Annotated in this window: 82 protein-coding genes, 1 pseudogene, 1 riboswitch and 1 other annotated feature; of the genes and pseudogenes, 52 read left to right on the top strand and 31 right to left on the bottom strand. The window is 52.3% G+C overall.

Annotation, left to right across the window (positions count from 1 at the left end):
* Nucleotides 1–432 (bottom strand): inosine/xanthosine triphosphatase (gene yjjX / locus QRY16_RS11080; RefSeq protein WP_289776612.1); only part of this gene is annotated, 432 nt, incomplete at its 3' end.
* 61 nt (nucleotides 433–493) lie between these two features.
* Between yjjX and gpmB the strand changes: the two genes are divergently transcribed.
* Nucleotides 494–1,141, top strand: a complete 648-nt coding sequence (gpmB, locus tag QRY16_RS11085; RefSeq protein WP_193403865.1) for a 2,3-diphosphoglycerate-dependent phosphoglycerate mutase GpmB — start codon at nucleotides 494–496, stop codon at nucleotides 1,139–1,141.
* 33 nt (nucleotides 1,142–1,174) lie between these two features.
* Here gpmB and robA read toward each other — a convergent pair whose 3' ends face one another.
* Nucleotides 1,175–2,053 (bottom strand): MDR efflux pump AcrAB transcriptional activator RobA, encoded by an 879-nt coding sequence (robA, locus tag QRY16_RS11090; RefSeq protein WP_193403864.1) that lies wholly within the window; start codon nucleotides 2,051–2,053, stop codon nucleotides 1,175–1,177.
* Between the two features lie 196 nt (nucleotides 2,054–2,249).
* Here robA and creA point away from each other — a divergent pair, with 196 nt between their 5' ends.
* Nucleotides 2,250–2,723 (top strand): protein CreA, encoded by a 474-nt coding sequence (gene creA, locus QRY16_RS11095; protein WP_193403948.1) that lies wholly within the window; start codon nucleotides 2,250–2,252, stop codon nucleotides 2,721–2,723.
* A gap of 38 nt (nucleotides 2,724–2,761) precedes the next feature.
* Here the strand turns inward: creA and arcA are convergent, their stop codons facing one another.
* Complete coding sequence (gene arcA / locus QRY16_RS11100) at nucleotides 2,762–3,478, bottom strand: two-component system response regulator ArcA (protein WP_193403863.1); 717 nt, start codon at nucleotides 3,476–3,478, stop codon at nucleotides 2,762–2,764.
* A gap of 600 nt (nucleotides 3,479–4,078) precedes the next feature.
* Here arcA and QRY16_RS11105 point away from each other — a divergent pair.
* The 5 genes from QRY16_RS11105 to thrC all read left to right on the top strand — a co-directional run bounded on the left by QRY16_RS11105 (nucleotide 4,079) and on the right by thrC (nucleotide 9,805).
* Nucleotides 4,079–4,783 carry a tRNA/rRNA methyltransferase gene (locus QRY16_RS11105; protein WP_289776613.1) on the top strand — a complete coding sequence of 235 codons (705 nt, stop codon included), beginning with the start codon at nucleotides 4,079–4,081 and terminating at the stop codon, nucleotides 4,781–4,783.
* Between the two features lie 185 nt (nucleotides 4,784–4,968).
* A complete protein-coding gene (gene thrL, locus QRY16_RS22210; protein WP_193403947.1) occupies nucleotides 4,969–5,037 on the top strand; it encodes a thr operon leader peptide in 69 nt (22 codons plus the stop codon).
* Nucleotides 4,976–5,094 (top strand) — a sequence feature (Thr leader region). Its footprint overlaps the gene before it by 62 nt.
* Nucleotides 5,095–5,120: 26 nt before the next feature.
* Nucleotides 5,121–7,583, top strand: a complete 2,463-nt coding sequence (gene thrA, locus QRY16_RS11110) for a bifunctional aspartate kinase/homoserine dehydrogenase I (protein WP_289776614.1) — start codon at nucleotides 5,121–5,123, stop codon at nucleotides 7,581–7,583.
* A 2-nt stretch (nucleotides 7,584–7,585) separates the two neighbouring features.
* Complete coding sequence (gene thrB, locus QRY16_RS11115; protein WP_289776615.1) at nucleotides 7,586–8,515, top strand: homoserine kinase; 930 nt, start codon at nucleotides 7,586–7,588, stop codon at nucleotides 8,513–8,515.
* 3 nt (nucleotides 8,516–8,518) lie between these two features.
* Nucleotides 8,519–9,805 (top strand): threonine synthase, encoded by a 1,287-nt coding sequence (thrC, locus tag QRY16_RS11120; RefSeq protein ID WP_289776616.1) that lies wholly within the window; start codon nucleotides 8,519–8,521, stop codon nucleotides 9,803–9,805.
* A 35-nt stretch (nucleotides 9,806–9,840) separates the two neighbouring features.
* Here thrC and yaaA read toward each other — a convergent pair whose 3' ends face one another.
* Nucleotides 9,841–10,617 (bottom strand): peroxide stress protein YaaA, encoded by a 777-nt coding sequence (yaaA, locus tag QRY16_RS11125; RefSeq protein WP_289776617.1) that lies wholly within the window; start codon nucleotides 10,615–10,617, stop codon nucleotides 9,841–9,843.
* A gap of 209 nt (nucleotides 10,618–10,826) precedes the next feature.
* On the opposite strand from yaaA, the gene tal reads away from it, so the two are divergent.
* From tal to nhaR, 7 genes are all read left to right on the top strand, one after another.
* The gene (tal, locus tag QRY16_RS11130) at nucleotides 10,827–11,780 is read left to right on the top strand and encodes a transaldolase (RefSeq protein WP_289776618.1); all 954 of its coding nucleotides are present in this window, start codon (nucleotides 10,827–10,829) and stop codon (nucleotides 11,778–11,780) included.
* Nucleotides 11,781–11,904: 124 nt separating this feature from the next.
* A complete protein-coding gene (gene mog / locus QRY16_RS11135) occupies nucleotides 11,905–12,492 on the top strand; it encodes a molybdopterin adenylyltransferase (RefSeq protein ID WP_289776619.1) in 588 nt (195 codons plus the stop codon).
* A 106-nt stretch (nucleotides 12,493–12,598) separates the two neighbouring features.
* Nucleotides 12,599–13,900, top strand: coding sequence for an MFS transporter (locus QRY16_RS11140; protein ID WP_289776620.1), 1,302 nt, complete (start codon nucleotides 12,599–12,601; stop codon nucleotides 13,898–13,900).
* Between the two features lie 198 nt (nucleotides 13,901–14,098).
* Entirely contained in the window at nucleotides 14,099–16,009 is a 1,911-nt protein-coding gene (gene dnaK / locus QRY16_RS11145; RefSeq protein ID WP_193403854.1) for a molecular chaperone DnaK, read from the top strand.
* Nucleotides 16,010–16,111: 102 nt separating this feature from the next.
* Nucleotides 16,112–17,242, top strand: coding sequence for a molecular chaperone DnaJ (gene dnaJ, locus QRY16_RS11150; protein WP_193403853.1), 1,131 nt, complete (start codon nucleotides 16,112–16,114; stop codon nucleotides 17,240–17,242).
* A 164-nt stretch (nucleotides 17,243–17,406) separates the two neighbouring features.
* On the top strand, nucleotides 17,407–18,579 hold the full coding sequence (nhaA, locus tag QRY16_RS11155; RefSeq protein WP_193403852.1) for a Na+/H+ antiporter NhaA: 1,173 nt from the start codon (nucleotides 17,407–17,409) through the stop codon (nucleotides 18,577–18,579).
* Between the two features lie 18 nt (nucleotides 18,580–18,597).
* The gene (gene nhaR / locus QRY16_RS11160; protein ID WP_289776621.1) at nucleotides 18,598–19,515 is read left to right on the top strand and encodes a transcriptional activator NhaR; all 918 of its coding nucleotides are present in this window, start codon (nucleotides 18,598–18,600) and stop codon (nucleotides 19,513–19,515) included.
* A gap of 37 nt (nucleotides 19,516–19,552) precedes the next feature.
* On the opposite strand, the gene rpsT is transcribed toward nhaR, so the two are convergent.
* The gene (gene rpsT / locus QRY16_RS11165; RefSeq protein WP_193403850.1) at nucleotides 19,553–19,816 is read right to left on the bottom strand and encodes a 30S ribosomal protein S20; all 264 of its coding nucleotides are present in this window, start codon (nucleotides 19,814–19,816) and stop codon (nucleotides 19,553–19,555) included.
* 305 nt (nucleotides 19,817–20,121) lie between these two features.
* On the opposite strand from rpsT, the gene ribF reads away from it, so the two are divergent.
* The 10 genes from ribF (at nucleotide 20,122) to folA (ending at nucleotide 34,074) form a co-directional block, all read left to right on the top strand.
* On the top strand, nucleotides 20,122–21,048 hold the full coding sequence (gene ribF / locus QRY16_RS11170; RefSeq protein ID WP_193403849.1) for a bifunctional riboflavin kinase/FAD synthetase: 927 nt from the start codon (nucleotides 20,122–20,124) through the stop codon (nucleotides 21,046–21,048).
* A 29-nt stretch (nucleotides 21,049–21,077) separates the two neighbouring features.
* Nucleotides 21,078–23,894, top strand: coding sequence for an isoleucine--tRNA ligase (gene ileS, locus QRY16_RS11175; protein WP_289776622.1), 2,817 nt, complete (start codon nucleotides 21,078–21,080; stop codon nucleotides 23,892–23,894).
* Nucleotides 23,894–24,400, top strand: a complete 507-nt coding sequence (gene lspA / locus QRY16_RS11180) for a signal peptidase II (RefSeq protein ID WP_193403847.1) — start codon at nucleotides 23,894–23,896, stop codon at nucleotides 24,398–24,400. Before ileS ends, lspA begins: the two co-directional genes overlap by 1 nt.
* A gap of 3 nt (nucleotides 24,401–24,403) precedes the next feature.
* Nucleotides 24,404–24,874, top strand: a complete 471-nt coding sequence (gene fkpB, locus QRY16_RS11185) for an FKBP-type peptidyl-prolyl cis-trans isomerase (RefSeq protein ID WP_193403846.1) — start codon at nucleotides 24,404–24,406, stop codon at nucleotides 24,872–24,874.
* Nucleotides 24,855–25,808, top strand: coding sequence for a 4-hydroxy-3-methylbut-2-enyl diphosphate reductase (ispH, locus tag QRY16_RS11190; RefSeq protein WP_289776623.1), 954 nt, complete (start codon nucleotides 24,855–24,857; stop codon nucleotides 25,806–25,808). The genes fkpB and ispH overlap by 20 nt, the downstream gene beginning before the upstream one ends.
* Nucleotides 25,809–26,031: 223 nt before the next feature.
* Nucleotides 26,032–26,847: a 4-hydroxy-tetrahydrodipicolinate reductase gene (gene dapB, locus QRY16_RS11195; protein ID WP_289776624.1), complete on the top strand. Its 816-nt coding sequence runs from the start codon at nucleotides 26,032–26,034 to the stop codon at nucleotides 26,845–26,847.
* Nucleotides 26,848–27,316: 469 nt separating this feature from the next.
* Nucleotides 27,317–28,465 (top strand): glutamine-hydrolyzing carbamoyl-phosphate synthase small subunit, encoded by a 1,149-nt coding sequence (gene carA, locus QRY16_RS11200; protein ID WP_289776625.1) that lies wholly within the window; start codon nucleotides 27,317–27,319, stop codon nucleotides 28,463–28,465.
* 13 nt (nucleotides 28,466–28,478) lie between these two features.
* Entirely contained in the window at nucleotides 28,479–31,703 is a 3,225-nt protein-coding gene (carB, locus tag QRY16_RS11205; RefSeq protein ID WP_289776626.1) for a carbamoyl-phosphate synthase large subunit, read from the top strand.
* Nucleotides 31,704–31,936: 233 nt separating this feature from the next.
* Nucleotides 31,937–33,076: a porin gene (locus QRY16_RS11210; RefSeq protein ID WP_289776627.1), complete on the top strand. Its 1,140-nt coding sequence runs from the start codon at nucleotides 31,937–31,939 to the stop codon at nucleotides 33,074–33,076.
* A gap of 515 nt (nucleotides 33,077–33,591) precedes the next feature.
* Complete coding sequence (gene folA, locus QRY16_RS11215; protein WP_193403839.1) at nucleotides 33,592–34,074, top strand: type 3 dihydrofolate reductase; 483 nt, start codon at nucleotides 33,592–33,594, stop codon at nucleotides 34,072–34,074.
* 62 nt (nucleotides 34,075–34,136) lie between these two features.
* On the opposite strand, the gene apaH is transcribed toward folA, so the two are convergent.
* The 6 genes from apaH to lptD are packed head-to-tail and all read right to left on the bottom strand — an operon-like array spanning nucleotide 34,137 to nucleotide 40,993.
* Entirely contained in the window at nucleotides 34,137–34,994 is an 858-nt protein-coding gene (apaH, locus tag QRY16_RS11220) for a bis(5'-nucleosyl)-tetraphosphatase (symmetrical) ApaH (protein ID WP_289776628.1), read from the bottom strand.
* Between the two features lie 58 nt (nucleotides 34,995–35,052).
* The gene (gene apaG, locus QRY16_RS11225) at nucleotides 35,053–35,430 is read right to left on the bottom strand and encodes a Co2+/Mg2+ efflux facilitator ApaG/CorD (RefSeq protein ID WP_193403837.1); all 378 of its coding nucleotides are present in this window, start codon (nucleotides 35,428–35,430) and stop codon (nucleotides 35,053–35,055) included.
* 2 nt (nucleotides 35,431–35,432) lie between these two features.
* Complete coding sequence (gene rsmA / locus QRY16_RS11230) at nucleotides 35,433–36,254, bottom strand: 16S rRNA (adenine(1518)-N(6)/adenine(1519)-N(6))-dimethyltransferase RsmA (RefSeq protein ID WP_193403836.1); 822 nt, start codon at nucleotides 36,252–36,254, stop codon at nucleotides 35,433–35,435.
* The gene (pdxA, locus tag QRY16_RS11235) at nucleotides 36,247–37,239 is read right to left on the bottom strand and encodes a 4-hydroxythreonine-4-phosphate dehydrogenase PdxA (RefSeq protein WP_289776629.1); all 993 of its coding nucleotides are present in this window, start codon (nucleotides 37,237–37,239) and stop codon (nucleotides 36,247–36,249) included. Before pdxA ends, rsmA begins: the two co-directional genes overlap by 8 nt.
* Complete coding sequence (surA, locus tag QRY16_RS11240; RefSeq protein WP_289776630.1) at nucleotides 37,229–38,524, bottom strand: peptidylprolyl isomerase SurA; 1,296 nt, start codon at nucleotides 38,522–38,524, stop codon at nucleotides 37,229–37,231. The genes pdxA and surA overlap by 11 nt, the downstream gene beginning before the upstream one ends.
* Before the next feature lie 54 nt (nucleotides 38,525–38,578).
* Nucleotides 38,579–40,993, bottom strand: a complete 2,415-nt coding sequence (gene lptD / locus QRY16_RS11245; RefSeq protein ID WP_289776631.1) for an LPS assembly protein LptD — start codon at nucleotides 40,991–40,993, stop codon at nucleotides 38,579–38,581.
* A gap of 146 nt (nucleotides 40,994–41,139) precedes the next feature.
* On the opposite strand from lptD, the gene djlA reads away from it, so the two are divergent.
* On the top strand, nucleotides 41,140–41,952 hold the full coding sequence (gene djlA, locus QRY16_RS11250) for a co-chaperone DjlA (RefSeq protein ID WP_289776632.1): 813 nt from the start codon (nucleotides 41,140–41,142) through the stop codon (nucleotides 41,950–41,952).
* 152 nt (nucleotides 41,953–42,104) lie between these two features.
* On the opposite strand, the gene rluA is transcribed toward djlA, so the two are convergent.
* From rluA to polB, 3 genes are all read right to left on the bottom strand, one after another.
* Nucleotides 42,105–42,758, bottom strand: a complete 654-nt coding sequence (gene rluA / locus QRY16_RS11255; RefSeq protein WP_193403831.1) for a bifunctional tRNA pseudouridine(32) synthase/23S rRNA pseudouridine(746) synthase RluA — start codon at nucleotides 42,756–42,758, stop codon at nucleotides 42,105–42,107.
* A gap of 39 nt (nucleotides 42,759–42,797) precedes the next feature.
* Complete coding sequence (gene rapA, locus QRY16_RS11260; protein ID WP_193403830.1) at nucleotides 42,798–45,704, bottom strand: RNA polymerase-associated protein RapA; 2,907 nt, start codon at nucleotides 45,702–45,704, stop codon at nucleotides 42,798–42,800.
* Between the two features lie 153 nt (nucleotides 45,705–45,857).
* Complete coding sequence (polB, locus tag QRY16_RS11265) at nucleotides 45,858–48,218, bottom strand: DNA polymerase II (RefSeq protein WP_289776633.1); 2,361 nt, start codon at nucleotides 48,216–48,218, stop codon at nucleotides 45,858–45,860.
* 168 nt (nucleotides 48,219–48,386) lie between these two features.
* Between polB and QRY16_RS11270 the strand changes: the two genes are divergently transcribed.
* Complete coding sequence (locus QRY16_RS11270; protein WP_193403828.1) at nucleotides 48,387–49,151, top strand: DedA family protein; 765 nt, start codon at nucleotides 48,387–48,389, stop codon at nucleotides 49,149–49,151.
* On the opposite strand, the gene thiQ is transcribed toward QRY16_RS11270, so the two are convergent.
* The 4 genes and pseudogenes from thiQ to sgrR form a co-directional block, all read right to left on the bottom strand.
* Nucleotides 49,148–49,849, bottom strand: a complete 702-nt coding sequence (gene thiQ / locus QRY16_RS11275; RefSeq protein ID WP_289776634.1) for a thiamine ABC transporter ATP-binding protein ThiQ — start codon at nucleotides 49,847–49,849, stop codon at nucleotides 49,148–49,150. The genes QRY16_RS11270 and thiQ overlap by 4 nt on opposite strands.
* Complete coding sequence (gene thiP / locus QRY16_RS11280; RefSeq protein WP_193403826.1) at nucleotides 49,833–51,443, bottom strand: thiamine/thiamine pyrophosphate ABC transporter permease ThiP; 1,611 nt, start codon at nucleotides 51,441–51,443, stop codon at nucleotides 49,833–49,835. Before thiP ends, thiQ begins: the two co-directional genes overlap by 17 nt.
* Nucleotides 51,419–52,405 carry a thiamine ABC transporter substrate binding subunit gene (thiB, locus tag QRY16_RS11285; RefSeq protein WP_289776635.1) on the bottom strand — a complete coding sequence of 329 codons (987 nt, stop codon included), beginning with the start codon at nucleotides 52,403–52,405 and terminating at the stop codon, nucleotides 51,419–51,421. Before thiB ends, thiP begins: the two co-directional genes overlap by 25 nt.
* 46 nt (nucleotides 52,406–52,451) lie before the next feature.
* Nucleotides 52,452–52,556: riboswitch (TPP riboswitch) on the bottom strand.
* A 57-nt stretch (nucleotides 52,557–52,613) separates the two neighbouring features.
* A pseudogene (gene sgrR, locus QRY16_RS11290) lies at nucleotides 52,614–53,535 on the bottom strand (HTH-type transcriptional regulator SgrR); the annotation flags it as partial.
* A gap of 247 nt (nucleotides 53,536–53,782) precedes the next feature.
* Between sgrR and QRY16_RS11295 the strand changes: the two are divergent.
* On the top strand, nucleotides 53,783–54,943 hold the full coding sequence (locus QRY16_RS11295) for an MFS transporter (RefSeq protein ID WP_193403824.1): 1,161 nt from the start codon (nucleotides 53,783–53,785) through the stop codon (nucleotides 54,941–54,943).
* A gap of 32 nt (nucleotides 54,944–54,975) precedes the next feature.
* On the opposite strand, the gene leuD is transcribed toward QRY16_RS11295, so the two are convergent.
* The 5 genes from leuD to leuL form a co-directional block, all read right to left on the bottom strand.
* On the bottom strand, nucleotides 54,976–55,581 hold the full coding sequence (leuD, locus tag QRY16_RS11300; protein WP_193403823.1) for a 3-isopropylmalate dehydratase small subunit: 606 nt from the start codon (nucleotides 55,579–55,581) through the stop codon (nucleotides 54,976–54,978).
* Nucleotides 55,582–55,584: 3 nt separating this feature from the next.
* On the bottom strand, nucleotides 55,585–56,991 hold the full coding sequence (gene leuC / locus QRY16_RS11305; protein WP_193403822.1) for a 3-isopropylmalate dehydratase large subunit: 1,407 nt from the start codon (nucleotides 56,989–56,991) through the stop codon (nucleotides 55,585–55,587).
* Between the two features lie 4 nt (nucleotides 56,992–56,995).
* Entirely contained in the window at nucleotides 56,996–58,087 is a 1,092-nt protein-coding gene (gene leuB / locus QRY16_RS11310; RefSeq protein WP_289776636.1) for a 3-isopropylmalate dehydrogenase, read from the bottom strand.
* A 2-nt stretch (nucleotides 58,088–58,089) separates the two neighbouring features.
* Complete coding sequence (leuA, locus tag QRY16_RS11315) at nucleotides 58,090–59,652, bottom strand: 2-isopropylmalate synthase (RefSeq protein ID WP_289776637.1); 1,563 nt, start codon at nucleotides 59,650–59,652, stop codon at nucleotides 58,090–58,092.
* Between the two features lie 91 nt (nucleotides 59,653–59,743).
* On the bottom strand, nucleotides 59,744–59,827 hold the full coding sequence (gene leuL / locus QRY16_RS22215; protein ID WP_193403945.1) for a leu operon leader peptide: 84 nt from the start codon (nucleotides 59,825–59,827) through the stop codon (nucleotides 59,744–59,746).
* A gap of 737 nt (nucleotides 59,828–60,564) precedes the next feature.
* Here leuL and ilvI point away from each other — a divergent pair.
* From ilvI to mutT, 22 genes are all read left to right on the top strand, one after another.
* A complete protein-coding gene (gene ilvI / locus QRY16_RS11320; protein WP_289776638.1) occupies nucleotides 60,565–62,289 on the top strand; it encodes an acetolactate synthase 3 large subunit in 1,725 nt (574 codons plus the stop codon).
* Nucleotides 62,290–62,291: 2 nt separating this feature from the next.
* Nucleotides 62,292–62,783 carry an acetolactate synthase small subunit gene (ilvN, locus tag QRY16_RS11325; protein WP_193403818.1) on the top strand — a complete coding sequence of 164 codons (492 nt, stop codon included), beginning with the start codon at nucleotides 62,292–62,294 and terminating at the stop codon, nucleotides 62,781–62,783.
* Between the two features lie 194 nt (nucleotides 62,784–62,977).
* On the top strand, nucleotides 62,978–63,988 hold the full coding sequence (gene cra / locus QRY16_RS11330; RefSeq protein ID WP_193403817.1) for a catabolite repressor/activator: 1,011 nt from the start codon (nucleotides 62,978–62,980) through the stop codon (nucleotides 63,986–63,988).
* 496 nt (nucleotides 63,989–64,484) lie between these two features.
* Nucleotides 64,485–64,943, top strand: coding sequence for a division/cell wall cluster transcriptional repressor MraZ (gene mraZ / locus QRY16_RS11335; protein ID WP_289776639.1), 459 nt, complete (start codon nucleotides 64,485–64,487; stop codon nucleotides 64,941–64,943).
* 2 nt (nucleotides 64,944–64,945) lie between these two features.
* Nucleotides 64,946–65,881 (top strand): 16S rRNA (cytosine(1402)-N(4))-methyltransferase RsmH, encoded by a 936-nt coding sequence (rsmH, locus tag QRY16_RS11340; protein WP_289776640.1) that lies wholly within the window; start codon nucleotides 64,946–64,948, stop codon nucleotides 65,879–65,881.
* Nucleotides 65,882–65,883: 2 nt separating this feature from the next.
* A complete protein-coding gene (gene ftsL, locus QRY16_RS11345) occupies nucleotides 65,884–66,204 on the top strand; it encodes a cell division protein FtsL (RefSeq protein ID WP_193403814.1) in 321 nt (106 codons plus the stop codon).
* A 16-nt stretch (nucleotides 66,205–66,220) separates the two neighbouring features.
* Nucleotides 66,221–67,987, top strand: a complete 1,767-nt coding sequence (locus QRY16_RS11350; protein WP_289776641.1) for a peptidoglycan glycosyltransferase FtsI — start codon at nucleotides 66,221–66,223, stop codon at nucleotides 67,985–67,987.
* Nucleotides 67,974–69,461 carry a UDP-N-acetylmuramoyl-L-alanyl-D-glutamate--2,6-diaminopimelate ligase gene (gene murE, locus QRY16_RS11355; protein ID WP_193403812.1) on the top strand — a complete coding sequence of 496 codons (1,488 nt, stop codon included), beginning with the start codon at nucleotides 67,974–67,976 and terminating at the stop codon, nucleotides 69,459–69,461. Before QRY16_RS11350 ends, murE begins: the two co-directional genes overlap by 14 nt.
* Nucleotides 69,458–70,819, top strand: a complete 1,362-nt coding sequence (gene murF, locus QRY16_RS11360; RefSeq protein ID WP_289776642.1) for a UDP-N-acetylmuramoyl-tripeptide--D-alanyl-D-alanine ligase — start codon at nucleotides 69,458–69,460, stop codon at nucleotides 70,817–70,819. Before murE ends, murF begins: the two co-directional genes overlap by 4 nt.
* The gene (gene mraY, locus QRY16_RS11365; protein ID WP_289776643.1) at nucleotides 70,813–71,895 is read left to right on the top strand and encodes a phospho-N-acetylmuramoyl-pentapeptide-transferase; all 1,083 of its coding nucleotides are present in this window, start codon (nucleotides 70,813–70,815) and stop codon (nucleotides 71,893–71,895) included. The genes murF and mraY overlap by 7 nt, the downstream gene beginning before the upstream one ends.
* A 2-nt stretch (nucleotides 71,896–71,897) precedes the next feature.
* Complete coding sequence (gene murD / locus QRY16_RS11370; RefSeq protein ID WP_289776644.1) at nucleotides 71,898–73,214, top strand: UDP-N-acetylmuramoyl-L-alanine--D-glutamate ligase; 1,317 nt, start codon at nucleotides 71,898–71,900, stop codon at nucleotides 73,212–73,214.
* Nucleotides 73,214–74,428, top strand: a complete 1,215-nt coding sequence (ftsW, locus tag QRY16_RS11375) for a cell division protein FtsW (protein WP_289776645.1) — start codon at nucleotides 73,214–73,216, stop codon at nucleotides 74,426–74,428. Before murD ends, ftsW begins: the two co-directional genes overlap by 1 nt.
* A complete protein-coding gene (gene murG, locus QRY16_RS11380; protein ID WP_289776646.1) occupies nucleotides 74,425–75,483 on the top strand; it encodes an undecaprenyldiphospho-muramoylpentapeptide beta-N-acetylglucosaminyltransferase in 1,059 nt (352 codons plus the stop codon). The genes ftsW and murG overlap by 4 nt, the downstream gene beginning before the upstream one ends.
* Nucleotides 75,484–75,553: 70 nt before the next feature.
* Nucleotides 75,554–77,017 (top strand): UDP-N-acetylmuramate--L-alanine ligase, encoded by a 1,464-nt coding sequence (gene murC, locus QRY16_RS11385; RefSeq protein WP_193403806.1) that lies wholly within the window; start codon nucleotides 75,554–75,556, stop codon nucleotides 77,015–77,017.
* A complete protein-coding gene (locus tag QRY16_RS11390; RefSeq protein ID WP_289776647.1) occupies nucleotides 77,010–77,930 on the top strand; it encodes a D-alanine--D-alanine ligase in 921 nt (306 codons plus the stop codon). Before murC ends, QRY16_RS11390 begins: the two co-directional genes overlap by 8 nt.
* Nucleotide 77,931: 1 nt before the next feature.
* Nucleotides 77,932–78,771, top strand: a complete 840-nt coding sequence (gene ftsQ / locus QRY16_RS11395; protein WP_193403804.1) for a cell division protein FtsQ — start codon at nucleotides 77,932–77,934, stop codon at nucleotides 78,769–78,771.
* Nucleotides 78,768–80,024 (top strand): cell division protein FtsA, encoded by a 1,257-nt coding sequence (ftsA, locus tag QRY16_RS11400; RefSeq protein ID WP_289776648.1) that lies wholly within the window; start codon nucleotides 78,768–78,770, stop codon nucleotides 80,022–80,024. The genes ftsQ and ftsA overlap by 4 nt, the downstream gene beginning before the upstream one ends.
* Before the next feature lie 71 nt (nucleotides 80,025–80,095).
* The gene (ftsZ, locus tag QRY16_RS11405) at nucleotides 80,096–81,250 is read left to right on the top strand and encodes a cell division protein FtsZ (protein ID WP_289776649.1); all 1,155 of its coding nucleotides are present in this window, start codon (nucleotides 80,096–80,098) and stop codon (nucleotides 81,248–81,250) included.
* Nucleotides 81,251–81,351: 101 nt separating this feature from the next.
* The gene (gene lpxC / locus QRY16_RS11410; RefSeq protein ID WP_289776650.1) at nucleotides 81,352–82,269 is read left to right on the top strand and encodes a UDP-3-O-acyl-N-acetylglucosamine deacetylase; all 918 of its coding nucleotides are present in this window, start codon (nucleotides 81,352–81,354) and stop codon (nucleotides 82,267–82,269) included.
* 304 nt (nucleotides 82,270–82,573) lie between these two features.
* Nucleotides 82,574–83,077: a secA translation cis-regulator SecM gene (gene secM / locus QRY16_RS11415; protein ID WP_289776651.1), complete on the top strand. Its 504-nt coding sequence runs from the start codon at nucleotides 82,574–82,576 to the stop codon at nucleotides 83,075–83,077.
* 72 nt (nucleotides 83,078–83,149) lie between these two features.
* Nucleotides 83,150–85,855, top strand: a complete 2,706-nt coding sequence (secA, locus tag QRY16_RS11420; RefSeq protein WP_289776652.1) for a preprotein translocase subunit SecA — start codon at nucleotides 83,150–83,152, stop codon at nucleotides 85,853–85,855.
* A 257-nt stretch (nucleotides 85,856–86,112) separates the two neighbouring features.
* Complete coding sequence (mutT, locus tag QRY16_RS11425) at nucleotides 86,113–86,508, top strand: 8-oxo-dGTP diphosphatase MutT (RefSeq protein ID WP_193403798.1); 396 nt, start codon at nucleotides 86,113–86,115, stop codon at nucleotides 86,506–86,508.
* A gap of 28 nt (nucleotides 86,509–86,536) precedes the next feature.
* Here mutT and yacG read toward each other — a convergent pair whose 3' ends face one another.
* The 3 genes from yacG to coaE are packed head-to-tail and all read right to left on the bottom strand — an operon-like array spanning nucleotide 86,537 to nucleotide 88,099.
* Nucleotides 86,537–86,734 (bottom strand): DNA gyrase inhibitor YacG, encoded by a 198-nt coding sequence (gene yacG / locus QRY16_RS11430; protein ID WP_193403944.1) that lies wholly within the window; start codon nucleotides 86,732–86,734, stop codon nucleotides 86,537–86,539.
* 8 nt (nucleotides 86,735–86,742) lie between these two features.
* Nucleotides 86,743–87,486: a cell division protein ZapD gene (zapD, locus tag QRY16_RS11435; protein WP_289776653.1), complete on the bottom strand. Its 744-nt coding sequence runs from the start codon at nucleotides 87,484–87,486 to the stop codon at nucleotides 86,743–86,745.
* A 4-nt stretch (nucleotides 87,487–87,490) separates the two neighbouring features.
* A complete protein-coding gene (gene coaE / locus QRY16_RS11440) occupies nucleotides 87,491–88,099 on the bottom strand; it encodes a dephospho-CoA kinase (RefSeq protein WP_289776654.1) in 609 nt (202 codons plus the stop codon).
* Between the two features lie 234 nt (nucleotides 88,100–88,333).
* Between coaE and QRY16_RS11445 the strand changes: the two genes are divergently transcribed.
* The gene (locus QRY16_RS11445; RefSeq protein ID WP_193403795.1) at nucleotides 88,334–89,374 is read left to right on the top strand and encodes a GMP reductase; all 1,041 of its coding nucleotides are present in this window, start codon (nucleotides 88,334–88,336) and stop codon (nucleotides 89,372–89,374) included.
* A 31-nt stretch (nucleotides 89,375–89,405) separates the two neighbouring features.
* Here QRY16_RS11445 and hofC read toward each other — a convergent pair whose 3' ends face one another.
* The 4 genes from hofC to nadC form a co-directional block, all read right to left on the bottom strand.
* Nucleotides 89,406–90,605 (bottom strand): protein transport protein HofC, encoded by a 1,200-nt coding sequence (gene hofC / locus QRY16_RS11450; RefSeq protein WP_193403794.1) that lies wholly within the window; start codon nucleotides 90,603–90,605, stop codon nucleotides 89,406–89,408.
* Nucleotides 90,598–91,983 (bottom strand): type II secretion system protein GspE, encoded by a 1,386-nt coding sequence (gspE, locus tag QRY16_RS11455; RefSeq protein WP_193403793.1) that lies wholly within the window; start codon nucleotides 91,981–91,983, stop codon nucleotides 90,598–90,600. The genes hofC and gspE overlap by 8 nt, the downstream gene beginning before the upstream one ends.
* The gene (ppdD, locus tag QRY16_RS11460) at nucleotides 91,970–92,425 is read right to left on the bottom strand and encodes a prepilin peptidase-dependent pilin (protein WP_193403792.1); all 456 of its coding nucleotides are present in this window, start codon (nucleotides 92,423–92,425) and stop codon (nucleotides 91,970–91,972) included. The genes gspE and ppdD overlap by 14 nt, the downstream gene beginning before the upstream one ends.
* A 178-nt stretch (nucleotides 92,426–92,603) precedes the next feature.
* The gene (gene nadC, locus QRY16_RS11465; RefSeq protein ID WP_289776655.1) at nucleotides 92,604–93,500 is read right to left on the bottom strand and encodes a carboxylating nicotinate-nucleotide diphosphorylase; all 897 of its coding nucleotides are present in this window, start codon (nucleotides 93,498–93,500) and stop codon (nucleotides 92,604–92,606) included.
* A gap of 198 nt (nucleotides 93,501–93,698) precedes the next feature.
* On the opposite strand from nadC, the gene ampD reads away from it, so the two are divergent.
* Both ampD and ampE read left to right on the top strand, forming a co-directional pair.
* Complete coding sequence (gene ampD / locus QRY16_RS11470) at nucleotides 93,699–94,241, top strand: 1,6-anhydro-N-acetylmuramyl-L-alanine amidase AmpD (protein ID WP_193403790.1); 543 nt, start codon at nucleotides 93,699–93,701, stop codon at nucleotides 94,239–94,241.
* Between the two features lie 24 nt (nucleotides 94,242–94,265).
* Nucleotides 94,266–95,120, top strand: a complete 855-nt coding sequence (gene ampE, locus QRY16_RS11475) for a beta-lactamase regulator AmpE (RefSeq protein ID WP_289776656.1) — start codon at nucleotides 94,266–94,268, stop codon at nucleotides 95,118–95,120.
* 278 nt (nucleotides 95,121–95,398) lie between these two features.
* Here the strand turns inward: ampE and QRY16_RS11480 are convergent, their stop codons facing one another.
* Nucleotides 95,399–95,842: a type II restriction endonuclease gene (locus tag QRY16_RS11480; RefSeq protein ID WP_289776657.1), complete on the bottom strand. Its 444-nt coding sequence runs from the start codon at nucleotides 95,840–95,842 to the stop codon at nucleotides 95,399–95,401.
* Between the last annotated feature and the right edge of the window lie 73 nt (nucleotides 95,843–95,915).

Below are 95,915 nucleotides of genomic sequence, written 5' to 3' on the forward strand. Positions count from 1 at the left end.
GGTAAAAGCACCAATCGCGCCGCCTTTATGCTTAATATTTTCTACGCCGGTCAGTCGCGCCATCTCTTCCCCCAGTTCACGTCCTTGTTGCAAACCGGACATCACCACGGGCGGCAGAGTAAAACTGGCCGAACGTGATTCACCGCGCTGTTTTTGATTTTCCACGACTATCCAGGCAAAGGCGTAATTCTCTTCAATTCCCGCTTCAATCGCTACCCAGAAATCGGCCTCCGGTCGGACCTGTCGCGCGTTCATCACGCGTTGACGTGCGCCCGTTCGCGTTTCCAGATGAGTTAATGGCTGTGCCGCCACGCCGCTATCGACCTCGACCCCTTCGATATGGCAGGATCCTTCTCCGAAAACGTCGTTGAACGCTTGTGCAATTGCGCGAATCTTCGCTGGGTTGATGGTGGCTGCGACAACGTGGTACATAATTGGTTGAACCCTTGAGTAATTTAAGGCAATTTTGGTCGCAGTATAACGGAAACTAAGCATGCTACAGGTCTATCTTGTTCGTCACGGTGAAACGGTATGGAATGCGGAGCGACGCATTCAGGGTCAGTCCGACAGTCCGCTGACGGAAAAAGGTGAACAACAGGCCCATCAGGTGGGTGAACGTGTTAAAGACTCAGGCATCACGCATGTCATTTCCAGCGATTTAGGACGTACGCGTCATACTGCGGAAATCATTGCTGATGCCTGCGGTTGTAGGGTGACGCTGGATCCGCGCTTACGCGAACTGAACATGGGCGTGCTGGAAAAGCGTCCACTGGATGGCTTGACGCCAGAAGAAGAAGCCTGGCGCACTACGCTGGTGAACGGTACTGAAGGAGGACGCATTCCTGAGGGCGAATCAATGACGGAAATGGCGGCGCGTATGCATGAGGCGCTGAATGCCTGTCTTGAACTGCCAGCAGGCAGCCGTCCGCTGATAGTCAGTCACGGTATGGCGCTGGGCGTGCTGGTTAGCACCATTCTGGGTTTGCCTGCTCATGCCGAACGTCGTTTACGTTTGCGTAACTGTTCGATTTCACGCATTGATCATCAGCAAAGCGCCTGGCTGGCAAAAGGTTGGGTGGTTGAAACGGCTGGGGATGTCTCTCATCTCGATGCGCCTGCACTCGACGAATTACAGCGCTAATAAAAATGCCGTCGCGAGGACGGCATTTTTGTTTTAGATCGCTGACTGACGGCGAATGGGAATCAGGTATTCACAGCGAATTTCCGAGGGCGGCTCGCTACGCTTTTTCCCACCGTGGGTGAAGAAGCGCTCAATATCCTGGCCCTCACGACGGGTGAGGCCGAGCACTGGCATACAGGTTCCATACAACAGCAGAATAAATTCCTGTAACTCTGCGCGCTGGCCGGTATAGGTGAACTGCACGTAATCACCTGCCTCAAGGATCACACTCTGACCCGAATGCATGTTTATCGCGCTATCGGCGGGTACGGCGGTAGTGTAGAGAATTTCCTGCTCATCATCTTTGTCGTGACTGGCGCGCACCTGATGCAAGCCATACAGCACTGGCGGCACCGTATCGGTTTCCAGCAGGAACTGCTTCCAGAAGTGGGTGCGCATTTCGTCACGGTAGCTGGAAATTTGCTCTAGCGTGCAGGTATAATTTTGCGTTTGTCCCACCAGAACCGTTTCCGGCAGAGTCACGAAAATGGGTTCCGGCTGCTTGTCGTCATAAAGGCGAATCGGCGGACGAATGCCGAATGAATGCCAGTCTGATGAACGGCGATACCATGCGGGCGTTTGATTAAACTGTTTTTTAAAGGCGCGAGTGAAGGTCTGCTGCGAATCGAAGCGATATTGCAGAGCAATATCCAGAATCGGGCGACTGGTCAGACGCAGCGCCACGGCGGCTTTAGATAAACGTCGTGCACGGATATAAGCACCGATCGCGTGACCGGTAACGTCTTTGAACATCCGTTGTAAATGCCACTTAGAATAACCTGCTTTCAGGGCAACATTATCAAGGGAAAGCGGTCGATCCAAATGACTCTCCAGCCAGACAAGCAAATCGCGAATGATACCGGCTTGGTCCATAAAACTTCCTCATACTCTCTGATAGCGCAGATAAACGCAGTCGATAGATAATAGCACTCATTGCTCAAAGAAGTGGGCAGTTACATTGGGGATGATTGTGCTACATCAATGCGATTTAAAACCGTTTTGGTTTGGTCAAATTGACCAACTGACAGTACATTACCTTCCTATCTATTACGTTTGCAATGGTAACTCCATGACAATACCTCGTTTTTTTATCGTCGCCTTCACCGCAATGGCCTTTTCAGCCCCGTTAATGGCCGAGGAAATTGGCTCTGTTGATACGGTTTTCAAGATGTTTGGTCCCGATCATAAAATTGTGGTGGAAGCCTTCGATGATCCGGATGTTAAAAATGTAACCTGTTATATCAGCCGAGCGAAAACCGGCGGTATCAAAGGCGGGTTAGGGCTGGCAGAAGATACGTCGGACGCGGCCATATCGTGTCAGCAAATCGGTCCGGTGGTGCTGAATGATAAGATTGCTCAAGGCAAAGCGCAGGGCGAAGTCGTTTTCCGTCAACGCACCTCGTTAATTTTCAAGAAGCTGCAGGTTGTACGCTTCTTTGATAAAAAGCGCAACGCCCTGGTCTATTTAACGTATTCGGATAAAGTGGTGGAAGGTTCGCCGAAGAATGCACTCAGCGCGGTGCCGATTATGCCGTGGCGTTAAAACCAAGAAAAAACGCCCGACCGGGCGTTTTCTACGGCTTAATCTTCAAGGTCGCCGCAAAAGCGATAACCTTCACCATGAATGGTCGCAATGATCTCTGGCGTATCTGGCGTTGACTCAAAGTGTTTACGGATGCGGCGGATGGTGACATCTACAGTACGATCGTGTGGCTTCAGTTCACGGCCGGTCATTTTTTTCAGCAGGTCGGCACGCGTCTGGATTTTGCCCGGATTTTCACAGAAATGCAGCATGGCGCGGAATTCGCTACGCGGCAGCTTGTATGGTTCGCCGTTTGGGTTAATCAGCGAACGGCTGTTAATGTCCAGCGTCCAGCCATTGAATTTGTAATCTTCTACCTGGCGACGTTCTTCACCAGGCAAAGCCAGATTCATGGTGCGCGACAGCAAATTACGTGCACGAATAGTCAGTTCACGCGGATTAAAGGGCTTAGTGATGTAATCATCGGCACCGATTTCCAGACCAAGGATTTTATCCACTTCATTATCACGACCGGTAAGAAACATCAGCGCGACGTTTGCTTGCTCGCGTAGTTCGCGTGCCAGCAGCAGACCGTTTTTGCCAGGCAGGTTGATGTCCATGATCACCAGATTGACGTCATTTTCGGTCAGAATCTGATGCATTTCAGCACCGTCGGTCGCTTCATACACCACATAACCTTCCGCCTCAAAGATGCTTTTGAGGGTGTTACGCGTGACCAGTTCGTCTTCAACGATAAGAATGTGTGGGGTCTGCATATTTCGCTACCTAAAATTTGCTAACAAATTGAAAACAGGGCGTACAGCGGTTATTCGGCTCTCTTGTAAAGAGCGGTGCGCTGCGCTGAACCATTGTACGAAATTATGTTTTAATAAACTTTATACTAACGTCAACAACAGTGTTAGCTCAGCCAGAAAGGATGAATATTGCATGCCCCAGAAGGGCATCTATCCTAACTGTATTAACCGCAACCTAACAGCACCAACAACAACCAATAAGCATAAAAATAACGCTTCGTTGACTTATATCAAATGCAATTGTAGCACGTTAACACTTTTGTGAAAAACTTCTCGTAGATTGCCTGCTTAGCTCACAAAAAGCAGCATTTTCGCTCCATTCCTCTTGCCAGGCCAGCAAAGTAAAAGCCTGGGAGGAGGCTGTTTTACCGCAATGAAATTAAATATTTTTTTATTGAATATTGTGTTTTAACCCATTTTTCCGCCAGATATTGCGTTACGCCATTTTTTAACGTGTTTTAACATTGTTAACATTATATTTCCTGGCTTTTTATTGATCCATTGAGTGGGCAGAACGCGTGTTATAATGCGCCGCGATTTTAACAAACTGATGGAATAATCATGCGATTCCCCCTGATTCTGGTTTCGCCCGCTCGGGCAGAAAATATTGGTGCTGCCGCGCGTGCGATGAAAACCATGGGTTTTAGCGAGTTGCGAATCGTTGCCAGTGAGGCGTGGCGGGAACCTGCGGCCCGACGCGTGGCGCACGGTGCCGGAGAGATCCTTGATAATCTGCAAACTTTTGACACCCTGGCTGGTGCGCTGGCTGACATTGATTTTTCGGTCGCGACCACTGCACGCAGTCGGGCGAAATTCCGCTATTACGCTACGCCAGCGCAGGTTGAAACGCAGCTACTGGAAAAACGTCAATGGGTAAACAGTATGGCGTTGGTGTTTGGGCGGGAAGACAGCGGTCTGATGAACGAAGAGTTAGATCAGGTCGATCTGCTTACCGGTATTCCCATGGCAAATGATTATCCCTCTCTGAATTTAGGGCAGGCGGTGATGGTGTACTGCTATCAGTTAGCGGCACTGAATCAGGTGGTAGCACCTACGCCACAACTGGCCGATGCACAACAGTTACACGCTTTGCGTCAGCGATTTCAGCATTTACTGGTTCGGCTTCATGTAAGCGGTGATGAAAAGATGGCCGACTGGATCGATCAACGCGTTGGATTATTGGAACAACGCGACAGCGCCATGCTGCATCGTCTGCTGCACGATATAGAAAAAAAACTTATAGATAAATCGTCGGGTAAATCGTAATTTTCCAGCGTCAGATCGCAATAAATGTGCTCATTGCCAACGATCCACACAGCATTTTTTATTCGGAGCGGAACTGTACGCAGTGATTGAAATTTATACAATTGACAAATCCGTTGACTTAACGCGCGCTTTGCTTTACTTCTGGAAGGCAGACGGACAAACAAAGACAGATAAAATAAATCTCAATGCGTAATTTCAGCCTGAACATCACAATTATTACCACCACCATTACCACAGGTAACGGTGCGGGCTGACGCATACAGGAAAAACAGAAAAAAAGCCCGCACCTAAACAGTGTGGGCTTTTTTTTCGGCTCAAATTCAGGAGAATTTATATCATGCGAGTGCTGAAATTCGGCGGAACCTCGGTGGCAAATGCGGAACGTTTTCTTCGCGTAGCCGACATTTTGGAAAGTAACGCGCAGCAGGGACAGGTTGCAACCGTGCTCTCGGCTCCGGCCAAAATCACCAATCATTTGGTGGCGATGATTGAGAAAACCATCAGTGGTCAGGACGCTTTGCCGAACATCAGTGATGCCGAACGTATTTTTGCCGATCTGTTGCGAGGTCTGGCTGATGCACAGCCAGGCTTTGATTACGACCGAATGAAAACCCGCGTGGATGTAGAATTTGCGCAGCTGAAGCAGGTGTTACATGGCATCAGCCTGCTGGGGCAATGTCCAGACAGCGTGAATGCCGCTATGATCTGCCGCGGTGAAAAACTCTCAATTGCTATCATGGAAGCGCTGTTGCAGGCGCGTGGTCATGCGGTCAGCGTTATTGATCCGGTAGAAAAACTCCTCGCCACTGGGCATTACCTCGAATCCACCGTAGATATTGCCGAATCGACCCGTCGTATCGAAGCCAGCAAAATTCCCGCTGAGAATATGATCCTGATGGCCGGTTTTACCGCCGGTAACGAGCGGGGCGAGCTGGTAGTACTGGGCCGTAACGGTTCCGATTATTCAGCTGCGGTATTGGCCGCCTGTTTGCGCGCCGACTGCTGTGAAATCTGGACCGATGTGGATGGGGTATATACCTGTGACCCGCGTCAGGTTCCTGATGCGCGCCTGCTGAAATCCATGTCTTATCAGGAGGCGATGGAGCTTTCCTATTTCGGCGCCAAAGTGCTTCATCCTCGCACTATCGCCCCCATTGCTCAGTTCCAGATCCCTTGCCTGATCAAAAATACGGCTAATCCGCAAGCCCCTGGCACCTTAATCGGCGGCGAAGGCGCTCAGGACGAGAATCCGGTAAAAGGCATCACCAACCTGAATAACATGGCGATGTTTAACGTCTCTGGCCCAGGCATGAAAGGAATGATTGGCATGGCGGCGCGCGTATTTGCTGCGATGTCACGCACCGGCATTTCGGTGGTCCTGATTACCCAGTCTTCGTCTGAATACAGCATCAGCTTCTGCGTGCCGCAGAACGAGCAGGCACGTGCGCGCCGCGTGCTGGAAGAAGAGTTTTATCTTGAACTGAAAGATGGGCTGCTCGATCCGCTGGACGTGCTCGAAAACCTGGCGGTCATTTCCGTGGTTGGCGATGGTATGCGTACGTTGCGCGGCATCTCCGCGAAATTTTTTTCAGCGCTGGCACGTGCCAACATCAATATCGTGGCCATCGCGCAGGGCTCATCAGAGCGATCCATCTCGGTAGTGGTTAATAACGATGATGTCACCACTGGCGTGCGCGTGGTGCACCAAATGCTGTTTGCCACCGATCAGGTGATCGAAGTGTTTGTGATCGGCGTGGGTGGCGTGGGCGGCGCATTGCTGGATCAGCTGCATCGCCAGCAGGCGTGGCTCAAGCAAAAGCACATTGATTTGCGCGTCTGCGGCATCGCCAATTCACGCGCCTTATTAACTAACGTGCACGGCATCGATTTAAACCACTGGAAAGCCGAACTGAGCGAAGCCAAAGAGCCGTTTAATCTGGGCCGACTGAACCGCCTGGTGAAAGAGTATCACCTGCTGAATCCGGTGATTGTTGACTGTACTTCAAGCCAGGCCGTTGCCGATCAGTACGCCGATTTCCTGGCGGACGGTTTCCACGTGGTGACGCCGAACAAAAAGGCCAATACGTCTTCCTGGAATTACTATCAGCAGATGCGCGCCGCCGCCGCGAAGTCACGTCGTAAATTCCTTTATGACACCAACGTTGGCGCGGGTTTACCGGTCATTGAGAATTTGCAAAATTTGCTCAATGCTGGCGACGAACTCATTAAATTTTCCGGTATTCTTTCGGGTTCGCTTTCCTTTATTTTCGGTAAGCTGGATGAAGGCGTATCGCTGTCGGAAGCGACCAAAATGGCGCGTGAAATGGGCTTTACCGAGCCGGATCCGCGTGACGATCTTTCAGGCACGGATGTGGCGCGTAAATTACTGATACTGGCCCGTGAAGCCGGTTATCAACTGGAGCTGAGTGATATTGAAATCGAGCCGCTGCTGCCTGAAAGCCTGAATGACATTCAAGACATTGAGCAATTTATGCAGCGCCTGCCAGAGCTGGACAATGCTTTTGCCGCGCGCATAGCAAAAGCCCGCGATGAAGGTAAAGTGTTACGCTTCGTCGGCGCGATTGAAGAGGGCGGAGCCTGTAAGGTGAAAATTGCGGCGGTGGACAGTAATGATCCGCTCTATAAAGTGAAAAATGGCGAAAACGCGCTGGCGTTTTACAGCCGCTATTATCAACCGATTCCGCTGGTGCTGCGCGGGTACGGTGCCGGAAATGATGTCACTGCGGCCGGCGTTTTTGCCGATCTGTTGCGCACCCTGTCATGGAAGTTGGGAGTTTAAAAATGATAAAAATTTATGCACCGGCCTCAATTGGTAACGTTAGCGTCGGCTTTGATGTGCTGGGCGCGGCGGTTTCGCCGGTGGATGGTTCGTTACTGGGGGATTGCGTTTCAGTCGAAGCCGCAGACAGTTTTAGCCTGACCAATGCAGGCAGTTTTGTTAGCAAATTGCCCGCTGATCCGAAAGACAACATTGTTTACCAGTGCTGGCAGCGTTTCTGCGAAGCCATTGGTAAAACCGTGCCGGTCGCCATGACGCTGGAAAAAAATATGCCGATCGGTTCGGGGCTGGGATCAAGCGCCTGTTCGGTTGTCGCGGGTTTGATGGCGATGAACGAATTTTGCGATAAACCGCTCAACGATACTGAACTGCTGTCGCTGATGGGTGAACTGGAAGGGCGTATTTCAGGCAGCGTACACTACGATAACGTCGCGCCATGCTTTCTTGGCGGCATTCAGCTGATGCTGGAAGAGAATGGCGTGATTAGTCAGGAGGTGCCGGGCTTTGACGACTGGCTGTGGGTGATGGCGTATCCCGGCATCAAAGTTTCCACCGCGGAAGCGCGGGCGATTTTGCCTGCGCAATACCGTAAACAAGATTGCATCAAGCATGGCCGCCTGCTGGCGGGGTTCATTCATGCCTGTCATACACGCCAGCCACAGCTGGCCGCTAAACTTATGCAAGATGTGATCGCCGAACCCTACCGTACTAAACTGCTGCCGGGATTTGCCGAAGCGCGTCAGGCCGCGCAGGATATTGGTGCCCTGGCTTGCGGCATTTCCGGTTCTGGTCCAACACTTTTTGCCGTTTGCAATCAAATGGAAACGGCCCAGCGGATGGCCGACTGGCTGAGCCAGCACTATCTGCAAAATGATGAAGGCTTCGTCCATATCTGCCGTCTTGATACGGCTGGCGCACGTAAACTGGGATAATGCATGAAACTCTACAATCTTAAGGATCACAACGAGCAGGTCAGCTTCGCCCAGGCGGTGAAACAAGGTCTGGGTTCGCAGCAAGGGCTGTTTTTCCCGCTTGAGCTGCCCGAATTTGAACTGACTGACATTGATGCCATGCTGGAGATGGATTTTGTTAGCCGCAGCAGCAAGATTCTTTCTGCCTATATCGGCGACGAGATCCCCGCTCACTCACTCGCCGAGCGCGTTAAGGCTGCGTTTACTTTCCCGGCCCCGGTTAAGCAGGTGAGCGATGACGTAGCCTGTCTGGAACTGTTCCACGGCCCGACGCTGGCGTTCAAAGATTTTGGTGGCCGCTTTATGGCACAAATGCTGTCCTTTGTCAGCGGCAGCGATGAGCAGATTACGATTCTGACCGCAACGTCAGGTGATACCGGTGCCGCTGTCGCCCATGCCTTTTACGGCATGGAAAATGTGCGCGTCGTTATCCTCTATCCGCAGGGCAAAATCAGCCCCTTGCAGGAAAAGCTGTTCTGTACGCTGGGTGGCAATATTGAAACCATTGCCATTGACGGTGATTTCGATGCGTGCCAGTCGCTGGTTAAGCAGGCGTTTGACGATGAAGAACTGAAAAAGGCGATTGGCCTGAACTCGGCAAACTCCATCAATATCAGTCGGCTGCTGGCGCAGATTTGTTATTACTTTGAAGCCGTCGCGCAGTTGCCGCAGGAAAAACGTAATCAACTGGTGGTTTCTGTGCCAAGCGGTAACTTTGGCGATTTAACCGCTGGCCTGCTGGCAAAATCACTGGGTCTGCCGATCAAGCGTTTTATCGCAGCAACCAACGCTAACGATACCGTGCCGCGTTTCCTCGGTAATGGTGCGTGGACACCGAATGCGACTGTGGCAACCCTGTCGAATGCGATGGACGTTAGCCAGCCAAATAACTGGCCGCGCGTAGAAGAGTTGTTCCGCCGTAAAGCCTGGCGTTTGGGCGATCTGGCGTACGGCGCAGTATCGGATGACACGACCAAAGCAGCGATGCGTGAGCTGGCGGATATAGGTTACATCTCTGAACCACACGCTGCGATTGCCTGGCGTTTACTGCGCGATCAGCTTCAGGAGGGCGAATATGGCTTGTTCCTGGGAACCGCGCATCCGGCGAAATTTATCGAAAGCGTGGAAGCCATTCTGGATCAGAAGCTGGAATTACCGGCTGAATTAGCCGAGCGCGCCAGCTTACCGTTACTGTCACATAATATGAAAGCGGACTTTGCCCCGCTTCGCGCTTTCTTGCTGAAAGCATAAGTAGCGCGAACAAGGGACGGTCCCCGTCCCTTTTATCAGGCCTGTTCGGCTCGCTTAAATACCCACTCGTCATGGCTGCTACTGGCCGCATCAAACGCATAACCCTCGGCATCAAACGCCCGCAGCTGTTCCGGCTTTTGCAACTGGTTCTGAATCACATAGCGACTCATTAATCCGCGGGCTTTTTTGGCATAGAAACTGATGACTTTGAACTTGCCGTTTTTCTCATCTAAAAATACCGGCTTAATCAGTCGCGCCTGTAACTTCTGCGGCCTCAGCGCTTTGAAGTATTCATCCGAGGCCAGGTTGATCAGCACATCATCGCCTTGATCGGCCAGGGCTTCATTAATTTTATCTGTCAGCAACTCACCCCAGAAACTGTACAGATCTTTGCCTGCCGGGTTGGCCAGTTTGATCCCCATTTCCAGACGATAAGGCTGCATTAAATCCAGTGGACGCAGCAAGCCATACAGGCCAGACAACATTCGCAGATGCTGCTGCGCAAAATCGAAATCTTTATCGCTGAACGTTTCTGCCTGCAAGCCGGTATAAACATCGCCTTTAAATGCCAGAATCGCCTGACGCGCATTGTCCGGCGTGAATTCAGCCTGCCAGCTGTTAAAACGATCGGCGTTAAGGTGCGCCAGTTTGTCGCTGATATGCATTAGCGAAGCGATTTGCGCCGGGGAGAGATCGCGTGCCACCTCAATCAGCTGTTGTGACTTTTCTAACAATGCCGGTTGGGTATATCGCGGGGTTGCCAGTGGGCTTTCATAGTCCAGTGTCTTGGCGGGAGAAATCACCATCAACATATTCGCCTCCTCATATAACCCTCGTTTTTACAGGGCGTTGGCCGGTTATTTGGCCTCGCAGTGTAGCAAAAAAGCCGCAAAGATCGGCAAATTACACCTATTCGTCAGCGCTATCGTAAACGGCATTTCCTAACCTTGCGCCGCCGTTGCCGCGTGATATTATCGCCACAGCCTTTTTTCACCCTGACAGTTAACTAAGAGAAAAGAACATGACGGACAAACTTACTTCCTTGCGTCAATTAACCACCGTAGTTGCAGACACCGGTGATATTGCAGCCATGAAGCTGTACCAGCCGCAAGACGCGACCACCAACCCTTCTCTGATCCTCAACGCCGCACAAATCCCGGAATACCGCAAACTGATCGATGAAGCGATTGGCTGGGCGCGTGAGCAGAGCAACAGCAAAGAAGAGCAGCTACAGCTGGTTTCTGACAAGCTGGCCGTCAACATTGGGCTGGAAATCCTCAAACTGATCCCAGGCCGTATCTCAACAGAAGTGGATGCACGTCTTTCTTACGACACTGAAGGCAGCATCGCGAAAGCGCGCAGCCTGATCAAATTGTATAACGATGCGGGTATCAGCAACGACCGTATTCTGATCAAACTGGCGTCTACCTGGCAGGGTATCCGTGCGGCGGAGCAGCTGGAAAAAGAAGGCATTAACTGTAACCTGACGCTGCTGTTCTCTTTCGCGCAGGCGCGTGCATGTGCAGAAGCGGGCGTGTTTCTGATTTCTCCCTTCGTGGGCCGTATCCTTGACTGGTACAAAGCCAATACCGACAAAAAAGAGTACGCGGCACACAATGATCCCGGCGTCGTTTCCGTGTCTGAAATCTATAATTATTACAAGCAACACGGTTATGAAACCGTTGTCATGGGCGCCAGCTTCCGTAACGTTGGCGAAATCATTGAGCTGGCGGGCTGCGATCGTCTGACTATCTCGCCAGCATTGCTGAAAGAACTGGCTGAAAGCGAAGGTACGCTTGAGCGCAAACTGAGCTACAGCGGCGAAGTGAAAGCGCGTCCAGCGAAAATGACCGAATCTGAATTCCTGTGGCAGCATAATCAGGACCCTATGGCGGTGGCAAAACTGGCTGAAGGTATCCGTAACTTTGCGGTTGACCAGGGCAAACTTGAGAAGATGCTGGCAGAACTGCTGTAATCGTGGGCCGTGACGGCAGTTGTCGTCACGGTTTTTTCTTTTCCGTCACTTTCGCTTTGTATTATCCTCTCGCTATTCCCCTTCTGTTTCACCGCTACGCGGTAAATCACAGCGAATTAAATAAATGAATATATTACGTATTGGGTTGATCTCCGTTTCCGATCGCGCCGCTAACGGCATTTATCAGGATCAGGGCATTCCGGCACTGGAAAGCTGGCTAAGCAGCGCCATTAGCACACCGTTTGAGGTTGAAACGCGTCTGGTCCCGGATGAACAGCCAATGATCGAACAGACAATTTGCGAACTGGTGGATGAGCGTTTTTGCCATCTGGTATTCACGACGGGTGGCACGGGGCCAGCGCGCCGTGATGTCACGCCCGATGCGACATTAGCCGTTGCCGATCGTGAGATGCCTGGCTTTGGCGAACAAATGCGTCAAATCAGCCTGCAATTTGTGCCAACGGCAATTCTATCGCGTCAGGTGGGAGTGATTCGTAAGCAGTCGCTGATTCTGAATCTTCCCGGCCAACCCAAATCGATTAAAGAGACGCTGGAAGGGCTTAAAGATGAACAGGGGAAAGTAAAAGTCGCAGGTATTTTCGCTTCTGTACCTTATTGTTTACAGTTGCTGGAAGGGCCGTATATTGAAACCCATACGCAAGTCGTAGCAGCTTTTCGCCCAAAAAGCGCGATGCGTGAGATAAATAACTGAATATTCCCTTTTTCAGGCATAAGCTACAGCCTGGCTGATGTAGTAAAAAATTGACGGTATAGTAATGCAAAATTTACAACCGCTTTTCTTTTGCCTCTGGAATGTTATGGAATCGACCCCTACTCAGCGCCTGGACCACCAGGATTATAAAACGCTTGCCCTTGCCGCCCTTGGCGGTGCGCTGGAGTTCTACGACTTCATTATCTTTGTCTTTTTCGCTGCGGTTATTGGCGACCTGTTTTTTCCGCCAGATATGCCGGAGTGGCTGCGCCAGTTGCAGACGTTTGCCATCTTTGCGGCAGGCTATCTGGCGCGCCCGCTAGGCGGTATCGTAATGGCGCACTTTGGTGACAAAGTTGGCCGCAAAAAGATGTTCAGCCTGAGTATTTTACTGATGGCGTTACCAACGCTGGCGATGGGTGCCTTACCGGGGTATCACGCTATTGGCATTGCCGCGCCGTTGCTAATGTTGCTGATGCGCATATTGCAAGGTGCGGCCATTGGCGGTGAGGTGCCGGGCGCCTGGGTGTTTGTTGCGGAGCATGTGCCACAAAAACGCGTCGGTTTCGCCTGCGGCACACTGACTGCGGGGCTGACCGCCGGAATTTTACTGGGTTCGCTGGTGGCGACCGTGATTAACAGCACCATGTCGCCGACCGCGATTGCGGCAAGCGGCTGGCGCATTCCGTTTTTTCTTGGTGGTCTCTTTGGCCTGGTCGCGATGTATCTCCGCCGCTGGCTGCATGAAACCCCCGTCTTTCAGCAGCTGCAGCAGCAAAAAGCGCTGGCAGAAACGTTGCCGCTGAAAACCGTGCTGAAAAGCCATAAACGCAGCGTTGTCGTGTCGATGCTGCTGACCTGGCTGCTGTCAGCCTGCATTGTGGTGGTGATTTTAATGGCACCGACATTAATGCAAAAACAGCACGCTGTTTCAGCCGCGCTGAGCTTGCAGGCCAACAGTCTGGCGACGGTGATGCTGCTGGCCGGTTGCGTCATTACCGGTTGGTTAGTGGATCGTTTTGGCGCGGCACGCGTATTAATGGTTGGCTCAGTATTGCTGGCGCTGTGTAGCTGGAATTTTTTCCATCAACTCGACAATGGACCGCAGGCGCTGTTTGTCAGTTATGGCCTGGCAGGGCTGAGCGTTGGCGTGGTTGGCGTAGTGCCATTTGTGATGGTCAGCGCTTTTCCGGCTGCGGTGCGCTTTACCGGCATCTCCTTCTCTTATAACGTTGCCTATGCCATTTTTGGCGGCCTGACACCGATTTTCGTCACGCTCATTTTGCGTTTGACGCCGCTGGCGCCAGCCTGGTATGTGCTGTCGCTGGCATTAATCGGGTTACTGACTGGGCTGTATCTGCATAGCCAGCAAAAGCACGCCAGGGCCGTCAGGGAAGTTAACGCCTGACTTTTTTGCCATAAACAGACTTTTTGCAAAATTTTTTTCATTTAACCCTTGATGCGCTTCGAAGCGGCCCCATTTACTTGTCATCGAGCGTTGTGGACGGTGGAAAAAAGCAGGTGGTGATGGTTGAAAGCAAACAACCCGCCCGCATAACAGGTTCACAACCCAAACTGGCAAAGAATTTTAGTGGGAGACGTTTAGATGGGTAAGATTATTGGTATTGACCTGGGCACAACCAACTCTTGTGTTGCGATCATGGATGGCACCAAAGCTCGCGTGCTGGAAAACGCTGAAGGCGATCGCACCACGCCTTCGATTATTGCTTACACCCAGGATGGCGAAACGCTGGTTGGTCAGCCAGCTAAACGTCAGGCAGTGACTAACCCGCAGAACACTTTGTTCGCGATTAAGCGCCTGATTGGTCGTCGTTTCCAGGATGAAGAAGTACAGCGTGATATTAAAATCATGCCGTATAAAATCACCAATGCGGATAACGGCGATGCATGGCTGGAAGTAAAAGGCCAGAAAATGGCACCTCCACAGATTTCTGCGGAAGTGCTGAAAAAAATGAAAAAAACCGCAGAAGATTATCTCGGTGAGCCAGTGACTGAAGCGGTAATTACCGTTCCCGCTTACTTCAACGACGCACAGCGTCAGGCTACCAAAGATGCAGGCCGCATCGCCGGTCTGGAAGTAAAACGTATCATTAACGAACCAACCGCCGCTGCGCTGGCATATGGTCTGGACAAAGGTCAGGGTAACCGCACCATCGCGGTATACGATCTGGGTGGTGGTACGTTTGATATTTCCATCATCGAAATCGATGAAGTGGATGGCGAAAAAACGTTTGAAGTTCTGGCAACCAATGGTGACACCCACCTTGGTGGTGAAGACTTCGACAGCCGCCTGATTAACTATCTGGTTGCTGAGTTTAAGAAAGACCAGGGCATTGATCTGCACAACGATCCGCTGGCCATGCAGCGTCTGAAAGAAGCGGCAGAGAAAGCGAAAATCGAGCTTTCTTCAGCGCAACAGACTGACGTTAACCTGCCCTATATCACTGCAGATGCGACCGGTCCTAAGCACCTGAACATCAAAGTTACTCGCGCTAAGCTGGAATCGCTGGTTGAAGATCTGGTTACCCGTTCGATTGAGCCGCTGAAAGTGGCGCTGCAGGACGCTGGTTTATCGGTTTCAGACATCAACGACGTGATTCTGGTGGGCGGTCAGACCCGTATGCCACTGGTTCAGGCTAAAGTAACTGAATTCTTCGGCAAAGAGCCACGTAAAGACGTGAACCCGGATGAAGCGGTTGCTGTTGGTGCTGCGGTGCAGGGCGGTGTACTGGGTGGCGACGTGAAAGACGTGCTGCTGCTGGACGTGACGCCGCTGTCGCTGGGTATCGAAACCATGGGGGGTGTGATGACGTCGCTGATTGGCAAGAACACCACGATCCCAACCAAACACAGCCAGGTGTTCTCAACTGCTGAGGACAATCAGAATGCCGTAACTATTCACGTGCTGCAGGGTGAACGTAAACGCTCTAACGATAACAAATCGCTGGGCCAGTTTAACCTGGATGGCATTCAGCCAGCGCCACGTGGTATGCCACAGATCGAAGTGACCTTCGATATTGATGCTGACGGTATTTTGCATGTGTCTGCGAAAGACAAAAACAGCGGTAAAGAGCAGAAAATCACCATCAAAGCCTCTTCTGGTCTGAATGAAGAAGAGATCGCAAAAATGGTGCGTGAGGCGGAAGCTAACGCTGAGTCTGACCGTAAGTTCGAAGAGCTGGTGCAAACGCGTAACCAGGGCGATCAGATTGCCCACAGCACGCGTAAGCAGCTGGAAGAAGCTGGCGACAAACTGTCTGCTGACGACAAAGCACCAATCGAAGCGGCACTGGCTGCTCTGGAAACGTCACTGAAGGGCGAAGATAAAGCCGACATCGAAGCCAAAATGCAGGCATTGATGGAAGTCTCCAGCAAACTGATGGAAGCAGCACAGCAATCTCAGGCGGGTGCTGCCGATGCAGGCGACGCGTCAGCGAAACAAGAAGATGACGTGGTTGACGCTGAATTCGAAGAAGTAAAAGACAACAAGAAATAATTGCCCCTGACCGGGCGCGGCGGTTGGCCTGACAGCCGTTGAAACCAGCACGGGCGTAGGAGATCTCTCCACGCCCGTGCGATCATGTTAAGGGCTAGATAAATGGCGAAGAGTGATTACTACGAGATTTTAGGCGTCGCCAAATCCGCAGACGAGCGTGAAATCAAAAAGGCGTACAAGCGCCTGGCAATGAAATTTCACCCGGACCGTAATCCTGGGGATAAAGAAGCTGAAGCCAAATTTAAAGAGATCAAGGAAGCCTACGAAATTCTGACCGATGCGCAGAAGCGTGCGGCTTACGATCAATATGGCCACGCAGCATTTGAGCAAGGCGGCATGGGCGGCGGCGGATTCGGTGGCGGCGGCGCAGATTTCAGCGATATCTTTGGCGACGTATTTGGCGACATCTTTGGTGGTGGACGCCGTCAGCGCGCATCCCGTGGCGCTGATTTACGCTACAACATGGAACTGACGCTGGAAGAAGCGGTACGCGGCGTGACCAAAGAGATCCGCATTCCGACGCTGGAAGAGTGTGAAGTATGCCATGGTAGCGGCGCGAAGGCCGGAACCAAGCCGCAAACGTGTTCCACCTGTCACGGTGCGGGCCAGGTACAGATGCGTCAGGGCTTTTTCACCGTTCAGCAAGCGTGTCCAACCTGTCATGGGCGAGGCTCGGTAATTAAAGATCCGTGCAATGCCTGTCATGGTCATGGACGCGTCGAGAAATCGAAAACCTTGTCGGTGAAAATTCCTGCAGGCGTTGATACAGGCGATCGTATCCGTTTAAGTGGTGAAGGTGAAGCGGGTGAGCATGGCGCACCAGCAGGCGATCTGTACGTTCAGGTATCGGTAAAGAAACACCCGATCTTTGAGCGTGAAGATAACAATCTTTACTGCGAAGTGCCGATCAACTTTGCGATGGCTGCGTTAGGCGGCGAGATCGAAGTGCCGACGCTGGATGGTCGTGTGAAGCTAAAAGTGCCGTCTGAAACCCAAACCGGCAAGCTGTTCCGTATGCGTGGCAAAGGGGTGAAATCGGTACGCGGCGGCGCTGTCGGCGATCTGCTTTGTCGCGTCGTGGTGGAAACCCCGGTCAGCCTCAATGAGAAACAGAAATCACTGTTGCGTGAACTGGAAGAGAGCTTCGGTGGCCCAACCGGTGAGCACAACAGTCCACGCTCGAAAAGCTTCTTTGAAGGCGTGAAGAAGTTTTTTGACGACTTAACCCGATAAGCGTCTAAAGTTTCCAAAACCAGCGCCCAGTCGCTGGTTTTTTTATACGTCCTTTAAATGCTCGGTATTTGCGAGTAATTATTCATAAATAACCTGCTTTTAACGAACTGTTATAGTGATTATCCTAGCCTCTTTGTTTTTCCTCTGGAAAAGGACAATTGCTTATGAACAGCCGATTAAAAAAGCTCCTCAATAGCGATGCGACAGGCGGCGTAGTATTGATCGTCGCGGCGGCGCTAGCGATGTTTCTGGCGAATAACAGCAGCACACAACAGGGCTATCTTCATTTCCTGACCATTCCGGTTGAGTTCCGTTTTGGCGACCTGGACATTAGCAAAAATTTATTGCTATGGATCAACGATGCATTGATGGCGCTGTTTTTCCTGATGATAGGGCTGGAAGTTAAGCGCGAGTTAGTGATGGGCGCGCTGGCAAAGCGTGAACAGGCGATCTTCCCTCTGATTGCTGCGGTGGGGGGAATGTTACTGCCGGGGCTGATTTTCCTGCTTTTTAATGGTGCAGATGCAGCGACCCGCAACGGCTGGGCCATTCCAACTGCGACTGATATTGCTTTTGCCCTTGGTATTCTGGCGTTATTAGGCAGCCGCGTACCGCCTGCACTGAAAATCTTCTTAATGGCGTTAGCGATCATTGACGATCTGGGTGCAATAGTGATTATTGCCCTGTTTTATACCTCCGATCTTTCTCTTGTCTCATTGAGCGTCGCTGCTGTGGCCATTGGCGTATTGGTGGTGATGAACCTGCTGAACGTGCGCAATACTTCACTGTATTTGATAGTTGGCATGGTTCTGTGGACCGCAGTGTTGAAATCCGGTGTGCACGCTACGCTGGCTGGCGTAGTCGTTGGCTTCCTGATCCCGTTGGCGAAAAAAGAGGGCCACTCTCCCGCCATTCACCTTGAACATGCGCTACATCCGTGGGTTCGCTGGCTGATCCTGCCGCTATTTGCTTTTGTTAATGCCGGCGTATCACTGGACGGTATTTCGTTCGACAGCCTGTTCTCCTTATTACCGCTGGGTATCATGGCAGGATTGCTAATCGGTAAACCGCTGGGTATCACATTATTTTGCTGGCTGGCGGTAAAAATGGGCCTGGCTAAGCTGCCTGAGAACACTGATTTCAGGGACATAGCCGCTGTGGGCGTGCTATGCGGTATTGGTTTCACCATGTCGATTTTTATCGGTTCGCTGGCGTATGGTGACAGCAGTGCGGAGCTCATTACCTTAGCCAAACTGGGCATTTTGATTGGCTCAGTTTGCTCTGCTGTATTGGGCTATCTGATTTTGCGGCGTCGTCTGGCAAAACACGCAGCGTAAGCGGTTGAGAAAGTAGGTATGCCACACATCAATTACAACCATCTTTATTACTTCTGGCATGTTTGCCGTGAAGGGTCGATTGTCGGTGCGGCGGAAGCCTTATTCCTGACGCCGCAAACCATTACCGGGCAGATCAAAGCGCTTGAAGAGCGCCTGCAGGGCAAGCTATTCCAGCGTCGGGGCAGGGGAGTCGTACCCACAGAATTAGGGCAGTTGGTTTTCCGCTATGCCGACCGTATGTTTATGCTCAGCCAGGAAATGCTTGATATTGTTAACTATCGCAAAGAATCGCATTTGCTGTTTGATGTCGGTGTAGCGGATGCGCTATCTAAGCAGCTGGTGAGTAAAGTGCTGGAAGCGGCGGTGATCTCCGATGAGAAAATTCATTTGCGCTGTTTTGAATCTACCCACGAAATGCTACTGGAACAGCTTAGTCAGCATAAGCTGGATATGATTGTATCGGACTGCTCCATTGATTCCACCCAGCAGGAAGGTCTGTTTTCGGTGAAGCTGGGTGAATGTCCGGTGAGCTTTTGGTGCGCACAACCGCCGCCTGAATTGCCGTTCCCGGCGAGTCTGGAAACGCGGCGATTACTAATTCCGGGGCGTCGCTCAATGTTGGGCCGTAAAATTCTTGACTGGATTAACCGCCAGGGATTACAGGTGGAAATTTTGGGTGAGTTTGATGATGCGGCTTTAATGAAAGCATTTGGTGCGCAGCAGAAGGCGATTTTCGTCGCCCCAGGTTTATACAGGCAAGATCTTTATCAAAGCGCTGAAATCTGTGAAATTGGCCGGCTGGATACAGTGCTGGAGGAGTACCATGTCATTTTTGCCGAACGCATGATCCAGCATCCGGCGGTACAGCGTATTTGCCAACGTGACTTTAGCGAACTGTTCGCTTCACAAACAACAGACGAAAAAAAACCGGCTTAGCGCCGGTTCTTTCAACAAAGCGATTAACAACCCGCGATTAAGCCAGTTTGCTGATCTGTGCAGCTAAGTTTGCTTTATAACGTGCAGCTTTGTTTTTGTGGATCAGACCTTTAGCAGCCTGACGGTCCACGATTGGTTGCATTTCGTTGAATGCGTTCTGCGCAGCAGCTTTGTCGCCTGAAGCGATCGCCGCGTATACTTTCTTAACGAAGGTACGCATCATAGAGCGGCGGCTAGCGTTATGCTTACGGCGTTTCTCAGATGTTACGGCGCGTTTCTTAGCTGATTTGATATTAGCCAAGGTCCAACTCCCAAATGTGTTCTGTATAGACAAATCAAAGGCCGAGGACTATGCCTTTTGAACCTTCTTTTGTCAATGGATTTGTGCAAATAAGCGGCGCTATAGGAACGACGCTCGGTTACGTATTTGATGGCGCAAGATTCTACCAGCTTCCCCCTACTGAATACAGTATTTCGCGACAAAATTCTTCTGTCCCGCTTCAGCGGCAGTAAATGACCGTCATAAAGCAGAAAGGCGTGCTGACGGGTTAACCTTCGCGGCTTTCAAGGGTATAATCCGCCGATTTCCATCGCGTTGAGTCAGCCATGAAGTTTATCCGCGGTATTCATAATCTTAACGAGCAGCATCGTGGCTGCGTACTGACCATTGGTAATTTCGATGGCGTGCACCGCGGTCACCAGGCGCTGATGTCCCAGCTGCGCGAAGAGGGACGCAAACGTCATTTGCCGGTAATGGTAATGCTGTTTGAGCCGCAGCCGCTTGAGCTGTTTGCTGGCGAGAAAGCGCCTGCCCGTTTGACGCGCCTGCGTGAGAAGCTTAAATACCTGGCTGAAGCGGGCATTGATGAGGTGTTGTGCGTACGCTTCGATCGCCGTTTTGCGGCGTTATCAGCACAAAATTTTATTGCTGAACTGCTGGTCAAAAAACTCAATGTGAAGTTCCTGGCCGTCGGCGATGATTTCCGCTTTGGCGCTGGTCGTTTGGGCGATTTCCTGTTATTACAGAAAGCCGGTGCTGAGTACGGCTTTGATGTGGTCAGCACTCAAACCTTTTGTGACGGCGGCAAGCGTATTAGCAGCACAGCCGTGCGTCAGGCGCTGGCCAATGATGATTTTGCGCTGGCACAGTTGCTGTTAGGCCACCCTTTCAGTATTTCAGGCCGCGTAGTGCACGGCGATGAATTGGGACGCACCCTCGGTTTCCCCACCGCGAACCTTCCTTTACGCCGCGCTGTTTCGCCGGTGAAAGGGGTTTTTGCGGTTGAGGTACATGGCTTGACGCCACAGCCGCTGCCAGGCGTAGCGAATATTGGCACGCGTCCAACGGTAAAAGGTTTACGCCAGCAGCTTGAAGTTCACCTGCTTGACATCAATATGAATCTATATGGTCAGCATATTAACGTGGTGCTGAAGCAGAAATTACGAAACGAGCAGCGCTTTGCCTCACTGGAGGCGTTGAAAGAACAAATAGCGAAAGATGTGGTGACAGCCCGACAGTTCTTTGGGCTTTAACCCGAGCGAAAAACGGAATCGAGAATCTGATGAGTGACTATAAATCTACCCTGAATTTGCCGGAAACGGGGTTCCCGATGCGTGGCGATCTGGCCAAACGCGAACCGGGAATGCTGCAACGTTGGTATGATGACAACCTGTACGGCATCATTCGCGAAGCCAAAAAAGGGAAAAAAACCTTTATTCTGCACGATGGCCCTCCTTATGCGAACGGCAGCATTCATATTGGTCACTCTGTTAACAAGATTCTGAAAGACATTATTGTCAAATCGAAAGGCATGGCGGGTTATGATTCGCCCTATGTTCCGGGCTGGGACTGCCACGGCTTGCCTATCGAACATAAAGTCGAACAGATGATTGGCAAGCCAGGTGAAAAAGTCACCGCAGCTGAGTTCCGTGAAGCGTGCCGTAAATATGCCGCTGAGCAGGTAGAAGGCCAAAAAGCTGACTTTATCCGCCTGGGGGTATTGGGTGACTGGGAGCGTCCTTACCTGACGATGAATTTCCAGACCGAAGCCAATATCATTCGCGCGCTTAGCAAGATCATCGGCAATGGTCACCTGCATAAAGGCGCTAAGCCGGTGCATTGGTGTCTTGATTGCCGCTCAGCTCTGGCTGAAGCGGAAGTTGAGTATTACGACAAAACCTCGCCATCCATTGATGTGATGTTTAACGCCATCGATGCTGATGCGGTGCGTAACGTATTTGGCGCATCTCAGGTTAATGGCCCGATTTCACTGGTTATCTGGACCACGACACCCTGGACCATGCCGGCTAACCGGGCAATTTCTTTGCACCCGGAATTTGAATACCAGCTGGTACAGATCGACGGGCGTGCGTTAATCCTCGCTAAAGATCTGGTTGAAAGCGTGCTCAGGCGGGCAGGCATCAGCGAATGGACCGTGCTGGGCGAATGTAAAGGTGCAGCGCTTGAGCTGCAAAAATTCCAGCATCCTTTCCTCGACATTCAGTCGCTGGTGGTATTAGGCGAGCACGTGACGCTGGATGCGGGTACGGGCGCCGTTCATACCGCACCAGGCCACGGCCCGGACGACTACGTTATTGGACAAAAATACGGTATCGAAATTGCCAATCCGGTTGGCCCGGATGGCGCTTATCTGCCCGGCACGTATCCAACGCTGGATGGTATCAACGTATTTAAAGCCAATGATATGATCGTTGAGCTGTTAAAAGAGAAAGGCGCACTGCTGCACGTTGAAAAACTGCTGCACAGCTATCCGCACTGCTGGCGTCACAAAACCCCGATCATTTTCCGCGCAACGCCGCAATGGTTCATCAGTATGGATCAAAAGGGCCTGCGTGCGCAGTCGCTGAAAGAGATCAAAGGCGTACAGTGGATCCCAGACTGGGGCCAGGCGCGTATTGAATCAATGGTCGCAAATCGTCCTGACTGGTGTATTTCACGTCAGCGTACATGGGGCGTACCGATGGCGTTGTTCGTGCATAACGAATCCGAACAGCTGCACCCGGATACGCTGGAGCTGATGGAAAAAGTCGCTAAGCTTGTCGAACAAGAGGGTATTCAGGCCTGGTGGGATCTCGATCCGCGTGATCTGATGGGCGACGATGCCGATCACTATCGCAAAGTGCCCGATACGCTGGATGTATGGTTTGATTCCGGTTCAACCAGCTATTCCGTAGTGGATGCGCGTCCAGAATTTGCTGGTCACACGCCAGATATGTATCTGGAAGGGTCGGATCAGCATCGCGGCTGGTTTATGTCTTCGCTGATGATCTCCACGGCGATGAAAGGCAAAGCGCCTTATCGTCAGGTATTGACGCATGGTTTCACCGTTGACGGTCAAGGCCGTAAGATGTCGAAATCAATCGGCAACACCGTATCGCCGCAGGATGTAATGAACAAGCTGGGGGCAGACATCCTGCGTTTATGGGTGGCATCTACCGACTACTCCGGCGAAATGGCGGTTTCAGATGAAATCCTGAAGCGTTCAGCCGATGCGTATCGTCGTATCCGTAATACCGCGCGTTTCCTGCTGGCAAATCTCAGCGGCTTTAATCCCGCGACTGATTTGGTGAAACCAGAAGAGATGGTGGTAGTGGATCGCTGGGCAGTGGGCCGGGCGCAAGCGGCGCAAGCAGGTATCATTACCTCTTACGAAAATTACGATTTCCACGAAGTGATTCAGCGCCTGATGCAGTTCTGCTCGGTGGAGATGGGGTCCTTCTATCTCGACATCATTAAAGATCGCCAGTATACCGCGAAGGGCGACAGCCTGGCGCGTCGCAGCTGCCAGACGGCGCTGTGGCATATCGTTGAAGCGCTGGTGCGCTGGATGGCGCCGATCATGTCCTTCACCGCTGACGAAATCTGGGGTTACCTGCCTGGCGAACGCGCGAAATATGTTTTCACTGAAGAGTGGTACGAAGGTCTGTTTGGTCTGGCAGAAAATGAAGCGTTAAATGACGCCTACTGGGCCGAGATACTGAAAGTGCGTGGCGAAGTGAACAAAGTGATCGAGCAGGCGCGCAGCGACAAACGCATTGGCGGCGCGCTGGAAGCCACGGTTACGCTGTACGCGGCACCAGAGCTGGCAGCTAAGCTGCAAGCGCTGGGCGACGAGCTGCGCTTTGTGTTGCTGACCTCAGGTGCGCAGGTTGCCGATTACGCCCTGGCTAATGACGAAGCACAGCAGAGCGAACTGTTAAAGGGGTTGAAAGTGGCGTTACATAAAGCGGAAGGCGAAAAATGCCCACGCTGCTGGCATTACACCACCGATGTTGGACAGAATCCTGAGCATGCTGAAGTTTGTAGCCGCTGTTACACCAACGTAGCCGGTAACGGTGAAGAGCGTAAATTTGCCTGATGAGTAAACCTATTTTTTCAACCGGATTGCGTTGGCTATGGCTGGTGCTGGCGGTGATCGTTGTCGATTTCGCCAGTAAGCAATGGGTGATGAATAACATGATGCTGCACGAAACGCAGCCGCTGATGCCATTCCTCAACCTGTTTTACGCTCATAACTACGGTGCGGCGTTCAGTTTCCTGGCTGACAAAGGCGGCTGGCAACGTTGGTTCTTTGCTGGCATCGCCATCGCTATTGTTGTGGCGCTGTTAGTGATGATGTATCGCAGCCGTGCCAGCCAGAAGATCGTTAACATCGCTTATGCGCTGATTATCGGTGGTGCAGCGGGCAATCTGTTTGACCGCTCATATCATGGTTTCGTCGTCGATTTTATCGACTTCTATATCGGTAACTGGCACTTCGCAACGTTTAATATTGCTGACTGCGGCATCTGTATTGGTGCTGCGTTAGTGGTGCTGGAAGGCTTTTTTAGCCCAACCAGCAAACAGGCAAAACAGAAAGGGTAAGTCATGACTGAGTCTGTACAGCGCGACAGCGCGGTGTTGGTGCACTTCACCCTGAAGCTGGAAGACGGTTCCACGGCGGAATCGACCCGTGCCAACGGTAAACCTGCGCTGTTTCGCCTGGGCGATGGCAGTCTGTCTGCTGCGCTGGAACAGGCGCTGCTGGGGCTAAAAACGGGTGAAAAGCGGCACTTCACGTTAGCACCGGAAGATGCCTTTGGCAGCATTAGCCCGGATTTGATCCAGTATTTTTCGCGCCGCGATTTTATCGATGCCGGCGAACCTGAAGTGGGTGCCATCATGTTGTTTAGCGGTATGGGCGGCAGCGAAATGCCCGGCGTGATCCGTGAAGTTTCCGGTGATTCCATTACGGTTGATTTCAATCATCCGCTGGCAGGCCATCGCATTCAATTTGATATTGAAGTGCTGGAAATTGATCCAGTGCAGGGGGCGAACGATGCAAATTCTGTTAGCTAATCCGCGCGGATTCTGCGCGGGTGTTGACCGGGCAATCAGCATTGTCGAGCGTGCATTAGAGATGTATGGCGCGCCAATTTACGTCCGGCATGAAGTGGTACATAACCGCTACGTGGTTAATAGCTTGCGCGAGCGCGGCGCGATCTTTATCGAAGAGATTAGCGAAGTGCCAGATAACGCGATTTTGATTTTTTCAGCACATGGCGTTTCACAAGCCGTTCGGGCTGAAGCGAAGGCACGTAATCTGACCATGCTATTCGACGCTACCTGTCCGCTGGTAACCAAAGTGCATATGGAAGTGGCACGTGCCAGCCGTAAAGGCGTCGAAGCCATTTTGATTGGACATGCCGGTCATCCCGAAGTGGAAGGCACCATGGGGCAATACAACAATCCCAATGGCGGTATGTACCTGGTGGAATCACCGGAAGATGTCTTCAAATTAGCGGTTAAAGACGAAAGCAATCTCAGCTTTATGACGCAGACGACGCTGTCGGTAGATGATACATCTGACATTATTGATGCGCTGCGCCAGCGTTTTCCGGCAATTATTGGTCCACGCAAGGATGACATTTGCTACGCCACTACCAACCGTCAGGAAGCAGTGCGTACCCTGGCGCGTGATGCTGAAGTGGTATTGGTGGTTGGATCTAAAAACTCTTCTAACTCGAATCGTCTGGCGGAGCTGGCTCAGCGTGCCGGTAAACTGGCGAAGCTGATCGATTCCGCTGACGACATTCAGGAAGAGTGGGTAAAAGGCGTCGATTGCATTGGCGTAACTGCGGGTGCCTCAGCGCCTGATATTTTAGTACAGCAGGTTATTCAGCGCTTACGTGAACTTGGCGGTGAAGCCGCGATTGAGCTGATTGGTCGCGAAGAGAATATCGTGTTTGAAGTACCAAAAGAATTGCGGGTTGACGTGCGCAACGTGCAATAACGCTGTGGTACTACTGTCTGTTAAGGGCCGACTTTGTTCGGCCTTTTTGCTTTTTTAAACCCCACTGACGTGCGGTTCCATCCGATGAGATTGCTTTTACTGATAATCAATCGCGTCTGGCATAAAATTCTTATTATCCCTGATTAATGGTGGCGTGACTGTTAACTCATCGTTAACCTGATTACGCTTTGCATGCATAGTTTTGTTTTAGGAATGAATAAATATGAAAAATATCCGCATTGCCATTGTGGGCGCGCCGGGACGTATGGGACGCAACCTGATTCAGGCAACGCAGCAAACGGAAGGCGTGATACTGGGAGCGGCGCTGGCTCGCCCAGGTTCTTCCTTAATCGGCAGCGATGCTGGAGAACTGGCGGGCATCGGCAAATCTGACGTAATTATCGCTGATGATCTGCTTAGTGTGATTGATGATTTTGACGTGCTCGTTGACTTCACTCGCCCGGAAGGAACGCTGGCGTATATGGCAGTTTGCCGTGAGCATAAAAAAGCGATGGTAATCGGCACTACCGGTTTTGATGACGCGGGCAAAGCAGCCATCCGCGCCGCCGCTGAAGAGATTGGTATCGTGTTTGCCGCTAACTTTAGCGTCGGCGTCAATCTGGTATTAAAACTGCTTGAGAAAGCGGCCAGCGTTATGGGTGATTATGCGGATATTGAAATTGTTGAAGCGCATCATCGCCACAAAGTTGATGCGCCATCAGGAACGGCATTAGCGATGGGCGAAGCCATTGCTGACGCAATGGAGTGGGATCTTGCGGAACACGCAGTATACGCACGTGAAGGGCATACCGGTGAGCGTAAACCGCAAACTATCGGGTTCGCCACTGTCCGGGCGGGGGATATTGTCGGTGAACATACGGCGATATTTGCAGATATTGGCGAGCGTGTTGAGATTACCCATAAGGCTTCAAGCCGGATGACCTTTGCAAAAGGCGCGGTTAAAGCTGCATTTTGGCTAAAAGACAAAAAATCCGGACTTTACGATATGCGGGATGTGCTGGATTTATCGATGTTGTGAGTGTTGTGTACCATCGTGATGTGGTTGTTTCAATCATTAATTGCTTGATTGAAAAAGGGTAATGTTATCATTACCCTTAATTTTATCTTAAAATGGCTATCTGGCGATGAAATAATGCTTAGATTGCTATTTTATAGAGTATAGCCCTGATTTTTTCAGTTTAAACTGTTATTTTTGACCAAATGGTCAAAAATAATGATGCGAAAGATCCGTTTTCTTGTTTATGCCGACTGGCAAACGGTTATTTCTCCGAGTTTTCCCCTCTTTTTGCCGCTTATCCCCGTTTTAACCATCAGAAGCCTGAAAATAACAAAAAAATTTTGCCTTAGGGTAGACAAGCCAGAGGGCGATCATTAGAATGCGCGCAATTTGCCAAAAATCGATAGTTCAGGCGGTTTTTGCATTGATTCAGGTAACGATTATGAATTAATATGCATATATTGTGACTGTTTATTCCCTGGAGGATGTTTTGATTAAGTCAGCGCTCTTGGTTCTGGAAGACGGAACCCAATTCCACGGTCGGGCCATCGGGGCAACGGGGTCGGCAGTGGGGGAAGTCGTTTTCAACACGTCAATGACTGGTTATCAAGAAATCCTCACTGATCCTTCCTATTCCCGCCAAATCGTTACTCTCACTTATCCCCATATCGGCAATGTTGGTGCTAATGCCGCCGACGAAGAATCCAGTCAAATTCATGCTCAAGGGCTTGTTATTCGCGATCTGCCGCTGATTACCAGTAACTTCCGTAGCGAAGAAGGTTTATCTGCCTATTTGCAGCGTAACAATATTGTGGCCATTGCTGATATTGATACGCGTAAGCTGACCCGCTTGCTGCGTGAAAAAGGCGCACAGAATGGCTGCATCATCGCAGGTGATACCCCCGATGCCGCGCTGGCGCTGCAAAAAGCGCAGGCGTTTCCAGGCCTGAAAGGGATGGATTTGGCGAAAGAAGTCTCAACCAAAGAGCGTTATGTCTGGCAGCAGGGCAGCTGGACATTAAACCACGGCCTGCCAGAGCAGAAAAAAGCAGAATCGCTGCCTTATCATGTGGTTGCCTTTGATTACGGCGTCAAGCGTAACATCTTACGCATGCTGGTTGATCGCGGCTGTCGCCTGACCGTTGTTCCGGCACAAACTTCAGCGGAAGAGGTGCTGAAACTGAATCCGGATGGCATCTTCCTTTCCAACGGCCCTGGCGATCCGGAGCCGTGTGATTACGCTATTGAAGCTATCCAGGCTTTCCTGAAAACGGATATTCCGGTTTTCGGTATCTGTCTTGGCCATCAGCTGCTGGCGCTGGCAAGCGGCGCTAAAACGGTGAAGATGAAGCTGGGTCACCATGGCGGTAACCATCCGGTTAAAGATTTCGACAACAACACCGTAATGATTACCGCACAGAACCACGGTTTCGCTGTTGATGAAGCCAATTTACCCGATAATCTGCGCGTGACGCATGTCTCCCTGTTTGACCAAACCGTGCAGGGTATCCATCGTACTGATAAACCGGCGTTCAGCTTTCAGGGACACCCAGAGGCCAGCCCAGGCCCGCACGATGCAGCGCCGTTGTTTGATCACTTTATTGAATTGATCGACGCATTCCGTTCGAAAGCGAAGTAATCAGGAGCCAATCATGCCAAAACGTACAGACATAAAATCCATCCTGATTCTTGGCGCCGGTCCGATTGTGATTGGCCAGGCCTGTGAATTTGACTATTCCGGCGCGCAAGCATGTAAAGCGCTGCGCGAAGAGGGTTACCGCGTCATCCTGGTAAACTCCAATCCGGCGACGATTATGACCGACCCGGAAATGGCGGATGCGACTTACATCGAGCCGATTCACTGGGAAGTGGTACGCAAAATCATTGAAAAAGAGCGCCCGGATGCGGTGCTCCCCACGATGGGCGGCCAGACAGCACTGAATTGTGCCCTTGAACTTGAACGTCAGGGCGTGCTGGAAGAGTTCGGCGTGACCATGATTGGTGCGACCGCTGACGCCATTGATAAAGCTGAAGATCGTCGTCGTTTCGATGTCGCGATGAAAAGCATCGGTCTGGAGACCGCGCGTTCGGGTATCGCTCACTCCATGGAAGAAGCGCTGGCGGTGGCCGAAGACGTCGGCTTCCCATGCATCATTCGTCCTTCTTTTACCATGGGCGGCACCGGTGGTGGCATTGCCTACAACCGTGAAGAATTTGAAGAGATTTGTGAGCGCGGCCTCGATCTGTCGCCTACTAATGAGCTGCTGATTGATGAATCACTGATTGGCTGGAAAGAGTACGAGATGGAGGTGGTGCGTGATAAAAACGATAACTGCATCATCGTCTGCTCAATTGAAAACTTTGATGCGATGGGGATTCATACGGGTGACTCCATCACCGTAGCGCCCGCTCAGACGCTGACCGACAAGGAATACCAAATCATGCGTAACGCCTCAATGGCGGTACTGCGTGAAATCGGGGTAGAAACGGGCGGCTCCAACGTGCAGTTCTCGGTGAATCCGAAAAATGGCCGTTTGATTATCATCGAAATGAACCCACGTGTGTCACGCTCATCGGCGCTGGCATCAAAAGCCACTGGCTTCCCGATTGCCAAAGTGGCCGCCAAACTGGCGGTCGGTTACACCCTCGACGAACTGATGAATGACATCACCGGGGGGCTGACACCAGCCTCGTTTGAGCCGTCTATCGATTACGTTGTGACCAAGATCCCACGCTTCAACTTCGAAAAATTTGCCGGAGCCAACGATCGCCTGACCACTCAGATGAAGTCGGTTGGCGAAGTCATGGCGATTGGCCGCACTTTCCAGGAGTCGATGCAGAAAGCGCTGCGCGGACTGGAAGTGGGCGCTCATGGCTTTGATCCGAAAGTGAACCTTGATGACGCCGAAGCTTTAACGCGCATCCGCCGTGAGTTGAAGGATGCGGGTTCGGATCGTATCTGGTATATCGCCGATGCGTTCCGGGCAGGTATGTCAGTCGATGGCGTCTTTAATCTGACCAATATTGACCGCTGGTTCCTGGTCCAGATTGAAAAGTTGGTGCGGCTGGAAGATCAGGTTGCACGTGAAGGGGTGAATAGCCTTAATGAAAACTTTTTGCGTGCGTTAAAGCGTAAAGGCTTTGCCGATGCGCGTCTGGCCACCTTAGCGGGTGTGGCTGAAAGCGAGATCCGTAAGTTACGTCAGCAGTTTAATCTGCATCCGGTTTACAAGCGCGTGGATACCTGTGCCGCAGAGTTTTCAACTGATACGGCATATATGTACTCAACCTATGAGGAAGAGTGCGAAGCGAACCCCACTCAGGACCGCGACAAAATCATGGTACTGGGCGGCGGTCCAAACCGTATAGGCCAGGGTATTGAGTTCGATTACTGCTGCGTTCATGCAGCGCTGGCTCTGCGTGAAGATGGTTTTGAAACCATCATGGTGAACTGTAACCCGGAAACCGTATCGACGGATTACGATACCTCAGACCGTCTGTACTTCGAGCCGGTAACGCTGGAAGATGTGCTGGAAATCGTCCGCATAGAGAAGCCGAAAGGCGTTATCGTACAATATGGCGGCCAAACTCCGCTGAAACTGGCGCGTGCGCTGGAAGCCGCAGGCGTACCGGTAATCGGAACCAGCCCGGATGCCATTGATCGCGCAGAAGACCGTGAACGCTTCCAGCAGGCCGTTGAGCGCCTGAATCTGAAACAACCCGCCAACGCTACCGTGGCTACGCTGGAGCAGGCTGTCGAGAAAGCTGCCGGTATCGGTTATCCATTAGTGGTTCGCCCTTCCTATGTATTGGGTGGCCGGGCAATGGAAATCGTATATGACGAAATCGATCTGAAGCGTTATTTCCAGACCGCGGTATCGGTTTCCAATGATGCGCCGGTACTGTTGGATCGCTTCCTTGATGACGCAGTAGAAGTGGATGTTGATGCGATTTGCGATGGCGAGCGCGTGTTAATTGGCGGCATAATGGAGCATATTGAGCAGGCGGGCGTGCATTCCGGTGATTCTGCCTGTTCGCTGCCGGCTTATACGTTGAGTCAGGAGATTCAAAATGTCATGCGTCAGCAGGTTGAAAAACTGGCTTTCGAGCTGAATGTCCGTGGCCTGATGAACGTACAGTTCGCCGTAAAAGATAACGAAGTGTATTTGATTGAAGTGAACCCACGTGCCGCACGTACCGTGCCGTTTGTTTCAAAAGCGACCGGCGTGCCGCTGGCAAAAGTGGCGGCACGCGTAATGGCAGGCAAAACGCTGGCGGAGCAGGGCGTCACTAAAGAGGTGATTCCGCCTTACTACTCCGTGAAAGAGGTGGTGCTGCCATTCAATAAATTCCAGGGTGTTGACCCGATCCTCGGCCCGGAAATGCGTTCTACCGGTGAAGTGATGGGGGTGGGGCGTACCTTCGCTGAAGCTTTCGCTAAAGCGATGCTGGGCGCGCAGAGCAACATGAAAAAGACCGGACGCGCTCTGCTGTCGGTACGCGAAGGCGATAAAAAACGTATTGTTGACCTCGCGGCGAAATTGCAGAAGTTTGGTTTCGAACTGGATGCCACCCACGGAACGGCGGTTGTATTAGGAGAAGCAGGTATCAATCCGCGTCTGGTGAATAAGGTGCATGAAGGACGTCCCCACATTCAGGATCGCCTGAAGAATGGCGAATACGCCTACATTGTGAATACCACCGCTGGCCGTCAGGCGATTGAAGACTCCAAACTGATTCGCCGCAGCGCGCTGCAATATAAAGTGCATTATGACACCACGCTGAATGGCGGGTTTGCCACCGCGATGGCGTTAAATGCTGATCCTACTGAACAAGTTATTTCCGTACAGGAAATGCACGCGCAAATTAAAGCTTAACCACGTACTGAGATGATAAAACGGCTCCTTTCGGGGCCGTTTTTTTCGCTATTGCCAGACTGCGCATAACAGTAGATTATGACAATATAATGATTTAATTTTATTTTAGCGCTTAATGCGGTTTTTTTTATACTTACATTTATTAGCACTAATTTATAAATAGAAAGCAAGGTCGCTGGCTTTAGTATCTCGCTCGCTTATTTCTCTGAAGCGTAACTGGGATATATATAAAAATGAAAATGCGTGCTTTCACACTCACCGCCATTGCTGCGCTGGTTGCAGCGGCTCCTCTCACCAGCCAGGCTGAAATTACTCTTATTAAACAGGATCCGCAGGCCGGCGATCCGCTTAGCCGCTTCGACTTCAAAGTCGGCGGTAGTATTCGTCCTCAGTTCAATCATCAAACCGGCAGTAATGACAAATCTTACAAGCGTAACGGCTTTGACGGCGGCTCACGCTTCCGTTTTACCGCTAATTATTATCTGTTTGATGATGTCAGCTGGGTGGGTTATTACGAGCTGGGCGTGAACTTCCCGGCGTGGTGGGGCTGGGATAACCACTATGCCGATGGCGCTAACAACACGACTCGTCGTCAACTCTATACCGGACTTAAGAGCGCCACCCTGGGTGAACTCTACTTCGGCCAGCAGAACAGTGTTTATTACGATATTGTCGGCTCAAAAACGGATATTTGGGATTACGACATGCTAGCTCAGGCGCCAGGTAATGGTATTAATGGTGATTACGATGGTTCTTACCGTTCACGTAAGCAGCTAAAATATAAAAATACCTTCGGCGCACTTGATGTTTATGCCTCTTATCTGTTTAGTGATAACGAGTATTTGCCGGGCAATGGCCTGCGCTATAAGCGTAAAGGTGGTGGATCGCTGGGTGTGGATTATCACATCACCGACGATCTGACGTGGGGAACCGCATGGAACTACACGCGTGCCAGCATGCGTAATCCAGACAATGGCGACAGCAAAGATTATGACCAGAACATCTTCGGTACTGCATTAAGCTGGAAACCAGGCAACTGGACTGTCTCTGCGGGCGGCGGCTGGTACGAAAACTTCCTGACCACCAAACAAACCAACGTAAATAATTACTTTGCGGATGATGCGTGGGGTATTGAATACTTTGCTGGCTATAAAATTCCGGTTAAGCAGTACGGTCTGAAAGCGGTACAGCCTTATGTCATGGGCGATCGCCTGGAATATGTCAATGGGCGCAACTACCAGCGTATTGATAATGGCCTGGGCGTCACGCTGTTCCTCGACTACGGCTTCCGCGTTGATTACAAACACGTGTTTACCTCCAGTACCGATAATCTCGGCGATATGAACCTGGTGCGTTTGCGTTACGACTTCTAAGTCAGAAAACAACGGCTCCCCAGGGAGCCGTTTTTTGTCAGATCAGTTCGAAGGGTTCAGCGCATTCTCGCCAAAACGGTTCGGCCTGGCGCTGCTTTTGCAGCAGAAGTCAGTCAGCAATCACAGCGCAGCAACAAGCGCTAATGCCTGCAAGATAAGCATGTTCGCCAACACAAACAGCCAGCAGATTTAACGACGGCAACAACCGTTAACGGTGCCCGATAGTTTTATAACCGGGCGGAAGTCGTATTATTTAATTTGTCTGCAAAGAGCGCTGAACCTGTTGGGCAACGCCTTTCCCGCCACGGTCCGGGCTAACGATCCTCTCCTTGTGCCAGATTGCTGTTTTCCGCTGGCGGCTTGATTCAGCAGAAGGTGAAAACGCGGTCAAAAACTCTGTCCAGTAACAAAAATGCGGTGGCAAAAAAGCTTTACGCAAATACACTCTTCTCGCTATCGACGAAAGTTTCGCCTTTACGTATGATGGCGCCAATTTTTCCAGTGAGTCTTTTAACATGATTAGTCTTATCGCGGCATTAGCAGCGGATCGCATTATTGGTATGGAGAACGCCATGCCGTGGGACCTGCCTGCAGATTTGGCGTGGTTTAAGCGCAACACCTTGAAAAAGCCGGTCATTATGGGCCGACTGACGTTTGCGTCTATTGGCCGACCGTTGCCTGGACGTTTGAATATCGTGGTTAGCAGCAAGCCAGGTAACGCGGAAGGCGTAACCTGGGTAACCTCGCTAGATGAAGCGTTGCAGGCTGCTGGCGATGCGGAAGAGATCATGGTGATCGGTGGCGGGCGAGTTTATGAGCAAATGCTGAAGCGTGCCGATCGACTTTATCTGACCCATATCGATGCTGAAGTCGAAGGCGACACGCAATTCCCGGATTACGAGCCGGATGAATGGCAATCCACATTCAGTGAATTCCATGATGCCGATGAGAAGAACTCGCACAGTTACTGTTTCGAAATTCTTGATCGTCGTCGTTAATCTGCGGTGAAATAAACAACGCCTTTGCGATAGTAGCAAGGCGTTTTTTATGGAAACAGGGGTTAGCTGGCGGACTGTTGCGGTGGTACTTTCTCCGCTAGCGTACTCTGGCGGTTTGAAGCCTGAACGTAGTAGCGCTGTTCTTCCCAGTGTAACAGGGTAAGCGAGCCACCCCAGCAGCAGCCGGTATCTAATCCAATAATGCCTTCCGGTGTGCCTTTGCCTTCCAGCGATGCCCAGTGTCCGAACACAATCGTGTATTCACGCGCGACCGGACCTGCAATGTTAAACCACGGTTTTAGCGGCGGCAGGGCAGAATCCGGTGCATCTTTACAGATCATATCCAGCTGACCATTGGGAAAGCAGAAGCGCATGCGGGTCAGCGCGTTGGTGCTAAAACGTAGCCGTGCCAGACCGCTAAGCGCTTCACTCCAGTTGTTCGGCATATCGCCATACATGGCGTTGAGAAACAGCGGATAGCTGTCACTGGAGAGCACGGATTCAACTTCACGTGCACATTTTTTGGCGGTTTCAATATCCCATTGCGGCGTGATACCCGCGTGGCCCATCACCAGTTTTTTCTCTTCATCGACTTGCAGCAGGGGCTGACGACGTAACCAGTTGATCAATTCGTCAGCATCATCAGCTTCCAGCAACGGCGTCAGGCGATCTTTCGGTTTATTGCGGCTAATGCCGGCATAAACTGCCAGCAAATGTAAATCATGGTTGCCCAATACCAGCCGCACACTATCGCCAAGTGATTTTACGTAACGCAGCACATCGAGCGAGCCGGGGCCGCGCGCGACTAAATCACCGGTCAGCCACAAAATGTCCTGTTCGGGATTGAAGCTGACCTGCTTCAGTAAGGCACGTAACTCGTCGTAACAACCGTGGACGTCGCCAATAAGATATGTGCTCATAACGTTTTATCCGAAATAAAATCATTCGCCCGGCAGAACCGGGCGAGATGAAAGCAAGTCAATGAATGTGAGTTTGAATGGCGAGGCGGAATACCGGGATCTCAACGTGAAACTTATCGCCTTGCTCGTCGATCATCAGGTAGTGTCCCTGCATCGTACCCATCGGGGTTTCAAGGACCGCGCCGCTGGTGTACTGAAATTCACCACCGGGCGCGATATGGGGCTGCTCGCCTATCACACCTTCGCCCTGAACCTCAGTTTCGCGACCATTGCCGTTGGTGATTAACCAGTAGCGTCCCAGTAATTGCACTGAGGAACGACCCATATTGCGGATGGTCACGGTGTAAGCGAAGACGTAACGTTCGTCATCCGGTGCGGATTGCGATTCGACGTACAGGCTTTGCACATGAACATGCACGCGGGCCGTTTCACTCATAACTACTCCTGCGCTTCACCCTGATGTTTCGCCAGCCAGTTTGCTAACTGGCAATACTGCGCAACCGAGATGTTTTCGGCACGCAATGTCGAGTCAATTGACAGTTCTTCCAGTGCGCCGGCTGACACCATATAACTGAGGCTGTTGCGTAGCGTTTTGCGGCGCTGACCAAAGGCTTCAGTAGTGATACGGCTCAGTAAACGCACATCAGTTACCGGATGCGGCGGCGCGGTAAACGGCACCAAACGCACCACGGCAGAATCCACTTTAGGCGGCGGCGTGAAAGAGTGCGGAGGCACTTCCAGCACCGGAATCACCTGACAGTAATATTGCGCCATCACGCTAAGACGTCCATACGCTTTGCTACCGGGACCAGCCACCAGGCGATTCACCACTTCTTTCTGCAACATGAAGTGCATGTCTTTAATCGAACCAGTATAGCTGAAAAGGTGAAACATCAGCGGAGTCGAAATATTGTACGGCAGATTACCGAATACGCGTAGCGGCTGGCCTTTTTCCTGCGCCAGCGCGGCAAAATCGAAAGTCATCGCATCTTGCTGGAAGATGGTCAGCTTTGGACCGAGAAACGGATGCGTCTGCAGGCGTGCCGCCAGATCGCGATCCAGCTCCACAACCGTTAAGCTATCGAGGCGCTCCCCTACGGGTTCGGTCAATGCGCCGAGGCCGGGACCGATTTCCACCAGCGCCTGATCGCGCTGTGGATGAATGGCAGAGACAATGCTCTCGATAATATACTGATCGTTCAGGAAATTCTGCCCGAAACGTTTACGGGCGTAGTGCCCCTGATGGACGCGATTATTCATTACTGCTCTTGATCATAGTGATGGCGAGGTTAAGCGCCGTGATAAAGCTGCCCGGTTCTGCCTGTCCCAGACCGGCTAATTCTAGCGCGGTGCCGTGATCGACTGACGTCCGGATAAAGGGCAGGCCGAGGGTGATATTTACCGCGCGACCAAACCCCTGAAATTTTAGTACTGGCAATCCCTGATCGTGATACATCGCCAGCACCGCATCAGCATGTTGCAGATATTTCGGCTGGAACAGGGTATCCGCTGGCAGCGGGCCGGTCAGTTGCATACCTTGCTGGCGTAATTCATTCAGGGCAGGAGTAATGATTTCAATCTCTTCCCGGCCCATATGGCCGCCTTCACCGGCGTGCGGGTTAAGGCCACACACGAAAATATGCGGTTGGGCGATGGCGAACTTCTGCCGTAAATCGTTATGCAGGATGGTAATGACTTCGTGCAGGCTGTCACGGGTAATGGCGGCGGAAACATCTTTTAACGGCAGATGCGTGGTCGCTAAGGCCACGCGAAGCTCTTCGGTTGCCAGCATCATCACGACACGATGTCCACCCGCCCGGTCAGCAAAAAATTCGGTATGGCCGGTAAAAGGGATGCCAGCGTCGTTGATGACGCCTTTGTGCACCGGACCCGTTATCAGCGCGGCAAATTCACCGTCCAGACAACCGTCACAGGCACGTGCCAGCGTGGCTAATACATACTCGCTGTTGGCCATACACAATTCGCCAGGCTTAACCGGCTGTGGTGTGGCGATCGGCAGCACGGTCAACGTGCCCACCTGTTGCGGCTGTGCCGCAACACCGGGTTGATAATCGCGCAACGTCAGAGGTAGCCCAAGCTGGGCGGCACGTTGATATAACACTTCTGGAGCGGCGCAAACCACCAGTTCAACCGGCCAGTTTTGCTGTGCCAGCTGAATGGTCAGGTCGGGACCAATCCCGGCGGGTTCGCCGGGCGTGATCGCTACACGGAAATTACTGCGCATTGTTGTCCAAAATTTTCACGTAAGCCCCGGCGCGCTGTTCCTGCATCCAGGTCTGTGCTTCTTCTGCGAATTTACGGTTGAACAGCAGACGATAAGCACGCTCTTTCTGCGCCGCATCGGTTTTATCAACCTGGCGCGTATCCAGCAGTTGAATCAAATGCCAGCCGAAGGAGGAGTGCACCGGCTGACTGGTTTGGCCTTTTTGCAGGCGCAACAATGCATCGCGGAACGCCGGATCATAAGCCTCTGGTGAGCTCCAGCCTAAGTCGCCGCCCTGATTCGCTGAACCCGGATCGTCAGAGAACTGCTTCGCTGCGGCGGCAAACGTCGTTTTGCCGCTGCTGATGTCTGCGGCAATCTGCTGCAGTTTGGCGCGCGCCTGATCGTCCGTTAATATCGGTGAGGGTTTCAATAAAATGTGGCGAGCATGCACTTCGGTTACCGAAATATTTTTACTCTCGCCGCGTAAATCATTCACTTTCAGAATATGGAAACCCACACCGGAGCGGACCGGGCCAACAATATCGCCTTTTTTGGCGGTGGCCAGCGCCTGGGCAAACAATGTCGGCAACTCTTCAATTTTACCCCAACCCATATTGCCGCCTTTCAGCGCTTGTGAGTCGGCAGAGTAAGTGACCGCCAGTTTGCCAAAATCAGCACCGTTTTTCAGTTCGCCAACCAGCTGTTTGGCCAGCGCTTCCTGATCGTCAACCTGCTGTTGCGTCGGGTTTTCCGGCAGCGGCAGCAAAATGTGACTGATGTTGAGTTCCGTGCCCTGGGAATTTTGCGAGGCGATCTGCGTCGATAGCGTATCGACTTCCTGCGGCAATATTGACACGCGACGGCGCACTTCATTATTACGTACTTCGGTGATCAGCATCTCTTTGCGGATCTGCGCACGATAAACGTTGTAATTCATTCCATCGTAAGCCAGGCGGCTGCGTAGCTGATCCATGCTCATATGGTTCTGACCCGCAATGTTCTGAATGGCCTGATCCAACTGCTGATCGGTAATCTGCAGACCCGCTTTCTCGCCCATTTGCAGAATAATATTGTCCATGATCTGACGTTCAAGGATCTGGTGGCGCAACGTTTTGTCGTCTGGCAATTGCTGACCCGCCTGCTGCGCCTGGGATTTGACCGTGCTCATCATGCTGTCAACGTCACTCTCAAGAACCACGCCGTTATTGACCACGGCTGCAACTTTATCAACCACTTGTGGTGCTGCGAACGCAGTGTTGGCACTCAACGCCACACCAAGAATCAGCATTCTCCAGTTCTTCATACTTTATCCATTGTTATTTCCGCACTGCGGGATTGCCTGTCAAATATCACAACATCAGAAAGCGCGCTGGTAAGGGATAATCCCCTGATGCAGCATCTGGTCAGTCCCTAAGCCATAGTTGGAACTCAGACCACGCAGCTCGATGTTGAATGAGATTTGGTTGTCGTACTCGCTGTCGTTATTTTCCCAGCCGTTGATTTTGCGCTCGTAACCCAGACGAATAGCGTAACAGCATGAGCTGTATTGCAGACCAATCAGCTGCGATGCCGGTCTGTTGTTGCGCGTGTCGTAGTAGTAAGCGCCTACCACAGACCAGGCATCCGCAATCGGCCAGCTGCCGGTCGCACCGACCTGAGAAATCCCGTTTTTATAAATCGGGTTATCTACCAAACCTGCATTATTCAGGGCAGTGGCGACGTATTCAGGGCTGCTGTAGCGATAGCTCAGCTGCACCATACGATCGGCGTCGCGACGGTACTCCAGCACTGCATTTCCCTGAGAGACGTTATCCAGCTTGGTGTCATACTGCATGCCGCCCCGAACGCCCCAACGATCGCTAATTTTCCAGTATGTATCACCTGCCCAGATCAGGCTGCCGGTGTCATCCTGGTCACTGGATTCATTCACTCCAGTGCGCGAAGGGGTAAACGAGTAGATTTGACCAACAGAAACGTTAAAACGTTCAACCAGATCGTTATCATAAATACGCGTCGTCACGCCGGTTGCGACTTCATTCGCCGATGCGATGCGATCCAGGCCGCTATAAGTACGGTCGCGGAACAAACCGGTATAGTCAGTTTGCAGCAGCGTGGAGTCGTATGGGTAGATGTTGCTTTGGTTGCGATAGGGGATATAAAGGTATTGAACGCGCGGTTCCAGCGTCTGCGTGTAGCCTTCCGCCCAGTCCATATTGCGGTCAAACACCATGCGCCCATCAATTTTGAACTGCGGCAGGGTGCGGTTGACGGAATTTTTCAGCTGGCCGCTCATGCTGCCTGACTGTCCCGCAATATTATTATTGTAGTAATCAACGTTCTCTTGTTCGTAATGCGTTGCCAGGAACTTCGCTTCAGTATCAAGACTGGCCCAGCCGTTTGAGAGCGGCAGATCCAGCGTAGGCTCGACATGCAAACGGGTGGCTTCAGGGTAGTGATGACTGACGTTGGTGAATTTCACCGCCTGTGCATAAACGCGCCCGTCAAATGGCCCCATATCATTCTGATAGAAATTCAGATCTAGCTGCGGCAAAGCACGATACACATTGCTGTTGCTGGTGTTACCAAATACCTGGAAATCTTTACTCGAAAGCGTGGCATCCCAGTTGGTATCAGCGTAGCCTACGCTGAATTTTTGCGTGGCGTAACCGTCGGTTGAGCTGTAGTAATCCGAGTCGAGATCGTTGAAGTAATATTTGTCGCTGACTTTGGTGTAATCGGCGTTGAAACGCCAGTGTTGATCGTAAATACCGGCATGACGCCAGTAGAATAACCAACGATCTGAGTTGTCATCCTGCGCGATACCACGCACCGCTTTGTCTTTGTCGTACTGATCGTCAGAGGCCAGATAATCAAACTCGACCAGACCCGCGCCAGCTTTAGTCAAATAGCGGAATTCATTCTGTAACTGCAAGCCGCGTTTGCTCATGTAGTGCGGCGTAATTGTGGCATCAGCCTGTGGCGCAATGTTCCAGTAATACGGCAGAATGAACTCAAAGCCTTTGCTGCTGCCGTATTTTGCGTTAGGGATCAAGAAGCCAGAGCGGCGACGATCGCCAATCGGTAGTTGCAGGTAAGGGCTATAGAAGATCGGCACTGACCCAATCTTGAAGCGGGCGTTCCAGATTTCAGCCACTTCCTCTTCACGGTCCTGAATCACTTCAGAGCCGACCACGCTCCAGCTGTTATAGCCGGGCAGACATGAAGTAAAGCTGCCATTCTCCAGAATGGTATAGCGGTTGTTGCCGCGCAGTTTCATCTGATCGGCGGTGCCGCGCCCCTGGCGCCCCACCATCTGGTAGTCACCATTCCAGACATTGGTGTCTTTACTGTTCAGATTTGACCAGGCTTTCGGACCTTTCAGGATGACCTGATTGTCGTCATAGTGCACATTACCGAGGGCATCAACGGTACGTACCGGCATGGTTTGCCCTTCCTGCTGACGTTGATGAAGCTGCACTTCATCTGATTGCAGGCGGCTATTGCCCTGTTCGATGTTCACATTACCGGTAAATACCGCGTCATCAGGATAATTACCTTTGGCAGATTCCGAGTGAATGGTTACGGGCAGCTCATTGGTGGTGCCGTTCACCAGCGGACGGTTATAGCTCGGCACGCCTAACATACACTGCGACATCAAATCGTCGGCGAGAGCATGCTGACTGGTAAGGGCGGCACCAATCAGGGTGGCCAGCAGAGTAGGTATACGTTTTTTCATACGCGGTATCGAGAATTCCATGAAAACTGGCATCATGCCGACAATCCGGTCAGAGACTAACTTACTGCCCGGCGTTGCGCCAGTGTTAATCCGTGTCTGTCCGCGTTGCCGTTAGGCGCTGAGATAAATGACAGGTATGATAATGCAATTTTCAGCCGCAAGCATGGCGAATTGAGGAGTTTATGCGCTACTGGGGAAAAGTTGTAGGTCTGCTATTGGGATTGATTTCCGGTGCAGGCTTTTGGGGAGTAGTGATCGGTTTGATCATTGGTCACATGATTGACAAAGTTCGCGGCGCGCAGGGCAAGGCTTACTTCTCAAATAATCAGACGCGCCAGACGCTGTTTTTCAGCACCACTTTTCAGGTGATGGGCCATTTGACTAAGTCAAAAGGGCGCGTCACCGAAGCAGATATTCAGATTGCTTCTTTATTAATGGAGCGTATGCAGCTACACGGTGAATCACGCACCGCGGCGCAACGCGCCTTCCGGGAAGGCAAGCAGGGCGACTATCCGCTGCGTAGCAAATTGCGTGAGTTTCGTAGCGTCTGCTTTGGCCGTTTTGACCTGATTCGGATGTTTCTGGAAATTCAGATTCAGGCGGCGTTTGCCGATGGTTCGCTGCATCCTAACGAACGCCAGGTTCTGTATGTGATTGCAGAAGAGTTAGGGATTTCGCGCACGCAATTCGATCAGTTTCTGCGTATGATGGAAGGCGGTCAGCAGTTTGGCGGGCGGCAGAGTTCTTCGTATGGCGGTTTCCAGCAGAAGCCAGGCGGTCCCACGCTGGAAGATGCCTGCAGTGTGCTAGGGGTAAAAAGCAGCGATGATATTACCGTCATTAAACGCGCCTACCGCAAGCTGATGAGCGAACATCATCCCGATAAGCTGGTCGCGAAAGGCTTGCCGCCAGAGATGATGGAGATGGCGAAGCAGAAAACGCAGGAAATCCAGGCGGCTTACGATCTCATCAGAAAAGAGAAAGGATTCAAATAATTCAGCGCCTCGCCTGCCTCACGGCCCTGTGCCCCGCAAGCGGGGCGTGGGTCGCCACCTGAACGGCTTGCAACGCTTACGCCTGATAATCCTCTATCTAAAATATGCCGCAGGAAATCTGCTCTGGCGAGCCAGGCGCTGTCCCGTACCGGTTAAAAATCTGCGGGCTGACGAAACGTCATCGCATTACCAAACTTTGGATGGATGATGGTCAGCGTCTCTGCATGCAGCAGCAGTCTCGCTGCCATCGCTTTGGCTTCCGGGTGCGCATAAAAGTTATCGCCTAATATCGGATGTCCCAGCGCCAGCATATGCACACGCAGCTGGTGCGAGCGTCCGGTAATCGGCTTCAACGATACGCGTGCGCAGTTATTCGCCAAATACTCCATCACCTGATATTCCGTTTGCGCTGCTTTTCCGCTCTCAAAACAGACCTTTTGTTTTGGCCGATTCGGCCAGTCGCAAATCAGTGGTAAATCTATCTGTCCTTTCTCTACAGTCGGATGGCCCCAAACGCAGGCCACATAAGTTTTTGAGGGTTCGCGCTCGCGAAACTGACGCTTAAGCTCGCGTTCTGCTGATTTAGTCAGCGCCACCACGATGACGCCGCTGGTGGCCATATCAAGACGATGCACTGATTCCGCCTGCGGGAAATCGCGCTGAATGCGCGTCATCACGCTGTCTTTATGCTCTTCCAGCCGACCCGGAACAGAAAGCAGGCCGCTGGGCTTGTTCACCACCATGATGTGATCATCCTGATAAAGGATGTGCAACCAGGGTTCAAGCGGCGGATTGTAAGGTTCCATGCTGTATTCCAAAAAACGGGGCCGCCAGACCCCTGAATTTTATTGGTGGGTGACGACAATCAAACGTAGCGCATCAAGCCGCCAGTTGGCCTGGTCGAGGTGCTCCAGTACCTGTTGGCGATTGCTTTCCAGCGCTTCAATTTCGTCTTCACGAATCGTCGGATTGACGGCCTTCAGCGCCTGGAGACGCGACAATTCAGCGCCCAGTTTTTCGTCGGCTTCACGACGGGCAATATCAATCACCGCGCGTGCTTCGCTCGCTACGCTATCTTCAGCCTGCGTCAGAATGGCATGCACATCCTGCTGCACCGCATTCACCAGCTTGCTGGCTGTATGCCGGTTAACCGCATTCAACTGGCGGTTAAAGCTTTCGAATTCCACTTTGGCCGCCAAATTAGTACCGTTACGATCCAGCAACAAACGAATGGGCGTAGGGGGCAGGAATCGCGTTAGCTGCAAGTTTTTCGGGGCCTGGGCTTCAACCACATAGATCATCTCAACCAGCAACGTGCCGACTGGCAGCGCTTTGTTCTTCAGCAACGACAGCGCGCAGCTGCCAGTATCACCAGAAAGAATCAAATCGAGGCCGTTGCGAATCAACGGATGTTCCCAGGTAATAAACTGCGTATCTTCGCGGGATAATGCCTGGGCGCGGTTAAAGGTGATGGTGCAGCCATCTTCTGGCAGGCCAGGAAAATCCGGCACCAGCATATGATCGGATGGCGTCAGCACGATCAGATTATCGCTGCGATCTTCCTGATTAATCCCCACAATATCAAACAGGTTGAGGGCAAAATTCACCAGATCGGTATCATTGTCCTGTTCGGCGATGGCGTTAGCCAGCGCCTGGGCTGTTTCGCCGCCGTTGGAGTTCAGCTCCAGTAACCGGTCACGCCCCTGTTCCAGCTGCGATTTCAACGCTTCATGCTGCTTGCGGCATTCAACAATAAACGCGTCAAAGCCTTCATTATTTTCCGGTGCGGCAAGGTAGTTAATCAGCTGCGAATGCACGCTATCGTAAACGGTACGGCCGGTTGGACAAGTGTGCTCAAACGCATCCAGTCCTTCGTGATACCAGCGCAACAACACCGCCTGAGCGGTTTTTTCCAGCCATGGCACCAGAATCTGAATGTCATGCATCTGACCGATACGATCCAGGCGACCGATACGCTGTTCCAGCAAGTCTGGGTTCGCGGGCAAATCAAACATCACCAGGCGGCTGGCAAACTGGAAATTACGCCCTTCAGAACCGATTTCTGAACACAGCAGCACCTGTGCGCCATTCTCTTCGGACGCAAACCACGCGGCAGCCCGATCGCGCTCAATGATCGATAAGCCTTCATGAAATACGGCGGCGCGGATACCTTCACGCTCGCGCAGCACCTGCTCAAGTTGCAGCGCGGTGGCAGCTTTGGCGCAGATCACCAGCACCTTTTCTTTGCGGTTGCTGGTGAGATAACCCAATAGCCACTCCACGCGCGGATCGAAATTCCACCAGGTGCCGCTATCGCCTTCGAACTCCTGATAAATCTGTTCTGGATAGAGCAAATCGCGGGCGCGTTCCTCGGCACTTTTTCGCGTGCCCATGATGCTGGAAACTTTGATCGCCGTTTGATACTGCGCCGGCAGCGGCAGGCGAATCTGATGCAGCTCGCGTTTGGGGAAGCCTTTCACACCGTTACGCGTGTTACGGAACAGTACGCGGCTGGTGCCGTGGCGATCCATCAACATTGAAATCAGCTCTTTGCGGGCTTCCTGCTTACCGTCGCGATCGCTGTTTGCCACCTGTAGCAGCGGCTCTATATCCTGCTCGCCGATCAGTTCGTTGATGATATTCATCTGCTGTTGCGAAATGGCCTGATCGGCCAGCAGCGAGGCGACCGCATCGGCGACCGGGCGGAAATGCTGCTGCTCTTCAACAAACTGGGCGAAGTCGTGGAAACGATCGGGGTCGAGCAAGCGCAGGCGCGCAAAGTGGCTCTCCATGCCCAACTGTTCTGGTGTTGCGGTCAACAGCAGCACGCCAGGCGTTTTTTCTGCCAGCTGTTCAATCACCTGATATTCACGGCTCGGCTCGCCTTCGCGCCATGCCAGATGGTGCGCTTCATCTACCACCAGCAGATCCCAGTCGGCATCGGCCAGCAGTTCAAGACGCTGCTTATTACGGCGCACAAAATCCAGCGAGCAGATAATGAGCTGCTCGGTATCAAAGGCGTTATCGCTGTCGTGTTGCGCTTCGCTGTAGCGATCGTCATCAAACAGCGCAAAACGCAGGTTAAAGCGGCGCAGCATCTCGACCAGCCATTGATGCTGCAGCGTCTCCGGGACTACGATCAACACACGTTCGGCACGACCGGCCAGCAACTGCTGCTGAATAATCATCCCGGCTTCAATGGTTTTACCCAGACCGACTTCATCGGCCAGCAGCACGCGAGGCGCATGACGACGACCGACATCATGGGCGATATGCAGCTGATGCGGGATCAGGTTAGTTCGCATGCCGCGCAGCCCGCTCGTTGGCAAACGATACTGTTCGCTTTGATATTTACGTGCGCGGAAGCGCAGAGCAAAACGATCCATACGGTCAAGTTGTCCGGCGAACAGGCGATCCTGGGGTTTGCTGAACACCAGTTTGCTGTCGAGCAACACTTCGCGCAGCGTCGCGCCGTCCTCTTCGATATCAAGGCGCGTGCCGATATAGGTCATCAGGTCATTTTCATTGCGAACTTCATCGACCCGCATCTGCCAGCCTTCGTGGCTGGTAACGGTATCACCTGGATTAAAAATGACACGGGTAATGGGCGAATCATTGCGGGCATAGAGGCGGTTTTCGCCTGTGGCCGGGAACAGCAGCGTGATCATACGTGTATCAATCGCAACGACGGTTCCCAACCCCAGTTCACTTTCCGTATCACTGATCCAGCGCTGACCTAATGTAAAAACCATATATTTTTAGCTCGAATTTTTAACGTTTTTAAAGGTGTTCCCCCCACTCAGGCAATAGCTTGTCAACCAAACGGTAAGGTCTGGTGAACGTGTCAGAGCGGTGAGTTTTGGGAAGGGCGTTATGGTACTGGATGGCAGGGCATTCGTCACCTGTCAAAAAAGCCCCAACTGACCGGTAATAAGTGTAGCAAAGTCACCCTCGACAAAAGGCAAAATGCCATCAGCAACCGGTTGTAACTGCTTACTAACGTAATGATCGTAGTCGAGCGGCGTGCTGCGCGCTTCCAGCGGCTCTGGCCCGGCCGTTGCCATGACGTAACGAATGCGTCCACCCTTTTGATACTGCAAAGGCCGGCCCAGCTTGCGATTTTCTTCATCGGCAATGCGGGCCGCTCGCACGTGTGGCGGCACGTTACGTTCATACTCTTTTAACGGGCGACGCAGGCGTTTTTTATAAATCAGCTGATCGTCCAGTTCGCCAGCCAGTAGCTTTGCCACGGTTTCGCGGACGTAATTCTGCCACGGTTGGCGATGGAAAATGCGACTGTATAGCGCTTGCTGAAACTGCTGCGCCAGCGGCGTCCAGTCGGTTCGCACCGACTCCAGCCCTTTAAAGACCATACGTTCGCCGTTCTCGTCACAGATTAATCCGGCGTAGCGTTTTTTGCTGCCTTGCTCGGCACCACGAATAGTGGGCATCAGAAAGCGGCAGAAATGATTTTCATATTCCAGCTCCAGCGCACTCTGGAGCCCGTACTCATTGAGTAGATGTTCGCGCCACCAAAGAGTGACTTTGTCTGCCAGCCGATGACCAATGGCTGCGGCGTCCTCTTCGCTGTGCGCTGATTTTAGCCAGACGAAGGTCGAATCGGTATCGCCGTAGATCACATCAAAGCCTTCCGCCTCAATTAATTCGCGCGTTTGCTGCATGATAGCGTGCCCGCGCAGGGTGATTGACGACGCCAGGCGAGGATCGAAAAAGCGGCAGGCGCTGGTGCCTAACACGCCATAAAAGGCGTTCATGATAATTTTCAGCGCCTGTGACAGCGGTTTATTGCCCTGTTGTTTAGCGGCCTCGCGACCCTGCCAGATCTGCTCAACAATAGCGGGTAAACAATGCGTCTGGCGTGAGAAGCGTGCTTCGCGGAACCCTGCCACGGAATCGGCATTATCAGGATGCGCTAATCCTTCGATCAATCCTACCGGATCAATCAGGAAGGTACGGATGATCGAGGGATAAAGGCTTTTATAGTCAAGCACCAGCACCGAATCATATAAACCGGGGCGCGAATCCATCACGTAGCCGCCAGGGCTGGCTTCCGGCAGCACGTCGCCCAGATTAGGCGCGACAAAACCGGCGCGATGCATACGTGGAATATAAAGATGGCTGAAGGCGGCTACCGAACCGCCATGACGATCCACCGCCAGACCATTAACCGCCGCGCGTTCCAGCAGGAACGGCATAATGTCCGTTTTGTGGAAAATACGCGTCACCAGTTCGCAGTCTTTCAGGTTATAGCGCGCCAGCGCGGGTTTATCATTGGCAAAGCGCCAGTTGATCTCTTCCATGCGCTGCCACGGATTATCGATGGCTTTGCCTTCACCCAATAGCTGTTGCGATACCGACTCCAGGCTAAACGAAGGGAAAGTCCAGAAGGCGGATTTTAGTGCATCAATGCCGTCGATGATCAAGCGTCCGGTAGCCTGCGCGAAGAATATCCCCGGCTTAAACCCGTGTTCACGCCACTCCAGCGGCGTTTGCTGACGCCCCAGACGTAACGGCACTTTGTAGCGCTCGGCGTGTTTCTGTAATACGCGCAAGTCAAACTGCACCACGTTCCAGCCGATAATCACATCAGGATCGTATTGAGCAAACCAGTTGTTGAGCGCTTCCAGCAGCTGCGGGCGACTGGCGAGATAGATCAGGTCGAAATCAAGCTGGCTGGCATCGCCGTTAGGCGGACCGAGCATATAAACCTGACGCTGACCGCAGCCTTCCAGCCCAATGCAATACAGCTCGCCGTGCTGAGTGGTTTCAATATCCAGCGATACCCATTTCAATGGCGGACGGTAATCAGGATGAGGTTTCAGACGCGTGTTCATCACGCTTGCGCCTTGCGTGTCGCCGCTGAACCACACTGGCGCCGTGATAAAGCGCTCCATTAAAAAGCGCTCGGGTGGACGGATGTCCGCTTCGTAGACCGGAATGCCGTGCTCACGCAGTTTCTTTTCAATCCATTGCAGCTGTCGGTTCTGTTGACAATAAAGCCCCAATACCGGGCGGCGGCGAAAATCTTTTAGCTGCAAAGGCTGAAGGCGTACTTCTCGTTCATTTTGCAGCAGCGCTTCAACCTGCGTTTGAAATTCGCAGGGAATGAACGCCACCGATTCTTGTACCGGCAGCACCACGCGCTGCGGACCCTCGTCGGTGGCCAGCCAGAAGACGATTTCGGTGCCTTGTGCGCTGTCGCGCCAGTGGCGAGTGAGCAGGAAACCTGCGCGGGGCGTATTCACACTATCTCCAGACGAGCCGGCTTCAGAAACAAACGTGAGCGAAGTATAACATGGATATTTATACAGCACTCGCCGCTGTGGTTTATCAATATCAGCGTACAATTCTTGCCTTGACGCTGTACCCCAGGCTCAGGACAATCCAGTCTTGTGCTTTTTTTAAGGAAGGTTATGGAAGCCTGGGTTCAACACCTGTTTACGCAGTCGCTGGAGTGGGCGTTGTTTGCCGTTGCACTGGTGACATTTCTTGAATCGCTGGCGCTGGTGGGATTATTGCTGCCGGGGACGGTTTTGATGGCCAGTCTCGGCGCGCTGGTGGGTAGCGGACAAATAGGGTTATACCCAGCCTGGGCGGCGGGTTTCGTCGGTTGTTTAATTGGCGACTGGGTTTCCTATGGCATTGGCTGGAAATTTCAGGGGCCGCTGCATCGCTGGAAATACTTACAAAAATATAAAGGATTACTGGATAAAACCGAGCACGCGCTGCATCAGCACAGCATGTTTACCATTCTTGTGGGACGTTTTGTCGGGCCAACGCGTCCGCTGATCCCACTAGCGGCGGGTATGCTGGAATTGCCGGTGCGTAAGTTCCTGCTGCCGAATCTAATCGGCTGTATTTTGTGGCCGCCGCTCTATCTGCTGCCGGGCATTCTGGCGGGAGTGGCAATTGATGTGCCAAAAGCCGCGCAGGAGGGAAGCTTTCGCTGGCTGCTGTTGCTGGTTGCAATTCTGGTTTGGCTGGGCATTTGGCTATGCTGGCGCTGGTGGCGCAGCGGGAAAAGTCAGGACTGGGTAACCGCGTATCTGCCGCTGCAACGTCTGCGCTGGCTGACGCCGCTCGGGCTTATCGTGGCCGCTGGCGCATTGGTAGCGATTCAGTTCCATCCGATGATGCCAGTATTCCGTCATCTGCTGTGGCAGGTATTCTTTAATTAACGGCGCGGGATGCCGAGCACATCGGCTTCCCGCGTGTCGCCCGACAGTAGCTGTTCGGTTGCGCCATCCCAGTAAACCCGACCATCCACAATCACGACGCTACGTGGCGCAATTTGCTGCGCATCCTCCAGGCTATGCGACACCATCAGTAAAGTGATGTTGCGCGCCATGCACACTGAACGCACCAGCTGTAGCATTTCTCCCCGTAACGCCGGATCCAGGGCTGAAAAGGGTTCATCCAGCAGCAGCACTGGCCGATCGCGTAACAGACAGCGAGCCAGCGCGACACGCTGACGTTGTCCGCCTGATAGCTGGCCCGGTAAACGCGTCAGCAGATCACGCAATCCCACCTGCTCAGCAATCTCTGCAAGCTGCTGCTGTTGGGTGGGGTTCAGCCTGAGACCGGGATGTAATCCCAGCGCCATATTCTGCTGTACGTTGAGGTGCGGGAAGAGGTTATTCTCCTGAAACAGCATCGAAACCGGGCGCTTCGCCGGTACGCTTTGGGTATGATCGTGTCCGTCAATGTGCAGGCTTCCCTGGCTGACGGGCAGAAAACCCGCAATCAGGCTCAGCAGCGTGCTTTTGCCCGCGCCGCTAGGGCCAAGGATTGCCAGCCGCTCGCCACGTTGCGCGCTCAGGCTGAAGCGCATCGGTAAATGCTGATAAAGATAGGTAAGGTTATTCAGAGTCAGCATGGCGGCCCGGTAATTTTTCCATCAGGGTAAACAGTAACAAACAGAGCACAAGTAACAACAGGGCGGTAACCGCACCGTCTGCGCCGCGATAGGAACCGATCTGTTGATAAAGATAGAACGGTAAGGTGCGGAAATCCGCATTGCCAAATAACGCCACCACGCCAAAATCACCCATCGACAACACGCAGGCAAAGGCCAGCGCCTGCGCTAACGGGCGTTTCAGCGCGCGCAGCTCAATGAGCCGCAGCCGGTTCCAGCCGCTGATGCCGAGCGATCCACACAGATTTGCATAACGCTCAGCCATGTCGCGCATAGGATTTTCCAGCACCTTTAAAGCGTAAGGGATAGCGATCAGTGCATTGGCGAAGATGACCAAACCGTCAGCAGAAGTGGGCAAACCGATGGTGGCATTAAATAGCAGAAAGAAGCCTGTTGCCAGCACGATACCGGGCATCGCCAGGATCAGCATACCGCTGGTATCCATGATTTGCGCCGCGACGTTGCGCTGGCGCAAACGCAGTTCCCGGCTGCTCCACAGCAGCATCATGGTGAGCAGCACGCATAGCAGACCCGCGCCGGATGCAATCCGCAACGAAGTCAACGTGGCTTGCCACAGCGCGGGTTGGACCAGCGCGCCGCGTAACCCACCGTGCAGGCCATCCACAATCACCGCCAGCAGCGGGGGGAGCAGCAGCAGCAACGCCAGGGCAATCAACAACACATCACTGAGGCGAGCAAAATACGAATCCTGTGGATCGCGCCAGCCGCGCAACTGGCTGCTCCCTGCCGGGATCGCCTTACTGAAACGCTGGCTAAGCAGCACCAGCGTCAGGCAACAGATTAGCTGAATGAGCGCCAGCAGCGCCGCCCGGCCGGGATCGTAGTCGTAGCTCAGCGCCTGAAAAATGGCAAGTTCGATAGTGGTTGCCTGTGGCCCGCCGCCCAGCGATAACACGGTGGCGAAACTGGCAAAGCACAGCATAAATATCAGCGCGCCGGTGGGCAGCACCTGTCGGCGTAGCCATGGCCATTCCAGCAGGCGAAAATGGTGCCAGCCGCGCAGGTTGAGTTGCGCGGCCAGTTGGCGCTGTTCAGCCGGAATACTTTCCAGCGCCTGTAACATCAAACGCGTCGCCAGCGGTAAATTAAAAAAAACGTGTGCCAGCAAAATGCCTTGCAGCCCATACGGCGAAAAGCCATAACGGATGCCAAAAAACTGGCAGATCTGCGCCAGCCAGCCGACGCGACCATAAACCGTGAGCAGGCCAAATACGGCCACCAACACGGGCAGCACCAGCGTCATTGCGCACAGGCGCAACAGCAGCTGACGGCCGGGAAAGCGCCGACGATAAAGCGCACGCGCCAGCGCAATCGCAGGCAGCAGCGACAGCAATGCAGATAGCAGCGCCTGGCCGAAAGAAAAGGCGATAACGTGGTGCAGATATTCATCCTGCAATACGCTGTGCCAGGGCGTGTCTGGCGCGGCCATCCATAGCGTAGAAAAGGCCAGCAGCGCCACACTGCCTAACAGCAGCGTGGCGAGCAGGCCGGGAATCAGCCAGAGCGGCATTAACGGCTGACGGCGCGTTGCCATGCATTAATCCATTCTGAGCGGTGGGCGGCAACCTGTTGTGAAGAATAGTGCAGCGCAGTATTGGGTATGCTCAGCGACGAGAAACCTGCCGGCAGATCGGTTTTTATAACCGGATACATCCAGTTGCCGGTTGGCATCGTGTGCTGGAAGGCGGGCGACAACATGAACTGCATAAACTGCTGCGCCAGTTTTGGCTGTTTGCTGCTGGCCAGTTGCGCGGCGACTTCAACCTGCAGGTAATGCCCTTCAGCAAACGGCGCGGCCGCATAGGTATCTTTTTTCTCTTCAATAAGGTGGTAAGCGGGAGATGTGGTGTAGCTGAGCACCAAATCACCCTCACCCTTCAGGAACAAACCGTAGGCCTCACTCCAGCCTTTGGTAACGGTAACGGTTTTCTGCGCCAGCTTCTGCCATGCCTGGGGTGCCTGATCGCCATACACTTTTTGCATCCACAGCAGCAGGCCTAAACCCGGCGTACTGGTGCGTGGATCTTCATAAATAACGCGCCATTTTTCTGGACTATCAACCAGTTCTTTCAGGCTTTTGGGCGGGTTCTTCAGTTTGTTTTTATCATAGACGAAGGCAAAGTAGCCGTAATCGAAGGGGATAAAGGTTTTATCCTGCCAGCCGCCAGGCAGTTGCAGCTTGCTGGTGTCTACGTCGCTGGCAGCAAATAAGCCGGTCTGCTGCGCGGCCTGTAGCAGATTATTATCCAGGCCCAGAACAACATCGGCTTTGCTGTTTTTACCTTCCATGCGCAGGCGATTAAGCAGCGATACGCCATCTTCCAGCGCCACGTATTTCAGTTCGCAATGACATTGTGCTTCAAAGGCTTTTTTCACCGCCGGGCCGGGTCCCCAGTCAGCGGAGAACGAATCGTAGGTGTAAACGGTTAAAGTCGGTTTAGCGGCAAAAGCAGAGGCCGACAACAGCAGCAACAGGGACAGGACTTTGTTTAACACTTTGCGCTCCTTCAGGAGAATGGTCGTTGAGTCGCAAAGGATCTGAGCTGGCTGGCCTCTCAAATCCCTACGTCGGTACTAACCGAATCAGGTTCGACGGGTATATCTCAGCATCTTACGGCAATCGCAAGCGGCACCCCGTTGAGAACGCGTTATTCTAGTCATTTCGCGGCCAGGGTGAAAGGATCACAGCGTCGGCGGCGTAAACCAGCTCATCGCTAATATCCGGCAGCACCCAAATTGAAACGTCATTAATTAAGGCGCGAAAACCGAAATAATCATCAAAGGCGGTGATTTTTAGCTGGCTTTGCTGGTTGCGCACTACGCTGTAAGGCCTGCTGCCAAGGGGGTGACGGGCAAAATCGCGCCGCTCCGGCCATTCACGCGGCAGGATTATCGCGCTCACGCTGCCAGGTAACCACGGCAGCCAGTCGTCGGGCTGACTTAAGGTAATGTCCAGCGTCCAGGGGGCGGGAGAAGTGATGTGTTGCAGATGCGAAAACAGGGGCTGATAACGCAGCCGTTCCAGGCTGCTTATCACATCGGCCATTTCTAATTCTCGCCCGTGATGAAAGCGGATTGCGGGACGTAAGAAAAAACGCCAGTGCAGTGATGAGATTCGCTGCCAGTGATGCACAATATTGGCTTCAGCTTCCCCTTTTTCCTCATTTATACGCGTTAATCCACTGAAAATTTGTCGTGCTATATGCGTTTCGGAGCGACGCAGTGGCGATCCGGGCAGCAAATTGAGCCGCGGGCGATAGTAAAATACGCCTGCCCTGGCGAAAGCTGCGGCCCAGACAGGCGCTAATCATCTGGCGCACCTGGTCTTTATCGCCAACCAGCTGAACAAGTTGATCGATGCGATCCTGTTCCAGCAAATCTTCGGCCCGCTGTTGCTGCAACGCCAGACAGGTATAGCAAAACGCTAGCTGTGAACGTTTGCCACGCCCGGCTTCCGCTTGCCAAATCAGCCAACCGGCGACTTGCATAGCGTTGAGCAAGTTACGCATATGGCGACGTGAACAGTGCAGCAATTCCGCCAGCTCATTCAGCGTGGTGATTTGCGTCTGGCCCTGGCAGCTTTGCCACAGGCGAATAAATTGCTGCTTAAGGCGCGATGAGGGCATAAAAGAGGAACTCCCGGTAAAAAGCGCTCTGTTTTTCCTGCCTCATATTAGAAACAAACTTGATCTCATTGGAAGAGCGGGGGGCATTTAGCAATAAATAGCGCTCTGCCATGATCGCGCAGCCATGCGGGATCGTATTCTGAGTAGGGTGTAATTACACCGCCAGCAGGTTTTTCACCGCTGGCTTTTTTTAGGATGCACGCTATTGTCTACCCTTCTTTTTTCCTCATTTTAAAGGGATTGCGGTATGAAATCGCGCGTCAATCCAGTTTATCTCGCGTTTATGGTGACGTCGTTCATGATTGGCGTGGCGGGTGCATTACAGGCGCCGACGCTCAGTCTGTTTTTGACCCGTGAAGTGCAGGCGCGTCCTTTCTGGGTTGGGCTATTTTTTACCCTCAACGCGATTGCAGGGATTGTGGTCAGCATGATGGTGGCGAAACGTTCGGACAGTGTGGGCGATCGCCGTCATATTATTTTGTTCTGCTGTCTGATGGCGCTGTGTAATGCCATTTTGTTTGCCTTTACACGTCATTATCTGACATTGATCACGCTTGGCGTGCTGCTGTCAGCACTGGCCAGCGTGTCAATACCGCAAATTTTTGCGCTGGCACGTGAATATGCCGATCAGTCAGCACGCGAAGCAGTGATGTTCAGTTCAGTGATGCGTGCGCAGCTGTCGCTGGCGTGGGTGATTGGGCCGCCGTTGTCATTCACGTTAGCGCTTAATTACGGTTTCATCACGCTGTTTATGGTGGCGGCGACGCTGTTCTTTATCTGTATCCTGCTGATTTGGTTTACGCTGCCATCGGTACCACGCGCGGATTCGCTGATGCACAGTGGTGGCATACCCATCAGCGGCTGGCGTAATCGTGATGTACGCATGTTGTTCATCGCTTCGATGATAATGTGGACCTGTAATACCATGTATATCATTGATATGCCGCTGTATATCAGCAGCACGCTGGGATTGCCAGAAAAGCTGGCTGGTTTGTTAATGGGTATGGCGGCAAGTCTGGAAATTCCGGTGATGCTGCTGGCGGGCTATTGTGCGAAGCGCATCGGGAAACGTAACCTGATATTGATCGCTCTGGCAGCCGGTATTGTGTTCTATCTTGGTCTGGTGCTGTTCAGTTCGCGTAATGCATTATTGCTCCTGCAACTATTTAACGCCGTATTTATCGGCATTATCGCCGGTATTGGTATGTTGTGGTTTCAGGATTTAATGCCGGGAAGGCCTGGGGCGGCCACCACGATGTTTACGAATTCGATTTCAACGGGAATGATCCTGGCGGGGGTGATTCAGGGAACGTTAAGCGAACACCTGGGCCACATCGCGGTGTACTGGCTGGCGTTAGGCCTGGCGATAGCGGCTTTTGCCCTGACAGCGCGGGTTCGTAATGGCTAAAAAAAAGGCGACCCGAAAGTCGCCCATAGCAATTAACGCAGGAAAGCCGGTTGGCTGAGCTCGTAATCGGAGATTGACGCTTCGTGTTGCAGCGTCAGGCCAATGCTGTCGAGGCCATTAATCATGCAGTGACGACGGAAACTATCCAGTTCAAACGGATAGGTTTTATCGCCAGCGATAACCGTTTGCGCTTCAAGATCGACGGTGAAACGGATGCCTGGCTGAGCAGCAACCCGTTCGAACATCTCATTGACGTCTTTATCGCTCAGTTTCACAGGCAACAGTTGATTGTTGAAGCTGTTGCCATAAAAGATGTCGGCGAAGCTCGGGGCGATAACGACATGAAAGCCAAAATCGGTCAGCGCCCAGGGAGCATGCTCGCGCGATGATCCACAACCAAAATTCTCGCGCGCCAGCAAAATGCTGGCGCCTTTGAATTCCGGTTTGTTCAGCACAAAACTGGGGGTTGGGGTGGTGCCGGCGTCGTCTTCAAAGCGCCAGTCGTGGAACAGGTGCTGACCGAACCCGGTGCGCGTGACTTTTTGTAAAAACTGCTTAGGAATGATGGCATCGGTATCGACGTTTGCCGCATCCAGCGGCGCCACAATCCCGGTATGTTGGGTAAATTTTTTCGCCATGACTTATGCTCCTGTCGTCAGTTCACGGATGTCAGCAAAATGACCTGCTACCGCCGCCGCCGCCGCCATTGCCGGACTGACCAGATGGGTGCGGCCGCCACGGCCTTGACGGCCTTCAAAGTTACGGTTGCTGGTCGAGGCGCAGCGCTCACCTGGGTTCAGGCGATCATTGTTCATTGCCAGACACATTGAGCAGCCCGGCAGGCGCCATTCGAAACCCGCGTCCAGAAATATCTTATCCAGACCTTCCGCTTCCGCCTGCGCTTTTACCGGACCGGAGCCAGGTACGACCATCGCGATCACACCGGGCGCGACTTTGCGACCTTTGGCAATCGCCGCCGCCGCACGCAAATCTTCGATACGTGAATTCGTACAGGAGCCAATAAAGACTTTATCGATGCTGACCTCGGTCAGTTTGATGCCGGGTTGCAAATTCATGTAAGCCAGCGCTTTTTCCGCTGAGGCGCGCTCAACCGGATCGGCAAATGAAGCCGGATTCGGGATGGCTTCATCAACGGCAATGACCTGACCCGGATTGGTTCCCCAGGTCACCTGCGGCGCGATGTCTTGCGCATGCAAGGTCACTACCGTATCGAATTCGGCTCCTTCGTCTGACTTCAGCGTGCGCCAGTATTCAACCGCTTGCTCCCACTGCTCGCCCTGTGGCGCAAACTGGCGGCCTTTCAGGTAGTTAAAGGTGGTATCGTCGGGTGCGACCAGACCGGCTTTAGCGCCCATTTCAATCGCCATATTGCACAGAGTCATACGGCCTTCCATGCTCAGCGCTTCAATGGCTGGACCACAGAATTCAACAACGTGCCCGGTGCCGCCTGCGCTACCGGTTTTACCAATTACCGCCAGCACAATATCTTTGGCGGTGATGCCGGTAGCCGCCTCGCCCAATACTTCAATTTTCATGGTTCTGGCGCGACCTTGTTTCAGGGTCTGCGTGGCAAAAACGTGCTCAACTTCTGACGTGCCGATACCAAATGCCAGCGAGCCAAAGGCACCATGTGTTGCAGTATGCGAGTCGCCACAAACAATGGTCATGCCGGGTAAGGTCATACCTTGTTCTGGACCGATAACGTGCACAATGCCCTGAAACGGGTGATTCAGGTCATACAGCTGCACGCCAAATTCGGCACAGTTTTTCATCAATTCCTGCATCTGAATACGTGCCATCTCGCCCGACGCATTAATATCTTTGGTCTGGGTTGAGACGTTGTGATCCATGGTCGCGAAGGTTTTTGACGGTTGACGAACTTTACGGCCATGCGCACGCAAGCCGTCAAACGCCTGTGGTGATGTCACTTCATGAATCAAATGACGATCGATATACAGCAATGGTGTTTCGTTGGGGGCTTCGTGAACGACATGTGCATCAAATAACTTCTGGTATAACGTTTTCATTATTTTATTTTTCCTCGGCGATAAAGCGGGCAATGATGCTGCCCATCTCATCTGTGCTGATCGCAGGGCCATCACCGGCTAAGTCTTTGGTACGGTAACCCTCTTCCAGGGCACGGCTGATAGCACGCTCAATGCTGTCGGCGGCGTCATCGGCATTCAGGCTATAACGCAGCAGCAGTGACAGAGACAGAATCTGCGCAACCGGATTAGCAATGTTCTGACCGGCAATATCGGGTGCCGATCCGCCTGCGGGCTCGTACAAACCAAAACCGTCTTCATTCAGGCTGGCAGAAGGCAACATGCCCATTGAGCCGGTGATCATGGCACATTCATCAGAAAGAATATCGCCAAACAGGTTGGAACACAGCAGAACATCAAATTGTGAAGGGTCTTTGATTAACTGCATGGTGGCGTTGTCGATGTACATATGACTTAACTGGACATCCGGGTAGTCTTTAGCAATTTCGTTAACGATTTCACGCCACATTACCGACGTTTGCAGCACGTTGGCTTTATCAACCGAAGTGACTTTATTGCGACGCTTACGCGCCGATTCAAACGCGATACGTGCAATACGCTCGATCTCAAAACGATGATAAACCTCGGTATCAAATGCGCGCTCATGGGGACCGCTGCCTTCACGACCTTTCGGCTGACCGAAGTAGATGCCGCCGGTCAACTCACGCACACACAGAATATCGAAGCCTTTGGCGGCAATATCGCTACGCAGCGGGCAAAACGCTTCCAGACCGTTATACAGCGCAGCAGGGCGCAGATTGCTGAACAGTTTGAAGTGCTTACGCAGCGGCAGCAGGGCGCCACGCTCAGGTTGAGAAGCAGGCGGCAAATGTTCCCATTTCGGGCCGCCGACCGAACCAAACAGGATCGCGTCGGCCTGCTCACAGCCTGCAACGGTTACGGGTGGCAATGGCTCACCGTGACGATCAATGGCGATACCGCCAACATCATATTCACTGGTGGTGATACGCATATCGAAGCGCTGACGAATCGCATCCAACACCTTGATAGCCTGCGCCATAACTTCTGGACCAATACCGTCGCCCGGTAAAACTGCGATATGTGAAGACGTAGACATAGTTACACCGTTTCCTTCTGATCTTTAAATTTGCGCTGCAATTCTTTTTCAACCTGTCTGGCTCGCCAGATGTTGTTCAGAGCGTTAACCATGGCTTTAGCGGAGGACTCAACAATATCGGTCGCCAGGCCTACGCCATGAAATTTACGGTCGTTATAGCTGACCACAATATCTACCTGGCCCAGCGCGTTTTCGCCGTGACCTTTGGCGGTCAGCTTGTAATTCACCAGCTCGGCATTAAATTGCGTGATACGGTTGATAGCCTGATAAACCGCGTCAACCGGACCATTACCGGTCGCGGCTTCTGATTTGTTTTCTTCACCACAGCCCAGATTAACGGATGCCGTCGCGGTAATGCTGGAGCCTGATTGCACGTTGAAATCGTTCAGCTGGAAATGCTCCGGTTCTTCGTTCTGTTTGTTGATAAAGGCCAGCGCTTCCAGGTCGTAATCAAACACCTGGCCTTTTTTATCTGCCAGCTTCAGAAACGCGTCATACAGGCTATCCAGGTTGTAATCGCTTTCTTTATATCCCATCTCTTCCATGCGGTGTTTCACAGCCGCACGGCCTGAACGTGACGTCAGATTCAGCTGGATTTTGTGCAGACCGATCGATTCTGGCGTCAGGATTTCGTAGTTTTCGCGATTTTTCAGCACGCCATCCTGATGAATGCCCGACGAGTGCGCGAAGGCATTGGAGCCAACTACCGCTTTGTTGGCCGAAATCGGCATATTGCAGATCTGGCTGACCATCTGGCTGGTGCGGTAGATTTCCTGATGATGAATATTGGTATGGACGTTCATGATCTGCTGACGGGTTTTAATCGCCATGATCACCTCTTCCAGCGCACAGTTACCGGCGCGTTCACCCAGGCCATTCAGCGTACCTTCAACCTGACGTGCGCCCGCCTGAATAGCGGCAATGGCGTTGCCGGTCGCCATACCTAAATCATCATGGGTATGAACCGACAGCACAGCTTTATCAATGTTCGGTACGCGATTCACCAGCTGGCTGATGATATTGGCGTATTCGTTTGGCAAGGTATAGCCAACGGTATCAGGAATATTGATGGTGGTTGCACCCGCGTTGATAGCAGCTTCGACCATGCGGCACAGGTCATCGATGGGGGTGCGGCCACCGTCTTCACAGGAGAATTCTACGTCGTTGGTATAATTACGGGCGTGTTTCACCATGTGTACCGCACGCTCAATCACGTCTGGCAAGGTGCTGCGCAGCTTGGTGGCGATATGCATCGGCGATGTGGCGATGAAGGTGTGAATACGGAACGCTTCGGCAACGCGCAAAGCTTCATAAGCGGCGTCAATATCTTTCTCAACGCAACGCGCCAGACCACAAACGCGACTGTTTTTAATGGTGCGTGCGATAGTTTGCACTGATTCAAAATCACCCGGCGAAGAAACCGGGAAACCGACTTCCATTACGTCAATGCCCATACGTTCCAGTGCTAAAGCAATCTGCAGTTTTTCTTTTACACTCAGGCTGGCCTGTAATGCCTGTTCACCATCGCGCAGAGTGGTATCGAAAATAATGACTTGTTGGCTCATCGTATTCATCCTTTTGCGTTAACTTCGCCTTGCAACGAGCATAAAAAAACCCGCGCATCGGCGCGGGTTTTTAACTTTCTGCAGGTTTGAATCAGTGTTTGATTCCGCCCACAAGTCTACCGCGCAAATTAGCTGCGTTTAGTAGTAGACCTGGTAGGCGAGAAGAACGAAACATGGATTCAAACCTCGTAAATTTTTTTGCTGCACATATTGGTACTGGAATCCCTGAATGATGTCAACCTTAAGTGAAAGGCGCTGTCGTTAGGCTGCTAAGGAAAATATTCTGTCATATCAGGCCGACACAGAGTTATGCGCAACAGATTAATCTTCGGAATATTAACAGCAGATAACAAAAGGCCATCCTGTGGTGATTTTTGTTGTTAATTAATTGAAATGTATTGTTTTTTATCGACATTATTATAGCGATCGTCTTAATGGGATAACAGCGCAAAGCAACATAATCTCATGTAAATGCATCGTTTTAAGGTTAATAACCCCAAAAAGGTTTTATCTCAGGAAATTGTGGGCTAACGGTCACAGCAATAACTTTTTTTTATTTCTTAGATCACGCTAAAAATAATTTCATGAGTAGCATTTTCGTCTGCTGTTATCGCGCGTAATTAGTTTAATCATCGCGGCTCAAACTTGTCAGGCAGAGCCTTTACAGCCGGTTTCATTAACCTGGTCATGCCTGATGTTTGCCTGCCAGGTTTTCTGCGGTTATGGTAATCGACCTACTATCAAAAGAATGAACTCAGCAGAATTCTCTGTATCTGGACAGCAGAAATGATTTCCGCTGTCTGTGCATAAACATAAGGTTTTGATCTTAATTGGCGAAGAGAGGGCAGGATGCCGTGGCGTGCTGGAAAACGGTCGCCGATGGATTCAGTTCCTTTAGCCTGGAGGCAGAAAATGGAGATGTTGTCAGGAGCCGAGATGGTCGTCCGTTCGTTAATCGATCAGGGCGTAAAGCAGGTATTCGGTTATCCGGGTGGCGCCGTATTAGATATTTACGATGCGCTGCAAACGGTAGGGGGTATTGATCACGTATTAGTACGCCATGAACAAGGCGCTGTGCACATGGCGGACGGTCTGGCGCGCGCGACCGGCGAAGTCGGTGTGGTGCTGGTGACATCGGGTCCCGGCGCGACCAATGCTATTACCGGCATTGCGACGGCTTACATGGATTCCATTCCGCTGGTCATCCTGTCGGGACAAGTCCCTTCCTCGCTGATTGGCTACGACGCTTTTCAGGAATGCGATATGGTCGGGATTTCCCGCCCGGTGGTAAAACACAGCTTCTTAGTTAAAAGCACCGAAGAAATTCCTGGCGTGCTGAAAAAAGCGTTTTGGCTGGCTGCCAGTGGGCGTCCGGGACCGGTGGTTATCGATCTGCCGAAAGATATTCTGAATCCCGCCAATAAGCTGCCTTATATGTGGCCAGATTCCGTCAGTATGCGATCTTACAACCCCACAGTCCAGGGGCATAAAGGTCAGATTAAGCGTGCGTTGCAAACGCTGTTAGCCGCTCATAAGCCTGTGATATATGCCGGTGGCGGCGCGATTACTTCAGCCTGTGAAGCCGAGTTGCTGCAACTGGCTGAAAGCCTGAATATTCCGGTAACCACGTCATTGATGGGGCTGGGGGCCTTCCCAGGCACGCATCGTCAATGTGTGGGTATGCTGGGCATGCACGGCACGTATGAAGCGAATATGACGATGCACAATGCCGACCTGATCTTTGGTATTGGCGTGCGCTTTGACGATCGCACCACCAATAATCTGGCAAAGTATTGCCCAAATGCCACAGTGATGCATATTGACATTGATCCTACGTCAATCTCGAAAACCGTTGCCGCTGATATTCCCATTGTTGGCGATGCGAAACAGGTTCTGCAGCAAATGCTGGACTTGCTGGCCCAAAGCGAAAGTAAACAACAGCTCGACAGCCTGCGCGACTGGTGGCAATCGATTGATGGCTGGCGCAGCCGCAAGTGTCTGGAGTTTGATCGCACCAGCGATAAAATCAAGCCACAGGCTGTCATCGAAACGATTTGCCGCCTGACCAGCGGTGACGCTTACGTCACGTCGGATGTCGGTCAGCATCAGATGTTTGCCGCGCTCTATTATCAGTTCAACAAGCCACGCCGCTGGATTAACTCAGGGGGTTTAGGAACGATGGGCTTTGGGCTACCTGCTGCGCTGGGTGTGAAAATGGCGCTGCCAGAAGAAACGGTCATCTGTGTGACCGGCGATGGCAGTATCCAGATGAATATCCAGGAGCTTTCTACCGCCTTGCAATACAATTTGCCGGTGCTGGTGCTCAACCTGAACAACCGCTTTCTTGGCATGGTGAAGCAGTGGCAGGACATGATTTATTCGGGTCGCCATTCGCAATCCTATATGGAATCGCTGCCCTATTTCGTCCGCCTGGCAGAGGCTTACGGCCATGTTGGCATCGCCATCCAGCATCCTGCTGAGCTGGAGGAGAAGTTAACGTTAGCGCTGGAAACGCTGGCGAAAGGCCGTCTGGTATTTGTAGATGTCACGGTTGATGGCAGCGAGCATGTTTACCCGATGCAAATTCGCGGTGGCGGTATGGATGAGATGTGGTTGAGCAAAACGGAGAGGACTTAATTATGCGTCGTATTTTATCAGTTTTGCTGGAAAACGAATCCGGCGCATTGTCTCGTGTGGTTGGCTTGTTTTCACAACGTGGCTACAACATTGAAAGCCTGACCGTGGCGCCAACCGACGATCCCACCTTGTCGCGTATGACTATTCAAACGGTTGGCGATCAAAAAGTTCTGGAACAGATCGAAAAACAGTTACACAAGCTGGTGGATGTATTACGTGTGACTGAATTAGGACAAGGCGCTTACGTTGAGCGTGAAATCATGCTGGTGAAAATTCAGGCGAGCGGATATGGCCGCGAAGAAGTTAAGCGCAGTGCTGAAATTTTCCGCGGTCAGATCATTGATGTCACGCCAACGCTTTATACGGTTCAGCTGGCAGGCACCAGCGACAAACTGGATGCGTTTTTGAACTCCATTCGTGATGTCGCGGAAATTGTAGAAATTGCGCGTTCCGGCATTGTCGGGGTTTCTCGTGGTGACCGGATCATGCGTTAATCACGTCGCCTAATCCTTAAACTTTCTCCTAACCTGGCGAAATGCCGGGTTTTTTCTTTTTTATGCGTTATAACGTCTGGCATAACAAAAGCGGTTGCCCCGCACACTTTTCTGCTGTTAGATGTAACCAGAGTTGTCCTTAGCGTAACTGCGGATAGAGATGCTGCAGAAGCGAGCCTGATTGTGGAGTTATCGTGAAACTGGATGAAATTGCGCGCCTGGCGGGCGTGTCGCGCACCACGGCCAGTTATGTTATTAACGGCAAAGCGCGGCAGTATCGTGTAAGCGATAAAACCGTTGAGAAAGTCATGGCGGTGGTGCGTGAGCATAATTACCACCCGAATGCGGTGGCCGCTGGGCTGCGCGCGGGACGTACCCGTTCGATTGGTTTAGTCATTCCTGATTTAGAGAACACCAGCTATACGCGTATCGCAAATTATCTTGAGCGGCAGGCACGCCAGCGTGGCTACCAGTTACTGATCGCCTGCTCAGAAGATCAACCCGATAATGAAATGCGCTGCATTGAGCATCTGCTGCAACGCCAGGTTGATGCGATTATCGTCTCAACCTCATTACCCCCGGAACATCCTTTCTACCAGCGCTGGATCCATAACGCGCTGCCGATTATTGCCCTGGATCGTGCCCTGGATCGCGAACACTTTACCAGCGTTGTCGGGGCGGATCAGGATGATGCCTTTACCCTGGCGACTGAACTGCGTCAGCTGGAGATAAACAATGTGCTTTTTTTAGGCGCATTACCGGAGCTTTCTGTCAGCTTTTTACGTGAAATGGGGTTCCGCGACGCGTGGAAAGACGATGAACGGCCCATTGAGTATATTTACTGCAACAGTTTTGAACGCACAGCTGCTGCTGCGCGGTTCGAAAAATATCTCGACGATCATCCCATGCCTGACGCGCTGTTTACGACGTCATTTGGGCTGCTGCAAGGTGTTATGGATGTCACGCTGAAACGTGACGGGCGACTGCCAACCGAACTGGCGATTGCGACATTTGGCGACCACGAATTGCTGGACTTTTTAGAGTGTCCGGTGCTGGCGGTGGGTCAGCGGCACCGTGATGTCGCTGAGCGCGTGCTGGAACTGGTTCTCGCCTCGCTGGATGAGCCAAAAAAACCCAAACCGGGTCTGACGCGAATTCGTCGTAATTTATTTCGTCGTGGGCAATTAAGCCGCAAAACAAAATGACTGACGGGCAGTCATGATGCTGCCCATAATAATTAATCAGGACGTTGTGTTTCGATTACATTCCGCTGGCGTAAAAAAGCGTAAACAATGAACACGTCAGCTAACAAATTAGAAATGTATTTTTCTTCTTTGTTTATTTCTTCAACAGCCTTGCTGGCCCCAGCTTTTCTGGCGTTCTCATCACCCTTTAAGAAACCCCCTAAAATGCTGCCGCTGTCTCAGAATCCACGATAAGGCGTCATCCCTGATAAGTTATTTATTTTTTCGCCAATCTTATTTAAGCAAATTAATTTTATTCAGTTATTCATCGGGTTAATTTTTTTTAGTTTTTTTTCAGCAGTGTCGCCATCCTTCAATTGAATTTTAGTCAGCAGGAAATAGTGATATTCATCTACCGCTCTGGCTTGACAAGGATTTCATCGGGTCCTTAAACTCGTTTCGTGGTAAAAAGTGGGATAAAGTGGTGGAAACAGGTAACTGAGGGGGTGAGACTGACATGTTCCGAGGAGCAACGTTAGTCAATCTCGACAGCAAAGGACGTCTGGCCGTACCAACACGCTATCGCGATTTGTTGAAGGGGGAATCACAAGGTCAGATGGTATGTACCATCGATCTTCATCAGCCCTGCCTGCTGCTTTATACCTTGCCCGAATGGGAAATCATTGAAAAGAAGCTTGCGCGTTTATCTAGCATGAATCCGCTTGAGCGTCGCGTGCAGCGCTTGCTGTTGGGGCACGCCAGCGAATGTCAGATGGATAATGCAGGGCGTTTGTTGCTGGCGAATACCCTTCGTCAGCACGCCAAATTAACAAAAGAAGTGATGCTGGTTGGACAGTTCAATAAATTTGAGCTGTGGGATGAACAGACCTGGTATCAACAAGTTAAGGAAGATATTGACGCAGAGCAGTCGGCTCAGGAGCCTTTATCTGAACGGTTGCAGGACTTGTCGCTATAGCTATGCAGGAAAATTTTAAACATACCACCGTGCTGTTGGATGAGGCGGTTAACGGCCTCAATATTAAGGACGACGGGATCTACATTGACGGCACATTTGGTCGTGGCGGTCATTCGCGCTTAATTCTTTCGCAACTTGGGGCGAAGGGGACGCTGATTGCCATCGATCGTGATCCGCAAGCTATCGCCGCGGCCGCTGAGATAAGCGATCCGCGTTTTTTAATTATTCATGGCCCTTTTTCTGCCCTGGCAGAGTATGTCCGCGAGCGCGGGCTGGTGGGTAAGATCGACGGCATTTTGCTGGATCTTGGGGTGTCTTCTCCGCAGCTGGATGATGCTGAACGTGGCTTCTCCTTTATGCGCGATGGGCCGCTGGATATGCGTATGGACCCCACACGTGGCCATTCGGCAGCAGAATGGTTACTTCATGCTGAAGAGGCAGATATTGCCTTTGTGCTGAAAACGTACGGTGAAGAGCGTTTTGCTAAGCGCATTGCGCGCGCCATCGTAGAGCGCAATCGCGAACAGCCCATGACGCGCACCAAAGAGTTAGCTGACGTTATTGCGGCGGCAACACCGGTCAAAGATAAATTTAAGCATCCTGCAACCCGCAGTTTCCAGGCGATACGGATCTGGATTAACAGCGAACTGGAAGAGATCGATACCGCGCTGAAAGGGGCTGTCGAGGTGCTGGCAACCGAAGGCCGCTTATCTGTCATTAGCTTCCATTCACTGGAAGATCGCCTGGTTAAGCGCTTTATGCGCGATCAAAGCCGCGGTCCGCAGGTCCCGGCAGGCTTACCGATGACTGAGCAGCAGCTCAAAGCATTAGGGGGACGTGAGCTGAAGCTGCTTGGCAAGCTGGTGCCGGGCGAGCGGGAAGTCGCAGAGAACCCGCGAGCGCGTAGTTCGGTATTACGTATTGCGGAGAGAACCTAAGCATGATCGGCAATGAGCGTCATAGCCTGCCCGGCGTTATTGGTGGCGATCTGCTACGCAAGGGCAAAATTCCGCTATTGCTGCTTATCGCCGTGGTGGTTTCAGCGATGTTTGTTGTGACCACCACACACAAAACGCGTTTATTAACGGCACAGCGTGAGCAGTTAGTCCTGGAACGTGACGCGCTGGATATCGAATGGCGCAACCTGATTTTAGAAGAAAACGCCCTGGGCGATCACAGCCGGGTAGAGCGGATCGCGACAGAGAAACTGCAGATGCAGCATGTTGATCCTTCACAAGAAAATATTGTGGTACAGAAATAAGGACCTCAAACAGCGAATGAGCGGCGCGGGCAGAACGCTGAAGTTGAAAAAACCGGAAGATAAAGCCAGCTTTGTAAGCTGGCGTTTCGCGTTGCTGTGTGGCTGCATTCTGCTGGCACTGGGCGGGCTGCTTTCACGTGTTGCCTGGTTACAGGTGATCAACCCAGACAAGCTGGTAAAAGAGGGCGATTTACGTTCGCTGCGCGTGCAGGCGGTTCCCACCGCGCGCGGTATGATCAGCGATCGCGCGGGTCGTCCGCTGGCCGTAAGCGTGCCGGTTAATGCTATCTGGGCCGATCCAAAAGAGCTGCACGCCGGTGGTGGCGTAACCCTGGATAGCCGCTGGAAAGCGCTATGCGATGCGCTCTCCATCCCCCTTGATCAGCTGGCTACGCGCGTTAATGCCAATCCTAAAGGACGCTTTGTCTATCTGGCGCGCCAGGTGAATCCTGCCATCGGCGAATACGTTAAAAAGCTCAAGCTGCCTGGTATTCATTTGCGTGAAGAATCCCGCCGTTATTACCCGGCAGGGCAGGTCACCTCGCATTTGATCGGTTTTACCAATATTGATGGTCAGGGTATTGAAGGCGTTGAAAAGAGCTTCGATAAATGGCTAACCGGCGCGCCGGGGGAACGTACGGTGCGTAAAGATCGCTATGGTCGGGTGATTGAAGACATCTCTTCTGTAGACAGCCGGGCGGCACACAATCTGACGTTAAGTATCGACGAGCGTTTACAGGCGCTAGTTTATCGTGAACTGAATAACGCGGTAGCCTTTAATAAAGCCGAATCGGGTACGGCTGTACTGGTCGATGTAAATACCGGCGAAGTACTGGCGATGGCTAACAGCCCCGCTTATAACCCCAACAATCTTAGCAATACCCCAAAAGAGCTGATGCGCAACCGCGCCATTACCGACATCTTTGAGCCAGGCTCGACAGTGAAACCAATGGTGGTGATGACGGCGCTGCAACGGGGTGTGGTCAAAGAAAATAGCGTTTTGAATACCTTGCCGTATCGCGTAAATGGTCATGAGATCAAAGATGTGGCGCGTTATAACGAATTGACCCTGACGGGGATTCTGCAGAAGTCGAGTAACGTCGGAGTTTCACATTTGGCGTTAGCGATGCCTTCCTCTGCGCTGGTAGATACTTACGCGCGCTTTGGGCTGGGCAAACCGACCAATTTGGGGCTGGTCGGGGAAAGTAGTGGCTTATACCCTCAAAAACAACGGTGGTCTGACATAGAGAGGGCCACCTTCTCTTTCGGCTACGGGCTAATGGTAACGCCGTTACAGTTAGCGCGAGTCTACGCAACGATCGGCAGTTATGGCATTAATCGTCCCCTGTCGATTACCAAAGTGGATCCGCCTGTCGCCGGGCAGCGCGTCTTCGATGAATCACTGGTAAAAACCGTGATGCACATGATGGAGAGCGTAGCGCTGCCAGGTGGTGGCGGTGTAAAAGCTGCCCTCAAGGGATACCGTATCGCGATTAAAACCGGAACGGCGAAAAAAGTTGGCCCGGATGGACGCTACATCAATAAATACATTGCTTATACCGCGGGCGTTGCGCCAGCCAGCCGTCCACGTTTTGCGCTGGTCGTGGTGATCAACGATCCGCAAGGCGGTAAATATTATGGCGGTGCAGTTTCTGCACCCGTGTTTGGTGCCATCATGGGCGGGGTTTTACGCACCATGAATGTTGAGCCAGACGCGTTGCCGGTGAATGACAAGAACGAGTTGGTGACTAACAGAAGTGAGGAATCAAGTGACAGATCGTAACCTGCGCGATTTACTTGGCCCATGGGTGCCAGACGCGCCGGCGCGTCAGCTTCGTGACATGACTCTTGATAGCCGCATCGCGGCTTCAGGCGATCTGTTTGTGGCTGTTGCAGGCCACCACTCCGATGGACGGCGTTTTATTCCGCAAGCTATTGCTCAGGGCGTTGCTGCCGTGATTGCTGAAGCGGAAGGCGAGGCAATGGACGGTGAAATCCGCGAAATGCATGGTGTGCCGGTAATTTACCTGGCTCAGCTGCATCAACGCTTGTCGGCTTTAGCGGGACGTTTTTATCAGCAGCCGGGTGAAAAACAAAAATTAATTGGCGTAACCGGTACTAACGGAAAAACCACAACGACGCAATTGCTGGCGCAATGGGCGCAGCTGTTGGGTGAAACCAGTGCAGTGATGGGTACGGTAGGCAACGGTCTGGTGGGTCAACTCACGCCAACTGAAAATACCACCGGCTCCGCAGTGGATATACAGCATGTGCTGCATGATCTGGCCGGGAAGGGCGCAACCCTGACGGCAATGGAAATCTCCTCCCACGGTTTAGTGCAACATCGTGTCGCCGCGCTGCCGTTTGCCGCTGCGGTATTCACCAATCTCAGCCGCGATCATCTTGATTATCATGGCGATATGCAGAGCTACGAATCAGCCAAATGGCGACTGTTCTCTGAACATCAGGTTGGCGAAGCCATTCTCAATGCCGACGATGAAGTAGGCCGCCGCTGGTTAGCCACGTTGCCAGATGCCGTCGCGGTAACCATGGAAAGCAACTTGCAGCCAGGCTGTCGCGGCCGTTGGCTGAAAGCTGACAACGTTACGTATCATGATAATGGCGCCCATATCCGCTTCAGCTCAGGCTGGGGCACAGGTGAGATTGATAGCCGCCTGATGGGGGCTTTTAACGTGAATAATTTGCTGCTGGCATTGGCGACCCTGCTGGCATTAGGTTATTCGCTGAGCGACTTAGTGCGCGTTGCGCCGCAGTTACAGCCAGTAACTGGCCGCATGGAAGTGTTTAGCGCCGCGGGTAAGCCAACAGTCGTGGTGGATTATGCCCATACGCCGGATGCGCTGGAAAAAGCGTTAGACGCAGCGCGGCTGCACTGCAAAGGCAAACTCTGGTGCCTGTTCGGCTGCGGTGGCGACCGTGATAAAGGTAAGCGCCCACTGATGGGAGCCATTGCCGAGCAATTTGCTGATGTGGTGGTGATCACCGATGACAATCCGCGAAGCGAAGATCCTAAAGCCATTGTGAATGATATTCTCAGCGGTCTGCTCGACCCAGGCCGCGCCTGCGTTGTCGCGGGCCGTGCACAAGCGGTAACCAACGCCATCATGCAAGCCCAGCCAGACGACATCGTACTGGTGGCGGGCAAAGGCCATGAAGACTATCAAATCATTGGCCATCGCCGTCTTGATTACTCTGACCGTGCGACCGTTGCGGCTTTATTAGGAGGCGCGGCATGATTCCCGTTTCCTTGCACACCTTAGCGCAAATCACCGGCGGGACGCTGTCCGGCAGTGATTTAACGCTCAATGATGTCACTACTGATACGCGTAAAGTCACCGCAGGCTGCCTGTTTATTGCCATTGTAGGCGAACGCTTTGACGCCCATGACCTGGTTGACGAGGCTATCGCTAACGGGGCGTTGGCTCTGCTTGTCAATAAACGTTTACCTGTCACCGTACCGCAGGTCGTGGTCCAGGATACGCGACTGGCATTCGGCAAGCTGGCGGCATGGGTACGTCAGCAGGCGAAAGCGCGCGTGGTGGCATTAACTGGCTCATCCGGTAAAACGTCGGTGAAAGAGATGACCGCGGCGATTTTACGTCAATGCGGCGAAACGCTTTATACCGCCGGTAACCTGAATAATGATTTCGGCGTGCCGATGACGCTGTTGCGTCTGACTGCGGAGCATCAATATGCAGTGATTGAGTTGGGCGCCAACCATCAAGGCGAAATCGCTTATACGACCGAACTGGTAAGACCTGAAAGCGCTCTGGTGAATAATCTGGCAGCCGCTCACCTTGAAGGTTTTGGATCGCTGGATGGCGTCGCCAAAGCGAAGGGCGAAATCTTTTTTGGTTTGCCGGCTCACGGCACCGCGATTCTCAATGCCGAGAGTAACGACTGGCCGCACTGGCAGCAACATCTCCATGGCAAAACGGTCTGGCGCTTCTCTTCACAGGCAGAAGAGGGCTGCGATTTCTCTGCCAGCAATATCAGCATTGGTCAGGATGGAACCCACTTTACAATGCATACCCCACGTGGCGACGTGGCGATTTCGCTGCCGTTACCGGGCCGACATAACATTGCTAATGCCCTGGCTGCCGCCGCGCTGGCGGTTTCGGTAGATGCACCGCTAAGTGCAGTTCAGGCCGGCCTTAAAACACTGCAGCCTGTTCCCGGACGGCTGTTCCCAATCCGCCTATCGACGTACCAGTTATTACTGGATGATAGCTACAATGCTAACGTCGGTTCAATGACGGCGGCGGCCCAGGTGCTGGGTGAAATGCCGGGCTACCGGGTGATGGTCGTCGGCGATATGGCGGAACTGGGTAATGAAGCGGAACAGTGCCACCGTGAAGTTGGGCTTGCGGCTAAATCGGCCGGCATTGATCGCGTATTGAGTACGGGAAAAATCAGCCACCTCATCAGTGAAAGCAGTGGCGTTGGCGAACATTTCAGCGATAAAGCGACGCTTACTGAACGATTACGGGCGCTGTTGTCCGAGCATAAAGCAATGACTGTCTTGATTAAGGGTTCGCGTAGTGCCGCCATGGAGCAGGTAGTACAGAGCTTACAGGAGAAAGGAACATGTTAGTTTGGCTGGCCGAACATCTGGTCGCATTTTATTCAGGTTTTAACGTCTTTTCGTATCTGACGTTTCGCGCCATTGTCAGCCTGCTGACCGCTCTGTTTATTTCTCTGTATATGGGGCCGCGTTTGATTGCCTGGCTGCAAAAACTGCAGATTGGTCAGGTGGTGCGTAACGATGGGCCCGAGTCACATTTTAGTAAGCGCGGCACGCCAACGATGGGCGGCATTATGATTCTCACATCGATTACCCTCTCGGTATTGATGTGGGCGTATCCTGCGAACCCGTATGTCTGGTGCGTATTAGTGGTGCTGGTGGGCTTTGGTATTATCGGCTTTGTTGATGACTATCGCAAAGTGGTGCGCAAAGACACTAAAGGCCTGATCGCGCGCTGGAAATATTTCTGGATGTCGGTGATTTCATTAGGCGTTGCCTTTGCTCTGTATCTGGCGGGAAAAGATACACCGGCCACACAGCTGGTGGTGCCGTTCTTCAAAGACATCATGCCGCAGTTGGGCCTGTTTTATGTGCTGCTGGCCTATTTCGTTATTGTGGGTACGGGCAATGCGGTGAACTTAACCGATGGCCTTGATGGCCTGGCGATTATGCCAACCGTCTTTGTTGCTGCAGGCTTTGCTTTGGTTGCCTGGGCAACCGGTAACGTGAAATTCGCTGAATATCTGCATATTCCTTATCTTCGTCACGCAGGTGAACTGGTGATTGTTTGCACCGCGATTGTCGGGGCAGGGTTGGGCTTCCTGTGGTTTAACACCTATCCGGCCCAGGTTTTCATGGGCGACGTGGGTTCACTGGCGCTGGGTGGCGCGCTGGGCACTATTGCCGTGCTGCTGCGTCAGGAGTTTTTACTGGTGATCATGGGCGGCGTATTTGTGGTTGAAACCCTGTCGGTGATTTTACAGGTGGGATCGTTCAAGCTGCGTGGCCAGCGTATTTTTCGCATGGCGCCGATCCATCACCACTACGAATTGAAAGGCTGGCCGGAGCCGCGCGTTATCGTGCGCTTCTGGATTATTTCGCTGATGCTGGTGCTGATTGGCCTGGCCACGCTGAAGGTACGTTAATTATGGCTGACTATCGGGGCAGAAAAGTCGTCATCATTGGGCTGGGCCTGACCGGGCTTTCCTGTGTTGATTTCTTTTTAGCGCAAGGTGCCACACCGCGCGTGATGGACACCCGTGTGTCGCCGCCCGGCCTCGACCAGGTTCCTTCACAGGTTGAGTGTCATGTGGGCGGCCTCAACCTCGACTGGCTGCTGGCTGCCGATCTGATTGTCGCCAGCCCCGGTATTGCTCTGTCGCACCCGGCATTGAGCGAAGCGGCTGAAGCGGGCATCGAAATCGTTGGCGATATTGAACTGTTCTGTCGTGAAGCGCAGGCACCTGTCGTGGCGATCACCGGCTCAAACGGAAAAAGTACCGTGACCACGCTGGTCGGCGAAATGGCAAAAGCAGCGGGCTGGTCAGTTGGCGTCGGCGGCAATATTGGTTTGCCAGCGCTGAGCCTGTTGAAGTCTCCGGCACAGCTTTATGTGCTTGAGCTGTCGAGCTTCCAGCTGGAAACCACGCATAGCCTGAAGGCCGCTGCTGCCACCATTCTCAACGTGTCGGAAGATCATATGGATCGCTATCCGTTGGGGATGCAGCAATATCGCGCCGCTAAATTGCGTATCTATGAAAACGCACAGGTTTGTGTGGTCAACGCCGATGACGGCTTAACGATGCCGGTGCGCGGGGCTGGTTCGCGCTGTGTCAGCTTTGGTATCGACGTGGGCGATTATCATCTGAACAAGCAGCAGGGCAGGACCTGGTTGCGCGTAAAAGGCGAGAAGGTGCTGAATACCGACGAAATGCAGTTAAGTGGGCAGCATAACTATACCAATGCGCTGGCTGCCTTAGCGTTAGCCGATGCCGTTGGCTTGCCGCGTGCAACCAGCCTGGCGGCGCTAACGTCCTATAACGGATTAGCGCATCGCTTTCAGTTAGTGCATGAACATAACGGCGTGCGCTGGATTAACGATTCAAAAGCCACCAACGTCGGCAGCACCGAAGCGGCGCTAAAAGGGTTGCAGGTCAAAGGCACGCTGTGGCTGCTACTCGGTGGAGACGGTAAAGCGGCAGATTTTTCGCCACTCAGGCGTTATCTGCAAGGCGATAATTTACGTTTGTTCTGCTTTGGCAAGGATGGTGATGAGCTGGCAGCGTTACGTCCTGAAGTCTCGGTACGTACCGACACCATGCAGCAAGCGATAGAGCAAATTGCCGCGCAGGTTCAGCCCGGTGACATGGTACTGCTATCGCCAGCCTGCGCCAGCCTCGACCAGTTCCGCAATTTTGAGCAGCGTGGCGACACGTTTGCGCAACTGGCGAAGGAGCTGAGCTGATGCGTATTCCTGGCATTGGATTGACGGGCTACTTCTCTGGCCGCCTGAAAGACTGGGTGATGGGATCGCGTGAAAGTGACGATACTTCGCTGGTGCTCTATGACCGAACCTTGCTGTGGTTGACCTTCGGCCTGGCGGTCATTGGTTTCATCATGGTGACATCAGCCTCCATGCCGGTAGGTCAACGCTTGTCAGAAGATCCGTTCTATTTTGCCAAACGTGATGCTTTTTATCTGGTGCTGGCACTGGGTATGGCACTGGTGACATTACGGGTCCCAATGGATTTCTGGCAGCGCTACAGCAACGTTATGTTGATGGCGACCGTGGTGATGCTGCTCATCGTATTGGTAGTGGGTAGCTCGGTAAATGGGGCATCACGCTGGATTGCTCTGGGCCCGCTGCGTATTCAGCCCGCCGAATTATCCAAGCTGGCGCTGTTCTGCTATCTCGCCAGTTATCTGGTGCGCAAAGTAGAAGAGGTCCGTAACAATTTTTGGGGCTTCTGTAAGCCGATGGGCGTGATGGTGGTACTGGCGGTATTGCTTCTGGCGCAGCCGGATCTCGGTACTGTCGTCGTGTTATTTGTTACCACGCTGGCGATGCTGTTCCTGGCGGGTGCAAAAATGTGGCAGTTCCTGGCGATTATCGGCTCCGGTATCTTCTCTGTGGTGCTGTTGATCATCGCTGAACCTTATCGTATGCGCCGTGTAACCTCTTTCTGGAACCCATGGGAAGATCCCTTCGGCAGCGGCTACCAGCTAACGCAGTCGCTGATGGCGTTTGGCCGCGGTGAATTTTGGGGGCAGGGACTCGGGAATTCAGTGCAAAAACTTGAGTATTTGCCTGAAGCTCATACCGATTTTATTTTCTCCATTATTGGTGAAGAACTCGGCTACATCGGTGTGGTTTTAGCGCTGTTAATGGTATTCTTCGTCGCTTTTCGCGCAATGTCGATTGGACGCCGCGCACTGGAGATCGATCAACGCTTTTCCGGGTTTTTAGGCTGTTCAATTGGCGTGTGGTTTAGTTTCCAGGCGCTGGTTAACGTCGGGGCGGCAGCGGGTATGTTGCCGACTAAAGGTTTGACGTTACCGTTGATCAGCTACGGCGGCTCCAGCTTGATCATTATGTCGACGGCGATCGTGTTCCTGTTGCGCATAGATTATGAAACGCGTCTGGCGAAAGCCCAGGCGTTTACCCGAGGTGGTCGATGAGCGGTAAGCGACTGATGGTGATGGCGGGCGGTACTGGCGGACATGTATTCCCCGGTCTGGCCGTTGCCCATCATCTGATGGAACAGGGCTGGCAGGTACGTTGGTTAGGAACTGCCGACCGTATGGAAGCTGATTTAGTGCCGAAGCACGGCATCGAAATTGATTTTATCCGCATCAGTGGATTGCGCGGTAAAGGCGTCAAAGCACAGCTGTTAGCACCGGCGCGTATTTTCAAGGCGTGGCGTCAGGCGCGAACCATCATGAAAGCATGGCAGCCGGACGTGGTGCTTGGCATGGGAGGCTACGTATCTGGTCCTGGCGGTTTAGCGGCGTGGAGTTGCGGCATTCCGGTGGTATTACATGAGCAAAACGGCATCGCCGGGTTGACTAACAAATGGCTGGCAAAGATAGCCAGCAAGGTGATGCAGGCTTTTCCCGGCGCGTTCCCGAAAGCGGACGTGGTGGGCAATCCAGTACGCAACGATGTATTGGCATTACCCTTACCGGAAGTACGTCTGGCCGGACGTAGCGGCCCGATTCGCGTCTTAGTGATAGGGGGCAGCCAGGGCGCACGCGTATTGAATCAAACGGTGCCCGAGGTGGCCGCCGAACTGGGCGAGCAAATCACGATTTGGCATCAGACCGGCAAAGGCGGGCTGCCTGAAGTGCAAAAAGCCTACGAGCAGACCGGGCAAACACAGCATAACGTGACCGAGTTTATTGATGATATGGCGGCCGCGTATGCCTGGGCTGATGTGGTGGTCTGTCGTTCCGGTGCGTTAACCGTGAGCGAAATTGCCGCAGCCGGATTACCCGCGATCTTTGTGCCGTTCCAGCATAAAGATCGCCAGCAATACTGGAACGCGTTACCGCTGGAGAAAGCGGGAGCGGCCAAAATTTTTGAGCAACCGCAATTTACTGCGGATGCCGTAGCGGACACGCTGCGCCACTGGGATCGCCAGACCCTGTTGATGATGGCTGAGAAAGCGCGTCAGGTGGCGATTCCCGATGCGACCGATCGGGTCGCGCTGGAAGTGGCTCGTGCCGCAAAGTAATGAATCTGGTCAGACCGACTGGCCTGTGCTCACGCTGAGCACAAACTGAAACAGCAGGTAATTGAGAGCGATGAATACACAACAACTGGCAAAACTGCGTTCTATCGTGCCTGAGATGCGTCGCGTCCGGCACATCCACTTTGTCGGCATCGGTGGTGCTGGCATGGGCGGTATTGCCGAAGTGTTAGCGAATGAAGGCTACCATATCAGCGGTTCTGATCTGGCGCCGAACCCAGTGACGCAGAATCTCGCTGCGCTGGGAGCAACAATTTATTTTAACCATCGCCCTGAGAACGTCACTGATGCCAGCGTTGTGGTGGTTTCCAGTGCGGTAGCGCAGGACAACCCGGAGCTGGTTGCCGCCAGGGAACAGCGTATTCCGGTAATCCGTCGTGCTGAGATGCTGGCGGAACTGATGCGCTTTCGTCATGGCATTGCGGTTGCGGGTACGCACGGTAAAACCACCACCACCGCCATGGTTTCAAGCATTTACGCCGAAGGCGGGCTGGATCCCACTTTCGTAAATGGTGGGTTAGTGAAAGCCGCAGGCACGCATGCGCGTCTCGGCAGCAGTCGTTACCTGATCGCGGAAGCGGATGAAAGCGATGCGTCGTTCCTGCATCTGCAACCGATGGTCGCCATTGTTACCAACATCGAAGCCGATCACATGGATACCTACCAGGGTGACTTCGAGAATCTCAAGCAGACGTTCATCAACTTCCTGCACAACCTGCCATTTTATGGACGTGCGGTGATGTGTGTCGATGACGTCGTGATCCGCGATTTGATCCCGCGCGTGGGCCGTCAAATTACGACGTACGGTTTCAGTGACGATGCTGATTTCCGTATTGAAAATTACGAGCAACGTGGCTCGCAGGGGCGTTTCACTTTAATGCGTCAGGATAAGCCGCGCCTGCACGTCACGCTGAATGCGCCGGGCCGCCATAACGCCCTCAATGCTGCTGCTGCGGTCGCGGTTGCCAGTGAAGAAGGCATTGATGACAACGCTATCCTGGCGGCGCTGGAAAGTTTTCAGGGTACGGGACGCCGCTTTGATCTGTTAGGCGAGTACCCAACTGAACCGGTTAATGGTCACGCTGGCAGCGCGATGCTAGTAGATGATTATGGCCATCATCCCACCGAAGTTGATGCCACGATTAAAGCGGCGCGTGCGGGCTGGCCCGATAAAAAGCTGGTGATGGTGTTTCAGCCGCATCGCTATACGCGAACTCGCGATCTGTTCGATGACTTCGCTAATGTGTTGTCACAGGTGGATGTGCTGCTGATGCTGGATGTTTATGCCGCCGGTGAAGCACCAGTCCCAGGAGCCGATAGCCGCTCGCTGTGTCGCACCATCCGGGGACGCGGGAAAGTTGACCCGATTTTAGTGCCAGACCATGAGGCGCTGCCGGAAATGCTGGCACCGTTGCTGTCGGGCAATGATCTGATCCTGGTACAGGGCGCGGGCAATGTGGGCAAGGTCGCGCGTAAGCTGGCTGACTGCAGGCTGCAACCGGAGGAGCATCATGGCTGAGAAAGTTGCGGTATTAATGGGCGGCACCTCGGCAGAGCGCGAGGTATCGCTGATGTCGGGTAACGCTGTTTTAGCGGGTCTGCGTGAAGCCGGTATCGACGCGCACGCGTTCGATACACGCGATATGCCGGTGCTGAAATTAAAAGAGCAGGGCTTCGCCAAAGCATTTATCGCGCTGCACGGACGTGGCGGCGAAGACGGCACGCTGCAGGCGGTGCTGGAGTTTATGGATCTGCCTTATACCGGCAGCGGTGTGATGGCCTCAGCCGTCACCATGGATAAATTACGCACCAAACTATTGTGGCAAGGCTGCGGTTTACCATCAGGACGCTTTGTCTGGCTGACGCGCCAGCAAATGAATGCAGGACTTGATGCAGAAACCCAGGCTGCTATCGCGGCGTTGGGCTTGCCGCTGTTTGTGAAACCGAGCTGTGAAGGCTCAAGCGTAGGCATTAGTCGCGTAAACACGTTGAGCGCATTGCCTGCGGCGCTGGAAGAAGCTTTTCGGCATGACGATGACGTGCTGATTGAAGCCTTTTTAAGCGGTGGCGAATATACCGTCGGTATTTTGGGCGAGCAAATTTTGCCTTCAATACAGATCAAGACCACCAGCGAGTTCTATGACTATGAAGCTAAATACCTTTCGGATGATACTCAATACTTCTGCCCCAGCGGTTTAAGTGCTGAGCGTGAAGCAGAATTACAGCAATTAGTATTAGCAGCCTGGCGTGCGTTAGGTTGCAGAGGGTGGGGGCGTGTGGATGTGATGATCGACGGCGAGGGCAACTTCCAGCTACTGGAAGCGAATACGTCACCCGGCATGACCAGCCACAGTTTAGTACCTATGGCAGCAAAGCAGGCGGGAATGACTTTTTCGCAGCTGGTTGCCCGTATTCTGGAGTTGGCCGACTGATATGTCACAGGCGGCGATGAATGCACGTAACCGTGAACCCCAGGAGCGCATTCGCTCTGGACGGAGTAACGGCGCCCGACTTTTTGGCATCGTATTTTTGCTGATCGTTGTGGGCATTATGGTTTTTGGCGGTTTAGTGGTGCTGAAGTGGATGAATGATGCATCACGCTTGCCGCTGTCGAAATTGGTGGTAACGGGGCAAACGCATTACACCACCCATGACGATATTCGCCAGGCGATTTTAACGCTCGGTGCGCCCGGCACGTTTATGTCGCAGGATGTTGACATTATCCAGCAGCAAATTGAGCGTCTGCCCTGGATTAAACAGGTCAGCGTGCGTAAACAGTGGCCGGACGAACTGAAGATTCATCTGGTTGAGTATACGCCAGTAGCGCGCTGGAATGATTTGCATATGGTAGACGCAGAAGGGAACGCCTTCAGCGTACCAGCCAATCACATCGGTAAGGAAATCATGCCGTTGTTGTATGGGCCAGAAGGCAGCGAGAAAGAGGTGCTGGCGGGGTATCACAGCATGGACGATGTACTTAAAGCCGGGAAGTTTACCCTGAAGGTCGCATCAATGACGGCGCGACGCTCCTGGCAGTTGGTCACCAGCGACGATGTACGCATTGAGCTGGGCCGCAGCGACACCATGAAGCGTCTGAACCGTTTTATTGAGCTCTACCCGGTACTGCAGCAGCAGGGTCAGAACGAGAACAAACGTGTCAGCTATGTGGATTTGCGATACGACTCGGGCGCTTCTGTGGGTTGGACGCCGGTAGTGATGGAGCCACAGGACAGTAATCAGCAACAGAACCAGGCACAGGCTAAACAACAATGATCAAGGCAACGGACAGAAAACTGGTAGTTGGACTCGAAATCGGCACCGCGAAGGTTGCCGCCCTGGTTGGGGAAATTCTGCCCGATGGCATGGTTAACATTATTGGGGTCGGCAGTTGCCCGTCCCGCGGAATGGATAAAGGTGGCGTAAACGACCTTGAGTCGGTAGTGAAATGCGTACAGCGCGCTATCGATCAGGCCGAGTTGATGGCTGACTGCCAGATCTCCTCCGTCTACCTTGCATTATCGGGCAAACATATCAGCTGTCAGAACGAAATCGGGATGGTTCCGATTTCCGAAGAGGAAGTGACTCAGGATGATGTGGAGAACGTAGTACATACCGCTAAATCGGTCCGCGTACGTGACGAACATCGCATCCTGCATGTTATTCCTCAGGAATATGCCATCGATTATCAGGAAGGCATCAAAAATCCGGTCGGTCTTTCCGGTGTGCGTATGCAGGCTAAAGTGCACCTGATCACCTGCCACAACGATATGGCAAAAAATATTGTCAAGGCAGTAGAACGTTGTGGCCTGAAAGTTGATCAACTGGTTTTTGCCGGCCTGGCATCCAGTTTTGCGGTGTTGACAGAGGACGAACGTGAGCTGGGGGTCTGTGTTGTCGATATTGGCGGCGGTACAATGGATATTGCGGTTTACACGGGAGGCGCGCTGCGTCACACCAAAGTGATCCCTTATGCAGGTAACGTGGTAACCAGCGATATTGCCTATGCATTTGGTACACCGCCAACGGACGCGGAAGCGATTAAAGTGCGTCACGGTTGTGCGCTGGGTTCTATTGTTGGAAAAGATGAAAATGTCGAAGTGCCGAGTGTTGGCGGTCGTCCTCCGCGCAGCCTGCAGCGTCAGACGCTGGCGGAAGTGATTGAACCGCGTTACACCGAGCTTTTGAATCTGGTCAACGACGAGATTCTGCAATTACAGGAACAACTGCGTCAGCAGGGCGTGAAACATCATCTGGCAGCCGGTATTGTATTGACGGGTGGTGCCGCGCAAATTGAAGGACTGGCGGCCTGTGCGCAACGCGTATTCCATACGCAGGTGCGCATTGGACAGCCGCTGAACATTACTGGACTAACTGACTATGCGCAGGAATCGTATTATTCAACCGCAGTGGGGCTGCTGCATTACGGCAAAGAGTCACACATGAACGGTGATGCAGAGACTGAAAAGCGTGCATCGGTAGGAAATTGGTTCAAGCGCATTAACAGTTGGTTGAAAAAAGAGTTTTAATTTTTGAAAAAGGAGATCATGCTGGTTTTTTTAGTGATCTCCAGGCGACAGGCACATAACGGAGAGAAATCATGTTTGAACCTATGGAATTAACCAATGACGCGGTGATTAAAGTCATCGGCGTCGGCGGGGGCGGCGGCAATGCCGTAGAGCACATGGTACGCGAGCGTATCGAAGGTGTGGAATTCTTCGCTGTTAACACGGACGCGCAAGCGTTGCGTAAAACAGCAGTCGGCCAGACTATCCAGATCGGTAATAACATTACTAAAGGTCTGGGTGCGGGTGCGAACCCGGAAGTGGGTCGTAACTCTGCAGAAGAAGATCGCGAAGCACTGCGTTCTGCGCTGGAAGGGGCAGACATGGTGTTTATTGCTGCAGGCATGGGCGGCGGTACCGGAACCGGTGCTGCGCCGGTGGTTGCTGAAGTCGCAAAAGATTTGGGTATCCTGACCGTTGCGGTAGTAACTAAACCTTTTAATTTTGAAGGCAAAAAGCGCATGGCATTTGCCGAGCAGGGTATCGCTGAGCTGTCTAAGCATGTCGATTCACTGATTACTATTCCTAACGACAAGTTGTTGAAAGTGTTGGGTCGCGGTATTTCACTGCTTGACGCGTTCGGCGCTGCCAATGACGTCCTGAAGGGCGCAGTGCAGGGTATCGCGGAACTGATTACGCGTCCGGGCCTGATGAACGTTGACTTTGCTGACGTGCGTACCGTGATGTCTGAAATGGGTTACGCCATGATGGGTTCTGGCGTGGCATGTGGTGAAGACCGCGCTGAAGAAGCAGCCGAAATGGCAATTTCCAGCCCGCTGCTGGAAGACATCGACCTGTCTGGCGCACGCGGCGTGCTGGTTAACATCACGGCAGGCTTTGATCTGCGTCTGGATGAGTTTGAAACCGTGGGTAACACTATCCGCGCCTTCGCCTCTGACAATGCAACTGTGGTGATCGGCACATCACTGGATCCAGAAATGAATGACGAACTGCGCGTCACTGTGGTGGCAACCGGTATCGGCATGGACAAACGTCCAGAAATTACGCTGGTGACCAACAAGCCTGCCAGCCAACCGGTTATGGATCATCGCTATCAGCAGCACGGCATGTCGCCGCTGCCGCAGGAGCAAAAACCGGCTGCGAAGGTAGTTAATGACCAGACTTCGCAATCTAATAAAGAACCTGATTACCTTGATATTCCAGCCTTTTTGCGTAAGCAGGCTGATTAAGAATATCCCTATTATTGGGAATCTCCGTTCTTTGTGCTAAAGTATCCACCCGCTGGTAAAGTATACTAGCGGTTGGAAAGGTAATATTGCGAGATAATACGATGATCAAACAAAGGACATTAAAACGTATTGTTCAGGCGACAGGTGTCGGTTTGCATACCGGCAAGAAAGTCACACTGACATTGCGCCCTGCGTCGGCTAATACCGGGGTCATCTATCGTCGCACCGACTTGAATCCACCGGTTGATTTCCCGGCTGATGCAAAATACGTGCGCGACACCATGCTAAGTACTTGCCTGGTGAATGATGACGGCGTGCGTATTTCAACGGTTGAACACCTGAATGCTGCTCTGGCGGGATTAGGTATCGACAACATTATTGTTGAAGTTGATGCGCCAGAAATCCCGATCATGGACGGCAGCGCTGCACCGTTCATCTATTTGCTGATGGATGCAGGTATCGAACAACTGAACAGTGCGAAGAAATTCGTACGTGTTAAGCAAACTGTCCGGGTTGAAGATGGCGATAAATGGGCCGAGATCAAGCCTTACAATGGCTTCTCGCTTGACTTCACTATCGACTTTAATCATCCGGCAATCGATTCCAGCTCTCAGCGTTATCAGATGAAGTTTTCTGCTGATGCGTTTGTTCGCCAAATCAGCCGTGCGCGTACATTTGGCTTTATGCGTGAGATCGAATATCTGCAGTCTAAAGGCCTGTGCCTGGGCGGTAGTTTAGATTGTGCGATAGGTCTGGATGATTTCCGCGTCCTGAATGAAGACGGCCTGCGTTTTGAAGATGAATTCGTTCGTCACAAAATGTTAGATGCAATTGGCGACCTGTTTATGTGTGGCCACAATATTATTGGCGCGTTTACCGCGTTCAAATCTGGTCACGCATTGAATAACAAGCTGCTACAAGCTGTTTTGGCTAAGCAAGAAGCCTGGGAATGGGCAACTTTCGAAGACGAAGCGGAATTGCCGCTGGCATTCAAAGCACCGAATCTGGTTCTGGCTTAATTACCTCAGAACATCTGAAACGGCTGGCTATGCTGACACTCTCTCCGGTCAGCGTCGTCAGCCGTTTTTTATTGCCTCGCTGTTATCTGCATGACGTTGCGACGTTGCTCGCAAACAAATGTTCCAGTTGTTGAATTGCTAAACAAACAGCTGCGTTTTATTCCAGAGCCACTTTAAACCCAGGTGTAGACACGCCACATTAATGATACTATCTCAGGCGTTTTTACAGGCTTAACACCACTGCATTTCGCAGTTAATAAATAATCATGGATGCGCAAGGCAAGCCTTGGGCGATGGAAAGGTTGTGATCGGAATTCTTTTACGCTGGCGACAATTAGGCAGACGCTATTTCTGGCCTCATCTCCTGTTGGGGATGGTGGCGGCCAGTCTTGGCTTACCGGCGAGCGCACAGAATTCTGACCTTAACGTTTCATCAGACTCACCAGCCAGTAGTTTGTTTATTGGCAATGCTGCCCGCTTCGATCACCTGATTCGCTTACAGGAAGCGGCAAGACGCCCTAATTTTACGGTCGATTACTGGCATCAACATGCTATTCGCACCGTCATTCGTCATCTCTCTTTTACGCTAACGCCACAGGCGCAGGCTGATGAACCGGGCGAATTACCGTTGGCGGCTCAAAAGCTGGCGTTGATTGACTCCCTTCATGCTTTGCTGACTTCCCACGCTGCACTACGCGTTGCGCCGCAGGAAAAATATTTAAAACCTCATCCCGCTGCCCAGACGTTTGCCTGTATTGAGCGACACGTTAAAGCAAACGGCATTCGCGCCGGACCCTTCTTGCTCTAAACTTTTTGGTTACTTCACTCTTTTAGTTTTCGCAGCCCGTGATGTCACGGCTGAATTGAGAATATATTTATTATGTTAATTAAAATGTTGACCAAGGTTTTTGGTAGCAGCAATGATCGTACTTTGCGTCGTATGCGCAAAGCTGTTGATGTCATCAATAAGATGGAACCGGATTTCGAAAAGCTCTCTGATGATGAGCTCAAGGGTAAAACTGACCTGTTTCGCGAGCGCCTGAAAAAAGGTGAAACGCTGGAAAGCCTGATTCCTGAAGCCTTTGCGACGGTGCGTGAAGCGAGTAAGCGTGTATTCGGCATGCGTCATTTCGACGTTCAGTTGATTGGCGGCATGGTATTAAATGACCGCTGTATCGCGGAGATGCGTACGGGTGAAGGTAAAACCCTGACGGCAACGTTGCCCGCCTATCTCAATGCCTTAACCGGTAAAGGCGTCCACGTGGTTACCGTGAACGACTATCTGGCCCAGCGCGATGCGGAAAACAACCGCCCTCTGTTCGAATTCCTTGGCTTGTCGATTGGTATCAATCTGCCAGGTATGCCTGCGCCCGCTAAGCGCGAGGCCTATGCCGCCGATATTACATACGGCACTAACAACGAATACGGCTTCGACTACCTGCGCGATAACATGGCGTTCAGCCCGGAAGAGCGTGTGCAACGTAAACTGCATTACGCTTTAGTGGATGAAGTTGACTCCATTTTGATCGACGAAGCGCGTACACCGCTGATCATCTCTGGTCCTGCTGAAGACAGTTCTGACCTGTATATTAAGGTCGATAAAATTATTCCGCATCTGATTCGCCAGGATAAAGAAGATTCCGACACCTTTCAGGGTGAAGGGGATTTTTGGGTGGATGAAAAAGCGCGTCAGGCCCACATGTCTGAACGTGGTCTGGTTAAAGTAGAAGAGCTGCTGGTTAGCCAGGGCATCATGGACGAAGGCGAGTCCCTGTATTCGCCAACGAACATCATGCTGATGCACCATGTCACCGCTGCGCTGCGTGCTCATGCGTTATTCACCCGTGATGTGGATTACATCGTAAAAGACGGTGAAGTGGTGATCGTTGATGAGCATACCGGACGAACTATGCAAGGTCGTCGCTGGTCTGATGGCCTGCATCAGGCGATTGAAGCGAAAGAAGGCGTGGAAATTCAGAATGAAAACCAGACGCTGGCCTCGATCACTTTCCAGAACTATTTCCGTATTTACGAAAAACTCGCTGGTATGACCGGCACCGCCGACACTGAAGCCTTTGAATTCAGTTCGATTTATAAGCTGGATACGATTGTGGTGCCCACTAACCGGCCGATGGTGCGTAAGGATCTGCCTGATCTGGTCTATATGACGGAGAAAGAGAAGATTGACGCGATCATCGAAGATATTCGCGAGCGTACCGCGAACGGACAACCGGTGCTGGTGGGTACGATTTCGATTGAAAAATCAGAAGTGGTATCAAATGAGCTGACGCGTGCGGGTATCAGGCACAATGTATTGAACGCCAAATTCCATGCCCGCGAAGCAGACATCGTAGCGCAAGCAGGCCAGCCTGGCTCGGTAACGATTGCCACCAACATGGCGGGTCGTGGTACTGACATCATGCTGGGCGGTAGCTGGCATGCTGAAGTTGCCGAACTCGAAGCGCCCAGCGAAGCGCAAATCGAAGAGATTAAAGCTGCGTGGCAGGTCCGTCACGATGCGGTTCTCGCTTCAGGTGGTTTACATATCGTAGGGACAGAGCGTCACGAATCACGTCGTATCGACAATCAGCTACGTGGGCGTGCCGGCCGTCAGGGTGATGCCGGTTCATCGCGTTTCTATTTGTCGATGGAAGATGCGCTGATGCGTATTTTCGCCTCGGATCGCGTTTCGAATATGATGCGTAAACTCGGCATGAAGCCGGGTGAAGCCATTGAGCATCCGTGGGTCACCAAAGCCATTGCCAATGCCCAGCGCAAAGTTGAGAGTCGCAACTTCGATATTCGTAAGCAATTACTCGAATATGATGATGTAGCTAATGACCAGCGTCGCGCTATTTACAGCCAACGTAATGAATTACTGGATGTTTCTGATGTAAGCGAAACCATCAATAGCATTCGCCAGGATGTCTATAAAACCACCATCGACACCTATATCCCGCCACAATCGCTTGAGGAAATGTGGGATGTACCTGGGTTGGAAGAGCGTTTGCGCAATGATTTTGATCTGGATCTGCCCATCGCAGAGTGGCTGGACAAAGAGCCGGATCTGCATGAAGAAACGTTACGCGAACGTATCATGGAGCAGGCAATGGTCGGCTACGCCGCTAAAGAAGAGGCGGTTGGCGCTGAAACGATGCGTAGTTTTGAGAAAGGTGTTATGTTGCAAACGCTGGATTCCCTGTGGAAAGAACATCTGGCAGCAATGGATTATTTGCGTCAGGGTATCCATTTACGTGGGTACGCGCAGAAAGATCCCAAGCAGGAATACAAACGTGAATCTTTCGCTATGTTTGCAGCGATGCTGGAATCACTGAAATATGAAGTGATCAGTACGCTGAGCAAGGTTCAGGTGCGCATGCCGGAAGAGATCGAGGCGATGGAGCAGCAGCGTCGTGAAGAAGCCGAGCGTCTGGCACAGCAGCAACAGCTGAGTCACGTTGATGATGAAAGCTTAGCCGCAGAAGCGTTAGCGCAGCAAGGCGGCGAACGTAAAGTTGGCCGTAATGACCCTTGTCCTTGCGGCTCAGGTAAAAAGTACAAACAGTGTCATGGTCGTCTGGCCTGATCAATCCGAAGCAAAAAAGGAGCCACTGGCTCCTTTTTTTGGTCAGGTGATTACTGCAAGCTGCATTATACAGCGTCGGCAAACAGCACATCTTCTTTAAACCTGACGTTATGACAGGACAAATCACCCGATAAAGTGAAAACCCAGCGGGACGGCCTGTTCCGCGTGATCGCATCTGGGGCGCTAAAGCGATTAACTTCCTTTAAGCCATGTTTTAAAATCGGCATTCATTCAGCCATAACCACTGGATATTACTCATGAAGCATTTGCAGGTCGCAGTAGGTATTATTCGCGACGCCGATAAACAAATTTTCCTTGCCCAGCGTGCAGCGACCTCATACATGGCCAATAAGTGGGAATTTCCCGGCGGTAAAATTGAGGCGGGAGAAAGCGCCGAACAGGGTTTGGTTCGCGAATTACTGGAAGAAACCGGCATTGAAGTCACCGAGGCCCGGGCGATTGGCGAGGCCGATCATACGTATGACGATCTTCGCGTGACGTTGCATTTCTTTCTGGTTGAAGGCTGGAAAGGGGAGCCCTGGGGACGCGAAGGGCAGCCGCAGCGCTGGGTTGCGCAGCATGCGCTAGTCGCAGAAGAGTTTCCTCCCGCTAACCATCAGCTCATTGCGCGGCTTATTGCAGGTGAATTTTAAAAACGGGGCGTATTGCCCCACTTAATGCTTAACGGTCTTCTTCGCTCCAGTCATCGCTGTCGTTCAGATCACTACTGCTGGGAATGCGTTTCTCTTCGGTAGCCCATTCACCTAAATCGATTAGCTGACAGCGTTTGCTGCAAAAAGGCCGCCACGGGCTCAGTTCATCCCAGATGACATCTTTGCCGCATTGTGGGCATTTAACGGTAAGGATTTCTTGCTGCATTTTCACCTCTAACAACAGGCCAGTTGAAAATTAAGTCTTGCTGGCACTTCGCCGCGATCGCTGTCGAACGGCATAAAACGGATGGCATAACGGTTTTTATGACCAGAAACTTGCGGATAAAGCGAATCGTTCAGCTGTAGCTGCAAACGCAGTAAGTCCGCGCCTTCGGCATTATCCTGATAAAAACCGTTCAGGCTGGTTTGATTGCGAAACGCACTTGACTGGCGAATCAAATCCAGAATAATTGCCAGCGAGCTATACAATGGCGCCAGTGTATCAAGCCAGGCGCTCACCTGCTTATCACGTATTTCCTGCGGCTGATGGAGCCAGATGTACAGACTGGGTAAGTCAAAGCTGCAACAGCCGCCGGGAATACTTAAACGCTGACGGACCAAACCGATCAGACGATCTTCGCGCAGCTGTTGCCCCATGCGTGGCGCATTCATTAGCTGGCTTGATTGCGCTTTTAATTTGTCGCGCAATACTTCTACCAGCGTCATGTCGACGCCCGGCACATCAGCCCAGGCGCGCAATTTTTGCTGTTGCCGCTCCAGCTCTTTCAGCAATTCAGTACGTATATCGCCGCGCTCAAAAATATCGAGCAATTCACTAATCAGGCGAAAGAAATTTAGTGCATTTGCGGTATTACTGAGCGGTACAATTTCCTGCAACTGATTCATCAGAAATTCAACACGTAACCAGGTACGCATTTTTTCATTCAGGGGATGTTCAAAAAGAACGATTGTACTCATATTGTTAATCCTGTTGCGTTGCCGCTAACGCCAGATAGCGTTGATGGAGTTCGGCAATCTGCGGCAGCGTATCTTTAGGCGCGCCACTATTATCAATGATGTCATCAGCGCAGGCGAGGCGCTGATGGCGTGTGGCCTGCGCTGAAAGAATAAGTTGGGCCTGCGTTAGCGAGATGTTATCTCGCAGTTGGGTGCGTTCCAGCTGTGTCGCTTCGTCAACATCAACCACTAATATGCGATCGGCTTGATGCTGTAGCTGATTTTCCACCAGCAGCGGCACTACCCATAAAACGTAAGGCGAGCTGGCTTCAGCTTTAAGCTGCTGCGTGCGGGCATTAATCAATGGATGTAGCAGATGGTTTAACCAGGCCTTCTCTTCTGGCGACTGAAAAATAATTTCGCGTAAACGGGTGCGAAAAAGCGAGCCTTGCTCCGTGAGCATCCACTTACCGTGACGTTCCACAATGGCCTGCAAAGCGGGCGAACCAGGTTCAACGACTTCGCGCGCAATGACATCAGCATCAATAATTGTCACGCCCAGCGCCGCAAAACCATGGGCAATCGTACTTTTCCCGCTGCCGATACCACCGGTCAGCGCTACGGTATAAGGCATAAGGTTCTCTCAATCACGCTTTAAACGGCTGAATAATCGTTAAGTTCTGATATTAAAACGCAAAAGTGCGCGTCAGATCACTTTCGTGTTTTTCAGCTAAATTTATCGGATTGTAGCTTAAATAAAGTGAAATTCGCAGTCTTGCGGCAGGATGATTAGCGCGTATCATCACACCACTGGAGCCGTGCTTGCTTCACGAACTGCGGTTCGTTGCCACTAACCAGGACACTATTTATGCGTATCGAAGAAGATTTAAAACTGGGCTTTAAAGATGTATTAATCCGCCCTAAGCGTTCTACCCTGAAGAGTCGCTCCCAGGTTGAGCTGGAGCGCAGCTTTACCTTCAAACATTCTGGTCTGAACTGGAGCGGTGTGCCGGTTATCGCTGCCAACATGGATACTGTGGGTACTTTTCTGATGGCAGAAGCGCTGGCCAGCTTCAGTATCCTGACTGCGGTTCACAAACATTACAGCGTGGATGACTGGCGTGCGTTTATTCAGCGCGTTCCCGTTTCTGTGCTGAAGTCCGTCATGGTTTCAACCGGCACTTCTGACGCTGATCTTAACAAGCTCATCGCCATCATGGCTCTCTCTGATGATCTGCAATTTATCTGCATTGATGTTGCCAATGGTTATTCCGAACACTTTGTCGAATTTTTACAACGTGCGCGTGAAGCCTTTCCCGGCAAAACGATTTGCGCAGGTAATGTGGTAACAGGCGAAATGGTCGAAGAGCTTATCCTTTCTGGTGCGGATATTGTCAAAGTTGGCATTGGCCCCGGCTCCGTTTGCACCACGCGCGTGAAAACGGGCGTGGGCTATCCGCAGCTCTCTGCGGTGATTGAATGCGCTGACGCCGCGCATGGCCTGAGTGGGCAAATTGTCAGTGATGGCGGCTGCGCGGTGCCGGGCGACATTGCTAAAGCCTTTGGCGGAGGCGCAGATTTCGTCATGCTAGGGGGTATGCTCGCCGCACACGACGAATGTGAAGGTAGCGTAGTGGAAGAGAACGGTGAAAAATTCATGCTGTTTTATGGTATGAGTTCTGAATCCGCCATGAAGCGTCATGTTGGCGGCGTGGCCGGTTATCGTGCAGCTGAAGGTAAAACAGTGAAATTGCCGTTGCGCGGGCCGGTTGAAGAAACGGCACGCGATATTCTTGGTGGTCTCCGTTCTGCCTGTACGTATGTCGGGGCTGAGCGTTTGAAAGAGCTGACTAAGCGCACCACCTTCATTCGCGTTGCCGAGCAAGAAAATCGGGTATTCAACCGCTGATGCAACAGGGCGCGGTATCGCCAGCGCGCCCTTAATGCATGGCATCTCCTAAACCAAATACCGGCAAATACATGGCAATGACCAGCGTGCCAACGATTCCGCCAATAATTACCATCATCATCGGCTCCAGTGACGCAGACAGACTGTCGGCGCGAGACAAGGTTTGTCCTTCATGCCACTCAGCGAGACGCGCCAGCATCACGTCTAATGCGCCAGCTTCTTCACCGACTCGCACCAGTTGACAACACAATGCAGTAAAAAGTGGATGCGTGTTCAGTGCCTGATGCAGCGGTTTTCCTTGCGCGATGTGATATTGCAATTCGGTAATGGCCTCGCGCCATATTATTGAAGAAAGCGTCATCTGCACCGCTTCTAATCCTTGCAGTAATGTCAGCCCGGCTTGCTGCGTTAGCTGTAGAATAGTGTAGATCTGCGTAAGCTGGCTACCGCGCCATAAGCCAGCAAGTAAGGGAATGCGTAATAACAGTCGCTGTTCATAACGTTGCCAGTCGGTTGACCGACAATGCAACTGTTGCCCGCCCAAAAACATCAGCACCATCAAAAAAGCCAGCTGCAAGCCCCATGTCTGTAGCCCCGCAGAAAGTTGCATTACAGCGGCGGTAAACACAGGAAGGGGAGCGTCAAAGGCTGCATAAACGGAAACGAATTCCGGTAACACAAAAAGCAACATACCGCAGGAAACAGCGATAGCCACCAGTAAGATAAACAGAGGGTAACGTAGCGCTTTTATTACCTTATTCCACAGGTGTTGCTGCCGTGCCTGTTGTTGCGCCAGCTGCTCGCAACAGACATCCAGCTGACCGGTTAATTCCCCCACCTCCATAAGCGCAGAATAAAGAGGTGGAAAAATTTGTGGCCATTGCCGCAATGCCTGCGAAAAGGGTTCGCCTGATAGTACGTGCTGTTGCAGCGCCGATAACAGAGCCTGCCAGCCCTTATGCGGATGACCTTCAGCGAGCAGCGATAACCCTTCCGAAAGGGGCAGTCCCGCTTTCAGCAAAGTCGCAAGTTGCCGTATCAGATCAATTTTCTGCTGCCATTTCCAGTCACGCTGGCGCCAGACCTTATCCCGTTTCCAGTTGACTGGCAGCAGGCCGCATTCAGCCAGGCTCACAACCAGCCGATCGCTATTTAACGCCAGACTTTTGCCGCTTTGCAATTCGCCTTTGCTGTCTACCGCTTGCCAGCTGAATAAACACAGATTAGCCATCGTCCAGTCCTATCACGCGCTGCATTTCCTCCAGCGAAGTATCACCCCGGCTGACAGCTTCCAGGCCGGCAGCCAGCAGCGTTCGCATTCCCTGCTGTTTTGCCAGAGCGAGCAGGCTGTCGAGCGGCATTTCCGCAGCAATAGCATTTTGTAATTTCGCGGTGACCGGTAACAGTTCAAACAGCGCCAGCCGACCAAAATAGCCGGAAAAGCAGTGATCGCAGCCAGGGGCTCGCCAGGTTTGTAGGGTTCCAGGCCAAAGCTCAGCCGGATAGTGAGCGACGGCTTGTGCCGGCTGGCGACAGTGTGGACACAAACGTCTGACTAAACGCTGTGCAATAATCAAACGCAAGGCAGGTCCCAGCAGGTAACCGGGAATGCCCATCTGATGTAACCGCGTCAGTGTTTCTGCCGTAGAATTCGTATGCAGCGTTGATAAAACCAGATGCCCGGTTTGTGCTGCCTTCACAGCGATTTCTGCCGTTTCCGCATCACGAATTTCGCCCACCATGATTACATCGGGATCCTGACGCAACAAGGCACGCAGCACGCGATTAAAATCGAGGCCACACTTTGGATTGATCTGCGTTTGGTTAATGCCGGGCAGTGGAATTTCAATCGGATCTTCCACGCTACACAGATTTCTTTCTGGCTTATTGAGCGCACTTAATCCGCTGTAAAGCGTAAAGGTTTTGCCGCTACCGGTTGGGCCAGTCACCAGAATCAAACCCTGCGGCTGCGCCAGTGCAGCGGACAAAAGCCGCAGCTGGTTGGCCGGTAACCCCAGTTTTTCCAGAGATAAAGCAGCGCCTTCGCTTTGCAGCAGACGAATGACCGCCTTTTCCCCATGCTGGATCGGCAACGTAGACAGGCGGAATGACGCAGGTTTACCTTTAAGTTCCAGACTAAATTGTCCGTCTTGTGGTAAGCGGCGCTCAGCGGTATCCAGCCCACCCAGAATTTTCAGCCTGGCTAATAGCGCGGCAGGTTGTGCGTCTGGCAGTGAGGAGAGCGGCTGCAGCACACCATCAATGCGTAATCTTATCCGTAAGCCGTGTTGTAACGGTTCGATATGGATGTCTGAGGCACGACGTTGCAGCGCCTGGCACAAAATCTGCTGGGTTGCTTCAATAGCGGATTCAGTGGGGGCGGTTTCCTGGGCCACTGAGGGTTGCCCACCATGCCGGAAGTGATCCATCCGTGCCTGTGGCCAGCTTTCGATTTCAATCTGGCATTGACTGGCAAAGTGCAGCGCTTCAGCAAGGCCAGCAGGAATAGGGTCAGCAACGGCGATGCGTAGTTGTGTGGCATCGTGATGCAAAACGATGGCCTGATAACGCTGGCACAGTAAAGCTATTGCATCCTCAGGCTTTTTCATCGCTGGCTCCCTTATCAGCGAAGCGGAACTGTTCCAGACAGTTATTTTGCAGGCTGCTATTGTTGCTGATACAACTGCGCTGCCAGCTGATGCCGCCTTCGGTGCTGTCCCAAACCGGCAGCATTTCCACACTCAGGCCGTTCAGGCTTTCCTGCCCCGTTAACGTGATATTACCGTTAGTCACGCTTACGGATGAAACATAGCGCGAGCCTTTTGCTAAAGGGATACCATGCTGTCCGGCCTGACATTGGCCTGGGCCACCGCGCTCAATGGCGCAGAGCTCTACCGCAGTCTTATAGGGGATCATCGTTTGTAGCATGTCGGTAAGTGCGGCGCGCTGAAGATAACTTTGATAGGCGGGCAGACCGATGGCGCTGAGAATGGCGACAATGCCGACCACAATCATCAATTCGATCAAAGTAAATCCACGTTGATCATTCATTCCATGCCTCCTGAATAATAAGAAGGCCACAGCCTAAAAATTTTACCGGCTAAGCGACAGCAGCCGATTCAGCGGATGGAAGATGTTACGCGGACAAGGAGAGCTATTGCAGATCAGAGCGCAACGTGATGGAACGCAGCTCGCAAAATGTGCCGGTCCAGAACCCCGGCACCGACATTTATTTTTGCTGGAAACGCATCGACAGATCGAGCGCACGGACATGTTTAGTCAATGCGCCCACCGAGACATAATCAACACCAGTTTGCGCGATTTGCGGCAGCGTGGTTTCGGTAACATTGCCAGAAACTTCAAGCAGCGCACGACCATCGGTAAGCCTGACGGCTTCACGCATGTCATCAAGGCTAAAATTATCCAGCATGACAATATCGGCAGAGGCATCCAGCGCCTGGCTTAACTCGTCTAGTGTCTCCACTTCGACTTCAACCGGTACGTCAGGATGTAGCCAAAAGGCTTTTTCAACTGCCTGGCGTATCGACCCGCTGGCGATGATATGGTTTTCTTTAATTAAAAACGCATCTGACAGCCCGAGACGATGATTGCTGCCGCCACCGCACAATACTGCATATTTCAGCGCAGTACGCAGGCCAGGCAAGGTTTTACGCGTATCCAGCAGCTGCGTCTGGCTACCTTTTAGCAACTTCACGTAACGGCTGACTTCGCTGGCTACGCCTGACAGTGTCTGCACAAAATTCAGCGCGGTGCGTTCGGCGGTAAGCAGCAGGCGAGCGGGCCCGTCAATTTCAAACAGCAGTTGATCAGGCATGACAGTTTGACCATCTTCTACATGCCAGGTCAGCGACGCGTGCGAACCCAGCTGGATAAACACTTCTTCAACCCAACGTTTACCACAGAAAACACCGGCTTCACGGGTAATAACCTGCGCATGGGTCAGGCTTTCAGCAGGCAGCAACTGCGCGGTAATATCGCGATCGCTATCAATATCGCCGCCCAGATCTTCCTGTAGAGCGCGTGCGACGGCTTCAGGTATATCGTTTTCGATGCGTTCAATCAGCGCCTGGCGGCGGCTGTCTGGATCATAACGACGCATGGACATAAGCGTTCTGCTCCAAAAAGGCCAAATGAATGTAGCGTCCACAATAGCCCGAAAGATTATCTCACGCCAGTCAGATGCGCAGCTTTGTTTAGTATCCTTAACTTACACCGATTATTCACCTTTACCGTGACGCATTAAGGCGCAAGAAGCCCTTTAAATTCATGCTATTCTCAGCCAGGTCTGGATAAGGGAGTCGGCATGAAAATTGAACAAGGTTGGCTAAGCGGCGTGCGTCAGGTGCCTTCTCCGCACTGCAACGATCGGCCTGATGAGGAAGTACCTTCGCTACTGATTATCCACAATATCAGCTTACCGCCGGGCGAATTTGGTGGACCGTGGATTGATCAGCTTTTTACGGGGGCCTTGCCTGCTGATGCGCATCCCTATTTTGCCGATATTGCGCACTTACGTGTGGCGGCGCATTGTTTAATTCGTCGTGATGGCGAAATCGTTCAATATGTGCCGTTTGATAAACGAGCCTGGCATGCGGGTGTTTCACAGTTTGAAGGACGTGATAACTGCAACGATTATTCGATTGGCATTGAGCTTGAGGGAACCGATGTTGAGCCGTACACCGAGGCGCAATATCAGTCATTACAACGGATTACGCAGTTATTGATGCAGAGTTATCCGCTTACACTATCGCGTATAACCGGACACAGCGATATTGCTCCGGAACGGAAAACCGATCCCGGTCCGGCCTTTGACTGGCATTATTATAAGCAGCTGTTAACGCGATAAAATTCTGAATGATTCGGAGTCTGTATGACGTTATTTACCTTGTTATTAGTTTTAGGCTGGGAACGCCTGTTTAAACTGGGCGAGCACTGGCAGCTCGATCACCGGCTTGAATCCGTTTTCCTTCATCGTCGGCATTTCTCAATGATACGTACGCTATTGATGATGGTACTGGCGATGGCAATTACTACGCTGGTTATATGGAGCCTGAAAGGGGGGCTGTTTGGCGTGGTGCAGTTGCTGTTTTGGATCATGACGGGATTGCTATGTATTGGTGCAGGCTCAGTGCGATTGCATTATCACAGCTATCTGAAAGCGGCCAGCCATGATGATGCTGCGGCGCATCAGGCGATGGCGGCTGAATTAACCCTGATCCACGGCGTGCCGGTTGAATGCAGTGAGCGCGAATATCTCCGTGAACTGCAAAACGCGCTGATCTGGATTAACTTTCGTTTTTACCTTGCGCCGCTGTTTTGGTTCGTGATCGGGGGGCCGTGGGGACCCGTTTTGCTGGTGGGTTACGCGTTTCTACGGGCCTGGCAAAGCTGGCTGGCGAAGCATCAAACGCCAATAGCGCGAGCACAATCAGGTGTAGATGGCATTTTGCACGTGGTGGACTGGGTTCCGGTCCGGCTGGCGGGTGTGGCCTATGCGCTGTTGGGTCATGGGGAAAAGGCATTGCCAGCCTGGTTTGCCTCGCTCACCGATCGCCATCGCTCACAATATCAGGTGCTGACCAGCCTGGCGCAGTTCTCGCTGGAACGCGATCCGCATACCGATAAAGTTGAAACGCCACGCATTGCGGTCGCGTTAGCGAAGCGTATTTCGCTGGTGTTGGTTGTGGTGGTCGCGCTGTTAACGATTTACGGCACGTTAGTGTAATCGGCAGGCGGTACGTCAGAATCAGGCGCACCGTCTTTTACGCCATTCGGCTAATCTCAGGCGTGCATGGCGTCTGGCGATCCATAACGGATCGCCTTCACGTTTAGTATGATTTCGGACACGGCACGCCAGCCCGTCGCATGCTTCCTCAACGCTAAATTCAGCCATTTCCGCCCATACGTATCGACAACAGACGCACAAAAAATTTAAACGGGAAGCGTGCCATTCCCGTTTATTCTGAACTGACGGTTCATCTTCCTGAGTCAGAAACCGGCAAATTATTTATTATTTTGTAGGGACGCCAGCCACTGCCTGAAGGTATGTAAGTTCCGGTAGATAGGTTCGTCTTGCTCCAGTGCTCTGGCCATATCTTTTGTTTGATACTGCATCCAGTATTTATCGAACTCAGCTTCGCCATTGGCTCCGTACTCCCTAAAAAACAGGCCCTCTCCATTTAACAGTCGTCGAATAAGGGTTTCAGAGCCAATATTTTTGGTATTGCCACTTCCGGGCCTGTCCACAGCCAGTCGCCATTTTTCCTGGACAAAGAATTCAAAATTCCGCGCAACAGAAACGATGCTTTCAAAATTATCTAAATTGTATGACTCTAGCTCATCAACTAAATACGAATCTATTTCCAGTCGATAATCGGCTACATCTTCATGGTAAGTGTCAATACCGATCGAATTCTGACCCACCCTGCCAAAGTAAAACTGACCCACCCCCTTTGAATCATTCGAGCGTTGTTGCTTTCGTTTTCTTCTGGAGTTGACCGCTTTTCAGCTTATCTTTCAG

This window comes from Mixta mediterraneensis (assembly GCF_030283135.1).
Lineage (GTDB): Bacteria > Pseudomonadota > Gammaproteobacteria > Enterobacterales > Enterobacteriaceae > Pantoea > Pantoea mediterraneensis.

What these genes read in the sequence shown, in the direction of transcription:
- gpmB (WP_193403865.1), top strand. Translation starts at nt 494, where the DNA reads ATGCTACAGGTCTATCTTGTTCGTCACGGTGAAACGGTATGGAATGCG.
- robA (WP_193403864.1), bottom strand. Translation starts at nt 2,053, where the DNA reads ATGGACCAAGCCGGTATCATTCGCGATTTGCTTGTCTGGCTGGAGAGT.
- creA (WP_193403948.1), top strand. Translation starts at nt 2,250, where the DNA reads ATGACAATACCTCGTTTTTTTATCGTCGCCTTCACCGCAATGGCCTTT.
- arcA (WP_193403863.1), bottom strand. Translation starts at nt 3,478, where the DNA reads ATGCAGACCCCACACATTCTTATCGTTGAAGACGAACTGGTCACGCGT.
- QRY16_RS11105 (WP_289776613.1), top strand. Translation starts at nt 4,079, where the DNA reads ATGCGATTCCCCCTGATTCTGGTTTCGCCCGCTCGGGCAGAAAATATT.
- thrA (WP_289776614.1), top strand. Translation starts at nt 5,121, where the DNA reads ATGCGAGTGCTGAAATTCGGCGGAACCTCGGTGGCAAATGCGGAACGT.
- thrB (WP_289776615.1), top strand. Translation starts at nt 7,586, where the DNA reads ATGATAAAAATTTATGCACCGGCCTCAATTGGTAACGTTAGCGTCGGC.
- thrC (WP_289776616.1), top strand. Translation starts at nt 8,519, where the DNA reads ATGAAACTCTACAATCTTAAGGATCACAACGAGCAGGTCAGCTTCGCC.
- yaaA (WP_289776617.1), bottom strand. Translation starts at nt 10,617, where the DNA reads ATGTTGATGGTGATTTCTCCCGCCAAGACACTGGACTATGAAAGCCCA.
- tal (WP_289776618.1), top strand. Translation starts at nt 10,827, where the DNA reads ATGACGGACAAACTTACTTCCTTGCGTCAATTAACCACCGTAGTTGCA.
- mog (WP_289776619.1), top strand. Translation starts at nt 11,905, where the DNA reads ATGAATATATTACGTATTGGGTTGATCTCCGTTTCCGATCGCGCCGCT.
- QRY16_RS11140 (WP_289776620.1), top strand. Translation starts at nt 12,599, where the DNA reads ATGGAATCGACCCCTACTCAGCGCCTGGACCACCAGGATTATAAAACG.
- dnaK (WP_193403854.1), top strand. Translation starts at nt 14,099, where the DNA reads ATGGGTAAGATTATTGGTATTGACCTGGGCACAACCAACTCTTGTGTT.
- dnaJ (WP_193403853.1), top strand. Translation starts at nt 16,112, where the DNA reads ATGGCGAAGAGTGATTACTACGAGATTTTAGGCGTCGCCAAATCCGCA.
- nhaA (WP_193403852.1), top strand. Translation starts at nt 17,407, where the DNA reads ATGAACAGCCGATTAAAAAAGCTCCTCAATAGCGATGCGACAGGCGGC.
- nhaR (WP_289776621.1), top strand. Translation starts at nt 18,598, where the DNA reads ATGCCACACATCAATTACAACCATCTTTATTACTTCTGGCATGTTTGC.
- ribF (WP_193403849.1), top strand. Translation starts at nt 20,122, where the DNA reads ATGAAGTTTATCCGCGGTATTCATAATCTTAACGAGCAGCATCGTGGC.
- ileS (WP_289776622.1), top strand. Translation starts at nt 21,078, where the DNA reads ATGAGTGACTATAAATCTACCCTGAATTTGCCGGAAACGGGGTTCCCG.
- lspA (WP_193403847.1), top strand. Translation starts at nt 23,894, where the DNA reads ATGAGTAAACCTATTTTTTCAACCGGATTGCGTTGGCTATGGCTGGTG.
- fkpB (WP_193403846.1), top strand. Translation starts at nt 24,404, where the DNA reads ATGACTGAGTCTGTACAGCGCGACAGCGCGGTGTTGGTGCACTTCACC.
- ispH (WP_289776623.1), top strand. Translation starts at nt 24,855, where the DNA reads ATGCAAATTCTGTTAGCTAATCCGCGCGGATTCTGCGCGGGTGTTGAC.
- dapB (WP_289776624.1), top strand. Translation starts at nt 26,032, where the DNA reads ATGAAAAATATCCGCATTGCCATTGTGGGCGCGCCGGGACGTATGGGA.
- carB (WP_289776626.1), top strand. Translation starts at nt 28,479, where the DNA reads ATGCCAAAACGTACAGACATAAAATCCATCCTGATTCTTGGCGCCGGT.
- QRY16_RS11210 (WP_289776627.1), top strand. Translation starts at nt 31,937, where the DNA reads ATGAAAATGCGTGCTTTCACACTCACCGCCATTGCTGCGCTGGTTGCA.
- folA (WP_193403839.1), top strand. Translation starts at nt 33,592, where the DNA reads ATGATTAGTCTTATCGCGGCATTAGCAGCGGATCGCATTATTGGTATG.
- apaH (WP_289776628.1), bottom strand. Translation starts at nt 34,994, where the DNA reads ATGAGCACATATCTTATTGGCGACGTCCACGGTTGTTACGACGAGTTA.
- apaG (WP_193403837.1), bottom strand. Translation starts at nt 35,430, where the DNA reads ATGAGTGAAACGGCCCGCGTGCATGTTCATGTGCAAAGCCTGTACGTC.
- rsmA (WP_193403836.1), bottom strand. Translation starts at nt 36,254, where the DNA reads ATGAATAATCGCGTCCATCAGGGGCACTACGCCCGTAAACGTTTCGGG.
- pdxA (WP_289776629.1), bottom strand. Translation starts at nt 37,239, where the DNA reads ATGCGCAGTAATTTCCGTGTAGCGATCACGCCCGGCGAACCCGCCGGG.
- surA (WP_289776630.1), bottom strand. Translation starts at nt 38,524, where the DNA reads ATGAAGAACTGGAGAATGCTGATTCTTGGTGTGGCGTTGAGTGCCAAC.
- lptD (WP_289776631.1), bottom strand. Translation starts at nt 40,993, where the DNA reads ATGATGCCAGTTTTCATGGAATTCTCGATACCGCGTATGAAAAAACGT.
- djlA (WP_289776632.1), top strand. Translation starts at nt 41,140, where the DNA reads ATGCGCTACTGGGGAAAAGTTGTAGGTCTGCTATTGGGATTGATTTCC.
- rluA (WP_193403831.1), bottom strand. Translation starts at nt 42,758, where the DNA reads ATGGAACCTTACAATCCGCCGCTTGAACCCTGGTTGCACATCCTTTAT.
- rapA (WP_193403830.1), bottom strand. Translation starts at nt 45,704, where the DNA reads ATGGTTTTTACATTAGGTCAGCGCTGGATCAGTGATACGGAAAGTGAA.
- QRY16_RS11270 (WP_193403828.1), top strand. Translation starts at nt 48,387, where the DNA reads ATGGAAGCCTGGGTTCAACACCTGTTTACGCAGTCGCTGGAGTGGGCG.
- thiQ (WP_289776634.1), bottom strand. Translation starts at nt 49,849, where the DNA reads ATGCTGACTCTGAATAACCTTACCTATCTTTATCAGCATTTACCGATG.
- thiP (WP_193403826.1), bottom strand. Translation starts at nt 51,443, where the DNA reads ATGGCAACGCGCCGTCAGCCGTTAATGCCGCTCTGGCTGATTCCCGGC.
- QRY16_RS11295 (WP_193403824.1), top strand. Translation starts at nt 53,783, where the DNA reads ATGAAATCGCGCGTCAATCCAGTTTATCTCGCGTTTATGGTGACGTCG.
- leuD (WP_193403823.1), bottom strand. Translation starts at nt 55,581, where the DNA reads ATGGCGAAAAAATTTACCCAACATACCGGGATTGTGGCGCCGCTGGAT.
- leuC (WP_193403822.1), bottom strand. Translation starts at nt 56,991, where the DNA reads ATGAAAACGTTATACCAGAAGTTATTTGATGCACATGTCGTTCACGAA.
- leuB (WP_289776636.1), bottom strand. Translation starts at nt 58,087, where the DNA reads ATGTCTACGTCTTCACATATCGCAGTTTTACCGGGCGACGGTATTGGT.
- leuA (WP_289776637.1), bottom strand. Translation starts at nt 59,652, where the DNA reads ATGAGCCAACAAGTCATTATTTTCGATACCACTCTGCGCGATGGTGAA.
- leuL (WP_193403945.1), bottom strand. Translation starts at nt 59,827, where the DNA reads ATGTTTCGTTCTTCTCGCCTACCAGGTCTACTACTAAACGCAGCTAAT.
- ilvI (WP_289776638.1), top strand. Translation starts at nt 60,565, where the DNA reads ATGGAGATGTTGTCAGGAGCCGAGATGGTCGTCCGTTCGTTAATCGAT.
- ilvN (WP_193403818.1), top strand. Translation starts at nt 62,292, where the DNA reads ATGCGTCGTATTTTATCAGTTTTGCTGGAAAACGAATCCGGCGCATTG.
- mraZ (WP_289776639.1), top strand. Translation starts at nt 64,485, where the DNA reads ATGTTCCGAGGAGCAACGTTAGTCAATCTCGACAGCAAAGGACGTCTG.
- rsmH (WP_289776640.1), top strand. Translation starts at nt 64,946, where the DNA reads ATGCAGGAAAATTTTAAACATACCACCGTGCTGTTGGATGAGGCGGTT.
- ftsL (WP_193403814.1), top strand. Translation starts at nt 65,884, where the DNA reads ATGATCGGCAATGAGCGTCATAGCCTGCCCGGCGTTATTGGTGGCGAT.
- QRY16_RS11350 (WP_289776641.1), top strand. Translation starts at nt 66,221, where the DNA reads ATGAGCGGCGCGGGCAGAACGCTGAAGTTGAAAAAACCGGAAGATAAA.
- murF (WP_289776642.1), top strand. Translation starts at nt 69,458, where the DNA reads ATGATTCCCGTTTCCTTGCACACCTTAGCGCAAATCACCGGCGGGACG.
- mraY (WP_289776643.1), top strand. Translation starts at nt 70,813, where the DNA reads ATGTTAGTTTGGCTGGCCGAACATCTGGTCGCATTTTATTCAGGTTTT.
- murD (WP_289776644.1), top strand. Translation starts at nt 71,898, where the DNA reads ATGGCTGACTATCGGGGCAGAAAAGTCGTCATCATTGGGCTGGGCCTG.
- ftsW (WP_289776645.1), top strand. Translation starts at nt 73,214, where the DNA reads ATGCGTATTCCTGGCATTGGATTGACGGGCTACTTCTCTGGCCGCCTG.
- murG (WP_289776646.1), top strand. Translation starts at nt 74,425, where the DNA reads ATGAGCGGTAAGCGACTGATGGTGATGGCGGGCGGTACTGGCGGACAT.
- murC (WP_193403806.1), top strand. Translation starts at nt 75,554, where the DNA reads ATGAATACACAACAACTGGCAAAACTGCGTTCTATCGTGCCTGAGATG.
- QRY16_RS11390 (WP_289776647.1), top strand. Translation starts at nt 77,010, where the DNA reads ATGGCTGAGAAAGTTGCGGTATTAATGGGCGGCACCTCGGCAGAGCGC.
- ftsQ (WP_193403804.1), top strand. Translation starts at nt 77,932, where the DNA reads ATGTCACAGGCGGCGATGAATGCACGTAACCGTGAACCCCAGGAGCGC.
- ftsA (WP_289776648.1), top strand. Translation starts at nt 78,768, where the DNA reads ATGATCAAGGCAACGGACAGAAAACTGGTAGTTGGACTCGAAATCGGC.
- ftsZ (WP_289776649.1), top strand. Translation starts at nt 80,096, where the DNA reads ATGTTTGAACCTATGGAATTAACCAATGACGCGGTGATTAAAGTCATC.
- lpxC (WP_289776650.1), top strand. Translation starts at nt 81,352, where the DNA reads ATGATCAAACAAAGGACATTAAAACGTATTGTTCAGGCGACAGGTGTC.
- secA (WP_289776652.1), top strand. Translation starts at nt 83,150, where the DNA reads ATGTTAATTAAAATGTTGACCAAGGTTTTTGGTAGCAGCAATGATCGT.
- mutT (WP_193403798.1), top strand. Translation starts at nt 86,113, where the DNA reads ATGAAGCATTTGCAGGTCGCAGTAGGTATTATTCGCGACGCCGATAAA.
- yacG (WP_193403944.1), bottom strand. Translation starts at nt 86,734, where the DNA reads ATGCAGCAAGAAATCCTTACCGTTAAATGCCCACAATGCGGCAAAGAT.
- zapD (WP_289776653.1), bottom strand. Translation starts at nt 87,486, where the DNA reads ATGAGTACAATCGTTCTTTTTGAACATCCCCTGAATGAAAAAATGCGT.
- coaE (WP_289776654.1), bottom strand. Translation starts at nt 88,099, where the DNA reads ATGCCTTATACCGTAGCGCTGACCGGTGGTATCGGCAGCGGGAAAAGT.
- QRY16_RS11445 (WP_193403795.1), top strand. Translation starts at nt 88,334, where the DNA reads ATGCGTATCGAAGAAGATTTAAAACTGGGCTTTAAAGATGTATTAATC.
- hofC (WP_193403794.1), bottom strand. Translation starts at nt 90,605, where the DNA reads ATGGCTAATCTGTGTTTATTCAGCTGGCAAGCGGTAGACAGCAAAGGC.
- gspE (WP_193403793.1), bottom strand. Translation starts at nt 91,983, where the DNA reads ATGAAAAAGCCTGAGGATGCAATAGCTTTACTGTGCCAGCGTTATCAG.
- ppdD (WP_193403792.1), bottom strand. Translation starts at nt 92,425, where the DNA reads ATGAATGATCAACGTGGATTTACTTTGATCGAATTGATGATTGTGGTC.
- nadC (WP_289776655.1), bottom strand. Translation starts at nt 93,500, where the DNA reads ATGTCCATGCGTCGTTATGATCCAGACAGCCGCCGCCAGGCGCTGATT.
- ampD (WP_193403790.1), top strand. Translation starts at nt 93,699, where the DNA reads ATGAAAATTGAACAAGGTTGGCTAAGCGGCGTGCGTCAGGTGCCTTCT.
- ampE (WP_289776656.1), top strand. Translation starts at nt 94,266, where the DNA reads ATGACGTTATTTACCTTGTTATTAGTTTTAGGCTGGGAACGCCTGTTT.